The organism is Paraburkholderia gardini, assembly GCF_907164545.1.
GTDB classification, from domain to species: domain Bacteria; phylum Pseudomonadota; class Gammaproteobacteria; order Burkholderiales; family Burkholderiaceae; genus Paraburkholderia; species Paraburkholderia gardini.
Genome location: NZ_CAJQZB010000005.1, coordinates 1 through 113,545, shown reverse-complemented (window position 1 = coordinate 113,545; position 113,545 = coordinate 1). Strand labels below are relative to the sequence as shown.

The following is a 113,545-nucleotide window of genomic DNA, read 5'->3' as shown; positions in this document are numbered from 1 at the left end:
GATGCCAGTCCGCCACGTGCGTCGCTGCGCCTGGGATGACCAGTTGGACTTCGTACAACTTCGGGCAGGACGTCCACAACGGCATCTGGGCGATGGCCTGGGCGCGGTCTGCAATCGCGAAGGTGCAGTCCCAGCGGCTTGGCAGATGCGGGGCAATGTCGCGCCTTACTTGTTCGAGCAGCAGTTCACTGGCGAGCCGCCAGCCCTTGTATGCGCCGTCAGGTGAGCCCGCGTCGAATTGATAAGTCCGAAGGGCATTACCCCATCGACCGCGCTGCACCACGTCACCGACCTTGAATTGATGGCTGGAGATGTGGAAGAACGGCATCGTAGCTTGTCTCGCGATTGACGAAATCCGGTTACACAGTGGTTACACGGACTCCAGAAAGCAAAAAGCCCAGTCGCGCTGACTGGGCTAAGTGCTTGATTTTGCTGGGGTGGCTGATGGGGCTCGAACCCACGACAACAGGAATCACAATCCTGGACTCTACCAACTGAGCTACAGCCACCACTGAAACAGCTTTGAACTGCTTTCTGGCTCACCATGAACTGGCTTGCCGATCAAGAAGCGAGATTATACAAACACGAATGCGGTTTGCCTAGTCCTTTATTCAAACATTTCGGCAGGCTCACGCAGATGCGTGCGTGCTTCATCAAAGATCGCGAGATCGCCGGACGCCAGCTTCCTGTTATCCGACAACACGCGGCGCCATCCTCGCGCACCCGCGACACCGCGATACAGTCCAAGCGCATGACGCGTAATACCGCCGAGGAACGTGCCGCGCGCAAGTTCGGCCGCGCAATACTCGATGAGTTTCGCTTCGGCGGCTTCGCGGCTCAATGCGGGTTCTGACGAACCGTAGAAACGCGCGTCGACATCGGCGAGCACATACGGGTTGTGATAAGCCTCGCGTCCGAGCATCACCCCATCGACGTGTTGCAGATGGGTTTCGACCTCATCCAGTGTTTTCACGCCGCCATTGATGATGATTTCGAGCTGCGGAAAATCGCGCTTCAACTGATATGCGTAGTCGTATTTGAGCGGCGGGATCTCGCGATTCTCTTTCGGGCTCAAGCCTTTGAGGATCGCGTTGCGCGCATGCACGATGAACACATCGCAACCGGCGTCGGCAATCGTGCCGACGAAGTCGCGCACGAATCCATATTCCTCCATCGCATCGACGCCGATGCGATGCTTCACCGTCACCGGCACCGAAACCACATCGCGCATGGCCTTCACGCCGTCGGCGACCAGTTGCGGCTCGTTCATCAGACACGCGCCGAACGCGCCACGCTGCACGCGCTCCGACGGGCAACCGCAATTCAGATTGATCTCGTCATAGCCCCACTGCTCGCCGAGCTTCGCCGCACGCGCGAGATCGGCCGGCTCGCTGCCGCCCAGCTGCAACGCAACGGGCGCTTCGTCGGAAGTGAACGCGAGGTGACGCGCGACGTCGCCATGAATCAGCGCGCCTGTCGTCACCATCTCCGTATAGAGCCACGTATGGCGCGACAGGATGCGATGAAACGAGCGGCAATGACGATCGGTCCAGTCCATCATCGGCGCAACCGATACGCGACGGGGACTCGGGGATTGGGACAAAGACATGGGAGCGGCCAGACGGCGGGGAATCAAACCGGGATTTTACCGCAAGCCGGCGACGCGGCTTCTCCCTGCCGCCGGCACGGGTTTAAACACGCCGAAACCGCCCGGAACCGGGGTCGAAATGTCCGAAGCCCTTGTCCTTCAAGGCTGCGACCCATTGTTCCTTTTTGCAGAATAGTAAATTCGAATTATCGGCATAAATTTTCGATAGTAGGGGTATACACTGCCTCCATCGACGTTGCGACAGGCGAAAACAAAAACCCTTCCGCAACGGCCTCGTACCGAAAATCAACGTTTATTGGAGAGTCATCATGAAGAGCAAGCTTATCGCCGCCGTCCTGATCGCCGCTTCTGCCTCGATCGCCGCTCCCGCCTTCGCAAGCGGCTACGGCCCGGCACCGCATTACAACCCGACCATCGGCGCACCGGCTTCGCAGCAAGGCCAGAATTCGCAAACCGTCGCTGCCGAGCAGGCCGCTCAGGCTTCGAACAGCGCCTACGGCGGTGTCAACGCGTCGTCGTCGCAATCCGGCAACCGCGCGGAACAAACCGGCCCCCGCTCGGTTTTCTTCGGTCATTGATTGATCGCAGGCGGGACGCCCCACAAGGGCGTCCCGCTTTTGCATGTCCGGCTGTTCGCGTTACTCCTTCGCTTTGCCCCCGCTGCCGTTTTTCGTCCGCTTTTCTGTCTTGTTCAATCCAGTTTCGCAATCTACTCCATCGCATTGGCGGCCTTGACCTTGCGTCGATCGTAGTGACAATGCGTCGTCCTCGAGTTTGCGTTGCATCCCAACCATCATGTCTCGGGCGTAACCGTCATCCTTGAAGCCGTCGCGGCGGGCGAGCCTGTCGTTGCTACGGCAACAGGCGGTCTCGAGGAATATTCTGGCGCAGGCAGCATCTGGTACGTGCCGGCGCATGACCCCAGTGCGATGCGCGAACAGTTAGCGTTTCTCGCACGCGAACCGGGAGTCACGACAGAACAGATACGTCGCGCGCAGAAGGATGTGACTGCGCGCGCATTCGCGAATCAGCACGTGATGCTTACGCGGTCATTGATCAACAGGCCGACGGAGCGCATTGCCGAGCCGTTGCCGCACTCGTGCACATGAGCATCAACCGATGCCGGGCGTGACGATGAGTCAGTGATCGTTACGTTCCGTGGGGACAGTGGCTTTCCCGCATATGGCTGTCACTTTGCCGATACCACGAGCTTAAGCTTGCCGGTGCCAGCGGTGGTTGCGGTGATTTGCGTGCGGTTGGCGCGCTCACCCAAATAGAAATGCTGGCGAGCGGGGGAGTTTTGATCGTGCGTCGCTTCCGGGAGACACGAAGCAATATCCGCTGCGAGAGCCTGCAGCGCATCCGCGGTGGGGCCAACTGCGCTGTGTGGTGTCCAGATGCATTGATAACTCGCGCCTTCGGTGTTGCATCGTGCATCGTCACCGTAGACCTGGGCCACGCTTTTGCCGTCGCTCGCCTTGAGCGAGGTGAATCCGTCCGGCGCTGCCGCCACGATTCGTTTTAGCGCGGCGCATGGGCTAGGCGTGTCATCGGCTAGGGCTACGCCAGTCGATAGCGTCCATACGGACAACGCGGTGACTGCCAGTAACGCAGGAGCTCGCTTTTTCTGCCTGATCTTGTTCATCGAAAAATGTCCTCTGCATAATGCCGCGACAATGCGAACTGGAGAGCGTCGCGAGGTTTTTTCAATCCCGTTGCAAGGTCTCCCGGTGAGCATCGGGGTTGCCCGGCGTGCAGATCGCCATTCCGCGCGGACTACCTTTCCAGATCGAAGCGGATGGTTTGATCAGGCGAGTCTGCCGGATCGGGCGTGACGATATCGGTCAGGAATGGCTCAAGACCAAAGAGCCGTGCGAATCCCAATGTGAGCGACGCCGACAGGCGCGTGCCTTTTTTGCGCTCCGCGGAGCCGACAGGATCGGCCGTGACGGCGGCGTCTCCGGGTTCGTCGGAAGCGGGTGCGGGATCTGGGTTCATGACGATGGCCTTGCGCTGGACGGTGGCGACTTTAACCAGCAATTACGTAGCAATCGGTGTGCCTGACCGTTTTTCACCACCCTCGCCGGTCAACACGGGTCAACACGGGTCGTCACGCTGCATCATGCGCCGCTGCGCCCATGTCCGCTCACGTGCGCACCCGCGCGCCGGTCGAGGCCGACTACGTCCGCGATGGCCGCGCATCCGAGGGTGGCCACAATCAGGAACGCGAGGTTGAAATCGGCGGTTGTGACGGTCTGGCCGCCGTGGCCGTGAAACCAGGCCGCCATCCGCAACGCGATCGCGCCGAATGCGACGCCCATGCCCACTGTCATCTGCCCCAACGTGCTCGAAAGCGTGGACGCGCCGCTCATTTGCGGCTTGGGGACGTCCGCGAACATGAGCGTGTTGATCGCGGTGAACTGCAGTGAACGCGCGAGTCCGCTGATGAACAGAACCGTGACGATCCAGAATGCGGGAGTCGCAGGCGTCAGCAGACTCATCGCCGCGAGCGTCAGCGCCGCGAACACGCCGTTCACGAGCAGCACCGAGCGGAAGCCGTAACGCCGCATGACGGGCGTCGTCACAAGTTTCATCGCGAGATTGCCGGCGAATACCGCGAGCGTCAGCAGCCCGGACTGAAACGCGTTCATGCCGAAGCCGATCTGGAACATCAGCGGCAACAGGAAAGGAACCGCGCTGATCGAGATGCGAAAGAGCGACCCGCCGCCCAGCGCGACCGCAAACGTCTTGATCCTGAGTGCGGACAGATCGACGACGGGATGCGCCGTCCGTCGCAGATGAAACAGCGCAGCCGTGCCGGCCATGACGCTCATGCCGAGACACACGAACGTCTGCTTCCAGGGCGCGTCGGCGCGTCCGGTCAGTTCCATCGCGTACATCAGCGCCGTGCAGGCGAGCCCCGACAGCACGAACCCCATGGCGTCGAATGGACGTTTTTGCACGTCGCGTTCATTGCCGATGAAGCGCCACGCGAGCACGAGCCCGATCAGGCCGAGCGGCAGATTCAGATAGAAAATCCAGCGCCACGATGAATACGTGGTGATCAGTCCGCCCAGCGGCGGCCCGATAACGGGCGCGACGAGCCCCGGCCACGTGATGATCGAGATCGCACGCATCAGGCTGTCCTTGGGCGTCGCGCGCAGGACGGCGAGCCGGCCGACCGGCACCATCATCGCGCCGCCGATGCCCTGAAGCACGCGCGCAGCGGTGAATTCGACGAGACCGTTCGTCATGCCGCACAGCACCGAGGACGCGGTGAACACCGCGAGCGCGCCGGTGAATACATTGCGCACGCCGAAGCGGTCGGCGGCCCAGCCGCTGATCGGGATGAACACGGCGAGCGTCAGCAGATACGACGTGATGCCGATGCTGAGATCGACCGGATGCACGTCGAACGAGCGCGCCATCTGCGGCAGCGCGGTGGCGATGATCGTGCCATCGAGGTTCTCCATGAAGAACGCGGCGGCCACGAGCGTGACGATCAGCGACGAATCACCGGAACGCGGTGCGGCGGGCGATGAACCTGACATCTGCATGACACTCCGGAGCGAAGCAGGCGAAACCTTGACGAATTGCAGCGCGAACTGTGTCGGTGGCGCATCCGCGTGCGCTGCGCGAGAGCGTCATTCTAGCGGCCCAGCGCGTGGCGCGCCGGCGTGGTAACTTCGACGTTTCTCCGTTCACATACAGCACAAGGAACAGTTCGATGGAATACCGCAGACTCGGCGCAACGGACGTAAAGGTCAGCGTCATCGGCCTCGGCACGATGACGTGGGGCGAGCAGAACACCGAAAGCGAAGCGCATGCGCAGATCGACTACGCGCTCGACCACGGCGTCAATCTGATCGATGCGGCGGAAATGTATCCGGTGCCGCCGCGCCCCGAGACGCAAGGGTCGACCGAACGCCATATCGGCACGTGGATCGCGCAGCACCAGAGCGCGCGCGAGAAGATCGTGCTCGCCACCAAGATCGCCGGCCCGGCCCGCCAGCCGCACAACCCGCGGCACATTCGCGGCGAAGGCAACCAGTTCGACCGCAAGAACCTGACCGAAGCGCTGAACGACAGCCTCAAGCGCCTGCAGACGGATTACGTCGACCTGTATCAACTGCACTGGCCCGACCGCAGCACGATGACGTTCGGCCGCACGGCGTACCCATGGATCGACGACGCCTACACGGTGCCGATCGAGGAAACGCTGTCGGTGCTCGCGGAATTCGTGAAGGAAGGCAAGGTGCGCCACATCGGCGTGTCGAACGAGACGCCGTGGGGCGTCGCGCAGTTTCTGCGCGCGTCGGAAAAGCTCGGCCTGCCGCGCATCGTCAGCATCCAGAATCCGTACAGCTTGCTGAACCGTACGTTCGAACTCGGCCTGTCGGAGTTCAGCCATCGCGAGAACGTGGGTCTGCTCGCCTATTCGCCGCTCGCTTTCGGCTGGCTGTCGGGCAAGTACGAAGGCGGGGCGCGTCCGGCTGGTGCGCGCATCACGCTGTTCGAGCGTTTCCAGCGCTACAGCAAGCCGCAATCGGTCGAGGCGACGACGCGCTATGTCGAACTCGCGAAGCGTCATGGGCTTTCGCCGGCCCAGCTCGCGCTCGCGTTCGTGAACAGCCGTCCGTTTCTCACGAGCAATCTGGTCGGTGCGACGTCGCTTGACCAGTTGAAGGAAAACATCGCGAGCGTGGAAGTGACGCTGTCGCCGGAAGTGCTGGCCGAAATCGAGGCGCTTCACGAGCGGCAACCGAATCCGGCGCCGTAATCTCACCGGCTTTCGACGGTTTTCCGCGCTTTTCGTGCAATGCACAGTGAACAGCCCCGGTTTTTCAGCCGGGGCTGTTCTGCTTTCGGCCGCCGCGTCGCGTCTGAAGGTGCCTGACCCGATTGGTGCGTTGCCGCGCGATCGGTGACGAATTGCCGTGTTCAATCGGCAAACGCGACCTAAACTGGGGAACTGGGCTGAGGGATCCGGATGGGACAGCGGACCGACATAACCGGTTAAGGCGCGGGCGCGGCACGCATGACGCAAGCCGGGTGCACCTGCCTGCTGGCGCGTCGGGATGGTACGATTCAGCCCGCGATTGCATGCACCCGCTGCCAGCTGCCGCGACGCGGCTGTCCGTGCGAAAAGAACGATTGAATCCAGGAAACAGAATGGCGCAACAGAAAACGAATCCGAAACTTGAACAGGCGCTCACGCGTGGGGACCTCGCGATCCGCCAGGCGAACTCGGCGCGCGCGACCGCGCTGTTGCGCGCGCTCGGCAAGATGATCGTCGAAGCCTCGGCGACGATCGGTGTGGAAGCGTTCACGCTGATTCCCGACGGCGATCGCATCTACGATCCGGCCGACGGCATGTGGCCGCAACCGCTGCTCATTTCGCTCGACGGCCCGGTTGAAGAAGCGGATCAGGACGAAGTGCGCACGATCCGCCTCGTGGCTGACGATCCGGGCACGGTGTTTCGCGTCGAGTGGCAGCGTGCGGACGGCAAGATCGGACGCCAGGACGGCGGCCCGTTCGCCACCGTCGCGTTTATTTCGGACGTCGACATTCCGTGGACCGACGACGAAGACTGAGCGCCGGCACCATCCGCTTCATCGCGCCTTAGGTGTAATCGGGTCCGGATTCAGCGCATCATGCGGCGCCGGAACAGCACGGAAGCCAGGATGAACGGCACGATCACATACGCCGCCAGCACGCCGACGTGCAACGCGACGCCTTCCAGCGGCCGGCCGAGCATCACCGGCCGGATCAGATCCACCGCGTGCGCAAGCGGCAACAGCAGCGTCACCTGCCGCGCGATTGCCGGCAACTGTGCCACCGGAAAGAACACGCCGGAGAGCAGCATCATCGGCGTGAGCGCGAGCGTCTGATAGAACATGAAAAAATCGTACGACGGCGCGATCGCCGTCACGATCATCGCGAGACTCGCGAACGCGAGGCCTGTCAGCACAATGACGGGCAGCGCGATCAGCATCGACGGAAAACTCGCATAGCCGAGCACGCCTGCCACCAGCATGATCGCAGCGCCAGACAGCACGGATTTGCTGGCCGCCCAGATCACTTCACCCAGCACGATATCGCCGAGCGTCAGCGGCGTATGCATGATCGCTTCCCACGTGCGTTGTACATGCATGCGCGAAAAGCCCGAATACATCGACTCGAAACTCGCCGACATCATCACGCTCGATGCGACCGTGCCCGCGGCGAGAAACGCGATGTACGACACGCCGTCGACGTGTCCCACCATCAGCCCGAGTCCGAGGCCAAGGCCGAACAGATAGATCATCGGATCGGCGAGGTTGCCGAACATCGACGCCACGGCGAGCTTGCGCCACACCAGATAATTGCGGCGCCAGACGGCGATCCAGTTCACCGCGTTCGCGGGCAGCGCGGCGAAGCCTTCGTGCAGCCGGGAAGGTTTTGCGGAGGATGATTCGTAACTGCGTGCGTCCATATCTGTCGGGTGAATCTCTTTGCCTGTGCTACCAGTGGGTTAGCCGGTTTGCGTGTGAAGCCGAAGCGGCTGCTGTGCTCATGTGCGTCAGTCCTGCATCTCGCGGCCGGTGAGCCGCAGAAAGACGTCTTCAAGATTGGCCGGTCGATGCAGATAGCGCAGATCAGTCCGCTGTCTGAGCCTGGCATGCACGGGCTGCGGATCGTCGACGTAGCAGAACAGCGTCTCGCCGCTGATTTCCGTGCGCACGGCGAGCGGCGTGAGTTCGTCGCGCAGCGTCGCGGGGTCCGGGCCGTAAATCTCGATCACATCGCAACCGATCTCCGATGCGATCAGCTCGCGCGGCGCGCCTTCCGCGATCTTGCGGCCTTCCTCGATGACGCACACGCGGTGACACAGCCGCTCGGCCTCTTCCATGAAGTGGGTGGTGAGCAGGATCGTCTTGCCGCGCGTGAGCAGCGAACGCAGCCGCTCCCAGATTAGATGTCGCGCCTGCGGGTCGAGACCAGTGGTGGGCTCGTCCATGATCAGCACGTCGGGATCGTTGACGAGCGCGCGGGCCAGCGTGAGACGTCGCTTCATGCCGCCCGAGAGTTCGCCGACGCGCGCGTCGGCCTTGCTTTCGAGCCGCGCGAATTCGAGCAGCGACGGCACGAGATCGCGCGTCTTTACCGCGCTCAGGCCGAAGTAGCGGCCGAACACCAGCAGATTCTCGCGGACGGTGAAATCGGGATCGAGATTGTCGAACTGCGGTACGACGCCCACGCGCATGCGCGCGTAACGCGCCCGCGACGGGATCGGCTCACCGCAAAGACGGATCGTGCCCGCATCGGGTGCGGCGATGCCGAGCAGCATGCGCAGGGTCGTCGTCTTGCCGGCGCCGTTCGGGCCGAGCAGGCCGAAACACTCACCGGCGCGCACGTGGAACGAGAGGCCGTCGACGACGGTCTTATCTCCATAATGCTTCTTCACGTCTTCGAATTCGATTGCAGCGGCTGACATGGGACGAGACCTGCTCCGTTCGTTTCGAGCCTGCGTTGAAAAACGCCCGCGACGCCTGCGAGGCGGGGGCAGGCTATTCTAAGGGCATCGCTGGCGATGCGCTGGGCGTCATGGCACAGCGCCGGGGCATCTTTTGCACTGCGGCAGGGCATCAAATGCGGTGGCGACGCACCTGGCGTTTTCCATCCCTTGCAACCTGAATTGCGGCGCACCATGATTGAAGTGAAGCCGCGATCGACGCGGATGGGAGATGACCATGGCGAGCTACCAAAAAATCCTGCTGTGCTACGACGGCTCGCGCGAAGGCCGCAAGGCGCTGCGTTGCGGCGCTGACCTTGCACTGGACCTGAAGGCCGAAACGCACCTGCTGTCGGTCGTCGACATGCGCTCGAGCATCGCGCAGAGCGCGGGTTTGCTCACCGATGTCGCCTGTGGCCGTTTCGAAGACACCGCCCGCGACATTCTCGAGGAAGGCGTGAACTGGCTCACCGAACGCGGCGTTCAGGCGCACGGGCATTTTGCGTTCGGGAATCCGATCGATGAAATCGCCAGTCTGGCGAACCAGTTGCAGGTCGACCTGGTCGTGGTCGGCCATCGATGCCGTACCGGCCTTTCGCGATGGTGGATGGGCGCGGGCAACACGCCGCTGCTGGATCGTGTCTCGTGCAGCATCCTGGTTGCGTGTTCTTCAGTGGCGGAGCAGCAACAGGCGGCTGCCTGAGGCTCCACCCGATCTCGGGGTAGAGACGCTGTTCAGCCGTTGAGATCGACGGCGGACAGCTTCCACGAAAAGAGTCCATCGCGGCGCAGGATCGCGGAATAGCGCGTATCGCCGACGCCGTGCTGATACGTGACGACGAACTCGTTGATTCCGCGATAGCCCGCGGTAGTTTGCGGCGGCTGGGGCGGCGTCTGCTGGACCACGGTTGAAGATGCGGGCGCCGTTGCCGTTCCAGCCGACGGTGCGTCCGTCTGACCACCCGTTGCGCCATTCGCCACCGGGCCAGCCGGCTCGGGCGGCCGTTCGCCGGGTTCGCCGCGCGGCGGCATGCCATTCAGCAATGCGGCGACGCCATCTGGTGTCGCGTACGCGTCCACCAGCGGACCAATCAATGCAACGCCGATCATTGCGCCGATCGCGGCAAGCGGATTGCCGTTGTGTTGCGCATCGAGCCGCCGTGCGAGCAGGCCGGTGACCTGCTGCTTCAGGCTGTCGCGCAGCGCCGGAAAGTCGACGTATTCATTGACCGTTTCGGCATCGCGTGCGTCGGCGGCACGCTTCAGGCGATCGAGCGCGACGTAAGGCGACGCATAACCATACCCAAGCGCAGCGATAACAGCGACAACAACGATCGTGATCACGAACGCGTGGAAGGGCCGTCGGTTTCGTGTGGGTATCAGAACACTCATAAGTTGCGGTCAACGTTAAATGTTATTTAACGTTGACCGCAACAAAGCGGAAACGATCCCTTGTGACGCGCCACACAGCGACACAGCCGCGGGAAACCGCTCTCGCGCGCCTTCAGTTATTCGAACAGCGCGCCTTGCATCGCCGCGCTTTCTTCGGCGATGCAGCGATCGATCATGCTGCATACGGCGTCGACCGTTCCCACCATGATGAGTCGTGACGGCCCGTGATACACGCGCACCGGGGCGCGGCGCCCCGGCTCCGCATTCAGCCCGGAATTCAGCGAGACACGCGCAAACGCCGGCATTGCGGAAGGCAGCGTGGGCGTTTCTGTCGTTGCGTCACGCTCGAACAGCGACGGCGCATGGAGAACGTCGAGCGCCCCGCACGGCACCAGGTTGCGCAGATGACGCAGACGTCCGAACTGACGGAAAGGGAGCAGGCGGGCAAGACGTTCCATGTAACTCTCCAGGCGAAGTTCAGAATTCAGTCGGGCGGATCAGCCCGACTGCAATGCCTTCGAGCGCGAATTCCCCGCTGCCGGCCTGAACAAAGATGTTGTCGTAATCGGGATTCTCGGCGATCAGTTCGATACCGTCCGGCCGGCGCTTCAGGCGCTTTACCGTCACGTCGTCGCCGATCCGGGCCACGATGATCTGCCCGTCTTTCGCTTCGCTCTTCTTCTGGACGGCGAGCAGGTCGCCGTCGAAGATGCCCGCGTCGCGCATCGACAGCCCGCGGACCTTCAGCAGGTAGTCTGGCTTGCTCGAAAAGAGCGCCGGGTCACATGCGTAATGCTGCGAGATATGTTCCTGCGCGAGGATCGGGCTACCTGCTGCAACCCGGCCGATCAGCGGCAGCGACAGCTGCATGATGCTCGAGTGGGGCAGCGTGAACTGATAAGGGCTGTCATCCGAACCCAACAGCAGACGGATGCCACGCGAGGCGCCCGCTGCAAGCTCGATCACGCCTTTGCGCGCCAGCGCGCGCAAATGTTCTTCCGCCGAGTTCGCCGAGCTGAAACCGAGTTCGGCTGCAATCTCCGCGCGGGTGGGCGGGAAGCCGGTGCGTTCGATCGCCCGGCGGATCAGATCGAAAACCTGCTGCTGTCGTGCGGTGAGTTTGGTCATGGCGCCACTGTATGGATGAACAGGTGACTGTATTTTTATACAGTAATCCGCACATTTCAAGCTTTACTTTAAGTTCGCCCGGACCGGCGCCGCTGGAACGGCGTTTTTTGACGCTATTGCACCCGGATTCGTGCCGCAACACCGCGCCGGGCGGTCGTTACCACTTTTAAGTATTAAAAAATGAAGAACAATTATTTTTAATGATGAAGGCCGTTCGATAGACTGCCTCTCAATCGATGCAAAGCAACGCACACACGCCGCAATAACGAAAGAACAGACCGGAGAATTCGTCAATGAACAGCAGCACGGGGCTGGCAGGCAGGACACGACAAATCGTTACGGCGCTCGCGCTGGGCGTCGCGGCAGCGGCCGGTTTCGCCGCTCAGGCGCACGCAGCGGATGCGACGACGTTGTTGAACGTCTCATACGACCCAACACGCGAGTTGTATCAGGACATCAACCAGGCGTTCGGCAAGGAATGGAAGGCGAAGACCGGCGAGCAGGTCACGTTCAAGCAGTCGCACGGCGGCTCGGGCGCCCAGGCGCGCTCGGTGCTCGACGGGTTGCAGGCCGACGTGGTGACGCTCGCGCTGGCTTACGACATCGACGCGCTGGCCGCCAAAGGGCTTATCGACAGGAACTGGCAGAAGCGTCTGCCGGACAATGCGTCGCCGTACACCTCGACGATCGTGTTTCTCGTGCGCAAGGGCAACCCGAAGCACATCAAGGATTGGGACGATCTTGTGAAGCCCGGCGTGTCGATCGTGACGCCGAACCCGAAGACATCGGGCGGCGCGCGCTGGAACTATCTGGCCGCGTGGGCCTATGCCGAACATCAGCCGGGCGGCAACGCCCAGAAGGCGAAGGAGTTCGTCAGCAAGCTCTACAAGAATGCAGGCGTGCTCGATTCCGGCGCACGCGGCGCGACGACGAGCTTCGTGCAGCGCGATATCGGCGACGTGCTGATTGCGTGGGAAAACGAGGCGTTCCTGTCGATCAAGGAATTCGGCGCGGACAAGTTCGAGATCGTCGTGCCTTCGGTGAGTATCCTGGCTGAACCGCCGGTCGCGGTGGTCGACAAGGTCGTCGATAGACATGGCACACGCAAGCTGGCCGAGGCGTATCTGAACTTCCTGTATAGCGAGGAAGGCCAGGAGATCGCCGCGAAGAATTTTTACCGGCCGCGTTCGGACAAGGTGCCGGCCGCGCTGACGGCGAAGTTTCCGAAGCTGAAGCTCTACACCGTCGACGACAGCTTTGGCGGCTGGGCCAACGCCCAGAAGACTCACTTCGCGGACGGCGGCGTCTTCGATTCGATCTATCAGCCGCAGTGAAGCCGTTCCCTCGCGATGTATGAGCATGAGGATCAGCAGTAAGGCCAGAAAGGCGTGCCCGTCGGGTGCGCCTTTCTGACTGGATGGGCCCCTGAGTTTCAATCCGGCTGAACCCGCCTTCACCTGTTTCGAGCGTGAATTGAAAGCGGTTTTAACCCCGAACGAGCATCCAGCATGACGACGTTGACCTTCCGCAAGCCGAGCGCGTTACCCGGCTTCGGCCTGACACTCGGTATCACGGTGGCGTATCTGAGCCTCGTGGTGTTGATTCCGCTTGCGGCGACCTTCCTGAAAACCGCGACGCTCGACTGGCCGCAGTTCGTGCGCGCCGTGACGTCGCCGCGCGTGCTCGCGTCGTACCGGCTGACATTCTTCGCCGCGCTGGGCGGCGCGCTGATCAATGCCGTATTCGGCTTTCTGGTGGCGTGGGTGCTGGTGCGCTATACGTTTCCGTTCAGACGTCTCGTCGATGCGGTCGTCGATCTGCCGTTCGCGCTGCCGACCTCCGTGGCCGGTATTTCGCTTGCCGCCGTGTATGCGGGCAACGGCTGGCTCGGACAGTTTCTCGTGCCGCTCGGCATCAAGGTCGCGTTCACGCCGGCGGGCGTGCTGGTCGCGCTGACGTTCATCGGTTTGCCGTTTGTCGTGCGTACTGTGCAGCCGGTGCTGGAGGAGTTCGAGCGCGAACAGGAAGAAGCCGCTGCCTGCCTCGGTGCGTCGCGCTGGCTGACGTTTCGCCGGGTCGTGCTGCCCGCCGTTTTTCCCGCGCTGCTGACAGGTTTCGCGCTGGCCTTCGCCCGTGCGCTCGGCGAGTACGGCTCGGTGATTTTCATCGCGGGCAACGTGCCGATGAAATCTGAAATCACCTCGCTTCTCATCATCACCAAGCTCGAACAGTACGACTATGCGGGCGCGACGGCGCTGGCGGTTGTCATGCTGGTCGTGTCGTTCCTGATGCTGCTGCTGATCAACACGCTGCAGTGGTATCTGCAACGGCGTACGAGCCGCGGGGCGTCAGGGCCGTCGTTGCCGCCGGGGTCGCACGCGAACAGTCCGGCAGACGCTGTCGTTTCCGGAGGTGCGCAATGAGCCGCGATTCCGTGACGACAGTCCCGGCTAACCCGCTCAAGGCCGAAGCAGTGCGCCGTCGCCCCGATCCGGTGACGGAAAGACGCGCCGTGCGCTGGCTGCTGATCGGCATTGCGCTGCTGTTTCTCGCGCTCTTTCTCGTCGTGCCGCTCGCGGCGGTGTTCTATCAGGCGTTCAGCAAGGGTGTCGGCTTCTATTTCGAAGCGCTTGCCGATCCGGATGCGCTGTCGGCCATCAAGCTCACCGTGATCACCGCGGCAATCGCCGTGCCGCTCAATCTCGTGTTCGGGCTTGCCGCATCGTGGTGTATCGCGAAGTTCGAATTCCGCGGCAAGGCGCTCCTCACGACGCTGATCGACTTGCCGTTCTCCGTGTCGCCGGTGATCTCGGGTCTGGTCTACGTGCTGATGTTCGGCGCGCAGGGCTGGTTCGGGCCGTGGCTCCAGGATCACAACGTGCAGATCATCTTCGCCGTGCCGGGCATCGTGCTCGCGACGATCTTCGTTACGTTCCCGTTCGTCGCGCGCGAGCTGATTCCGCTGATGCAGGCGCAGGGCAACGACGAAGAAGAAGCCGCCCATGTGCTCGGCGCATCGGGCTGGCAGATTTTCCGCCGCGTCACGCTGCCGAATGTGCGCTGGGGACTGCTGTACGGCGTGATTCTCTGTAACGCGCGCGCGATGGGCGAGTTCGGCGCGGTATCGGTGGTGTCGGGCCATATTCGCGGGCAGACCGACACGATGCCGCTGCACGTCGAGATTCTCTACAACGAATACAACTTTTCCGCGGCGTTCGCCGTGGCCTCCGTGCTCGCGCTGCTGGCGCTCGTCACGCTGGCCCTGAAGCTGCTCGCGGAACGTCATCTGTCGGCGGAACAGGCCGATGCGCGGGCCGTACCAGCGTACGCCGGCCCCGTCACCCTGTCGCCGGCGCCGGTGCCGTCGCATGCGGCCGGCCGTCCGGTTCAGTAAGGAGAGCAGCACATGGGCATCACCGTTCGTAACCTGCAGAAGCGTTTTGGCGATTTCACCGCGCTCGATAACGTATCACTCGATTTTCCGCCGGGCGAACTCGTCGCGCTGCTCGGGCCTTCGGGGTGTGGCAAGACCACGCTGCTGCGGGTGATTGCCGGGCTCGAATATGCCGACGCCGGCCAGGTCGTGCTGCAAGGCCAGGATGTCGCCGCGGTCGGCGCGCGTGAGCGTCAGGTCGGCTTCGTGTTCCAGCATTACGCGCTGTTCCGTCATATGACGGTGTTCGAAAACGTCGCGTTTGGTCTCAGGGTCAAGCCGCGCAGGGAGCGGCCGTCGGAAGCAGTGATTCGCGAGAAAGTGCATGAACTGCTGAAGCTCGTGCAGCTCGACTGGCTCGCGCAACGCTTTCCGTCGGAACTCTCGGGTGGACAGCGTCAGCGGATCGCGCTCGCACGCGCGCTGGCTGTCGAACCGAAAGTGCTGCTGCTCGACGAGCCGTTCGGCGCGCTCGACGCGAAAGTGCGCAAGGAGCTGCGCAGCTGGCTGCGGCGTCTGCACGACGACCTGCATATCTCGACGATTTTCGTCACGCACGACCAGGAAGAAGCGCTCGAAGTAGCCGACCGCATCGTCGTGCTCAATCGCGGACACGTGGAGCAGGTCGGCAGCCCGCAGGACGTGTACGACCATCCACAGACATCGTTCGTCTACGAATTCCTCGGCGCGGCGAACCGTCTGCACGGCAAGGTGGATGGCGGCGGATTTGTGGTCGACGGCGCGGCGTTGCCGGTTTCCGTGGCGGCGGGCTTCGAAGGCCCGGCGTTCGCGTATGTGCGCCCGCATGACATCGCGTTGTATCCGGAGGCGGACAGCCATCGCGACGGCATCACGGTCGGCGTGCGGCGGGTCGTGACGCTGGGCGGTTCGGTGCGCGTCGAGCTTGAGGGACACGGAGGCCGCGTGCTCGAGGCCGAGCTCGACCGCGAGGCGTGGCGTGAACTGCGGCTGAACATCGGCGACGGCGTAACGGCCGTGCCGCGCGCCCTGCGCGTGTTTCCCGCACCCTGATCACGAATGCCCCCATGCACATGAATTAACCCAACCTGACTTCGGTTCAACCCGGGACGAGAACATGAATTTCCAGCAACTGCGTTTTGTGCGCGAAGCGGTGCGCCAGAACATGAACCTGACCGAAGTGGCGAACGTGCTTTACACGTCGCAGTCGGGCGTATCGAAACAGATCAAGGATCTCGAGGACGAACTCGGCGTCGATATTTTCATCCGTCGCGGCAAGCGGCTGACAGGACTGACCGAGCCGGGCAAGGCGGTGCATCAGTTGATCGAGCGGATGCTGCTCGACGCGGAGAACCTGCGCCGCGTCGCGCGTCAGTTCGCCGATCAGGACAGCGGCCATCTGGTCGTCGCCACGACGCACACGCAGGCGCGCTATGCGCTGCCGAAGGTGATCCGCCAGTTCACGGCAGTATTTCCGAAGGTGCATCTCGCACTGCGTCAGGGCAGTCCGCAGCAGATCGCGCAGATGATCATCAACGGCGAAGCGGACATCGGCATTTCGACTGAAGCGCTCGACCGTTATCCGGACATCGTCACGTTCCCGTGCTACTCGTGGCATCACGTCGTGGTGGTGCCGAAGGACCATCCGCTCGTCGGCCGGCCGAACCTGACGCTCGACGAAATCGCCGAATTCCCGATCGTCACCTACGATCAGGATTTCACGGGCCGCTCGCACATCGACCAGGCGTTCGCGAAAGCGGGCGCGATGCCCGACGTCGTGCTGACCGCGATCGACGCCGACGTGATCAAGACGTACGTCGAACTCGGCATGGGCATCGGCATCGTCGCGGCGATGGCCTACGACGCGAAGCGCGACACGGAGCTTGTCGCGCTCGATACGCAGCATCTGTTCGAGGCGAGCACGACGCGCGTCGGTCTGCGCAAGGGCGCGTTCCTGCGGGCGTACGCGTACCGGCTGATCGAAATGTTCGCGCCGCAACTGAACGAAACGGAAATCGCGGCGCAGCTGCGCGAGGCAGCCTGACGGGCATTCGCGGCGAGGATGGCGATGGCGCAATCATGCGTCCGCGCGGTCGGGCATACGCCGCGTGGAACCGCGCCGCGCATCGCTTACAATCGCCGCCATGAATACTTCCACTTCTTCCTCCGGCGCGGCGCCGTCAAGCGGTCTGCCGCGCATTGCCGTGCTCGCGACGGGCGGCACGATCGCGGGTTCCGCCGCCGATGCCACGAATACCGCCGGTTATCAGGCGGGCGTGGTCGGCGTCGACCGGCTGCTCGCGGCGGTGCCGGCGCTGGCGGGCTTGGCGCAGGTGCAAGCCGAACAGGTTGCCAGCATCGACAGCAAGGACATGGCGCTCGCGCTGTGGACCACGCTCGCGCAACGGGTGAACACGCTGCTCGCCGCGGACGACATCGACGGCGTCGTCATCACGCACGGCACCGATACACTCGAAGAGACCGCGTATCTGCTGCATCTCACCGTGAAGAGCACGAAACCGGTCGTACTGACCGCCGCCATGCGGCCCTCCACGGCACTCTCCGCCGATGGACCGCTGAACCTGCTGAACGCGGTCGTCGTGGCTGCCAGCGCCTCGGCGCACGGGCAGGGCGTGCTCGTCGCGGTCAATAACCGGATCCACAGCGCGCGCGACGTCGTGAAAACCAGCACGTTCGCCGTCGACGCCTTCCAGTCGCCCGAAGTCGGCGCGCTGGGTTGGGTGCAGGACGGGCAGGTCGAGTTTCAGCGCGGCGTCGTGCGTGTGCATACGATCGCCACCGAATTCGTGATCGGCGCGCAATGGCCCGACGTCGAGATCGTCACGAGTTACGCGGGCGCGTCGCGCGTGGCCGTCGATGCGTTTGTCGCGGCGGGTGTGCGCGGCATCGTGGTCGCGGGCACCGGGAACGGCTCGATCCATGCGTCGATCCAGCTGGCACTCGCGGATGCCGTGTCGCAGGGCGTGGCCGTCGTGCGCGCGTCGCGGGTCGGCGCCGGTCACGTGATGCGCAACGGCGCCGCACCCGACGACACGCTCGGTTTTGTCGCCGCGAACGGGCTGAATCCGTACAAGTCGCGCGTGCTGCTGATGCTGGCGCTCGCCGCCGGCGCAACCGGCCCGGTCGTGCTGCAGCGCGCTTTCGATACCTATTGAGCGGCGGGCACGTCGCGAGGTTTGGCCGTCTGTGAGGTAATCCACGCGACTGGATGCTACCGGTCACGCCCGGCATGCAATTCGTGACGCTCGCCGGCGCGATCGCCAACGACGTCCACGGCAGGAATCATCACGCACGCCATATGACGTATCGATGAAACGCGGCGGTGCAGGTTCGACCTGGACCGCCGCTTTTTTTGTTTACGTCATGTTCGACGTAACGTATCGAAGCAACCTTACACAGCGGGAATCACCAGCACCTGACCCGGATAGATCCTGTCCGGACTCTTCAGCATCGGTGTATTCGCCTGAAAGATCACGTCGTTTTTCGCGCCGCTGCCGTAATATTTTTCCGCGATCTTCCACAGGTTGTCGCCGGAGACGACCGTGTGGAACCGGGCTTCCGGCGCCGGACGGGTGACCGTGAGCTGATCGTCCACCTTTTCGACGTTGTGCACGTTGCCGGCCGCGACGAGGATTTTTTCTTTCGTCGCCTGGTCAGGCGCTTCGCCCGAAACGGTGACGGTATGGCTCGCGCCGTCGTACGTGACCTGCAGACTGGTGGCCTTCAGGCCCTGAACCTTGATGTAGTTCGCGATGGCGTCGCCGGCAATCCTGTTCAGCGTGGCGATATCCACGGGTGCCGCCGCTGGATCTGCCTGAGCGGCTTGAGCCGGTGCCGCTGCCGTGCCGAACAGTTTTTCGCCGGCGTCCTTGATGAAACTGAGCATACCCATCGATCGTTCTCCTGACGTGATGAAGAGGGCGCATGCAGCCCCCTGGGAATCTGATCGCAAGACAACCAGATAGAACCGGTCAATGGTAAGAAAGAATGACGGGAGGTTTGTCAAAAAAGATGAAGGCGGACGGTCCGGCCATGAGGGCCGGGAGCGCGCGTGGAAAAACATGAAATCCGACAGCCGGACACCCGACGACGACGTCTGACCGACCAAGGCTTCCCCGGCATCGCCGGGCGCCGCTGCGGACCCCACTGGCCGCTCTCAGCCCAGAGCGGCTCGATTTGCCTCACCCGTCACGCGTGCCGCGCAGCGGACAAAGCGCCCCACTGATCTGGCCGCCGCGCGAGTGGCGGCGGCCATGTTGTGCCACTACGATATATCTCGACCCGCCAGCGCCGCGAACCTGACGCACACGCACGCTAACGGGCCTTTGGAGAAAACGTCGTGAATCAGGCCGCTTTCGCTTCCTTGCCGGGGGCCTGCGCCACTTCGAAGTTCGCCATGATTTCCAGCGCGCGCACCATCGCCGAGTGATCCCATGCCTTGCCGCCGTTTGCCACGCACACGCTGAACAGTTGCTGCGCGCTCGCGGTGTGGGGCAGCGCGATACCGAGCTTGCGCGCGCCATCGAGTGCGAGGTTCAGGTCCTTTTGATGCAGCTCGATGCGAAAGCCCGGATCGAACGTACGCTTCGTCATGCGCTCGCCGTGCACTTCGAGAATGCGCGACGAGGCGAAGCCACCCATCAGGGCCTTGCGCACGCGTTCCGGATCGGCGCCCGAACGCGCGGCAAACAGCAGCGCTTCGGCAACCGCCTCGATGTTCAGCGCGACGATGATCTGGTTCGCGACCTTGCACGTCTGGCCCGCACCGTTGTCGCCGATAAGCGAGATGTTCTTGCCCATCAGGTCGAAGAGCGGCTTCGCGATGTCGAACGATTTCTGCGGGCCGCCCACCATGATCGTCAGCGTCGCTTCACGTGCGCCGACCTCGCCGCCCGATACCGGCGCGTCGAGGTAATCGCAGCCGAGTGCGTTGATCTTCTTCGCGAACGCCTGGGTTTCGAGCGGCGAAATCGAGCTCATGTCGATGACGAGTTTGCCTTTCGTGAGACCGTTCGCGACGCCATCGTCGGCGAACAGCACGTTGGCCACGTCGGGCGTGTCCGGCACCATCGAGATGACGATGTCGGCGGCTTTCGCGACGGCGGTCGAACTCTCGACGACCGTGGTCTGCGTGCGCAGATCGTCAGGCACCGGATACGCGCCGTTGACGATCAGCGTGTGACCGCCCTTGATGAGATTGCGCGCCATATGCGCGCCCATGATGCCGAGACCGATGAAACCGATTTTTGCCATTGATGTATCTCCGTGATACCGGGTTGATCGTTTGAAACCGTGCGCTGACCTCTAGGCCGCGACGTGCGCCGCGCCGCGTGCCTGGCCGGCGATGCGCTGGACCCAGTCGAGCCCGGCGGCGGTCGTCGTGCGCGGCTTGTATTCGCAGCCGATGTAGCCTGCGTAGCCCAGCGAGTCGAGCAGTTCGAACAGGAACGGGTAGTTGATTTCGCCGGTGCCCGGTTCGTTGCGGCCGGGGTTGTCGGCGAGCTGGATGTGTGCGATCTGCGGCAGGTTCTTTTTGATCGTCGCCGCGAGTTCGCCTTCCATGCGCTGCATGTGATAGATGTCGTATTGCAGGAACAGGTTGTCCGAACCGACAGCGCGAATCACGTCGAGACCTTCCGACGAACGGTTCAGCGCGAATCCGGGAATATCGTACGAGTTGCATGGCTCGACCAGCAGCCGGATGCCTTCTTTCTTCAGCGCATCAGCGGCAAAACGCAGGTTGTCGACGATCGTCGAGCGCGCCTTGTCCGCGTCGATGCCGGCCACCGGAATGCCGACGAGGCAGTTCAGTTGCGGCACCTTCAGCGCCTTCGCGTATTCGATCGCGCGCCCGACGCCTTCCTGGAATTCGCCGACCCGGTCCGGCAGACACGCGATACCGCGCTCTCCTGCTTCCCAGTTGCCCGCGGGCAGGTTGTGCAGCACGAGCTTCAGACGGTTCTGCTGAAGACGTTCGGCCAGTTCGGTTGTCTTGAACGGATAGGGGAACAGGAATTCGACGGCGTTGAAGCCCGCGTCCGCCGCCGCCGCGAAGCGGTCGAGGAACGGGACTTCGTTGAACAGCATGGTCAGATTGGCGGCAAATTTTGGCATGATTCGAATGGTTTCCGGCTGGTCGGTCAGTTGAAAAGAAGAAGCTCAGTCGAGTGTGCTGATCGCTGTCGGCGCATCTTCGTGCCTTGCGGCGAGTTCTTCGAACTCGTTCACCGCGTCGATCTCCGTGCCCATCGAAATGTTCGTCACGCGCTCCAGAATCACTTCGACAATCACCGGCACGTTGAACTCGGAGAGCATCGACTGCGCACGTTGCAGCGCGGGCTTGAGTTCTTCCGGCTTGAACACGCGGATCGCCTTGCAGCCGAGACCCTCGGCCACCGCGACGTGATCGACGCCATAGCCGTTCACTTCCGGCGCGTTGATGTTGTCGAACGCGAGTTGCACGCAGAAGTCCATGTCGAACGCGCGCTGGGCCTGACGGATCAGTCCGAGGTACGAGTTGTTCACGACCACATGCACGTACGGCAGGTTGAACTGCGCACCGACGGCCAGCTCTTCGATCATGAACTGGAAGTCGTAGTCGCCCGAGAGCGCGACGATCGGACGTTGCGGGTCGGCTGCGCGCACACCGAGCGCAGCCGGAATCGTCCAGCCCAGCGGGCCGGCCTGGCCGCAGTTGATCCAGTTGCGCGCCTTGTACACGTGCAGGAACTGCGCGCCGGCGATCTGCGACAGACCGATCGTGCTCACATAGCACGTGTCGCGGCCGAACACCTGGTTCATCTCTTCGTACACGCGCTGCGGCTTGATCGGCACGTTGTCGAAGTGCGTCTTGCGATGCATCGTGCGCTTGCGTTCCTGGCAATCCGCGACCCACGCGCTGCGGTCTTTCAGCTTGCCGGCGGCCTTCCATTCCTTCGCCACCTCGACGAAAAGTTCGAGCGCCTTTTTCGCATCCGACACGATGCCGAGATCGGGGCCGAACACGCGGCCGATCTGCGTCGGTTCGATGTCGACGTGCACGAACTTGCGGCCCTTCGTGTAGACCTCGACGCTGCCCGTATGACGGTTCGCCCAGCGGTTGCCGATACCGAGCACGAAGTCGGAGGCGAGCATCGTCGCGTTGCCGTAGCGATGCGAGGTTTGCAAGCCGACCATGCCGGCCATCAGCGGATGATCGTCGGGAATCGCGCCCCATGACATCAGCGTCGGAATCACCGGCACGCCGACCGTTTCCGCGAACGTCACGAGCAGATCTTCAGCGGCTGCGTTCAGCACGCCGCCGCCGGAGACGATCAATGGCTTGTCCGAATCGTTGAGCAACGTCAGCGCGGCTTCGATCTGCTTGCGCGTGGCGGCGGGCTTGTAGACCGGCAGCGGTTCGTACGTGTCGATGTCGAATTCGATTTCGGCGAGCTGCACGTCGATCGGCAGATCGACCAGCACAGGACCCGGACGGCCCGAGCGCATCAGATGGAACGCCTGCTGGAACACGCGCGGCACGAGCGCCGGCTCGCGCACCGTCACCGCCCATTTCGTGACCGGCTTCGCGATCGACTCGATATCGACGGCCTGAAAGTCTTCCTTGTAGAGACGCGCGCGCGGCGCCTGACCGGTAATCGCGAGAATCGGAATCGAGTCGGCCTGCGCGGAATAGAGACCGGTGATCATGTCGGTGCCGGCGGGGCCCGACGTGCCGATGCAGACGCCGATGTTGCCCGGCGACGCCCGTGTATAGCCCTCGGCCATGTGCGACGCGCCTTCGACGTGCCGCGCGAGCACGTGGCTGATATTGCCGGCCTTGCGCATCGCCGAGTAGAACGGGTTGATCGCGGCGCCCGGTACACCGAACGCGGTATCGATACCTTCTCGTTCGAGCACGAGTACGGCTGCGTCGACGGCTCTCATCTTGGCCATGAATGTCTCCTGAATGTCTTTGAATGCTGTCTGAACTGCGTCGGGCGAGCCGTTGCAGGCTGTTGAGATGCACTTTAGGCTTCACCCGAAGTTTTGATAAGATCGGTTCAGGTCGCTTATTCCGAAACAAAAAGTATGGAATGCCGTTTCTGCGGGGTTTGTCCGCGAGCGCGGTGTGGGAAGTTGTCGAAACAGCGACAGGAGACAGAAAATGGACCGCTTCAAGCAGATCGAAACCTTCGTGCGCGTCGCCGACGCGGGAAGCCTCGCGGCCGCGGCGCTGGAGGAGGGCGTATCGCCCGTGATCCTCGGGCGGCGCATCGACGCGCTCGAAAAGCGGCTCGGCGTGAAGCTGATGTACCGCTCGACGCGGCGGCTCGTCGTCAGCGAGGAAGGCACGGCGTTTCTCGAGCGATGCCGGGGACTCCTGACCGAGTGGGACCAGGCCGAAAACGAACTGGCGGCGGGGCGGCGCGCGGTGAGCGGCCACCTGATCGTCTCGGCGCCGGCCGCTTTCGGGCGCAAGCACGTGGCGCCGCTCGCGCCGGCATTTCTCGCCGGCAAGCCGGAGCTGCAGGTGTCGTTCAATCTGACCGATCGCGTGGTCGATCTCGTGCGCGAGGGGTACGACCTGTCGATCCGCATCGGCGGCGCCGTCGATCCGAATTTCGTCGCGGTGAAACTGGCGACGAACCGGCGCGTCGTGTGCGGCACGCCCGCGTATTTCCGCCAACATGGTCGGCCGAAAACGCTCGAAGACCTGCCGCAGCACAACTGCCTTGCGTTTAATCTGCAGGGCGGCCAGAACCGCGGCTGGTATTTCCGGCGTAACGGCAAGCTCGCGACGGTGCGCGTCGGTGGCACGCTCGACTGCAACGACGGCGAACTGCTGCATCGCTGGGTGTCGGAAGGACTCGGCCTTGGCTGGCGCTCGACGTGGGAAGTGCAGCAGCAGCTCGCGCGCGGCGAACTGGAAACCGTGCTCGACGAATTCGCGCTGCCCGACTACGACATCCTCGCGGTGTATCCGCAGCAACGCTACGTGCCGGCGAAGGTGCGCTACTTTATCGATTATCTGAAGGACGTTTACGCGCGCGACGACTACTGGAGCGGCGTGGCGTAGTTAAAGTGCGCCACGGCTGCGCCGATGGCGCGCCGCGAGGCTGTCGGCGGATATTTTTGCCGGAATGTCGCGAAGGCGGGAATAAAGTCGGTGCGCGACCCGTATTGCAGCCGTGAAGCCAGGAGGGCCCGCGTGCGCCAGACCGATACCACCAGCAGCGGAAGAAACGACGAAGCCGAACGCAGCCGTCGTTTTCAGGAACTGGCGCTGCCGCATCTCGATGCCGCTTTCAACCTCGCGCGCTGGTTGTCGGGCAATGCCAGCGATGCCGATGACATCGTCCAGGAAGCGTTTATGCGCGCATTCCGTTTCTTCGATACGTTCCGTGGCGACAATGCGCGGCCATGGCTGCTCGCGATCGTGCGGCGCACCTGGTACACGGAATGGCGTAGAAGGGCGAGCTCGCGTGAGGTGGCCGAATTCGACGATTCGCACGAAGAGGCCGTGTTCGACGGCTGGAGCCCGACAAGCATCGATCCGCAGGCGCTGATGATCCGCGAGGAAGACGCGCGGCGCGTGCATGTCGCGCTGGAGCAGCTGCCGGTGGAGTATCGCGAGGTATTGATCCTGCGGGAACTGGAGGAACTGAGTTATCGCGAGATCGCGATCGTCGCCGATCTGCCGGTCGGGACGGTCATGTCGAGGCTTGCACGCGGCCGGCGCCGGCTGGCGGTGGCGCTGGCCGCGCAGGAAGCGCGCGGCAGCAAGACAGGGGGCACCCACGCCGACGACACGCGCAACCGCGCGCCAGGTGCACGGACGGCACGCGCGGATGCGCTCGATACGCCGCCGTCCGGCTGGACGCCAAGCGATCCGGGCGCCGCGGCCGCCGGCGCGAACCAGGAGACGCCAGATGGACTGTAACGAAGTGCGTCCGCTCATCGATGCCAGCGTCGATCGCGAACTTTCGCCGGTCGAGGAACGCCGCGTGCAGCAGCACGTCGCCCGTTGCGCGGCCTGCCAGCGCGAGACGGAGATTCTGCGCGCACTGGCGGGCACGATCCGTCAGGCCAGCTACCATCGCGCGCCGGATGTGCTCAGGGCGCGTATCGTCACCGGATTGCCGGCGATCGAACCTGCTTCGCCGCCTGCGGGTGCGCGCCGACGTGCCTGGCGGTTTTCATGGTTCGACGGTTTGCGTCTGCCGGTGGGTATGGGGTTCGGCGCGGCAAACGGCAGGACGGCCGGATCGGGCTGGCTGACCGTGCTGGTCATCGCGCTGTGTGCGGCCGTCGCCGGCGTCACGCTGACGTTGCGCCGTCCCGCCAACGTCAGCCCGTTCGTCGATGAACTGGTGTCGAGTCACGTCCGGGCGCAGCTGTCGGGACGCGACATCGACGTCATTTCGACGGATCAGCACACTGTGAAGCCGTGGTTCAACGGCAGGCTCGACTATGCGCCACCGGTGGTGGATCTCACGGCGAGCGGTTTTCCGCTGGCCGGCGGCCGGCTGGATTACCTTGGCCACAGGCGGGTGGCGGTGCTGACCTATCGTTACCGCAAGCATGTGATCGACGTGTACGTGTTTCCCGACACGGACCGGGCGGGCGGCGATTCTGGCGCGTGGGCGGCCTCAACCGCTGGCGCGACGCTGGTGCGCGACGGTTATTCGCTCGTCCACTGGCGTGAGGACGGCATGGTCTGGTGGGCAATCACCGATGCCGCGCCTGATGCGCTGAGCGCGCTGGAAACCGCGCTCAAAGCCCGCCCGCAGCCATCGGAATGACGTTTTTCGGGACGGTTCGCCGCGAATCGCGCGTCCGGCCGGTTGACGTGCCGGCATGCCCACGCCTGCTTTATCCAGCAAAAACGGGGAGCTGATCGTCACGTCACACGATAACCCGTTGAAAACACGACCGAAACGGCGCGCAAACCGATGCAATGTCTTGTGTGCCGCCCCCATTCGTGCTACATTCTCCGGCTTCTCACTTGCCACACCGGTTCCGACGCCCGGGTGGCTTCTATCCATAAGTCAGCACAAGGAGTGAATATGCGTCATTACGAAATCGTATTTATCGTGCATCCCGATCAGAGCGAGCAGGTGCCCGCCATGATCGAGCGCTACAAGACCACGATCACGTCGCACGGTGGCCAGATCCATCGTATCGAAGACTGGGGCCGTCGCCAGCTGGCCTACATGATCGAGAAACTCGCGAAGGCACACTACGTCTGCATGAACATCGAATGCGATCAAACCACGCTCGACGAGCTGGAACACGCATTCAAGTTCAACGACGCGGTTCTGCGTCACCTCATCGTCAAGCAGAAAAAGGCTGAAACCGGCCCGTCGCCGATGATGAAGGAAGTGCAGCGCGAAGAAGCCAAGAAGGCGGCTGCCACGCAACCGTCCGAAGCGCAGGCTTAAGACAATCGTTATTTAAGCCATCAGGATTAAAGCGTCGCTCTCGTGAACAGGCTGCAACTGACAGGCAGCGTCGTCGAACGCGAACCGGTGCGGTACACCCCCGCCGGCGTTCCGATTGCAAGCTGTACGTTGCTTCACCGCACGGAAGTCGTCGAAGCCGGCATTACGCGGCAAGTCGAACTGACCATGCCGGCGGTGGCCGCCGGCGAGACGAGTGGCAGGCTTGAAAAGTGTGGAATGGGCGTCGAAACGCTCTTCACCGGTTTTCTGGCCAAAAAGAGCCGCAACGCACGAACCCTGGTGTTTCACATCACAGAATTGCAGGACATTGGAAAGGACTGAACATGCCCCGCCCGACTGGTAAGAAATTCGACAAGCGTCGTCAGCAACAAAATCCGCTCTTCAAGCGCAAGAAGTTCTGCCGTTTCACGGCAGCTGGTGTCGACCAGATCGATTACAAAGACATCGAAACGCTGAAGGACTTCATCGGCGAGAATGGCAAGATCACGCCGGCGCGTCTCACGGGTACGAAGTCGCACTATCAACGCCAGCTGGACACGGCAATCAAGCGCGCGCGTTTCCTCGCGCTCGTGCCGTATACCGACCAGCACAAGGCCTAACCCGACGACGTAACAAGGAGCATCCGAATGCAGATCATTCTTCTCGAAAAAGTCGTCAACCTGGGTAACCTGGGCGATATCGTCAAGGTCAAGGACGGTTACGCACGTAACTTCCTGATCCCGAACAAGCGCGCCCGCCGTGCCACGAAGGAAGCGATCGCTGAATTCGAAGTCCGCCGTGCGGAACTCGAAAAGGTCGCCGCTGAAAAGCTGGCAGCCGCTCAGGCCCAAGGCGAAAAGCTGGCCGGCTCGACGGTCCAGATCGGCCAGAAGGCTGGCGTCGACGGCCGTCTGTTCGGCTCGGTGACGAACGCCGACATCGCAGACGCGCTGGTCAAGCAAGGCTTCGCGGTTGAAAAGGCGCAGGTCCGTCTGCCGGAAGGTCCGCTCAAGCTGGTCGGCGATCATCCGGTGCAGATCTCGCTGCACACCGACGTGCTCGTCGATGTGACGGTGTCGGTGCTGGGCGAACACGCTTAAGGCGGCGTCTGGTAACGAGGTAGTACGCCAGGCTGTTTCTGGCACAAAGGCGGGAGCCGGGAAACCGGCTCCCGCCTTTGCGTTTACGGCACCGGGCGTCGGAGGCTGTCTTTGTGGTTCCCCGACGCCGCCATTTGCACGATAATCCGTCTCCATGAACGCACCGTCGAAAGATCCCCAACTTGAATCGCTGAAAGTCCCGCCGCACTCGATCGAGGCCGAACAGTCGGTACTCGGCGGCCTGCTGCTCGACAACGCGGCATGGGACCGCATTGCGGATTTCCTGTCGCAGAGCGATTTTTACCGCTACGACCACCGGATCATCTTCGAACATATCGGCAAGCTGATCGCGGCGACGCGTCCGGCCGACGTGATCACGGTCTTCGAGGCACTCGGCACGTCGGGCAAGGCGGATGACGTCGGGGGGCTGGCCTATCTCAACGCGCTCGCGCAGAACACGCCGAGTGCGGCGAATATTCGCCGGTACGCGGAAATCGTGCGGGATCGGGCGGTGTTGCGCCGCCTCGTTTCGGTCGCCGACGAAATTTCGGCCGATGCATTCAATCCGCAAGGCAAGGAAGTGCGCCAGTTGCTGGACGAGGCCGAATCGAAAGTGTTTTCGATCGCCGAAGACGGCGCGCGCGGCACACAGGGCTTCCTGGAAATCGGGCCGCTCCTGACGCAGGTCGTCGAGCGGATCGACACGCTGTACCACAGCGCGAATCCGAGCGACGTCACGGGGACGCCGACAGGCTTCGTCGACCTCGACCGGATGACATCGGGCATGCACGGCGGCGAGCTGATCATCGTCGCGGGGCGGCCTTCGATGGGTAAGACCGCGTTTTCGATGAACATCGGCGAATATGTCGCGGTCGAGTATGGTCTGCCGGTGGCCGTGTTCTCGATGGAAATGCCGGGTACACAGCTGACGATGCGTATGCTCGGGTCGGTTGGCCGGCTCGACCAGCACCGGATGCGAACCGGGCGCCTGACCGACGAAGACTGGCCGAAGCTCACGCACGCCGTGCAGAAAATGAGCGAGGCGCAGATTTTCATCGACGAAACCGGCGGTTTGAACCCGATGGAACTGCGCTCGCGGGCACGGCGTCTGTCGCGTCAATGCGGCAAGCTGGGCCTGATCATCATCGATTACCTTCAATTGATGAGCGGTTCATCGTCGTCGGGTGAAAACCGGGCGACCGAAATTTCAGAAATTTCCCGTTCGCTCAAGAGTCTCGCGAAGGAACTCGACGTGCCGGTCATCGCGCTCTCGCAGTTGAATCGCGGCCTGGAGCAGCGACCCAACAAGCGCCCGATCATGTCCGACCTGCGGGAATCCGGTGCTATCGAGCAGGATGCCGACGTGATCCTGTTCATTTATCGTGACGAAGTCTATAACCCGGACAGCCAGGACAAGGGCACCGCCGAGATCATCATTGGTAAACAGCGGAATGGTCCGATCGGACCCGTTCGGCTCACGTTCCACGGTCAATTCACGAAGTTCGACAATTTTGCGGGTGCTCAGAATTTCTACGGCGAGTAAAGCCGTAGCGGCCCGATCTGTTGTAACCACGCCCTCACAAGTGCGGCCTCCCGGCCGCGACGGTACAATATTGCGGTTTTATGTCAGTCATAATCGTGACCAATTTCCGGGATCCCAATGTTCGGTCGATTCATGCCCACCGAGGGCAAGTTCTTTGAATATTTCAACGCGCACGCCGCCTGTATCGTATCGGCGAGCCACGAACTCGAGCTGCTGATCGATAACCTGTCGGATGCCGAGATCCACAAGCAGAACGTGCAGGCCGCCGAAAAAGCCGCCGACAAACTGACACACGAAACGATCGACCTGCTGCACAAGACCTTCATTACGCCGCTCGACCGCGACGAGATCCACAAACTGATCACGACGATGGACGACATCCTCGACCTGATGGAGGACGTCGCGACCGCCATTTCGCTGTACGACGTGCAGGCCGTTACCTCGGAAGCGAGCCAGCTGGCGCATATCTGCACGGCCACGAGCGAGCGTGTGCAGTTCGCGGTTGGCCTGCTGTCGGACATGAAGCAGGCGAGCCAGATCCTGAAAGCGTGTGAAGACATCGACCGTCTCGAATCGGAAGCGGACCGCGTACTGCGTGCCGCGATATCGAAACTCTTCCGCGAAGAAGACAATGTGAAGACCCTGATCAAGCTCAAGGCAATTTACGAACTGCTCGAGACGATCACCGACAAATGCGAGGATGTGGCAAACATCATCGAAGGCATCGTGCTGGAAAACGCCTGAGATGCAATCGATTCAACTTGCTATCTGGGTTGTCGCAGCCCTCGTTGCCGTTGCGCTCGTTTTCGATTTCATGAACGGCTTCCACGACGCCGCGAATTCGATTGCAACCGTCGTGTCGACCGGTGTCCTGAAACCGCAACAGGCGGTGGCATTCGCGGCGGCCTTTAACGTCATCGCGTATTTCATCTTTCACCTCAAGGTCGCCCAGACGGTCGGCAAGGGCACGATCGATCCGGAAATCGTCGACCATTACGTCATATTCGGTGCGCTGGTTGGCGCGATCGGCTGGAATATCGTCACGTGGTACTACGGCATTCCTTCGAGTTCGTCGCATGCACTGATCGGCGGTCTTGTTGGCGCGGCACTCGCGAAGTCGGGCTGGGGCTCGCTCAACCTCGACGGTCTTCTGAAAACGGTCGCGTTCATTTTCATCTCGCCGCTGCTCGGTTTCGTGCTCGGATCGTTCTTCATGCTGGCGGTATCGTGGCTCTACTTCCGTACGCCACCCAGCAAGGTCGACCGGCGCTTCCGGCGTCTCCAGCTGGTGTCCGCAGGTTTGTACAGCCTCGGCCATGGCGGCAACGACGCGCAGAAAACCATCGGCATCATCTGGATGCTGTTGATCGCGACGGGCTACGCTTCGGCAACCGCCGATGCCCCGCCGATCTGGGTGATCGGCGGCTGTTATCTGTCGATGGGCCTCGGCACGCTGTTCGGCGGCTGGCGTATCGTTCGCACGATGGGGCAGAAGATCACGAAGCTCAAACCGGTTGGCGGTTTTTGCGCCGAATCGGGTGGCGCGATCACGCTCTTCATCGCTTCCTCGCTCGGCATCCCGGTATCGACCACGCATACGATTACTGGCGCGATTGTCGGCGTGGGCGCGACGCGAAAGCTGAGTGCCGTGCGCTGGGGCGTTGCGGGCAATATCGTCTGGGCCTGGATTCTCACGATTCCGGCTTCCGCGGTGCTCGCCGCGGCCGGATGGTGGGTTGGACACCGCCTGCTATGAATCATTGAAGCCTCGCGCACCGGCTCGCATCAGATGAGCGGCGCGCTACCGCCATCCATTGGGATGATCGCCCCGGTGACGTAGCTTGCACGCCGGCTCGCGAGGAACAACGCGACGTCGGCGATTTCCTCCGGCTTTGCGAAACGCCCAAGCGGCACCTTCGCCTGTCCGCGCGTGAGCGCCTCGTCCGTGCCAATGCCTTGCTGGCTGGCTTCCAGCTTCAATGCTTCTTCAACACGTTCCGTGAGCGTGGCGCCCGGATTGATCGCGTTGATCCGGATGCCGTAGCGCGCGTAATAGTGCGCAAGCCCTACCGTGGCCAGCATCAACGCCGCGTTTGCGGCGCCGCCCGCGATATGGATGTCGCTGGCGATCTTCCCGCCCATGCCGATGACATTCACGATGGTGCCGGGCTCCGATCCGCCGCCCGCCTTGATGCGCTCGACCATTCTGCGCAGCACTTCCTGCTGCGGATAGATGTACGGAAAATATTTGGCGTCCATCGTTGCCTTGAATGCTGCGGCATCGAGTGTCTCCGGATCGTAGCGTTTCGCCGCCCCGGCGCTGTTGATCAGGATATCGATCGGGCCCATTGCCTGGCTGGCTTCCTCGACGACGTCCGCTGCGCTGTGGGGCTCGTGCAGATCCGCGCGCGTTAAATGCACATGCAGACCCTCTTTCGCCAGTTGCTCACGGGCACGGGCGAGATTGGCGGGATCGCGCGACACGATTGCAACTTTCGCACCTTCCGTTGCGAACGCGCGTGCGCACGCAAGCCCGATGCCTTTGCTGCCGCCGGTGATCAGCACCACCTTGTTTTTCAGACCGAGATCCATCGCTTGTCACCCGCTATCAGGAGAATATGGGCAACGATAGCAGAGCCCCGGACCGGCGGCGAGTCGGCCGAACGGCATATGGACTGAGTCGGGGGAAAGTCAGAAACTGCCGTTAGCAAAACGGGCAATCGGATCGTCGCCGGTTTGCGTGGGCGCGGGAAGGGGGCGAGAGGCGGTGGAGGCGGGCATGATCCGTACGCCGCCATCGTCTGTGGGTTGCGGCGGTGTTTGTATCTGCTGGGCTTGTTGCGCCTGCTGTGCAGCGACAGTCGCTGATGGCGGCGGTTCGAAGGCGTCGGCGGCGGCGTCGATCGCGTCTGGCGCCGGGTTGGTGGCGGTCGAAGGCAACGGTGGGCGCGAAGATGCGGAAACGTCGATCTGGGGAGACGCATAAGCGTCCGCATCCGGTTGGGTTCGCGCGGCACCGGAGACGACACCCGGTGAAGTCGCACCCGCTGCGCGTGCCTGTATCTGGGCGGCGGTCATGCCGGGCGGAGGCGGCTCGAACGGGTCGGCGGATGCTGAGCCTGGCGCAGCGGGAACAGCCGCGATCGCGGCCGGCGGCGTTGCCGTAGTGACGATTGCAGCGGTGGCGACTGGCGGTATCGAACGCGGTGTGCTGGCGACGGTTCGCGTCAAAGGCGCGACGGAAGCGCCACTCGCCCCGGCGTAAGCGGATTGCGCTGGCGGCCGTGAAGTCATTTGCGCCGGGGACGGGCTGCCGGACTCAGGCGTGGCGGATGCCTGATAAGTCGGCGTATCGAACGGCGCGGGTTTGCTGGCTGGCGGCGCAACCCGCCGGATGCCGTCGAATCGCTTTGCCCAGTATGGGTTCGTCAGATAGTCGATCCGCACGGTGCCACCGGTCGATGGCGCGTTCACGAAGCGAAGCTTGCCGACATAAATGCCGACGTGCGAGTGCGGCCGTCCGGTCGTGTTGAAGAAAATCAGATCGCCAGTGGCGATTTCATCCGGTTCGATGGATTCGCCGCGACTGCTCATGTCCGCCGTCGTGCGGGGCAGATTGACAGATGCCGCCCGCGATACCACGTAGCGCACCAGCCCGCTGCAGTCGAAGCCGCTGTCCGGCGTGTTGCCGCCCCAGCGATAGGGCACGCCGACAAGGCTCATCGCCTGAATCGAGATTTCCTCGCGTCCGACAGTGTGATCGACAAAATTGGGGAAGCCGGGCGGAGTGGTCCGGTATGCGCCAGCGTTCGATGTGGTCGAAGCGGCCGGGCCACGCGTCGTCTTCTGCGGCGCGCCCGAGCAGGCGGCGAGCAGAAGCACGATCAGCAGCGAAAACCCGGTTCGGCGCATGGCAACGCGGACGGGCGTAAACGTCCGCTTAAGGCGAAGATGTGCCGATGGTAGCCCGTCTGGCATGGGCCGGGCAACAAAACCTGATAATTTACTTGAAGTTCATGGGCTAAATGTTGCTGTCGCGAAACGGGAATGAACCGCGAGGTCATGAAAAAAGCCGCGCCGGATTCATCCGGCGCGGCTTTCCGATCAGAAAGACTGACAAAAACTACAGGATTTCGGATGCGTAATCGGCCAGTCGCGAGCGTTCACCGCGAGCCAGCGTCACGTGTCCGCTGTGCGCCCAGCCCTTGAAGCGGTCGACTACGTACGTCAGGCCCGAGCTGCCTTCCGTCAGGTACGGCGTATCGATCTGCGCGATATTGCCGAGACAGATGATCTTCGTGCCCGGACCCGCCCGCGTGACAAGCGTCTTCATCTGCTTTGGCGTCAGGTTCTGCGCTTCATCGATGATCAGATACTTGTCGACGAACGTCCGGCCGCGCATGAAGTTCATGCTTTTCACTTTCAGGCGCGAGCGGATCAATTCCTGGGTGGCGGCGCGCCCCCATTCACCGGCAGCATCGTCGGTTTTCTGGAGCACTTCGAGGTTGTCGTCGAATGCACCCATCCACGGCTGCATCTTTTCCTCTTCCGTGCCGGGCAGGAAGCCGATGTCTTCGCCGACTGGCACCGTCGCGCGCGTCACGATGATTTCGTTGTAGCGCTTGTCGTCCAGCACCTGTGCGAGGCCCGCCGCCAGCGCGACGAGCGTCTTGCCGGTACCCGCCTGACCCAGCAGCGTGACGAAATCGATTTCCGGATTCATCAGCAGATTGAGCGCGAAGTTCTGTTCGCGGTTGCGTGCCGTGATGCCCCACACATTGTTCTTGTGGTGGCCGTAGTCACGCAGCGTCTGCAGCAGCGCGGTCTTGCCGTTCAGTTCGCGAACGAGTGCGTGGAACGCCGGCTCGCCGTTCTGCGGTTCGAGGTAGACGAACTCGTTGACGAGCATCGACGCGCACAGCGGACCGGTGACGCGGTAATACGTCGTGCCGGTCTTCGTGTCCTGCCAGCTTTCCATGCCCTTCGCGTGCTTCGTCCAGAAGTCCTGCGGCAGCGCACGAATGCCGGAATAGAGCAGGTCGCTGTCTTCGAGTACCTGGTCGTTGAAGTAGTCTTCAGCGGGCAGTCCGAGCGCGTGCGCCTTGATCCGCATGTTGATGTCTTTCGACACCAGCACGACCTGCCGGTCCTCGCGATCGCGCTGCAACGCACGCACGACACCGAGAATCTGGTTGTCCGCCTTGCCTTGCGGAAGGCCTTCAACCGGCTCGATGTGCGTGAGCTTCGTCTGGAAATACAGGCGTCCGGCGGCCTCGCGGCTGCCGAGGCGCGACAGCGAAATGCCTTCCGACATCTGCCCCGCGTTGGCGACGAGCGCGTCGAGCGTCCGGCTGACCTGGCGCGCGTTACGTGCGACTTCCGACATCCCTTTCTTGTGGTTGTCGAGTTCTTCCAGCGTCATCATCGGCAGATAGACGTCGTGTTCCTCGAACCGGAACAGGCAGCTCGGATCGTGCATCAGCACATTCGTGTCCAGCACGAAGAGCTTGTGGATATCGATATCATTCGTTTTGCGGCTACGGTTTTTCGCCGTGCCACGGGTGCCCGGTGCGGCTGCAGCGGGCGTGGCTACGTCCGCCTGTTTGCCCGCACGGGCAACGACAGGCTGTGCGGCGGGCTGCTCCGGCTCGGCGCGTGCGGCCGGCACCGGTTGCAGCAACGCGGCGGTCTGTTTCTGCCGGCGTCCGCGCGCGGGCGCTTCGGCGGCGGGCGTTGCCGGAACGGGGCGCAGCGTCGTGGCGGCGTTGGCCGCATGCGACATCGGCGTCGCGACATTGGCGCGGCCGATGTCGGCTACTGGCGCGGCTGTCTGCGCCGGCTCGCCTTCGTGCGCCTGTTTGCGGGCGGATTTGGCCGCCGGGGTGGCTTTCGCCTTGTATTCGTCAGGCGGCAGGAGATTGCCGAGCTTGCTGGGTGCGGTAGGCAAAGGCATGGTTTCCCTCGAAAAAAGCGGGTCACATATCGTGCGTCGCCTGTCGCATCCTGTCGTGCCCGAATTGCGCACGCAGTTTGCGTCCGGAGACGCGCTTTGGTCTAGAAATGCCGGTTCGCCTGAGTTTCGATGAGCTCCTTGAGGAAAACGCGTTGCTGAACGAAAGAGCGGCTTCGCGCAAATAAAAAAGCCGCCGCCCCGGCAAACGGAGCAAGCGGCTCGACTTCGGTCGTCGCGTGGCGCCTCACTTCTTCGACGGCGGCGGTATCGAACCCGGCGTCAAAGTTGCCGTCAAGGGTGCCATTGGCGGCGGCGCAGCGGCGGAAAGAATGGGATGGACAGTCACTCATTACAGCCCAATATAACGCGGCTCAAAGGCCTTGTACAGTTTCCAGAATCTCGTCGACATGCCCTGGCACCTTGACGCCGCGCCATTCGTGACGCAGCACGCCGTCGCCGTCGATCAGGAACGTCGAGCGTTCGATGCCCCGTACTTCTTTGCCATACATTTTCTTCAGTTTCATGACGCCGAAGAGCAGGCACAGCGTTTCTTCGGGATCCGATACCAGCGGAAACGGCAATTCGAGCTTCGACTTGAAGTTGTCATGCGAGCGGACGCTATCGCGCGATACGCCGACAATCTCCGCGCCAGCCTTTCTGAACTTCGGATACAGGTCGCGGAACTGCAGGCCTTCGGTCGTGCAGCCCGGCGTGTTGTCCTTCGGGTAAAAATACAGCACCACCTTCTTGCCCCGAAGACTGGACAGCGTGAATTCGCCGCCGGTCGCGGCAGCGGTGAAGTCGGGGACGGGTTGGTCGACTGCGATGGGCACGAGGTTCTCCGTTTGTTATTGGCCGGCGCGCCGCGGTGAAACGGCGGTGCCGGATCTTGAGCATCGAGCGGGGAAATAAGCGGATCGGCAAACCGGCGCGGTACGCGGCCTGGCCGGCAGAACGCGGCGCGGATCAGTCGGGCTGGACGATCAGTTCGCCGGAGCGGCCAGGAATTTCACCCCACGCGACAGGGTACGATGGCAGCGTGCCGCGGTCCAGCGTGGCGTGGTAGTCGCCCATGGTCGCAAACGTGTAGCCCTGCGCGCGCCAGCCGTCGAGCAGCTGTTCGAAGACGGGCGCGAGTTTCTGCCCCTCGAGTTCCGCGTGCAGGGTGAACACGTGATCGCGCGGATTATTCCCGGTGAGTTTCAGATACCAGGCCGCCACGTTACTGGTATCCACGCCGTCGACACCCAGCACTTCGTCGAGTGTCGGCAGTGTGGTGGGCATCTGCACGTGCGATAGCTGCCGCCCGCCCACGACCGGGAAGTACGGCGAATGACCACGGCCGTCGGACGCATACTGCATGCCCCACGCGTCGATCTGCTCGAATGCATGGCGGTTCATCTGCCAGCCCGCCGCGCCGTGCGTGGCGGGCGGTGAACCGAATACCTCGATGAACCGCGCGTGGCTCTTCCGCATCTCGCCGGTGGTCCATTCACGCGAACGCGCGCGGACGTTGTCCTGCCAGTACACGTGATCCCATGTATGGATGCCGCACTCGAAGCCGGCTTCGTGAATCGCGCGCATTTCGGACGCCGCGCGGGCGCCGACGTCCGGGCCGGGCAGCAGCACGCCGTACATCAGCTGCTTCACGCCGTAATGCTCGACCACCGAGGTGCGTGACACCTTCTTCAGGAACCCCGGTCGTAGCACCCGGCGCATCGCCCAGCCGGTATGGTCGGGCCCCAGGCTGAAAAGAAACGTCGCGCGCGCCTTGAAGCGGTCGAAAATGCGCGCGAGATTCGGCACACCTTCACGGGTGCCACGCAACGTGTCGACGTCGATCTTCAGAACGATACGAGGCAAGGTCGACCCTTTATTTAATGCTGTTCGACCAGCGCGCGCGCTTCGCCCACATGCCCGCGATACGCTTCGAAAATCTTGCGCAGCGCTTCGTCGAATGTGGAAACCGGCTTCCAGCCGAGCTCCTGCATCGTGTTGTCGATCCTGGGCACGCGGTTCTGCACGTCCTGATAACCCGCGCCGTAGTAGGCGCCCGACGACGTCTCGACCAGTTGCACCTTCTTCGCCATATCCGCGTATTCCGGGAATTCGGCGGCGAGCGCAAGCATCTTGTGCGCCAGTTCGCGCACCGAGAAGTTGTTCACCGGGTTGCCGATGTTGTAGATCTTGCCCGACGCAATGCCGCCCTTGTTTTCGATGATCTTCATCAGCGCGCCGATGCCGTCGTCGATATCGGTGAATGCACGCTTTTGCGCGCCACCGTCGACGAGGCTGATGTTCTCGCCGCGCACGATGTGGCCGAGGAACTGCGTGACCACGCGCGAGCTGCCTTCCTTCGGCGTGTAGATCGAATCGAGGCCCGGGCCGATCCAGTTGAACGGACGGAACAGCGTGAAATTCAGGCCTTCCATGCCGTAACCCCAGATCACGCGGTCCATCAGCTGCTTCGAGCACGCGTAGATCCAGCGTGGCTTGTTGATCGGGCCGTAGGTGAGGGCGGATTCATCCGGATCGAACTGCTCGTCCGAACACATGCCATAGACTTCCGACGTCGACGGAAACACCAGATGCTTGCCGTACTTGACGGCCGAACGCACGATTGGCAGGTTGGCCTCGAAGTCGAGTTCGAACACGCGCAGCGGCTGCTTCACATACGTGGCCGGCGTGGCGATCGCGACGAGCGGCAGGATCACGTCGCACTTCTTCACGTGATACTCGACCCACTCCTTGTTGATCGTGATGTCGCCTTCGAAGAAGTGCATCCGCTCATGGTTGACGAGGTCGCCGAGGCGCTCGGTCTGCATGTCCATCCCGAACACTTCCCAGTCGGTGGTTTCGAGAATGCGCTTGGACAGGTGATGGCCGATGAAGCCGTTCACACCCAGAATCAGGACTTTTTTCATGAAGGATGGCGGGAAGAGTGAATGAGCTGGGCGAACCCGGCGGGGGTGACGACAGTTTCCTGCCCGTCGCGCTGGTGCCGCAATTCGTGGATGGCGATCGCGCGGCCGTCGCCGCATATCGCAAAAACGGCATTATCGCTTACGTGTAGACCCGGGGGCAAATCTGACTGGATCGCACCCGGACGGGCCAGTCGCGCGCGCGCGACGACGAACCGTTCGCTGCCGATATCGGTGAACGCGCCGGGATAGGGCGGCGCGACCGCGCGGATCAGGTTGTACACCTGCTGTGCGGGCCTGCTCCAGTCGATACGGCCGTCCTCGGGCTTGCGGCCGCCGAAGTAGCTGCCTTGCGTCAGGTCGTTCGGCAGATGCGGCGCCTCGCCGGCGAGCAGCGCGGGCAATACGCGCCAGAGCGTCTGTTCGGCCGCGACGGTGGTCTTGTCGAAGACCTGCGCCGCGGTGTCGTCGGGCAGGATCGGCACGGGCGTCTGCGCGAGGATCGCGCCGGCGTCGGGCTTCGCGGCCATCTCATGCAGCGTCGCGCCGGTTTCCGTTTCGCCGTTCAGCACCGCCCAGTTGGTGGGCACGCGGCCGCGGTATTTCGGCAGCAGTGAGCCGTGCATGTTGTACGCGCCGCGCGCGGCGATCGCCAGCAGGTCGACCGGCAGCATATGCCGGTAGTAGAACGAGAAGATGAAATCCGGCCGCGCGGCGCTCACCGCCGCGCGCAGCTCGGCGCTGCGCGGATCGGCCGGCGTCACGGCCGCAATGCCGTGTTCGGCCGCGACAGAGGCGACACTGCCGAACCAGATGTTCTCGGTCGGGCTGTCTTCGTGCGTGACGACCAGCGCGACGTCGACGCCGCGCGCAAGCAGCACCTGCAGGCAGCGCACGCCGACGTTGTGATACGCGAATACGACCGCGCGTGGCTTCATGACTGCGAGTCCAGGTCGATCAGGGGCGCGTTCTGCAGGTTCTGCACACCCTGAACGATGGTTTGGCGCGGCGTCTGCGTGACGGTCGCGCCGTCGCGCTGCTGGAGGATGGTCTGCACCAGATAGCGCGGCCGCGCCCGCACCTGCTGATAGATGCGCCCGATGTATTCGCCGAGCAGCCCGAGCGCGAAAATGATCACGCCAAGCAGGAAGAACGTGATGGCGAACAGCGTGAACACACCCTGCACTTCCGCCCCGATGACGAAGCGGCGAATCAGCAGCAGCACGAAGAGCGCCGCGGACCCGAACGAAAGAATCACGCCGATGAACGACAGCCATTGCAGCGGCACCACTGAAAACCCGGTCACGAGATCGAAGTTCAGCCGGATCAGGCTGTACAGCGAATACTTCGATTCGCCCGCGAAACGCTCTTCGTGCGCGACCTCGATTTCAACCGGGTTCTGCGCGAACGTGTACGCGAGCGCCGGGATGAACGTATTGATTTCGCCGCAGCGGTTGATCGTGTCGATCACCTGGCGGCTGTACGCGCGCAGCATGCAGCCCTGGTCGGTCATCTTGATGCGCGTGATGCGCTCGCGCAGACGGTTCATCGCGCGCGACGCCTTGCGCCGGAAGAAGCTGTCCTGACGTTGCGTGCGGATCGAGCCGACGTAGTCGTAACCTTCACGCATCTTCGCGACGAGTTTCGCGATTTCCTCGGGCGGGTTCTGCAGGTCCGCGTCGAGCGTGAGCACGATCTCGCCGCGCGACTGCTCGAAGCCCGCGAGAATCGCCATATGCTGGCCGAAGTTGCCGTTCAGCAGGATCACGCGCGTCACGTCCGGCCGGGCGCGAAACTGTCCGGCGAGGATGGCGGCGGACTTGTCGCGGCTGCCGTCGTTGATGAAGACCACTTCATAGGTCGTGCCCAGCGCGTCGAGCGCTGGATACAGGCGATCGAAGAGGGCCGCGAGACCCTGTTCCTCGTTGTACACCGGAATGACGATCGAGACTTCCGGCACGACGGAGTGATGTTCCGTTTGGCTCATTTCCGCTTATTTTCCGTATTGTTCGCAAATTTCATTGACCGCGCGGCACACACGCGCCACGTCGTCTTCGTTCATCAGCGTGAAGAGCGGCAGCGTGACCGTGGTCGCGCCGAAGCGCTCCGCGTGCGGGAACATGCCTTCCCTGAAGCCGCGCGCGCGATACAGCGAAAACAGGTGAATCGCAGGGTAATGCACGCCCGAGCCGATCCCGCGTTCCTTCAGTTGCGCCATGAAACCGGCGCGGTCGAGCGAGAGCCGTTCCAGCGGCAGCGTGATCTGGAACATGTGCCAGTTGCTGTTTTCGAAATCCGCAAGCGGCAGACCCATGCCGAGTTTCACCGCGGCGCCGCCCTCGAAGCCCGCGAAATACGCGCGCGCGAGCTTTTTGCGCTGCGCGATAAAGCGTTCGAGATGCGGCAACTGGCCGAGACCGACGCGCGCCGCGACGTCGGTCAGGTTGTATTTGCCGCCCAGCACGTCGCAGTCCATGCCGTCGAAGCCGGTCCGCGTGATGCCTTGCAGGCGGTACTTCTGCGCGAGAATCGCTTCGTCTTCGTTGTTGAGCACGAGCGCGCCGCCTTCGATCGACGTCAGGTTCTTGTTCGCGTGGAAGCTGAACGACACGATATCGCCGATCTTGCCGATGCGCTCGCCTTTCCAGGTCGAGCCGAACGCCTGCGCCGCGTCTTCGATCACGCGCAGCCTGCGCGCGCGGGCAATTTCGTACAGACGGTCCATGTCGACGGGCAGGCCGGACAGATACACCGGAATGATCGCCTTCGTGCGCGGCGTGATCGCCTTTTCGAGCAGATCGAGGTCGATATTGCGCGTTTTCGGATCGATATCGACGAACACCGGCGTCGCGCCCGTTTCGAGGATCACGTTGCTTGTCGAGACCCACGACGCGGGCGTCGTGATGACCTCGTCGCCTTCCTTCACGCCCGCGATACGCAGGCCGATTTCGAGCGTCGCCGTGCCGGAATTGAACGTTCGCACCGGACGGCCGCCGCAGAATGCCGACAGCGCCGCTTCGAACTGCTGGTTCTGAGGGCCGGTCGTGATCCAGCCGGAACGCAGCACGTCGGCTACGCCCTGAATCGTTTCTTCATCGATTTCCGGGCGGACGAACGGTAAAAACGGGACGGTTGACTCAGTCATGAATGCAGTGCTCTATAAAAAGTGTGCAATTTCGCGCTTCGGCTGGTTATGTGCGGCCCAGCCCGCTGTGCTACGCGCGCCGCGCCATTGCGACTAGCTTCGCGCCAGCACGACAACGCCGACGAGAATGATGCCGATGCCGACCAGCTTCTGGACCGACATGATTTCGCCGAACAGATACCAGGCGGCGAACGCGTTGACGACGTATCCGAGCGAAAGCATCGGATAGGCAATCGATACGTCCACCCGCGACAGCCCCACGATCCACACCGCCACGCTGATCACATAGCAGGCGAGACCGCCGATGATGGGCGGTTGCGTCGCGAGCCGCCATGCGACAGGAATGATGTTCGCACGGGTGAATTCAAAGTGTCCAACGGCATTCGTACCCGCCTTCAGCAGCAACTGGGCGCCCGCGTTCAGCGAAACGCCCGCGAGAATACAGAAAAGGGAAATAGGGTTCATCAGCGAGAAACGGTCCCGTGTTTGATATATGAGGTCATTGTTGCGGTTTTTCCACGCCCGGTTTTTCCACGATCACGCGCCGCGAATCGCGTGCGACGACCTGCATCGGCACGTGCTGGGCGGACAGATCGCTGAAACGCTGGGTCGTCATCAGGGCCAGCGCATACGGCTCCGCATTCCAGCGCTGGATCCATTCGGCGATGGTCGGCACCCACTTTTGCGGTTCGACGGTGACGCCGAAACGCAGTTCGTCCGGATTTTCGACCATGATCATCGTATGACCGATGTAGAACGGCATCGTGTGGTCGAGCACACCAACCGAATAGAACGGGGTGTCGGGCGGCAGCTTCGCGATGGCGGCGCGCACGGCCGGCGCGAGCGGGGCGCCCGAGCTCAGTCGGCCGAACACGTCGTGCCCGGTGCCGGCGATCGTGCCGAGCAGCACCCAGCCGGCGGCGAACGCGACCGTCGCGCCGACAATACCGCCGCGGCTGCGGCGGTTGAGCCAGAGCGCGACGATCGTCAGCGCGAAGGCCACGCCGAGCGCGGCGTACACCCAGACCTGGAACGCACGGTACAGCTCGTTCGGGTTGCGGGCGTCGCCGGCGCGACTCAGGAAGATCGCGCCAAACGCCGCGACGACGAAAAACACCGCGTAGCCAGCCAGATGCCGACGGAACTCATCGCGTTTGAGAAGCGGCAGATACATGCCGAGCAGCAGGGCGAGCGCGGGCGCGACGGGCAGCGTGTAAGAGATCAGCTTCGAATGCGAAGCGCTGAAGAACAGGAAAATGAACGCCGACCAGATGATCAGCATCATCGGCGGTGAAAAGCCGTTCGGCTGGCGCGGCACGCGCAGTGCGTGCCGGATGCTCTGCACGCTGACCGACAGCCAGGGCAGGAAGCCGACCAGCATCACGGCCACGAAATAGTAGAGCGGACCGGGGCGGTTCTGCTCGGGCGTCAGGTAGCGCTGGAACTGCTGCACGATGAAGAAGAAATTCAGAAACTCCGGATTGCGCTGCTGCACGAGCACGAACCATGGCGTCGCGATCGCGAAGAACACGATCAGGCCGCTCACCAGATACAGCCGCTTCCAGATTGCCCAGTCGCGCACGATGAGCGTATAGAGCACGAGCGCCGCGCCCGGCAGGATCACGCCGATGAGCCCCTTCGACAGCACGGCGAGCGCCATCGACCCCCAGCACAGCCACATCCAGAGCCGCACGTGGTTCGCGGGCACGTTGGGGCGCTGTGCGAGGAGCAGCGAACACAGCGTGACTTCCATCCAGAACGACAGGCCCATGTCGAGCGTGTTGAAGTGGCCCATCAGGTTCCAGTACGGCGCGCTCGCGAGCACGATCGCGGCGAAGACGCCCGTCGCGGCGTTGAAAACGCGCGTGCCGGTAAAACCGATGAGCAGCACACCTGCAAAGCCCGTCAGCGCCGTGTAGAGGCGCGCCTGCCATTCACCGATGCCGAACCACGCGAACGTGAGCGCGTTGAGCCAGGTTTGCAGCGGCGGCTTTTCGAAGTATTTGTAGCCGTTGTAGCGCGGCGTGATCCAGTCGCCGGTCACGAACATTTCGCGTGCCATTTCCGCATAGCGGCCTTCGTCGCTTGGCAGCAGGTGGCGCCAGCCGAGCGGCACGAACCAGATAAGCGCAAGCGCGAGGATCAGCAGCAGGATCGCGGTGCGGTTGAGCGGTAGCCGTGACGGCGTATCGTTCATGTGGAATCAACCTGTTTGTCTTTGCCGCGCATGCGGCGTTGTGAAGTGGAACGGGCGGCGCCGAACGCGCGCCGCGCTCACACGGACATACGGGACCTGATGGGCACGCTCCAGCAGCCCGCCACGCCTGCCTGTGCGACGAATGCCGCGCAGTGTACGTCACCGGCGTGACGCGGCCATCGGTGCGCCGTGCCGGCTAGCCTTCGATCAGCAATGCGGCCGCGACCTTGCGGCCCTCGGCCATCAGGATGTTGTAGGTCCGGCAGGCGGCCTTGAAATCCATCGTTTCGACGCCGATGCGGTGCTTCGCGAGGGCGGCCGTCAGTCGTGGATGCGGAAAGCGCAGACGCTCGCCGCTGCCGAAAATGACAACTTCCGGCGCAGGCGCGACCAGAAGTTCGAAATGCTCCGCGCCCAGGGCTTCGAACGAGGAGACCGGCCAGGCAATGACAGGCGCCTCCGGCAGCACGAGAATGCTGCCCTGATGGCGCACGAGGTTGATTTCGACGTAGCCGGGCCCGTAACCGGTAACCGTGTTGAGGGCGCCGCTGGAATCCTGATGTAGTTTCAAATTCGTGATCCGGGGTCGTCGTGGAGCGAGGGTCAGATGTTACGTGATCCCGGTGCGCCCGCGACGCCCGCCGGGGGCGGCCCGCGTGTGCCGGTCGGGCCGGCGCGCATTGTAAAGGTTTCACGTAATTTGACACGAAATAGCCGAAAAGGGCCGCCAACGCGGTTGGTGCATTGCGGAACCCGGCTAAAATCCGCTAAATTATAACTTTTTAGCCGCCCGGCGGCGCCCCTTGCTTCGCGCGTCGCCACAAGCAGCGCCGGAGTGCTCCGCCAGACGGCGGCCGGACGCGACCGGACAGGTCCGCACACCCCGCGCATGACCGGCCCACCCGGGTCCGGCTTCCCGTCTTCAGGCTTTCGCAGTCCGGCTCACCCCGGCTGATCGAGCTGATCCGGCTGAAACATCCAGACCGACCTGTCTGGCCGACCGATGTGGCCTGTTCTTCTGGCTGACCTGTGTAGCTGGACCCGGGTAGCTGGACTCATGTAGCTGACTAGATGGCTGATTCCGCTGGCTGACCGGCCAGGCGAAGCGGCCGGCTGATTTACAGGACCTTGTGCCCCCGTGAAACCGATTCTGAAATCCAACAAGCTGTTGAATGTCTGCTACGACATTCGCGGGCCCGTTCTCGAACACGCGAAGCGTCTCGAAGACGAAGGCCATCGCATCATCAAGCTGAATATCGGCAACCTCGCGCCGTTCGGTTTCGACGCGCCGGACGAAATCATCCAGGACATGATCCGGAACCTGCCCGCTTCGTCGGGCTATTCCGACTCGAAGGGCGTCTTCGCCGCGCGCAAGGCGATCATGCACTACGCGCAGCAGAAGAACGTGCAGGGCGTTGAGCTCGACGATATCTTCATCGGCAACGGCGCGTCCGAGCTGATCGTGATGGCGCTTCAGGGCCTGCTTAACGACGGCGACGAAGTGCTGCTGCCCGCGCCGGATTACCCGCTGTGGACGGCCGGTGTGAGTCTCTCGGGTGGCACGCCGGTGCACTACATCTGCGACGAATCGAACGCCTGGATGCCCGACCCGGACGACATCCGCGCGAAAATCACGCCGAACACGCGCGCGCTCGTCGTGATCAACCCGAACAATCCGACCGGTGCGCTGTATTCGGATGAACTGCTGCTGGAACTGATCCAGATCGCACGCGAACACGGCCTCGTGATTTTCGCCGACGAGGTCTACGACAAGATCGTCTACGACGGCAAGACGCATACCGCGATTGGCGCGTTGTCGGAAGACGTGCTGACGGTCACGTTCAACAGTCTGTCGAAGAGCTACCGTTCGTGTGGTTACCGGGCCGGCTGGATGTTCATTTCGGGCCTGACGGGCGAGAACCGCCTCCGCTCGAAAGACTATATCGAAGGGCTCGGCATTCTCGCCTCGATGCGGCTGTGTCCGAACGTGCCGGGCCAATACGCGATCCAGACGGCGCTTGGCGGCTATCAGAGCATCAACGACCTGATCGTCCCTGGCGGCCGCCTCTACAAGCAACGCGAACTCGCGTACGACATGCTGACGTCGATTCCTGGCGTAACCTGTGTGAAGCCGCAGGCAGCGTTGTACATGTTCCCGCGCCTCGACCCGAAGATGTACCCGATCCAGAACGACCAGCAGTTCATTCTCGACCTGCTGCTCGCGGAGCGTGTGCTACTCGTGCAGGGCACCGGTTTCAACTGGAACGCGCCGGACCATTTCCGCGTCGTGTTCCTGCCGAACGTCGACGATCTGGCGGATTCGATCACCCGTATCGCCCGTTTTCTCGACGGCTACCGCAAACGGCATACGGCATAAGGCCAGGTGTTCAGCGCCAGCGCCGCCCGCAATACTGTTCCCTAAATCTCTTACTCGAAAACACACGCTGCATGGAACCGATCAAAGTTGGACTGCTGGGCTTCGGCACGGTAGGCAGCGGCACCTTCACCGTACTGCGCCGCAATCAGGAAGAAATCAAACGTCGCGCGGGTCGCGGTATTGAAGTCACACGCATTGCCGTGCGCAACCCGGCGAAGGCGACTGCCGCGCTCGGCGATGCCGCCGGCTCCGTGGAGGTCACGGACGACTTCGGCTCGGTGGTCGACGATCCGTCAATCGACATCGTCGCGGAAATGATCGGCGGCACGGCGATCGCACGCGAACTCGTGCTGCGCGCCATTCGCAACCGCAAGCACGTGGTCACCGCCAACAAGGCGCTGCTCGCGGTGCACGGCACGGAGATTTTCGAGGCGGCGCGCGCGAACGGCGTGATGGTGTCGTTCGAAGCGGCCGTGGCCGGCGGCATTCCGATCATCAAGGCGCTGCGCGAAGGGCTGACGGCGAACCGCATCCAGTACATCGCCGGCATCATTAACGGTACGACGAACTACATCCTGTCGGAAATGCGCGACCGTGGCCTCGATTTCGCGACGGCGCTCAAAGCCGCGCAGGAACTCGGTTATGCGGAAGCGGATCCGACATTCGACATCGAAGGTGTCGACGCCGCGCACAAGGCCACGATCATGAGCGCGATCGCGTTCGGCGTGCCGGTGCAGTTCGACCGCGCGTACGTCGAAGGCATCAGCAAGCTCGCCGCGATCGACATCAGATACGCCGAAGAGCTCGGCTATCGCATCAAGCTGCTTGGCATCGCGCGCCGCGCGGAAAACGGCATCGAGTTGCGCGTGCATCCCACGCTGATTCCTGAAAAACGTCTGCTCGCAAACGTGGAAGGCGCGATGAACGCGGTCGTCGTGCATGGCGACGCAGTGGGCTCGACGCTGTACTACGGCAAGGGCGCGGGCGCGGAGCCGACGGCTTCCGCCGTGATCGCCGATCTTGTCGACGTGACGCGCCTGCATACGGCCGACCCGGAGCATCGCGTGCCGCATCTCGCGTTCCAGCCGGACAGCCTGTCCAGCACGCCGATCCTGCCGATCGACGAGGTGACGAGCGGCTACTACCTGCGTCTGCGGGTCGCCGACGTGACCGGCGTGCTGGCCGACATCACGCGCATTCTGGCCGACCGGGGAATCTCGATCGACGCACTGCTGCAGAAGGAATCCGAGCACGTGGACGCAAACGGCAAGGGCGAAACCGACATCATCCTGATCACGCACGAAACGGTCGAAAAGAACGTGAACGCGGCGATCAAAACGATCGAAGCGCTGAAGACCGTCGTATCGCAGGTGACGAAGCTGCGCATGGAAGCGCTGAACTAGGCAGACACATGAACTACATCTCCACACGCGGCGCCGGTGCCAGCGAGCGCCACACTTTCTCCGACATCCTGCTCGGCGGTCTTGCGAAAGACGGCGGCCTGTACCTGCCCGCGGAATATCCGCGCGTGTCGGCCGACGAACTGTCCCGCTGGCGCACGCTGCCGTATGCGGATCTCGCGTTCGAGATCCTGTCGAAATTCAGCGACGACATTCCTGCCGAAGACCTGCGCGCGCTCACGCGCCGCACGTACACCGCCGAAACCTACTGCAACGTGCGCGATGACGAAAGCGCCGCGCAGATCACGCCGCTGAAAACGCTGGGCATCGAAAGCGGCGCGCCACTGTCGCTGCTGGAACTGTCGAACGGTCCGACGCTCGCGTTCAAGGACATGGCGATGCAGCTGATCGGCAACCTGTTCGAATACGCGCTGGCAAAGCACGGCGAGACGCTGAACATTCTCGGCGCGACCTCGGGCGATACCGGCAGCGCGGCCGAATACGCGATGCGCGGCAAGAAGGGCGTGCGCGTTTTCATGCTGTCGCCGCATAAAAAGATGAGCGCGTTCCAGACGGCGCAGATGTACAGCCTGCAGGATCCGAACATCTTCAACCTGGCGGTGGCTGGCGTGTTCGACGACTGCCAGGACATCGTGAAAGCTGTCTCGAACGATCACGCGTTCAAGGCGCGGCACCGGATCGGCACGGTCAATTCGATCAACTGGGCGCGTGTCGTGGCGCAGGTCGTGTACTACTTCAAGGGCTATTTCGCCGCGACGAAATCGAACGACGAGCGCGTTTCATTCACGGTGCCGTCGGGCAATTTCGGCAATGTCTGCGCCGGCCACATCGCGCGGATGATGGGTCTGCCGGTCGAAAAGCTCGTGGTCGCGACGAACGAGAACGACGTGCTCGACGAATTCTTTCGCACCGGCATCTATCGCGTGCGCAAGGCCGCCGAGACGTATCACACGAGCAGCCCGAGTATGGATATCTCGAAGGCTTCGAACTTCGAACGTTTCGTGTTCGACCTGCTGGGCCGCGACCCGAAGCGCGTGCTGCAACTGTTCCACGACGTCGAGGAAAAGGGCGGTTTCGATCTGGCCGCGAGCGGCGATTTCGCGCGCGTCGCGGAGTTCGGTTTCGTGTCGGGACGCAGCAGCCACGCTGACCGCGTCGATGCGATTCGTGACGTGTTCGAGCGTTACGACACGATGATCGACACGCATACCGCCGACGGTCTGAAGGTCGCGCGCGAGCATCTGCAACCGGGTATCCCGATGATCGTGCTGGAGACGGCGCAACCGGTCAAGTTCGGCGAAACGATCCGCGAAGCGCTGCAGCGCGAACCGGAGCGGCCTGCCGCGTTTTCGGGTATTGAAGCGCTGCCGCAGCGATTCGAGGTGCTGCCGGCGGACGCTACGCGGGTGAAGGACTTCGTCGCGGCGCATACGGTCGACTAATCAGGCAAGCGCACGTTAGTGCGGCTTGAAGACCAGGAGCGGCCATGACAGGCCTCGCGATGTGAGGCCCATCATGGCCGTTCTGCCGTCCGTGGCCCTGGCCGGATGACCAGCATGCCGGCGCGCGCACCCGTCGAAGGCCGTCGCCCGCTACAATGTCCTTTTCGGTCCCGCGCATTCGCCCAATCGATGTCCACGCCCACTTATCCAGCGCCCCGTGCGCCGATGCTTTCGACTGCCGAAGCGCTCGTCACGCTGCTCGGCGCGGCTCGCGCGGTCGAGGGTGCCGAAACGTTGCTCACGCCTCGCGCATTGAACCGCGTGCTCGCCGTCGATGTCGTTTCGTCGCTCGACGTGCCGCCCATGAACACCAGTTCGATGGATGGCTACGCGGTGCGCGTGGCCGATCTGTTGCAGGGCGACCGCCGGCTGCCGGTGTCGCAGCGCATCCCGGCCGGTCACGCTCCGCAGCCGCTCGCGGCTGGCACGGCGGCGCGCATTTTCACGGGTGCCACGGTGCCGCCGGGCGCGGATGCCATCGTCATGCAGGAGCAGGCCGAAGCCGACGGCAGTGAGGTCTCGATCCTGCATACGCCGAAAGCCGGCGAGTGGATTACGCAGCAGGGCGCGGATATTCGCAGCGGCTCGGTGATCCTGCCCGCCGGCACGCGCCTGACGCCGCAGGCGCTCGGTCTGGCCGCGTCGGTCGGGAGCGCGTCGCTGACGGTGACGCGGCGCGTGAAAGTCGCGGTCTTCTTCACGGGCGACGAACTGACGATGCCTGGTGAGCCGCTCAAGCCAGGCGCGATCTACAACTCGAATCGCTTTACGTTGCGCGGTCTGCTGGAAAACCTCGGCTGCGACGTGACGGACTACGGCATCGTGCCCGACAGGCTCGACGCGACCCGTGCCACGCTGCGCGAGGCGTCGCAGGCGCACGATCTGATCCTGACCTGCGGCGGCGTATCCGTTGGCGAGGAAGACCACGTGAAGCCCGCGGTCGAGGCAGAAGGGCATCTGTCGATGTGGCAGATCGCGATGAAGCCCGGCAAGCCGCTCGCGTTCGGCGCGGTGCGGCGCGCTGGCAGCACCGGTGTCGATACCGTCGCATCGGTGTCGAACGAAACGTATTTCATCGGCCTGCCGGGTAATCCTGTTTCGACCTTCGTCACGTTTTTGCTGTTCGTCAGACCATTCATCCTGAGGCTTGCCGGCGTGCGCACCGTGTCGCCGCGCGCGTTGTCGCTGCGCGCCGATTTTTCGCAGTCGAAGGCGGACCGTCGCAATGAATTCCTGCGCGCGCGCATCAACCCGGCGGGCGGCCTCGACCTGTTTCCGAACCAGAGTTCAGCAGTGCTGACGTCGACAGTGTGGGGCGACGGGCTGATCGACAATCCGCCGAATCACGCCATTACGACAGGCGAGACCGTGCGGTTCATTCCCTTTTCCGAATTGCTGGGCTGACGCTGTCGCCAGCCGCGCCCGGGACCGAACATGAAGATCCAGCTGAAATATTTTGCGAGTGTGCGTGAGGCGGTCGGGATCGCGGACGAATCCGTGGTCGTTCCCGACGGTATCGCGACGCTCGGCGACGTGCGCGCCTGGTTGCGCGTGCGGGGCGGTGCATGGGCCGAGGCGCTCGCCGAAGGCCGCGCGTTGCGGATGGCCTGTAATCACGTCATGACCGACGCCGGCACACGCGTCACCGAAGGCTGTGAAGTCGCGTTTTTTCCGCCGGTCACGGGCGGCTGAGGAGTTCCCGATGACCGTTCGCGTCCAGACCGAAGATTTTGACCTGACAACCGAGGTCGCCGCGTTGCGCGCCCTGAACCCGAAGGTCGGCGCGGTGGCGTGTTTCGTCGGCACCGTTCGCGATCTGAACGACGGGAGCGCCGTCGAGACGATGGAGCTCGAACACTATCCGGGCATGACGGAAAAGGCGCTGGAAGCGATTGTCGCGACGGCGCGCGAACGCTGGCCGGGTATCGAGGTCCTGATCGTGCATCGGGTCGGCAAGCTCTATCCGCTCGACCAGATCGTGCTGGTCGCGACCACCGCCGCACATCGCGGCGAAGCGTTCGCTTCGTGCGAGTTCGTGATGGACTACCTGAAGACGCAGGCGCCGTTCTGGAAGAAGGAAAAAACCGGGCAAGGCGAGCGCTGGGTCGATGCGCGCGTCACGGACGACGCCGCGCTGGCGCGGTGGGGTCTGGATTCGGGTAACGCGAAGTAGCCGGTCGCGTGCGCCAGCCCGAATCGCGGAGACGCGTCCGCAGCCCTTCGAGCGCAGGCCCGATGGTGCCGAACGCACCAGGCGGCCCGATCTTGCACTCAATCCTCCGCCGAACGGCCGATGATCTTCGCCGGAAATGACTCGCCGCGTGGGGGCGTCGTATCGGGTGCGTCATCGTCCCTGTGCCGGCGCGGCGCAAGTCGCTCCAGCAACGCCTTCTGTTCCTCGGGAATCGTGTAATCCCAGCCAAATTTCGACAGTTGCAGGCTCTGCGCGATACGCAGTGCGGGCTCCATGAAACGCACGGCAGCCGCGGGCTCGTAGCGCGATTCCACGGTATCCAGGAACAGGTATAGCCAGCGGCTGAAATGCTGCGGCTCGATCCCCGGCAGTGGCTGGTGCGCCTGCTGCACGTTACCGCGATATCCCTTCTGGCCAAGCACGATGCTCGACCAGAACGTGCACATCTTCGGTAAATGTTCGTCCCAGCGTCCCGCGAGCTTCTGCTCGAAGATGGGGCCCAGCATCGGGTCGGCCTGGACACGGTCGTAGAACGCGTAGACGAGCGCGTGGATATTTTCTTCGGTCGGTTCGGGCTGGCGCGCGACGGCCGGCCGGGGCGGAAAAGTCGGATTCATTGGGTAACCACGGTGAAAAAGTCAGCGCGCAGGGCGCGGGCACGCTGTAAAGCAAAACAGGGCAGCTTCATCGCACTGTCGCCTGAAGCCGCAACCAGACGACAACAAGGGACAACCCGGCGGCACCGGATCGCAAGCCAGGCTCATCGCACAACGCGAAGCAGCGCGGGCAGGCAGGCGAAATAGTTGCATCCAGACTACATCTTATTGCGAGCATACAGGATCGGCAACCCTTGCACCGACGTGGTTGGCACACGATCCACGAGCTTGCGCCCAACCGGCCGAACCACTTGCCGCGTTGCTCCGGATCGGGCAGATTGTTCCGGTCGCGTGGGTTCGTTCTGCATCGTCCGCCCGACGCTGAAACGGGTGTCGGCAGTTTGTTGGCGAATTTGCAAAAAAACGCCAGTCGAATGCGATCAGGCGCTTGAAACCCGCACAAAACGCCTCATTTTGGTGATATTCGAAATTGGAGGTCTCTTGATGAGAATCGACAAACTCACCACCAAATTCCAGGAAGCATTGGCGGATGCGCAAAGCCTGGCTGTCGGTCACGACAATCAATACATAGAACCGGTCCACGTGCTTGCCGCGCTCGTCGCGCAGCAGGATGGTTCGGCCCGCTCGTTGCTCTCGCGTGCAGGCGTGCACGTGCAGCCGCTGCAAACCGCGCTGAACGACGCGATCACGCGCCTGCCGCAGGTGCAGGGCACCGACGGCAACGTGCAGATCGGCCGCGAACTCACTGGCCTCCTCAACCAGGCCGACAAGGAAGCGCAAAAGCTCAACGACACCTTCATCGCGAGCGAGATGTTCCTGCTCGCCATCGCCGACGACAAGGGCGAGGCAGGTCGGCTCGCGCGCCAGCACGGCCTGTCGCGCAAGTCGCTGGAAACGGCGATCGTCGCGGTGCGTGGCGGCTCGCAGGTGCACAACCAGGACGCCGAGAGCCAGCGCGAAGCGCTGAAGAAATACACGGTCGATCTGACCGAGCGTGCCCGCGCCGGCAAGCTCGATCCGGTGATCGGCCGTGACGACGAAATTCGTCGCTCGATCCAGATCCTGCAACGTCGTACGAAGAACAATCCGGTGCTCATCGGCGAGCCGGGCGTGGGCAAGACGGCGATTGTCGAGGGCCTCGCGCAGCGCATCGTCAACGGCGAAGTGCCGGAAACGCTGAAGGGCAAGCGCGTGCTGTCGCTCGACATGGCGGCGCTGCTCGCGGGCGCGAAGTATCGCGGCGAGTTCGAAGAGCGCCTGAAAGCCGTGCTCAACGACATCGCGAAAGACGAAGGTCAAACCATCGTTTTCATCGACGAAATCCATACGATGGTCGGCGCGGGCAAGGCCGAAGGCGCGATGGACGCGGGCAACATGCTGAAGCCGGCGCTCTCGCGCGGTGAGCTGCATTGCGTCGGCGCGACCACGCTCGACGAATACCGCAAGTACATCGAAAAGGACGCGGCGCTCGAACGCCGGTTCCAGAAGGTGCTGGTGGACGAGCCGTCGGTCGAGGCGACCATCGCGATCCTGCGCGGCCTGCAGGAAAAGTACGAGCTGCACCACGGCGTCGACATCACCGACCCGGCGATCGTCGCGGCCGCGGAACTGTCGCATCGCTATATCACGGATCGTTTTCTGCCGGACAAGGCCATCGACCTGATCGACGAAGCTGCGTCGAAGATCAAGATGGAAATCGATTCGAAGCCGGAAGAGATGGACCGGCTCGACCGTCGGTTGATCCAGTTGAAGATCGAGCGCGAAGCCGTCAAGAAGGAAAAGGACGAAGCGTCGCAGAAGCGCCTGCAATTGATCGAGGAAGAAATCGAGCGGCTCGACCGCGAATATTCGGACCTCGAAGAGATCTGGACGGCTGAAAAAGCGGCGGTGCAGGGCAGCGCGCAATTCAAGGAAGAGATCGAGAAAACGCGTGCGGAAATCGTGCGTCTGCAACGTCAGGGCAAGCTCGAGAAAGTCGCCGAACTGCAGTACGGCACGTTGCCGCAGCTCGAGGCCCAGTTGAAGCAGGTCACGCAGGCCGAGGCGCAGGAACAGAACAATCCCACGCGTCGGCGTCTGTTGCGCACCCAGGTCGGCGCGGAGGAAATCGCGGAAGTCGTGTCGCGTTCAACCGGCATTCCGGTGTCGCGGATGATGCAGGGCGAGCGCGAAAAACTGCTGCAGATCGAAGAGAAGCTGCATGAGCGCGTCGTCGGTCAGGATGAGGCGATCGGCTCGGTGGCCGATGCGATCCGCCGCTCGCGTGCGGGTCTCGCCGATCCGAACCGGCCGTATGGTTCGTTCCTGTTCCTCGGGCCGACGGGTGTCGGCAAGACGGAACTGTGCAAGGCGCTCGCTTCGTTCCTGTTCGATTCGGAAGATCATCTGATCCGTATCGACATGAGCGAATTCATGGAGAAGCACAGCGTCGCGCGGCTGATCGGTGCGCCGCCGGGCTATGTCGGATACGAAGAAGGCGGCTATCTGACCGAGGCCGTGCGCCGCAAGCCGTACAGCGTGATCCTGCTCGACGAAGTCGAGAAGGCGCATCCGGACGTGTTCAACGTGCTGCTGCAGGTACTGGACGACGGTCGCATGACCGATGGCCAGGGACGCACCGTCGACTTCAAGAATACGGTGATCGTGATGACGTCGAACCTTGGGTCGCAGGTGATCCAGTCGATGGTCGGCGAGCCGCAGGATGCGGTGAAGGATGCGGTCTGGGAAGAGGTGAAGCTGCACTTCCGGCCCGAGTTCCTGAACCGGATCGACGATGTCGTCGTGTTCCACGCACTCGATCGCACGAACATCCAGTCGATTGCGCGGATCCAGTTGCAGCGTCTGCAGGAACGGCTCGCGAAGCTCGACATGCAGCTCGTCGTGTCGGATGGCGCGCTGGAGCACATCGGCAAGGTTGGTTACGATCCGCTCTTTGGCGCCCGTCCGCTCAAGCGCGCGATCCAGCAGGAGATCGAAAATCCGGTCGCGAAGCTGATTCTGGCTGGCAGGTTCGGCCCGAAGGATGTGATACCGGTCGAAGTGGACAACGGCGCACTCGTTTTCGAGCGTGTCGTGCATTAAGCGTAGTGCGCGGGCGGCGGCGTGTTGCGTCGCTCGCGATTACGATGTTTGTTCGGGTATGCCGTTCTGGTACACGAACACGACGCGGCGGTAAAAGCAGTGAAAAAGGCAGCGATTTCTCGCTGCCTTTTTTTCGACCGTGACGACCGCGCGGATATCAAGCGGTCTTGTCGCCCTTGCCGAGGAGCGAGGCGATACCGCCGAGTGCGCCGAGAACCGTCGTGGCGTTGAGCTTGCCTTCGGCCGGCACTTCGCCTTCGGGCGTTGCCGCGTTCACCACGTGCGGCAGGATCTGCGAGAGCAGACCGCTGACCTGATCGGGCGCCACACCGGCTTTCGATGCGAGATTCGTGACAGTGTCCGAACCGAGCACGCTGTGCAGCGTGTCCGGCGAGATTGCCTGATTCTCGCCGTTGCTGACCCACGAACTGATGATGTCGCCGGCGCCTTTGTCCTTGAATTGCTGGATCAGGCCGTTCAGGCCGCCCGGCTGGTTGTTCACGAATTCGAGTGCGGTGGCGATCAACGCCTGCTGTCCGCCGCCGCCTTCAGGCGATTTACCAAGCAGGGAACCGATGCTGTCGAGTAGGCTCATGACTGTCTCTCTGGAATGCCGGCACGACACACATGCGCCAGCGGGTGAAATGCGCCGCGCGGGGGCGCGGCGGGGATTACGCGGATCGCACGGACCAGGTCGCCAGCGCGATCCTCAGATGTCGAGCCTCAGGCGCCCGATGCTGCCGATGCGGCCTTGGCCTTCTTCGACTTTTTCTTCGATGCTTTCGTGTCCGATGCGCTCGCCGGCGCACTGGCGGATGCCGCTACGGTTGTCGCTGGCGCCGAAGCCGCCGCGGCCGTCTTGCTCTTTTTCGACTTCTTCGTCGACGCTGCCGCCGGTGTGCTGGCGGGTGCCATCGTCATCGTGGCGGCAGGTGTAGCGGGCTTGCTCACTGGTTTCGCTGCTGCTGGCGCGGTGGCTTTCGCACCACTCGGCGGCGCCGTCGAACCGTTGATCGTCAAACCGGCTGCTTCAAGATTGACTACCGACTTGGTGCCGATTCCCTTGACGCGTGTCGCGAGATCGTCGGCGTCCTTGAACGGGCCGTTTTTGGTCCGCTCGTCGATGATCGCTTTCGCATGGGCCGGGCCGATGCCCTTCACCGATTCAAGCGCGGCCTGATCGGCCGAATTGACTTCGACGGCCGCCGCGAAACCAGCGGACAAAGACAGGACAAGCGCGACGCAGAGCATTAACAGCTTCTTCAGCATGGCAGGCACTCCATTGAGGGCAAAAAAAAAGCCGGGAACGGACGACGCATCCAGTCAGCAGGCGCTGCCTTCAAGCATAGGATACATTGCGCGCCCTTTTTATGAAAAGTGCCCGATTTATACCCATCGATTCGTGACAAGTAAATCAATACGGGCATTTTTTGACAACTAACACCGTGGATAAGGTGCGCGAGCGGGAAGGAAGACCGGCACGGCAGATCCGCGCGTTATCGAGTTGATGCGTTTTGCGTCACTCCGAAGCCAGGCGCAATACGGCTATACGGCGGGGTCGACGTGCGGGGAACGTGCGCCGGCACGCAGATGGCGCGCGCTGACCGTGCGCCAGTAGAGCATGAGGCCGATGCCGGCGATAGCGAGGCTCGCCGCATTGGCGACCCAGAAACCGCGCGCACCGGTGAACCATTCGGGAACCCGTCCGCTGACGTTGAAGCCGAGCAGATAGCCGCCGCCAAGGCCGACGCCCCACAACGCGACGGCATAGATCACGGTCGGCACAACGGCGACGCGATACGCGCGCAGCACGAACGCGGTGGTGATCTGGAGCGCGTCGAAGAGGTGGTAGACGATCACGATCAGCACGAGCGGCATCGCGGCCGCCGCGACCTGTGCATTCGACGTATAGCCCACGATGATGAAAGGCCGCAGTGCGAGCACGATCATGCCGTAGCAGCACGCGATCGCGCACGCCATCAGGATGCCGTGTCGCGCGAGCGTGTGGGCGTCGGCGGGACGTTGCGCGCCGAGTGCCTGCGCGACGAGCGTCGAGGAGGCGATGCCGATGGACAGCGGTGTCATGTACAGCACCGCGCCGAGATTGCCCGCGATCTGGTGACCGGCGAGCGTCGTGGTCCCGAAGCGCGCGATGAAGAGCGCCATGAACGTATAGGACGTGACCTCGATCAGGTACGACAGTCCCATCGGAATGCCGAGCTTCAGCAGCGCGGTCTGACGCTTCCATACAGGCCAGCAGAAGCGCGAGAAGGTGGCGAACGGGCGGAAGATGTCCAGGCGCACCAGCAGCGTCATGCCGACGATCGCGAGCGTCCAGTTGATGGCGGTACTCGCGAGCGCGCAGCCGGGGCCGCCGAGCGCGGGCACGCCTGCACCGCCGAAGATGAACCACAGGTTGAGCGGAATCTTGAGCAGCAGCGCGCCGACTTGCAGGATCATGACGAGTCGCGGCTGCCCCACTGCATTGGTCAGCGAACTGTACACACGAAACGCGAGGCTCGCGGGCAACCCGAATGAGAGAATCTGCAGGTACGCGACGGTACGCTCACGCAGCGCTTCGGGCGCATGTGCGATACGCAGCAGCGGTCCGGGAAAATACAGAATCAAAAAGCCCAGCGCCATCAGAACCAGCGCGAGCCACAGCGCCTGACGCACTTCCTCGCCGATCTCGCTGTAGCGCCGCGCGCCGTAGAGCTGTCCGGTGATCGGCTGCAGCGCGGTGAGAATGCCGGTAAGGCCGATGTACACTGAGATATAGATCGACGAGCCGAGCCCGAGTGCCGCGAGATCGATCGCGGAATAGCGCCCGACCATTGCCGTATCGATCACGCCGAATGCGATGATCGCGAGTTGTCCGATCAGTACAGGCCACGCGAGCGCGGCGATTTTCCGCACGTCGGCGAACATGGTCAACCCGGTTTCTGACGCGGGCCGCGACGTTTGACCGGCGGTTTCGGGCGGTCGATGCGAACGTACAGACGGAACCGTTCGTCGCGGTCGGCAACGCGGCGGCCTTCCCAGACCAGCTTCCAGACGAAGTTCGACATCGAACTGGGTTCGCCGAAATCCTGCGTGTCCTGGCGCAGGATCACGTCGCAGTCTTCGTCGAACGAAAAATGCATGTTGCCGAAATAGGCGAAGGTGGCGATCTGTGCATCGCCGAGACGGACCGGCGAGATGCACGTGTAGTCATCCGGCAGATGGCTTGCGATCTGCTGCGCGACGTCCTTGTACGTCCGGCTGTAGTTCACCACCGGCAGCCAGAGCGTCATCAGCAGCACCCACATGAGCGTCGTGCCGGCGCTAGAGAGCACCACGCTGCGCCAGAGCACCTTCGGATGCCGGGCAATACGCCATTGCACGAGCGCGAACCAGCAGACTGTGACGGCCACGGCGCACACGAACGACAGGATCTTGAACTGCGGCGTGAAGCCGGGTGCGAGACGCGCGAGATTGCGCGCGAGCGGATGCGGAAAACCTGTCATGCCGGCCAGCCACACGAGCCACACAAAACTGCCGAGAATCGTGAAGCTGAGCACCGCGAACCAGTCGATCGCGTTGATCGCGCCGCGCTTGAGCGTGGGCAGCGCGAACGTGGCGAGCACCGCGAGCGCGGGCAGCAGCAGCATGTAGAAACGGTTCGTCGACATGCTTTGCAGCACGACGAGAATCAGCAGCGGCGCGATGACCGACATCGGAATTGCAATGTGCGGCGCGCGACGCAATCCCGACCAGCTGAACCATGCCCAGATGGCGAGCGGCCACGCAGGCCATGTGAAGAGCGGCAGGTTTTTCAGCGCATAACGCAGCACCGACCCGGGCGGCCCCCCGAACGTGTTGATGCTGACATGCACCCACTGGTGAAGGAACCAGACGGCATCGTCGGGAAATGTGATCAGGGCGGCCACCGGCCACGCGATCGACACGACCAGCGCGACCGGCAGACCCGCCAGCAACAGCCAGCGCAATTGCGCCTCGCGCACGATGAGCGTCATCACCAGCGTGCCGACCAGCAGTGCGCTCACCAGCACGGGATTGGCCGTCAACGCGACGAGCCCGAGCGCCAGACCCCAAAGCAGCGAGCCTTGCACCGGCTTGTCGATCATCCGTACGAGCCCGTACACGAGCATTGCGATGCAGACGAACTGCGCGAGTTGCGGCGTGGTTTCGTGGCCGCGCTCGGCGAGACCGAAGCAGGCCAGCAGAATCAGCAGTGCGCCGTCGGCGAGTGTGCGGCCGTAGTCGCGCGGCTCGGGCTCGCCGCCGAACGCGTACTTGAACGGCTGCACTTCGGGCCGGCGGCCGAGCAGATACGCGGCGTACCAGACGAACGCGCAGGCCGCGCAGAACAGCAAGCCGGTGAACACGCGCGACGCATTGCTTGCATCGACCCACGGCGACAGCACACGGATCGCGACGGCGCCAAGCCAGTAACCCAGCGGACCATCCGATGTGATGTATTTGCCGACGATGTTCGGCAGCATCCAGTCGTGCGCGGTGCCTTTCGCCATCGTCCACATGACGCCGAAGCCGGCGGCATCTTCGTTCTTCCACGGATCGCGGCCGAAGAGCCCGAACGACGCGTAGACGATACAGATGGTAAGCAGCAGCCAGCGCGGTAGCGCACTGGTGGCGGAGGCAGTCAGACGGACGACGGATCTCATGCAGTTGGGCGGTATCGGATAAACGGGCTGGCAAACGGTAGACGGTGTGTCCGGGCGTGGCCGGCCCTGAGCATCCGGCATTGTAGACGGGCGGCATGGCGCGCGTCACGGTGGATGGCAGGCGGCAACAGCGAGATTGCAACAGTTGGCAACGGCCACGACGGCAAGTCAGCCGGCGACGGGGCGTTGCCCGGTTGCTGCGTAAAATACGGAGACAAAAAAAGGGCAGCGAATGCTGCCCTTTTTTGCATCGACCGGCTCGTGAAACACCGCCGGGATCGAACAGGTATTACGTAGTCGCCTTGCCCGTGGCACGCGCGCCGAACTTCTTGTTGAACTTCTCGACGCGGCCGGCCGTGTCCATGATCTTTTGCTGACCGGTGTAGAACGGGTGCGATTCCGACGACACTTCGATCTTGGCGAGCGGGTACGTCTTGCCTTCGAATTCGGCCGTTTCGCGCGTCTGGATGGTCGAGCGGGTCACAAACTTGAAGTCGATCGACATATCGACGAACAGGACTTCGCGGTAATCGGGGTGAATGCCTTCTTTCATGGTCTTTCCTTTAGTCTGGCGGTAGCCAACCCGCGTGCCGTTGCGAACCGACGCAGCGGACTTCGGCGAGCCACTTGCCTAAGGTCGAAAAACGGCAATTATGCCAGAAAATCAGTCGCTTGACGAATTTCCCGGGCTATTTTGCGGGAGCAGGGCTGGCTTCCGGCAATAACGCGCCCACGCGAGCCGGATCCTGACGGTAAAAGCGGGCCAGAAGGCGATAAAGCTCGGGATATCCGGCTTCGAACGCCTGCGGCTGCACGAACAGCGCCTCACTGCACACGGCAAAAAACTCCGACGGATGATCGGCCGCGTACGGGTCGATCAGCGAATCGCGCTCGAAGCGCGCCCAGCGCCGCTCGGGCACGGCGTCAACCTTTACGCAGAACTGGTCGTAGGCTGCGTCGAACACGTCGGCCCATGCGGTCGCGTCGAGCGGTGCGTGCCAGCGGCGAAAGAGCGGCGGGTGGCCGTCGGCTTCGCCGGTCAGCATGTCGATCTTGTGGGCGAATTCGTGAATGACGACGTTGTAGGCATCCTTGCCGTCGGTCATCTGGGCGTCTTCCCACGACAGCACGACCGGGCCGCCTTCCCACGCCTCGCCGCTTGCGTCCTGCTCGATCTCATGGACCACGCCGTCTTCGTCTTCCACCGTTTTGCGGATCACGAACTCGCCGGGGTAGACGATCACGCCGACCCAGCCTCGATAAAGATCGAGGCTCAGGTTCAGCACCGGCAGCGACGCCTGCGTCGCGATGGCGACGGTCATTGCGTCCGTCAGTTCGAGTTCGTGCGCGGTCGAAAACGATTTCCGCGCGATGAAAAGGCTTGTCAGTTCGCGCAGGCGAACAAGGTCGGCGGCATCGAGATGCGCCAGAAAGGGCAGGCCCGCGAGCGTGGATTCCCATAGCGCGTCGGGGATCGCGTGCGTGCGCAGCGCGCGGTCGCGGCGGCGGGAGTCGAACCAGTGCGTGAGTTTCGAGAGCATGGGTCAGTCGATCTGTTTTTGCCACGCGGCAAAGATCCCGCCGCAGACGGCCACGCCGATCAGAAAATAGAAGCCGTCCAGCGACGCAAGGAAACTTGCCTGCTGCGTCACCGTCCGGCTCACCTGGACTACCGCTAGGGCATGCGCTTCGCTGATTGAACGTCCCGCGGCGGCGAAACCGTTCGTCAATGTCGCGATCGTGCTCTGGAACACTGGATTGTACGGATTCGCGAATTCGGCGAGCCGCGACTGATGCAATGCCCGCCGATGCTGTTCGACGATGATGACCGATGCCGTGGCAAATGAAATCGTCAGTTGCCGGACGACGTTCTTCAGCCGGTAGCCGTGCGTGAACTCTTCGATCGCGAAGATGCTGAACGTCAGATTGGCCACCGGCAGAACGATGAAAAGCAGCAGCAGGCCGCGCAGCAGCAGCGGACCGATCAGCGCGCGCTGATCGACGTCGGGCGGCATATGTGCCATCCACGCCGCGGCCAGCGCCGCAATGGCGAAACCCGGCACGATGATCCACTTCTTGCGCGGCAGCAGCTTTGCATAGCGCAGGTAGACGAAGAGCGCCGTCGATGAAATCAGCGAAGTGACACCGACCAGCCGTCCCGCATTTTCGACCGGATAGCCGAGCCCCTGTTCGAGAAAACGCGACACCAGGTAACTGAAGCCAGTGGACTCGTAGTAATAGAACATGTACAGCACGAGGCCGACCTGGAAGGTTTTTTCGCGCAGTGCATTCAGCCGCATCAGGGGCGAGGGATGATGCCACTGCTGGTACGCAAACCACACGAGCCCGACGATTCCCGCTACCGTCAGCATGATCAGACCCGGCGACGCGCTAAAGAGCTGGTAGCGCACCTGCTGCATGACGATTTGCAGCGCGCCCTGAGCGAAGGCAAAGATGATGTACGGCCAGAAATGCGACGCGCCGCGTTCTTCCGGCAGGAGGTTGCCCGAGTCCGGCAACGCAAGTAGCGCAAAACCTGCGAACAGGATACCTGCCGGCGCACTGCACATGAAGAGCGCGCGCCAGTCGAAATGCGCGACGAGCTGCCCGCCGGCGAGTGGTGCAAGCGCGCTGCCCAGCATGATCAGGACAAGAAAGGCGCGCGTCGCGCCGGCACGCCGCTGCGGCGTGAAGCTGCTCTGGATCAGGATGCGGCAGGTGCCCATCATCGGGCCGATGAAGTAACCCTGGAAGCCGCGCGCGAACGCCAGTTCGAACGATGTTTCGCACAACGCCGCGGCGACCGCTCCCGCCGAAAACAGCAGCATGCAGCCGGCCACGTAGCGCCTGTAGCCGAAACGCTCGACCCACCATTGCTGCTGCAGGATGCCGAGCACGGCCGCGACCGCGTACGCACTCGACGACCACACGAGTTCATCCGGCGAAGCGTTGATCCCGCCTGCGATATAGCTCGCGAAGAACGAGAAGATCGCGTTGTCGAAATAGTCGAGACCGGTGACGAGCGCCAGCACCCACGGGAAGAAATCGCCACGCAGCTTCGCGACGCTGAAAAGCGGTACGCGCGAGGAGGCTGCGCTCATGCGGCATCGTCTCCGGGAAGGGCTTTCTTGCTGAGCCTCGCTGCAGCACTCGACGGTGTCCGCGCTTTCTTTTTCAGGCGGGCGGTGTTGCGCTGCTCGAGAAGCACATCGGCGCTTTCGCCGGCAAGCCGGCGTTGCACGTAATCGAGATCGTCGCTGAGTTCGGCTTTGAGGTTTTGCACTTCCTTCAGTTCGCGACGTGCCGAATCGATGCGCGCGTCAAGCGCGTCGACCTGTTGCGCGAGCGCGTCGCGGATTTCCAGCAGGGATTGCGTGGAGTAGCGATTGCGTCCGCCTTCGACGGGTTCGAGCGGGCGCTTGAGCATTTCGGTGATGCCTTGCAGGGAGAAACCCAAGGCTCGAAAACGCAGGATGCGGGCGAAACGTTCGAGGTCGTTTTCGTCGTAGAGACGATAGCGGCCTTCGCTGCGGGTCGGCGTGACAAGCCCGCGCTCTTCGTAGTATTTGAGCGTGCGCGGAGTCACGTTCAGGCGTTCCGCCGCATCGCGGACGGTCAGCAGATTGGGGCTTTCTTCACTCGACATGGCGGCGCGGAAATTCGAAGTTTGCGTCGCATTATAGTTCAACGTGAACGTTCACGTACAGGTTGTGATCCGGTGCGGCGTACAGGCGAAAAAAAACCGCCCGCGAGAAGGCGGACGGTTTTTCTGAAGCTTGCTGCAGGACGGCTGGATTTAACTGCCGCGGCGCATCATGTCGAAGAACTCGGAATTGCTCTTCGTCTGGCGAATCTTGTCGAGCAGGAATTCCATCGATTCGACTTCGTCCATGTCGTGGATGAACTTGCGCAGCACCCAGATCTTCTGCAGCACTTCGGGCTTGATCAGCAGCTCTTCGCGACGCGTGCCCGACTTGTTCAGGTTGATCGAAGGGTAGACACGTTTTTCAGCAAGGCGACGCTCCAGGTGCACTTCCATGTTGCCGGTGCCCTTGAATTCTTCGTAGATCACGTCGTCCATGCGGCTGCCGGTTTCGATCAGCGCCGTGCCGATGATGGTGAGCGAACCACCTTCCTCGATGTTACGGGCTGCGCCGAAGAAGCGCTTCGGACGTTGCAGCGCGTTGGCATCGACGCCGCCGGTCAGCACCTTGCCCGAGGCCGGCACAACCGTGTTGTACGCCCGCGCGAGACGCGTGATCGAGTCGAGCAGAATCACGACGTCGTTCTTCATTTCGACGAGGCGCTTGGCCTTTTCGATCACCATTTCGGCGACCTGCACGTGGCGCGCGGCCGGTTCGTCGAACGTGGAGGCGATCACTTCGCCCGCCACCGAACGCTGCATTTCCGTCACTTCTTCCGGGCGTTCGTCGATCAGCAGCACGAACAGCACGATATCCGGATGGTTCTGTTTGATCGCGTGTGCGATGTGCTGCAGCATCACGGTCTTGCCCGACTTCGGCGAGGCGACGAGCAGGCCGCGCTGGCCCTTGCCGATCGGCGAGATCATGTCGATGATGCGGCCCGTGACGTTTTCCTCGCCGCGCATTTCGCGCTCGAGCAGCATCACCTTGTTCGGGTGAAGCGGCGTCAGGTTTTCAAACATGATCTTGTGCTTCGAGGCTTCCGGCGGCTGGCCGTTGACCTTGTCGACCTTCACCAGCGCGAAGTAGCGCTCGCCGTCTTTCGGCGTGCGGACTTCGCCTTCGATCGTGTCGCCGGTGTGCAGATTGAAGCGGCGGATCTGCGACGGGCTGATATAGATATCGTCCGTGCTGGCGAGATACGACGTTTCCGGCGAGCGGAGGAAGCCGAAACCGTCCGGCAGCACTTCGAGCGTGCCGTCGCCGAAGATTGTGTCGCCTGCCTTGGCGCGCTTTTTAAGAATGGCGAACATCAGTTCCTGCTTGCGCAGGCGATTGGCACTTTCGATCTCGAGGCCATTGGCCATCTCGATCAATTCGGACACGTGCTGAGTCTTAAGCTCGGATAAATGCATACGGAGAACCCGCCGGGGAGGAGAAGGTGCGACGAAATGGAATCTGGGAGGAGAAGTGAGCGGAACCGCTCAGGGACTTACACGTCTTTTCGACGTTTAATTGATTCTAGCATAGCACATGCCGGATTCCGCCACTGCAGCGGAAAAGCATGTTCACGGGGCGCGTTGTTGTCACCGGACAACAACGCGCCCCGGGCGCATCACAAGACCGGCTTAAAGATTGCCGTCGAGGAACGCGGTGAGTTGCGACTTTGACAGCGCGCCGACCTTCTGGGCGGCAACCGCGCCGTTCTTGAAGAGGATCAGCGTGGGGATGCCGCGTACGCCGAACTTGACCGGCGTGGATTGATGCTCGTCGACATTGATCTTGGCGATCTGCAGGCGATCCGCGTAGTCCTTCGCGACCTCGTCGAGGATCGGCGCGATCATCTTGCACGGTCCGCACCATTCAGCCCAGAAGTCGAGCAGCACGGGTTTGTCGGATTTGACGACGTCCTGTTCGAACGATGCGTCGCTGATATGCTTGATTTGTTCGCTCATTGTATGAATACCTCTTTCGGATCGCGGTCGCCCTGATGGCTCGCCACGATACATCAAATCAGGAAAACTTCTGTTCGCCTCGCCGCACTCATCGCCCGGCGGAACACCCTTCGGCACTACCCGATGGACGCGCCGCGGACCATGACATTACGGGTCATTCGTACGCCAGTTTAGCCTAAATCGCTATGCGTTGCCGGTGGTGATAGTAGTGATGCCGGCAGCGTAATATGTGCATCGATGGTGCTCGTAAAATCTGCCCTGCGTTGACAAGGTGTGCTGCTTCGACGCGTATCTGGTGACGTGCACGGTAAACTCAAGAGCAACGAAAGCGCGGCAGCAGGGCTGCTTTGCGCGGCGCGTCGATCCGGCTGTCGCGCGTTTCGTCGCCTTCAGGAGTCGCGTTATGCGACGACCGGTGATAGAATGCTTCGTGACGGGCCTCCTCGCATGGAGGGATGGTCAACCTGGTCAGGTCGGGAACGAAGCAGCCACAGCCGTTTTCCGCCAGTGCCGAGGGTCAGGCTCGTCACCTTCCTCTTTTTCTGCTGTCCGCGTTTTTCCTCCCTGCTGGTTCTGTCCGCTCCCGCGTTTTTGCTTTCGCGCTTCGCGTTGCTATCTGCTGTCGCCCCTGTTTTCCTCTATCGCTTCGTTAGCAAAATACAATGAAGCGGCAGCGTGTCGTCGCGTGGTTCCGATTCGTCTTTGCGCATCATCGTTGCTGATACAATTTCCGGATGACCTATCAAGTTCTCGCACGCAAGTGGCGGCCGAAGGATTTCGCGTCGCTCGTCGGACAGGAGCACGTGGTGCGCGCGCTCACGCACGCGCTCGACGGCGGGCGTCTGCACCACGCCTATCTGTTTACCGGAACCCGGGGCGTCGGCAAGACGACGCTGTCGCGTATTTTCGCCAAGGCGCTCAACTGCGAAACCGGCGTAACGGCGACGCCGTGCGGCGTGTGCCGCGCGTGCCGCGAGATCGATGAAGGCCGTTTCGTCGACTATGTCGAGATGGATGCGGCGAGCAATCGCGGCGTCGACGAAATGGCGGCGCTGCTCGAGCGCGCGGTCTACGCGCCGGTCGACGCGCGCTTCAAGGTCTACATGATCGACGAAGTGCACATGCTCACGAACCACGCCTTCAACGCGATGTTGAAGACGCTGGAAGAGCCGCCTTCGCACGTCAAGTTCATCCTCGCGACGACCGATCCGCAAAAGATTCCCGTGACGGTGCTGTCGCGCTGCCTGCAGTTCAATCTGAAGCAGATGCCCGCCGGGCACATCGTCTCGCATCTCGAACGGATTCTCGGCGAGGAAAAAATCCCGTCGGAGGCGCAGGCGCTGCGCCTGCTCGCGCGCGCGGCCGACGGCTCGATGCGCGATGCGCTTTCACTGGCCGATCAGGCGATCGCCTATTCGGCCAATCAGGTCACCGAGGAAGCCGTGCGCGGCATGCTCGGCGCGCTCGACCAGAGTTATCTGATTCGCCTGCTTGACGCGCTCGCCGCTGGCGACGGCGCGGGTGTGCTGGCGGTCGCCGACGAAATGGCGCTGCGCAGCCTGTCGTTTTCGACGGCGCTGCAGGATCTCGCGAGTCTGCTGCACCGGGTCGGCTGGGCGCAATTCGCGCCTTCGTCCGTGCTGGACGAATGGCCGGAAGCGGGTGATATCCGCCGGTTCGCCGGGACGCTGAGCCCGGAGCAGGTCCAGCTTTTCTATCAGATCGCGACGGTCGGGCGCAGCGAACTCGGTCTCGCGCCTGACGAATATGCCGGTTTCACGATGACGCTCCTGCGGATGCTCGCGTTCGAACTGGCGCCGAATGGCGGCGGCGGTGGAGTCGCGCCTGCTACGCGACCGGCTGGAACCGGTGCTGCGGCGACCTCGCGAACGGTCGCGTCCATGACTGCCGCCCGGCAGGATGTCGCGGCGAGTGATACGGGACCGGCTGCGGACGCAACGGTGCCAGCGAGTCTTCAACCGGTGAGTGCCCAGTCGGATATCGGATCGCGACCGGCGTCGGTTGCGGCAGGGTCCGCGACGGGTGACGTCGCGGTTGTGGGTGCGGGTGCCGCGACAGGTGACGCACAGGACAAGGTTGACGCGGCCGTTTCCGCGAATGCGAATGCGCCGGAGTCCGTGCCGGCTGCGACCGAAGCTGCCGCCAGAAGCGTCGCCCTTGCGTCTGAGCCGCTTGCAGGCGAAGCGCCTGCCGATGCCGCATCACCGGCGCCAGCCGCGCGGGAAGACGAGCAGAGTGGTGTTGCGGTCCCTGCTTCGGCGAATCCTGCCACGCAGGCCGACGAAGACACTCACGTGCCGTCCGGCAGCGAATCCATCGCTCGTGCGCCAGAACAGTCAGCTGCTGCCGCGCCCACGCCCGCTTCCAGCGTGACGCCGCGCGAAATCACATCGGCCGCGCCCCGGCAGCAGGAACCCGCGGCCGCGTCGCGCCGCGCCGGCGGCGCGAGCGCGGCGCTCGACGTGCTGCGCAGCGCGGGCCTGAAAGTATCGTCCGACCGCGGCCGCGCGGCGCCGTCGGCCGTTGCCGCCGCGCCGGCGCCGAAATCCGCTACGCCGAAGCTGGCGCCGCGCGTCAACGTGCCAGTGCCAGTGCCAGTGCCTGGCGCGCCGCGCCGGGCACAGGACGCCGGGGCTGCCCAGCCGCAAGCGCGTAATAACGGTAGCCAGGGTGGCTCGTCCGTCCCGCCGTGGGACGACATGCCGCCGGACGACTACATGCCGGTCTTGTCGGACGATGCGTTTTTCGCGCCACCCGATGACAATTACACGCCGGTCTTCGACAGCGGCCCCGACGATGTGCGTCTCACGCCTGCTGCAAGAGAACCCGCGCCCGTCGTCGACACGCGTCCGCTGCCCCCCGCCATTCCGCTCGACGCCATCGGCTTCGAGGGCGACTGGCCCGCGCTGGCCGCCGGTTTGCCGCTGAAGGGCATTTCGTACCAGCTGGCGTTCAACAGCGAACTCATGTCGCTCGACGGCACGCTGCTCAGATTGAACGTCCCGGTGCCGCAATACGCGGAAGCCGCGCAGGTCGCGAAGCTGAAGGCGGCGCTCGCCGAACGCCTCGGCACGACGGTCGACGTGCAGGTCGAAGTCGGCGCCGCGCGTCGCACGGCCGCCGCGCTTGACGCCGCCGCACGTGCGCAGCGCCAGCAGGACGCCGAACGTGAGATCCGTCAGGACCCGTTCGTGCAATCGTTGATCCGCGATTTCGGCGCGAGCATCGTGCCGGATTCGATCCGGCCAATCGCCCCGGATGCCGGGCAGGGCGCAGCCGCCGCGCATTGAGCTGAACACACATCGAAAGGCGCGGTTCTTACTAAACGCCGTCGCCAGACCCCTGAATCTCAAACGATCAAGAAGGAGCACGCCATGATGAAAGGTCAACTCGCCGGGCTGATGAAGCAGGCCCAGCAGATGCAGGAAAACATGAAGAAGATGCAGGAGCAGCTCGCGCTGATCGAAGTCGAAGGACAGTCGGGCGCGGGCCTCGTCAAGGTAACGATGACCTGCAAGAACGACGTGCGCCGCGTATCGATCGATCCGAGCCTGCTCGCCGACGACAAGGACATGCTCGAGGATCTCGTCGCCGCCGCGTTCAACGACGCCGTGCGCAAGGCCGAAGCCACCGCGCAGGAAAAGATGGGCGGCATGACGTCGGGCCTGCCGTTGCCGCCGGGATTCAAGCTGCCGTTCTGATCCGGCCGCGTCAGCATCGCGGGTCAGGTAACGGGACGCACCAGTGGACGACCTGAAGCACGACCCGCAGCACTTTCGTTTTGCCCTTTTGACGACGCCGATTTCGCATGAAACAACCTTCCGCCCTGTCGGCGCTCGTCGAAGCGCTGCGCGCGCTGCCCGGAGTCGGGCCCAAATCCGCGCAACGCATGGCGTATCACCTGATGCAGCATGATCGCGACGGTGCCGAAAAGCTCGGTCGCTCGCTGCTGTTCGCGACCGAACATCTCCAGCATTGCGAGAAGTGCAACACGTTCACCGAAGCCCGGATCTGCGACGTCTGCCTCGATGAAGAGCGCGATCCGGCGTTGCTGTGCGTCGTCGAAACACCGGCCGACCAGATCATGCTCGAGCAGACGATGACTTACCGCGGCCTCTATTTCGTGCTGATGGGGCGGCTCAGCCCGCTCGACGGCATCGGTCCGAAGGAGATCCATTTCGATCGCCTCGTGAAGCGTGCCTCGGATGGCGTCGTCAAGGAAGTCGTGCTCGCAACCAATTTCACCAACGAAGGCGAAGCGACCGCGCATTACCTCGGCCAGACGCTCAAGGCGCGCGGGCTTGCGGTAACGCGTCTCGCGCGCGGCGTGCCGGTCGGCGGCGAACTCGAATACGTGGACGCCGGCACCATCGCCCGCGCCATGCTGGACCGGCGTTCGATGTAACGCGGCGTCTCCTTGCACCGCACGGATACTGGAAGCGATTACCTCCCGCAGCCCCCAGCCCTAAGCCAGAAACGAAGGAGACATATGAGCGCAACCCAAGGCCCGCTCGCGGGCGTCAAGGTGCTCGAGCTCGGCACGCTGATCGCAGGCCCGTTCGCGGCGCGATTCATGGGCGAGTTCGGCGCGGACGTCATCAAGATCGAAGACCCGAACGGCGGCGATCCGCTGCGCAAGTGGCGCAAGCTCTATCCGGAAGTGGGCGGCACGTCGCTGTGGTGGGCGGTGCAGGCGCGCAACAAGAAGTCGGTGACGATCAATCTGAAAGCCGAAGAGGGCAAGGAAATCGTCCGGCGTCTGGCGAAGGAGGCCGATATCGTCATCGAGAATTTCCGTCCCGGTCTGCTCGAAAAGCTCGGGCTCGGTTACGACGTGCTGTCCGCGGAAAATCCCGGTCTCGTGATGGTGCGGCTCTCCGGTTACGGCCAGACGGGCCCGTATCGCGACCGTCCGGGTTTCGGCGCGATCGCCGAATCGATGGGCGGGCTGCGTCACATCACCGGTTATCCGGACCTGCCGCCGCCGCGCATCGGCATTTCGATTGGCGACTCGATCGCCGCGTTGCACGGCGTGATCGGCGCGCTGATGGCGTTGCATCACAAGCAGGTGAACGGCGGTAAAGGGCAGGTCGTCGATGTCGCGCTGTACGAAGCCGTTTTCAACATGATGGAAAGCGTCGTGCCCGAATACGGCGTGTACGGCATGGTGCGGGAGCGCACCGGCGCGTCGCTGCCGGGCATCGTGCCGTCGAACACGTATCCGTGCCTCGACGGCAGCATCGTGATCGGCGGCAACAGCGATCCGATCTTCAAGCGCCTGATGATCGCGATCGACCGCGAGGATCTCGCGAACGATCCGGGCCTCGCGCAAAACGACGGCCGTGTGCCGCGCACGCTCGAGATCGACGCGGCGATCGCCACGTGGCTCGCCACCCGCACGATCGACGAGGCGCTTGCCGTGCTGAACGCGGCTGATGTGCCGGTCGGCCGCATCTACAGCGTCGCCGACATGTTCGCCGATCCGCAGTATCTCGCCCGTCAGATGATCCAGCGCTTCAAATGGCAGGACGACGTCGAGATCACGTTGCCGGGCGTCACGCCGAAGCTCTCGGATACGCCAGGGGAAACGCGCTGGCTCGGCCCGGAACTGGGTGAACATACCGATGAAGTCCTCCATTCACTAGGTTATGATGCAGGCGACATCGCCCGGCTGCATGCGGAGCGGATCGTTTGAGATGACGTCCGCGCGTGAAAGCGTGCGGCGGCAGAATCGCGAGACGCCGCGAGGCTCGCGGCAACCCGGCACACGGGGCCGGGTACAACAAAAACACAATCAGAACGGAGACACCGGGATGCAACGCAGAACATTCCTGAGCGGCTCGGCCGCACTCGCTGGCGCCGCGCTCGCTGGCACGCCGCTCGCCTTCGGGCAGGGCAAGCTGGAGACAACGCAGGTATCGATCGCCGTCGGCGGCAAGAACCTGTTTTACTACCTGCCGCTCACGATCGCCGAGCGTCGCAATTTCTTCAAGAACGAAGGGCTCGAGGTCGAAATCTCCGATTTCGCGGGCGGCTCGCAGGCGTTGAAGGCGGCGGTCGGCGGCAGCGCGGATGTCGTATCCGGCGCGTTCGAGCACACGCTGCTGCTGCAGGCGCGAAGCCAGATGTTCCGCGAATTCGTGCTGCAGGGGCGCGCGCCGCAGATCGTGCTCGCCGTGTCGAAGAAGACGATGCCGAACTACAAGACCATCGCCGATCTGAAGGGCAAGAAAATCGGCGTGACGGCGCCGGGTTCGTCGACGTCGATCATGGCGAGCTTCGTACTCGCGAAAGCAGGACTCACCGCAAAGGACGTCTCGTTCATCGGCGTGGGCGCAGGCGCGGGCGCGATCTCGGCGTTGCAATCCGGCCAGATCGACGCGATCGCCAATCTCGATCCGGTGATGACAAAACTCGAACGGTCGGGCGACATCCGTGTGGTGTCGGATACGCGCACGCTCGCCGACACGCGTACGGTGTTCGGCGGCAACATGCCGGCGGGCTGCCTGTACGCGTCGCAAAGCTTCATCACGAAGAATCCGAATACGACGCAGGCGCTGACCAATGCGATGGTGCGCGCGCTCAAATGGCTGCAGACGGCCACGGGCAGCGAGCTGATCAGCACGGTCCCGGAGGGCTATCTGCTCGGCGACCGCGCGCTCTATCTCGACGCGTGGCAGCACGTGAAGGAAGCGATGTCGCCGGACGGCCTGATGCCGGCCGACGGTCCCGCGACGTCGCTGAAAACGCTCCAGACGTTCGACGACACGATCAAGGGCAAGCCGATCGACCTGTCGAAGACGTGGACGAACGACTTCGTCAAGAAAGCGCTCGCCACCATCAAGGCCTGAACGCTGTTTTCGTACCGTTTCGTGTGTAACGGGCCGCTGGTTCATCACGGCCCGTCACGCGAACGAACCCCAACGCATCCGAAGAAGCGAATCGAACGATGACCGTTCCTGCACTGGCGCTCGACACCATCACCTGCACGTTCGCGTCGCGCGATGACCGCACGCAACGCTACACGGCCGTCAAGGACACGACGCTGCACATCGCGCCCGGCGAATTCGTGTCGGTCGTGGGTCCGACGGGCTGCGGCAAGTCGACGTTGCTGAACGTCGGCGCGGGACTGCTCGAACCGTCTTCGGGCGGCGTGACGGTATTCGGCGAGCCGCTGAAGGGCATCAACCGGCGCGCCGGCTACATGTTCCAGGCCGATGCATTGATGCCGTGGCGCTCCGCGCTCGACAACGTGATGGCCGGCCTCACGTTCCACAACGTGCCGCGCGACGAAGCCCGCAAGCGCGCTGACGAATGGCTAAAGCGCGTGGGCCTCGGCGGCTTCGGCGACCGGTATCCGCATCAGTTATCGGGTGGCATGCGCAAGCGCGTCGCGCTGGCGCAGACGCTGATTCTCGATCCCGACATCATCCTGATGGACGAGCCGTTCTCCGCGCTCGATATCCAGACGCGCCAGCTGATGGAAAACGAGCTGCTCGACCTGTGGGCCGCGAAGCGCAAGGCCGTGCTCTTCATCACGCACGACCTGGACGAAGCGATCGCGATGTCGGACCGTGTCGTCGTGCTGTCGGCGGGGCCGGGCACGCGTCCGATCGGCGAATTCACGATCGATCTGCCGCGTCCGCGCGATGTGGCCGAGATCCGCTCGCATCCGCGTTTCGTCGAACTCCACGCGCAGATCTGGAGCGTGTTGCGTGACGAGGTGCTCAAGGGCTACCAGCAACAACTGACGGCCGCCTGAGCGCGGTTTTCCACCGACGACCAACAAGGTAACGAAGACATGTGGAAGCGTGTGCTCCCGAATCGCGCCAATCTGGTGATCTGGCAGTGGCTGCTGCTCGTGCTGAGCTTTCTGCTGTGGTACGCGCTGACCAGCCCGACGTTGTTGCCGCCGTTCTATTTCGACGATCCGAACAAGGCCGCGTTCTTCTTCGGCGAACCGCAGAAGGTGCTCGTGCGCATCTGGGAATGGTTTTCCGGCGGGGAAATCTATCTGCATCTGTGGATCACGCTGATCGAAACCGTGCTCGCGTTCGCGTTCGGCACGGTCTTCGGTCTTGGCGTCGGCCTGTGGCTCGCACTCGCGCCGGTGACGAGCGCGCTGTTCGATCCTTACGTCAAGGCCGCGAACTCGATGCCGCGCGTGATTCTCGCGCCGATTTTCGGCGTGTGGTTCGGGCTCGGCATCTGGTCGAAAGTCGCGCTTGGCGTGACGCTCGTGTTCTTCGTCGTGTTCTTCAACGTCTATCAGGGCGTGAAGGAAGTCAGCCCCGTCGTGCTCGCCAACGCCCGCATGCTCGGCGCGAACCGCAAGCAGCTGTTGCGCAACGTCTATCTGCCAAGCGCGATGAGCTGGGTGTTTTCGAGCCTGCACACGTCAGTGGGGCTTGCGTTCGTCGGCTCGGTGGTCGGCGAATATCTGGGCTCGGCGCGCGGCGTCGGTTATCTGATCCTGCAGGCCGAAGGCACGTTCGATATCGATACGGTGTTCGCGGGCATCCTCGTGTTGACCGCGTTCGCGCTGATTCTTGATGGCATCGTCGGCGTGGCGGAGCGTCGTCTGATGAAGTGGCAGCCAAAGAGCGGCGAAACCGAGAAGCTGTAAAGAAAGGCCCGGGAGAAAGCAGGGCGGCAAACGAAAAAGCGCGCGATGTTGCGGATCGCGCGCTGCTTTTTTGAAAGGTTTCCTCGCCGCGAGGAAAGCGAAGCGCTTCAGGGCGTAATGACGATCTTGCCGATCACACGCCGTTCCGCCATGTCGCGCAGTGCGCGTGGCGTGTCGTCGAGCGCGTAGCGCGCCGAGATGTGCGGGCGCAGCTTGCCCGCCTTCATCCAGCCGAGCATCTCCTCGAAGCCGGCAACATTATTCTGTGGCTCGCGCCGCGCGTAATCGCCCCAGAACACGCCGACGATGCTCGCGCCTTTCAGCAGCGTCAGATTCAGCGGCAGCTTCGGAATCTCGCCGTTCGCGAAGCCGACCACCAGATAGCGGCCGCGCCAGCCGATACTGCGAAACGCCGGTTCCGAATAGATGCCGCCAACCGGGTCGTAGACCACATCGGGACCCTTGCCGTCGGTGAGCGCCTTGATCCGCTCGCGCAGATCTTCGCGGCTGTAATTGATCGTCGCGTCCGCGCCGTGTTCGACGCAGGTCGCGAGTTTTTCGTCGGTCGATGCGGCCGCGATCACACGGGCGCCGAGCGCCTTGCCGATCTCGACCGCGGCGAGGCCCACGCCGCCAGCGGCACCCAGCACGAGCATCGTCTCGCCGGCTTTCAGTTGCGCGCGATCGACGACCGCGTGATGCGAGGTGCCATACGCCAGCGTGAACGCTGCGGCGACAGCGAAGTCGGCGTCGTCGGGAAGCGGCACGCAGGCGGAGGCGGGCGCCACTGCCTGTTCGGCGAACGCGCCCGAGCCCGTGAATGCGACGACGCGCTGGCCCACCCTGAAATCGCGCACGCCATCGCCCACCGCACGCACGACGCCCGCGACTTCCGAGCCTGGCGTGAACGGCAGGGGCGGCTTCATCTGATACTTGTTCTCGATGATCAGCACGTCCGGGAAATTGACGCTGGCCGCCCTGACATCGATGACCACTTCGCCGGCCTTCGGTTCGAGGTCGGACAGCGTTTCGACGGTCAGGCTTTCCGGCGGACCGTACTGGTTGCAGCGAATTGCGCGCATCGTGTTTTCCTTCGCGTTGTTGATCGATTGACCGGTTTGAACGATCGAGTGTAAATCAACCCGCACGACCGTGCTATTCATGCCGGGCCTCGCTGTGCATCGCGTGTCGGCCTGACGGTCGACCGCACGGCGTGTTTAATCGCCGGGTTCCTCGGTTACAATCGCCGCATGCGAATCCTGATCAGTAATGACGATGGTTATCTGGCGCCCGGCCTCGCCGCGCTTCATGAAGCGCTGAAGCCGCTCGCCGATGTTACGGTGATGGCGCCCGAGCAGAACTGCAGCGGCGCGTCGAACTCGCTGACGCTGTCGCGGCCGCTTTCGGTGCTGCGTTCGTCGAACGGTTTCTACTACGTGAACGGCACGCCGACGGACTCCGTCCACATCGCGCTGACGGGCATGCTGGATCACATACCGGACCTCGTCGTCTCGGGTATCAACAACGGCCAGAACATGGGCGAAGACACGCTCTATTCGGGCACCGTCGCCGCCGCGACCGAAGGCATCATGTTCGGTGTGCCGGCCATTGCGTTTTCGCTCGTCGACAAGGACTGGGTGCATCTCGAAGACGCAGCGCGGGTCGCCGCCGAAATCGTCGCGCATTATTTCGAGTATCCGCTGCCAGGGCATCCGCTGCTGAACGTCAATATTCCGAATCTGCCTTACGATGCGTTGCGTGACTGGCAGGTGACACGGCTGGGCAAGCGCCATCCGTCGCAGCCGGTGATTCGCCAGACCAACCCGCGCGGTGAACCGATCTACTGGATCGGGCCATCGGGCAGCGCGCGCGATGCCAGCGAAGGCACCGATTTTCACGCCGTCGCGAACGGCCATGTTTCGATCACACCGCTGCAACTCGACCTGACCCACACGCAGATGCTGCCCGCGGCGCGCGACTGGGCGCGCGCCGGGAGCGGCGCTCAATGACCAGCGAACGCGCAAAGCGCTTTCCACTCGGTCTCGCCGATCTCGTGCGTGAACCGCGCCGGCCCGAAGGCCGCGCGGGCGAGACGCGCGCCGTGGCGAGCGGCAAGCCGGCCGTCGTGAAGCCTGCCGCAACGGCGGCCGTGAAACCTGCGGCGCTCAAGTCCGCGATCCTGAAACCCGCGAGCGCCGCGCCCGCGACCGTCAAGCCGCTGCACGCCCGTCCGGCAACCACGATCGCCTCGCCGGCGAACAGCAACCCTGCAGCGGCCAGGCCCGCGGCCGCGCAACCCGTCATCGTCAAACCAGTTGCGGTCAAACCCGCAGCGGTCAAACCCGCAGCGGTCAAACCGGCTGCAGTCAGGGCGCGGGCATTGAAACCGTCGCCGGCCGGTCCGTCTCAGGTAAAAGCGGTCGCTCCGCACGCGGGACGCTCCACCGCGCCGAACGTCGCGCTCAGCAGCGCGATGGCGCTGACTTCGGAACGCGTTCGCGAGCGCATGGTCGAACGCCTGCGGGCGAACGGCGTGACCGATCCGCGCGTGCTGAATGCAATGTCCGTCGTGCCGCGTCACATGTTCGTCGACCCCGGTCTCGCGACCCAGGCCTACGAAGATGCGGCGCTGCCGATCGGTCATCACCAGACGATCTCGAAGCCGTCAGTCGTCGCGCGCATGATCGAGCTGGCCGCGGCGGGCCGGCCGCTCGCGAACGTGCTTGAAATCGGTACCGGCTGTGGCTATCAGGCGGCCGTGCTGAGCCAGGTCGCACGCGATGTCTATTCGATTGAACGTATCAAGCCGCTTTTCGAGCGCGCGAAGATCAATCTGCGGCCGTTGCGCATCCCGAACATCCGTCTGCATTACGGCGACGGCCGCGTCGGTCTGCCGGCGGTGGCGCCGTTCGATGCGATCGTGATCGCCGCCGCCGGCCTCGACGTGCCGCATGCGCTCCTCGAACAGCTGGCGATCGGCGGGCGGCTCGTCGCGCCGGTCGGCTCGCAGGAAGGGCAGTCGCAGGTGCTGACGCTCGTCGAGCGCGCGGGCCCCGCGCAGTGGCGCGAGTCGCGGCTTGATCGCGTTTTCTTTGTACCCTTAAAATCCGGAGTGATCTGAAACCGATGAGTATGTTGCGCGCGATGCAAATAACCAGCCTGAACGACTCGACCGTCATGACCATAGCCCGGCGTAGTGCGTGTGTAGCCGCGCTCTGCCTGTTGACGGCCTGCGCGACGCGCTTTGACGCCGCGCCCGTCGTCGACCTCTCCGGTACGGGTGCGATCGGCACGCAGGCCGGTGCGGCTGCGCAGCCGGCCGTGCCGCTCGGGCCGCCGCCTCCGGGCTACTACCGTGTGAAGCCAGGCGATACGCTGTACCGGATCGCGCTGGAGAACGGCCAGAATTATCGCGATATCTCGACCTGGAACAACCTGACGAACCCGAACCAGATCGAAGTCGACCAGTTGCTGCGCGTGGCGCCGCCGGGCGCGAACGTCGCCGCGCTGACGCCGGGTGTCGCCACATCGCCGATCGGCGGCGGCGGTGTGCAGGCTGCACCGCTTGGCGGCGCAGCGCCGGGCGCCGCGGGTCCCGCAGCCGGTGTGACGACGGGTGTCACCGCCGCGCCGCCGGTCTACGGCTCCGGCTTGACCGCGACGACACCGCCGGGCGCGACGCCGCAGGCACCCGCAAGCGACACCAGCGCGGCGGCGAACGGCAACATCGCGTTTGCGTGGCCGGTGCACGGACCGATCCTCGGCACCTTCGACGACGCGAAGAACAAGGGCGTGAATATTGGCGGCGCGGCGGGCGATCCGGTGAAGGCTTCGGCGGACGGCCGTGTCGTTTATGCTGGAAATGGGCTGCGCGGATACGGCAATCTCATTATCATCAAGCATGACGCGACTTATCTCACCGCATATGCACATAACCGTGCTTTGATGGTAAAAGAGGGTGACGCTGTAACCCGTGGGCAGAAAATCGCCGAAATGGGCAACAGCGATTCGGACCGTGTGATGTTGCATTTCGAAGTTCGCCGGCAGGGCAAACCTGTCGACCCACTGAAGTATTTGCCGCCGCAATAAGCGATACGACCATGCCGAAATCGAAGCGCCGCCCGCTGCAAGCCGGAACTGAGACAGTCAGCCGTGCCACGCCTGTTTCGGTGGAAGACGGCGGCGCTGTGAACGACGACGACAGCGTGGACGAAATCGATAACGCCGCCGAACTTGACGAGCGTCAGGCCGGCGCCGAAGAGGGCGCTGATGCACGCGATGGCGCAACCGATTCCCCACCCGACGCGGACGATTTTCGCGCGCTGCTGCAGGCGGAACTCACCGCCGACACGATCCAGCATTATCTGAACCGCATCAGCGTCAAGCCGCTCCTGACGGTCGAGGAAGAGCAGCGTTACTCGCGGCTCGCGAAGGCAGGCGAGTTCGAGGCGCGGCAGGTGATGATCGAGCGCAACCTGCGGCTCGTCGTCAGTATCGCCAAGGGCTATCTGAATCGCGGCGTGCCGCTGCTCGACCTGATCGAGGAAGGCAATCTCGGCCTCATGCATGCGATCGAGAAATTCGATCCCACGCGCGGCTTCCGCTTTTCGACGTATGCCACATGGTGGATCCGCCAGAGCATCGAGCGCGCGATCATGAATCAGGCACGTACGGTGCGTCTGCCGGTTCATGTGATCCGCGAGCTCAATCAGGTGCTGCGCGCAAAACGCCATCTGGAAAAAAATTCGATGAATGCCGGCCCGGCGGCCGACCGCCGCGACGCCAGCATCGACGATATCGCCTATCTGACCGGCAAAACCACCGACGAAGTCACCGATATCCTCGCACTGAACGAGCACACGGCATCGCTCGACGCGCCGCTGGATCTCGATCCGGCGAGCAGCCTGCTCGATCTGCTGTCGGACGACCAGAGCCAGTCGCCGGATGCCGAAGTGCAGCACCGCGAACTCGAAACGCTGACGCGGGCATGGCTCGCGCGGCTGTCGGACAAGCATCGTCATGTGATCGAACGCCGCTTCGGGCTGAATCACATCGAGCCCGCCACGCTGGAAGAACTCGCCGACGAAATGGGCCTCACGCGCGAACGCGTGCGCCAGATCCAGCAGGAAGCGCTGGTGCGGCTGAAGCGATTCTTCGCCTCTAACGGTGTGCGCAAGGACGCCGTTCTGTAACCCGATGACACCTATTCTTGTTTTCGACATCGAGACGATTCCCGATGTTGCCGGCATTCGCCGTCTCGAAGGGCTCCCCGCCACGCTGACCGACGACGAAGTCGCCGAACACGCCTTTGCCGCGCGTCGCGAGAAGACGGGAAGCGATTTTCTTCCGCATCATCTGCAGCGCATCGCGGCGATTTCGTGCGTGTTTCGCGACAACGCGGGTTTTCGCGTGCGTTCGCTCGGCACGCTGGCCGATGGCGAGGCGGCGCTGATCCAGTCGTTCTACCGGGTGATCGAGAAATACACGCCGCAACTGGTGTCGTGGAACGGCGGCGGCTTCGATCTGCCGGTGCTCAATTACCGGGCGCTGGTGAACGGCATTCCGGCATCGCGTTTCTGGGATCTCGGCGAGGACGACCGCGATTTCAAGTGGAACAACTACATCAGCCGCTATCACGCGCGCCACACCGACCTGATGGACGTGCTGGCGATGTATCAGGCGCGCGCCAACGCGCCGCTCGACGCGCTCGCGAAGATGTGCGGCTTTCCCGGCAAGCTCGGCATGGACGGCGGCCAGGTGTGGCATGCGTTTCAGCAGGGCCGCATCGAGGAGATCCGCAATTATTGCGAGACGGATGTGGTGAACACGTACCTGCTGTACTGCCGCTTCCAGTTGCTGCGCGGCGGTTTTTCGGCGGCGGAGTACGACGACGAAATCGTCCTCGTCAAGAATGCGCTCGCGCAGGAGCCCGCGGCCCATTGGGCCGAGTATCTGGCGGCGTTCGATCAGGCGCCGGCCGGCTGACGGGTTTGCCGCGCGCCGCTTGCCGTGGTGCAACACCGTGGCGGCTACAGGCGGCTCTCCAGCAAGGACGGCTACCCAGGCATTTCGCTAGTCCAGTTCAAGCACGAGCGGCTGATGGTCCGAGGCGCGCGTCGCGCCGTCGATCTCGCAACTGCGCAGACGGTCGCGCAGATCTTCGGTCGCGAACACGAAATCGCAGGTCAGCGAGCCATTTTTCCATTGCACGGTATCGTGGACGCCAGCTGTCGGTGGCGGCGTCGCGCCGGGATGCAGCGTCGCCCAGCAGTCGATGAAGGCAGGACTGCCCGCGAGCGGCTCGAGCATCCTCCGATACGCCTCGCTTCCAGATGCGCTGTTGAAGTCGCCGCATACGAGCGCGCTGACCGGCCGTTCCGTGGCGTTGAACGGGCTGATCGCATCTTCAGCGGGCGCCGGGTGTTCCGCATGACCGGCGGCTTCCTGCTGAAGCCGCCGCAATGCGTCGACCTGCGCGAGCCGCTGCGTCAGCGAATAAAACTCCAGATGCGTCACCAGTACGCGCAGCGCGCCGCCCGGCGCGTCAAGCACGGCTTCGAGCGCGACACGCTGCATCGAGGGCGCGGCCGGATCGGCAGGCCATGGCAGCGCGTGACGGATCACACGCTGGACCGGCAGCCGCGTCACCAGCGCATTGCCGAACTGGCGACGCAGCGGCGCGCCGGCCGGGCCCGCGGCGCCCGACACCCGTGAACTGACCGCCGGTAAATCGGCCCCGATGGCGTCCAGCACCGTATATCCGGGCAACAGACGCGCCAGTTCCGCAAACTGGTCGTCGCCCGGATGACCGGCCAGCGCGCCCAGGCCGCGGGTGATTTCCTGCACGCACAGCACATCGAAATCGGCGAGGCGTCGTGCTTCGTCGAGCGTATGCACGAGGTCCACCACGCCGTCCGCGCTGCGTCCCCACTGCACGTTCCAGCTGATCAATCGCATTGTCAGTTCTCCGGTGCCGGTTGCGCTTCGTCTACAATCTCGCCTTTCCCCACATGTCTGTCAGGAAGCCGCAGGTGTCTCGAACGTACCATCATCGCTCGCGTAGAAACAGGCCCTCGTCCGGGTCCGCCAGAACGGCTGCCGGCGACGCGCCCGTTATTGCCCCCATTCTCGAAATCGAATCGCTCGACATGGAAGCGCGTGGCGTCGGCCGTACCGTCAATGAAGACGGCGCGCCGGGCAAGGTGATTTTCGTCGAAGGCGCACTGCCGGGCGAACGTGTCACCTATTTGAGTTATCGCAGGAAGGCGAAGTTCGAGCAGGCGACGGTGGTCGACGTGCTGCGCGAAAGCGTGATCCGTACGAAACCGCAGTGCCGGTATTTCGGCACGTGCGGCGGCTGCTCGATGCAGCATCTGGAGATCCGCGCGCAGATCGCCGTGAAGCAGCGCGTGCTCGAAGACAATCTTTCACATCTCGCGAAGTTGCGTCCCGAAACCGTGTTCCGGCCGATTCACGGGCCGTCGTGGGGCTATCGTTACCGTGCACGCCTGACCGTGCGCGACATCGAAAAGAAGGGCGGCGTGCTGATCGGCTTTCACGAAAAGAAAAGCAGCTACGTCGCCGACATGACGACCTGCGAAGTGCTGCCGCCGCACGTGTCGGCGATGCTGGTGCCGATGCGTCGTCTCGTGGAAGGGCTGTCGATCCGCGATTGCTTGCCACAGATCGAGCTTGCGGTGGGCGCGTCGGTGACGGCGCTCGTGCTGCGTGTGCTGGAGCCGGTCAACGCCGCCGACGAACAGCTGCTACGCGATTTCGCCGATACGCATAACGTGCAGTTCTGGCTGCAGCCGAAGGGGCCGGAGACCGTCACGCCGTTCTACCCGCTCGACGCACAGCTGGATTACACGCTGCCGGAATACGACATCCGGATGCCGTTCAAACCGACCGATTTCACGCAGGTGAACCACCAGATCAACCGTGTGCTGGTGAGCCGCGCGCTGCGCCTGCTCGCGCCCGCCGCGACGGATCGTGTGCTCGATCTGTTCTGCGGCATCGGCAACTTCACGCTGCCGCTCGCGCGGGTGGCGAGGGAAGTCGTCGGTATCGAAGGCAGCGAAGCCCTGACGACGCGCGCGCTGGCCAACGCCGAAGCAAACGGCGTGGCGGGCCATACGTCGTTCGCGTGCCGCAACCTCTTCGAAATCACGGCCGACGACCTGCGCGCGCTGGGTCACTTCGACAGGTTTCTGATCGATCCGCCGCGCGAAGGGGCGCTGGCGGTGGCGAAGGCGCTTGCTGAAATCGCGCGGAGCGGCGACGGCCCGCTGCCGAAGCGCATGGTCTACGTATCGTGCAATCCGGCGACGCTCGCGCGTGACGCCGGGCTGCTGGTTCACGAGGCGGGCTACCGTCTGAAGGGCGCGGGTGTGGTGAACATGTTCCCGCATACGTCGCACGTCGAATCGATCGCGCTGTTCGAGCGGGACTGAACGAGCGGTTCGCGCCAGTCTTCAGGATCGATGCGATCCCTGAAGACTGGAGATGGACAGCAATCCGGCAACAATCTGGCCGCCACAAACAGAAACGCCACGGAAAATTCCGTGGCGTTTCTGTTTGACCCGGGCGGGACTGGTTTAAAACTGCCACCAGGACTTTTTCACGCCGGGGCGAGCATGACCCGTGACGTACGGGCTGTCCGGGAACGTGCCGGCCAGCACACGCTTCGTATCGTCGGCAAGTTGCGGCTGGTCGAGCTTCTGGTACGACAGCATCATGATGTGCAGCGCGTCTTCGATCGCCGGGGCGTTCTTGTATTCCTTGATCGCGAGTTGCGCACGGTTGATGGCGGCCACGTACGCGCCACGACGGTAGTAGTAGTCCGCCGCGTGCACTTCGTGCGAAGCCAGCGCATTCACGATGTAGCGCATGCGTTGCGCGGCATCCGGCGCGTACTTGCTGTTGGGATATTTGTCGACGACCACCTTGAACGCGTCATACGACTCGCGCAGCGATTTCGGATCACGCTCGCTCATGTCCTGACCGGAGAAGCGGCCGAACAGACCCAGATCGTCGTTGAAGTGGATCATGCCCTTCAGATAGTACGCGTAGGCAATGTCCGGGTGATCCGGGTGCAGCTGGATAAAGCGGTCGACGGCCTGATCGGCGTTGGCGGCTTCGCTGTCTTTCCAGCTGCAGTACGCCACGTTGATCTGCGCCTGCTGCGCGAAATGGCCGAACGGGTCGCGGCCTTCGAGCTGTTCGAAGTACTTCGCGCACTTGCCCCAGTCGCCGCCGGAGAGCGCGTCCTGCGCCTCCGTATATAATTTGTTGTTGGTCCAGACGGCTGTCTCGTCCGTCTTTTCGGGCAGGCCGTGGCAGGCTGCCACGATCGCGAGCGCTGCTGCACAGGCAAGATAACGGGCGACATTTTTCAGGCTGCGGGCCGCTTTCAGCGCCGCAGCCTGGCGGGTTGAATATGCCGCCGCGTGTGCTGCCGCTTGTGTCGCCACTCGTGCCGTTGTTTGGGCCGTATTAGTAATGATATTCAAGGCTCGCATTTTCCAGTCTAGCTTTACGTCCAGGTGACCCAGACTCAATGACCCGCTCAAAAACTCCGGGTACCGCCGCCGGTACTCCGGATAGCAACAAAGATTATAGCCCAAGCGCCGAGCCCGACGACGCGCTGGCAGCCGATTCCCTCGACGACGATCCCGGTAGCGACACACTTGTACCGTACGCCGCGCAGATGGTGGCGAGCCGGCCGGTCGACGAAGCGCCCCGCATCGCGCAGGTGCCGGACGACATGGCCGGCGACCGGCTCGACAAGGTGCTCGCGAAACTCTTCCCCGAATTTTCCCGGAACCGGCTGCAAAGCTGGATCGAGGCGCAGCGTGTGCGCATCGACGGCGCGCCCGCGAAAATCCGTCAGCCGGTGCCGCTGGGCGCCACCATCGAGCTGATTCCCGATCTTTTGCCCGAGCAGCTGGCATTTACGCCGGAGCCGGTGCCGCTCGACATCGTCTACGAAGACGACACGCTCGTCGTCATCAACAAGCCAGCTGGCCTCGTCGTGCATCCGGCGGCGGGCAACTGGGGCGGCACGATGCTCAACGGCCTGTTGTACCGCTACGGCGCGTCGGCCGCCGGCCTGCCGCGCGCCGGCATCGTGCACCGGCTCGACAAGGAAACCTCCGGGCTGATGGTCGTCGCGCGCACGCTCGAGGCGCAGACCGATCTCGTGCGCCAGTTGCAGGCGCACACCGTGAAGCGGCGCTATCTCGCGCTCGTGTGGGGCAACATGCCCGAAGAGGGCACGATCGACGCGCCGATCGGCCGTGATCCGCGCGAACGCACGCGCATGGCCGTGGTCACGAGCGCGGCGGGCAAGGCCGCGCGCACGCACTTCCGGCGTGTCGATTCGACGATGTGGGAACGGCAGCCGGTGTCGGCGATTCATTGCGACCTCGAAACCGGCCGCACGCATCAGATCCGGGTGCACTGCGCGCATATCGGCCATCCGCTGCTGGGCGATCCGGTGTACGGGCGCGCACGCGGCAAACGCTCGGTGACGCCGCTGCCGGATGGTTTCGCGCGCCAGGCGCTGCACGCGTGGCGTCTTGGGCTGATCCATCCGGAGACGGGCCGCTCGATGCAGTGGCGCGCGGACGTGCCGGACGACATGGCGGCGCTGTCGGCGGCGCTCGGCCTCGGCCGCGATGACGAAGGCGCATTCGACGACGAATACGGCGAGGAATACGACAACTACGACGACGGCGATGACGATGACGACGCCTCTTCCGGCCTGCCGCACGGCGACGACGAAGACGGGGACGACGCATGACGAGCGCACCTGAGCTGACGTTTGCCGACGTATTGCAGCCCGTGTGGCGCGTCTCGCCGCGCGTGCACTCGCTCGTCACGACGCGTAACGGCGGCGTGAGCCGGCCGCCGTTCGGACGCTGGACGGATGGCGTCGAACAGCCTGGCGGCCTGAACCTGGGCCGTCGCGCGGGCGACGATCCCGAGGCCGTCGAACTCAACCGCGCGCGTCTGCTCGCGCTGACGGGCACGCCGGCGGCGTGGCTTGAGCAGATCCATGGCGCGGAAGTCGTGAATGCCGCCGACGTGCTCGCAGGCGCGCGGCAGGGCGCGGCGCCCGTGCGCGCCGACGCCAGCGTGACAGACCGGCCCGGCACGATGTGCATCGTGATGATCGCCGACTGCATGCCAGTGCTGCTGTGCGATGCTAACGGCCGCGCGGTCGGCGCGGCGCATGCGGGCTGGCGAGGCCTCGCTGCCGGCATCGTCGAGAAGACGGCGGCGCGTGTCGCGCAACTCGCGGGAACCGGGCTCGAAGGCTTGCATGCGTACCTCGGGCCGTCGATCGGACCGACAGCATTCGAGGTTGGGGCAGACGTGCGTGACGCCTTCATGAACGGTGTCGACGGGGCACAACGCGACGCCACGTCGAAGGCGTTCGTGCCGCGTGCCGAATGGCCCGGTAAATACCTCGCGGATCTTCCGGCACTCGCACGCATTCGTTTGAACCAGATCGGCGTGACGCAGATCACGGGCGCCGATGCCTGTACCGTGACTGGGCGATCGCGCTTTTATTCGTATCGGCGCGATGCCGAAACGGGACGCATGGCGGCGATGATCTGGCTCGCCGATTGAGCGTGCTGCGAACGGATCGAAAGCGCGCGACGCGCTGCCTGACGTGAGTGCCCGGGTTTCTTTCGTGCCGGCAATTTTGCTGCGCCGCCGGATTCGCATCGGGCCGTACGGCCGATAACACATCATCACGTGGATGAGGCAGCACAAAAGGCTGCATAAAGCGCTGCCAGGGCGCCAATAGATGTAAAACAACCGCGCATTCACGTCGCATTCACGGTTATCCGGAGCGTTGACAAATCGCGATTTCAATGCCCTTAAAAAGGACATGGGGAAAACGATAATTAAAAAAATATCGCACTGCGGCAAAATCGGGATCAAGCATTGACATGCCTTGCAATGGGGAGCAAGAATGTTCCTCACCACGGGACAGGGCGTGACGAGGTCGCGAGCAATCGCCCACGTGCGTATCACCTGCCTCTCAACCAGTCCGTCAGGACTTACCGGTCAAAGCAGGTATGGCTGCATCAAAACGTTCTACGACTTCTTCCCGTAAGGCCGCGTCACCGGAGGCCGCGCAACCGCAGGCCGCACCCGATACCGCGACTTCGCCCGCCGGGATGCAGCAGATGTTCGACGCCTGGATGAATGCATGGCGCGCGGCCGGCAGTGCGGCCCGGCCTGCGGAAGGTGCCGCGGCGGCCAGTGCGGCCGCGCCCTGGTGGACCGTTACGGGTTTCGGTGCGAATGGCTCGAACGGATCGCCGTTCCCGATGCCCGGCATGCCACAGATGCCGTTTCCCGGTATGCCCGATTTCAGCAAGGCGGCGGCTTCGATGTCGCCGTTTGCCGCGTTGAATATGCCCTCGGCGGCGATTCCGCCCGGGCGTCTTCAGCAATTGCAGTCGGACTATTCGCGCGAAGCGCTGCAACTGATGCAGCAGGCCGCCGATGCGAAGCCGGCCATTCCCGAACTGAAAGACCGGCGTTTCAGCGCAGATGCGTGGAGCGCGACGCCTGCTTACGCATTTACCGCTGCATGGTATTTGCTGAACGCACGCTATCTCCAGGAACTCGTCGACGCGATCGAGACCGATGCAAAGACACGCGAGCGCATCCGCTTCGCTGTCCAGCAATGGACCGCGGCGGCATCGCCCAGCAACTTCTTCGCTTTGAATCCCGAAGCGCAAAAGACGCTGCTCGAAAGCCAGGGTGACAGCCTGCGTCAGGGCGTGATGAATCTGCTGGGCGACCTGCAGCGCGGCAAGATTTCGCAGACGGACGAATCCGGCTTCGTGGTGGGCAAGAACCTCGCGAACACCGAGGGTTCGGTGGTCTTCGAAAACGAACTGCTGCAACTGATCCAGTACAAGCCGCGTACGGCGACGGTGCGCGAGCGGCCGTTGCTGATCGTGCCGCCGTGCATCAACAAGTTCTACATTCTCGATCTGCAGCCGGAGAATTCGCTTGTCGCGCACGGTCTCGATTCGGGACATCAGGTGTTCCTGATTTCGTGGCGCAACGCGGATGCCTCGATCGTCCACAAGACGTGGGACGACTACATCGGCGGCGGTGTGCTCGCCGCGATCGAAACCGTTCGCCAGATCAGCGGGCGCGAGCAGATCAATACGCTTGGTTTTTGCGTCGGCGGCACGATGCTCGCCACGGCGCTTGCCGTCGCGGCCGCGCGCGGTGAACATCCGGCTGCGTCGATGACGCTGCTCACCGCGATGCTCGACTTCAGCGATACCGGCGTGCTCGACGTATTCGTCGATGAGTCGCATGTGAAGATGCGCGAGCAGACGATTGGCGGCATGGGGGGTGGTCAGCCTGGCCTCATGCGCGGCATCGAGTTCGCGAATACGTTTTCGTTCCTGCGGCCGAACGACCTCGTGTGGAATTACGTCGTCGATAACTACCTGAAGGGCCGCACGCCGGTGCCGTTCGATCTGCTTTACTGGAACAGCGATTCGACGAACCTGCCCGGTCCGATGTATGTCTGGTATCTGCGCAACACGTATCTCGAGAACAGGCTGCGCGAACCGGGCGCGCTGACTGTGTGCGGCGAGCAGGTCGACCTCTCGCGTATCGACGTGCCGACCTTCATCTACGGTTCGCGTGAAGACCATATCGTGCCGTGGCAAACGGCGTATGCCTCGGTGCCACTTCTTTCCGGGCCGCTCAGATTCGTGCTCGGCGCGTCCGGACACATCGCGGGCGTGATCAATCCGCCCAAAAAGAACAAGCGTAACTACTGGGTGCTCCAGGGCGAGGCGAAGAACCTGCCGGCGACAGCCGACGCCTGGTTCGAACAGGCAGCCGAAGTGCCGGGTAGCTGGTGGCCGGAGTGGACGCAATGGCTCGACCAGTACGCCGGGAAGAAGGTCAAGCCGCGCGCCGAGCCTGGCTCGGCGGAGCATCGCGCAATCGAACCCGCACCGGGTCGTTATGTGCTTCAGCGCGACTGACAGCAAAGGAATGGCGCAGCAACGGCGGCGGCATTAAGAGAAACCGTAATCGAAGCAGATGGATTTTTAACTTGACGGGCTGCGGAGTATCGAACCGTAACGCCCGGAGGAAATGAAAATGACTGATGTTGTGATCGTATCGGCCGCACGTACTGGAGTCGGCAAATTCGGCGGGTCGCTGGCGAAAATCGCCGCGCCCGATCTTGGCGCGACGGTTGTCCGCGCCGTTCTCGAGCGTGCCGGCCTGAAACCCGAGCAGATCAGCGAAGTCATCCTCGGTCAGGTGCTGACGGCAGGTTCGGGCCAGAACCCGGCACGCCAGGCGCTGATCAAGGCCGGGCTGCCGGCGGCCGTGCCGGGCATGACGATCAACAAGGTGTGCGGCTCGGGTCTCAAGGCCGTGATGCTTGCGGCCAACGCGATCATTGCGGGCGACGCGGATATTGTCGTCGCCGGCGGGCAGGAAAACATGAGCGCGGCGCCGCACGTGCTGCCGGGCTCGCGCGATGGCTTTCGCATGGGCGACGCGAAACTCATCGACAGCATGATCGTCGACGGCCTGTGGGATGTGTACAACCAGTACCACATGGGTGTCACCGCGGAAAACGTCGCGAAGGAATACGACATCACGCGCCAGCAGCAGGACGCGTTTGCCGCGTTGTCACAGAATAAGGCGGAAGCCGCACAGAAGGCTGGCCGCTTCGATGATGAAATTGTCCCGGTTGAGATCCCGCAACGCAAAGGTGATCCGGTACGCTTCGCGACCGACGAATTCGTGCGCCACGGTGTGACCGCGGAATCGCTCGCGAGTCTCAAGCCCGCGTTCTCGAAGGAAGGCACTGTTACGGCTGCGAACGCGTCGGGTCTGAACGACGGCGCGGCAGCCGTGGTCGTGATGTCGGCGAAGAAGGCCGAGGCGCTGGGCCTCACGCCGCTCGCGCGCATCAGGGCGTACGCGAGCGCGGGCGTCGATCCGAAGGTGATGGGCATGGGTCCGGTGCCGGCGTCGCGCCGCTGTCTGGAACGCGCGGGCTGGAGCGCGTCGGACCTCGATCTGATGGAAATCAACGAAGCGTTCGCGGCACAGGCACTCGCCGTGCATAAGCAGATGGGCTGGGACACGTCGAAGGTCAACGTAAACGGCGGCGCGATTGCGATCGGTCACCCGATCGGCGCGTCCGGTTGCCGGATTCTCGTCACGCTGCTGCATGAAATGCAGAAGCGCGATGCGAAGAAGGGTCTCGCGTCGTTGTGTATCGGCGGCGGGATGGGCGTGGCGCTGGCAGTCGAGCGCTATTGACGCCGGCTGGCGGTTGCCCGTGGGGCGCGGTGCTGCTTCGTGCCGCGTCGCGATGCGCGGGCAGCAGCCGTCATGCGGTTCGCGCGTGGGCGGAGTCGCGGCATGGAGGCCGGCCGGGACTCGCGCAGGGCAGAGGGAGAGGGCACGGAGACAGTAGTGGCGAGGAATGAGGCTGCCGGTCGATACCGGCAGGCACCTCGCACAACGATAATGGAGTGTGGTTTATGTCACAGCGAATTGCGTATGTAACGGGCGGGATGGGTGGCATCGGCACGAGCATCTGCCAGCGGCTACACAAGGAAGGTTTCAAGGTTGTCGCGGGCTGCGGCCCGAATTCCCCGCGTCGTGAGAAATGGCTGGGCGAGCAGAAGGCGCTCGGGTACGAATTCATTGCGTCCGAAGGCAACGTCGGCGACTGGGATTCGACGAAGCAGGCGTTCGACAAGGTGAAGGCCGAAGTCGGCGAGATCGACATCCTCGTCAACAATGCCGGCATCACGCGCGACGTGGTGTTCCGCAAGATGACGCATGAAGACTGGACGGCGGTCATCGACACCAACCTCACGAGTCTCTTCAATGTGACGAAGCAGGTGATCGACGGCATGGTGGAGCGGGGCTTTGGCCGCATCATCAATATTTCGTCGGTGAACGGCCAGAAAGGTCAGTTCGGACAAACCAACTATTCGACGGCCAAGGCGGGCATTCACGGCTTCACGATGTCGCTGGCGCAGGAAGTGGCCACGAAGGGCGTGACCGTCAACACCATTTCTCCGGGCTATATCGGCACGGACATGGTGAAATCGATTCGCCCCGATGTGCTGGAAAAGATCGTGGCGACAATTCCGGTGCGCCGTCTTGGGCATCCGGACGAAATCGGCTCGATCGTGGCGTGGCTCGCGTCGGATGAATCGGGTTTTTCGACAGGCGCCGATTTTTCGTTGAACGGCGGCCTGCATATGGGCTGATCCCGCTTGCGCCCCGTTCCGGCGGGGCGTTGCGGATCAGATGGTTCCGGCGGCGTCTCGCATTGCGCAGGGGTTCGATTGTGCGTGCGACGGGCGCCGTTTCTGCGCTCCCGGGCGCTTAAAGGCGTTAAATGACAACGACTACTACAAAGAAGACGACGGCCGAACGACTCATCAAGAAGTATCCGAACCGCCGGCTGTACGATACGGAGACAAGCACGTACATCACGTTGACGGACGTGAAGACGCTCGTCCTGGATCAGGAGGACTTCAAGGTTATCGACGCCAAGAGCAACGAGGACCTGACGCGCGCGATCCTGCTGCAGATTATTCTCGAAGAGGAAAGCGGCGGGCTGCCGATGTTTTCTTCGTCGATGCTCTCGCAGATCATCCGTTTCTACGGACACGCGATGCAGGGCATGATGGGCACGTACCTCGAGAAGAACATTCAGGCGTTCATCGATATTCAGGCGAAACTCACCGATCAGTCGAAGACGCTCTACGAAGGCAACGCGATGAATCCGGAAGTCTGGTCGCAGTTCATGAACATGCAGGCGCCGATGATGCAGGGGATGATGACCAGCTACATCGAGCAGTCGAAGAACATGTTCGTGCAGATGCAGGAACAGATGCAGACGCAGGCGAAATCGATGTTCAGCACGTTCCCGTTCAACAAGCAGCCGAATCCGAATCCGGAGCCGGAGAAGAAGTAAGGGAGCAGGGGCCGATACCTGAGACTCGATATCGACCGGCGCGGCGCTGCTGAAAACGGTCGATCCGTGCTTCCTGTATCAGGCCGCTTTCAGATCTCGCAATGCATCCGGGTGGAGCGCTGCGACCCGCAGCAGGGTTTGCGCTGCTCCGGTAGGTTGCCGCCGGCCTTGCTCCCAGTCCTGGAGCGTTCGGGTCGATACGCCGAGCAGCGCGGCGAATGCACTCTGCGACAGCCCGACTTTCGCGCGCGCCAGGGCCGCTGCGGTCGGCTCGATTTTCGTGACGCGCGCAGCGCGCCCCGTCTTCATGTCGCGCACGGACTTCAGCAAGTCCGCCTGAAACTGTTCCAGTTCTTTATCCATGTTCGATCTCCTGGCGTAGCTGGTTGAGAAACGTGGTGGGCAGATCGTCGAATTTTGCCTTCGTGTAAGCGATCAGCAACCAGATGCAGCCGTCCTCGACCAGGTTGTAGTAGACGACGCGTGCGCCGCCACGTTTTCCCATACCCGGCCTTGACCATCGCACCTTGCGCAGGCCTCCCGTTCCCGGGATGACGTCTCCGGATAACGGATTGCCGGCGAGCCACGTGATAAATGACTCCCGCTCATCGTCGTACCAGATTTCCTCCGCATAGCGCTGGAACGTCTTCGTTTCGATGACCGTATATATGGGTCTGAATTGTACGGCCTTGCCGTATATTTCGCAAGAATTCATTGTTATAAATGATGGAGCCCGACATGGGGCTCGATTGGGTGGCTAACGCGAAAGGGCTGCGCGGGAAACACGCGACAAACCACAACGCGGTTTCGCGACAGGATTGATATCGAGTGCCATTGCCGCGGTCCTGCAGCGACAATTCGGTCGACCGGACGACTTGCGTTAGCACGGGCGGTGTGCTGATCCGGAATCCCGGGAAGAATCTGGACGAACCTGCCCGGCCAGCGCGAATTCCCGCGCCTTCGCCGCGGGTGGCCGGACGTGGCGGCGCGGTACAATGCGGGGTTACGTTACCGCCATCCGCCGGACCATCCCCTATGCCGCAGACTTCCTCCCCCATTACGCCGACGCCGGCCGCCCCGAAAGTCGGGTTCGTGTCGCTCGGCTGCCCCAAGGCGCTCGTCGATTCCGAGCAGATCATCACGCAGCTGCGCGCCGAAGGTTACGAAATCTCCGGCACGTATGACGGTGCGGATCTCGTCGTCGTCAACACCTGCGGATTTATCGACGAAGCCGTGCAGGAAAGTCTCGACGCGATCGGCGAGGCGCTTACGGAAAACGGCAAGGTGATCGTTACCGGCTGCCTTGGCGCGAAGAAAAGCGCGAGCGGCAGCGGGCTCATCGAGGAAGTGCATCCGAAGGTGCTCGCCGTCACCGGCCCGCACGCGCTGGGTGAAGTCATGCAGCACGTGCATAACCATCTGCCGAAGCCGCACGATCCGTTCGTCGATCTCGTGCCGGCCGCGGGCGTGAAGCTCACGCCGCGCCATTACGCGTATCTGAAGATCTCCGAAGGCTGCAATCATCGCTGCACGTTCTGCATCATTCCGTCGATGCGCGGCGACCTGGTGTCGCGTCCGGTCGCCGAAGTCATGCTCGAAGCGGAGAACCTCTTCAAATCCGGCGTGAAGGAGCTGCTCGTCATTTCCCAGGACACGAGCGCGTACGGCGTCGACGTCAAATACCGCACCGGTTTCTGGAACGGCAAGCCGGTCAAGACGCGCATGACGGACCTCGTCGGCGCGCTTGGCGAACTCGCCGCGCAATACGGCGCGTGGGTGCGCCTGCACTACGTGTATCCGTATCCGAGCGTCGACGAAGTCATTCCGATGATGGCCGAAGGCCCGTACAGGGGGCACGTGCTGCCGTATCTCGACGTGCCGTTCCAGCACGCGCACCCGGAAGTGCTGAAGCGCATGAAGCGGCCGGCCAACGCGGAAAAGGTCATGGAGCGCGTGCGCAGGTGGCGCGAAATCTGTCCGGACCTGACGATCCGCAGCACGTTCATCGCCGGCTTCCCGGGTGAGACGGAAGAGCATTTCCAGACGCTGCTCGACTTCATCCGCGAGGCGGAACTCGATCGCGTCGGCTGCTTTGCGTATTCGCCGGTGGAAGGCGCGAGTGCGAACGAACTCGATGGCGCGTTGCCCGACGAAGTGCGCGAAGAGCGTCGCGCGCGCTTCATGGAAGTCGCCGAGGAAGTTTCGGCGAAGCGCATCGCGAAGAAGGTCGGCAAGACGCTGAAGGTGCTCGTCGACGAGATCAACGCCGAAGGCGGCATTGGCCGCACGGCGGCGGACGCGCCGGAGATCGACGGCGTCGTATATGTCGCGCCGGCCGTGAAGGCGTCGAAGCGCTACAAGGTGGGCGACTTCGTGTCGGTGAAGATCACCGGCGCCGACGGCCACGATCTGTGGGGCGAGGTCTAGGTCATGACGTCAGCGTTTCCCGGGATTCTCGCACTGGGCGAGGCGATGGTCGAATTCAACCAGTCTTCGAAAGACCAGCCGGCTTATCTGCAGGGCTTCGGCGGCGACACGTCGAACTTCTGCATCGCGGCGTCGCGCCAGGGTGCGCGTACCGGCTTTGTGTCTGCCGTGGGCGACGACCACTTCGGGCGTCTTCTGATCGACCTGTGGAACACGGAAAACGTCGATACGTCGATGGTGCGCGTCGACGCCGGCGCGCCCACGGGCGTCTATTTCGTCTCGCACGGCCCCAACGGTCACCAGTTCGACTATCTGCGCGCCGGTTCGGCCGCGAGCCGCTATGCGCCACGCGACCTGCCGCTCGATGCGATTGCCGCCGCGAAGGTCATCCATCTGTCGGGCATCAGTCTCGCGATCAGCGTGAGCGCGTGCGATGCCGCGTTCGCCGCGATCGACCATGCACGCGCAAGCGGCGTAGCCGTGAGTTTCGACACCAACCTGCGTCTGAAGCTGTGGCCGCTCGCGCGGGCACGCGCGGTGATGCTCGAAGCGATCCGTCAGACGGACATCTGTCTGCCGAGCTGGGACGACGTCACTGAACTCACGGGCCTCACCGGTCGCGACGAGATCGTCGATTTCCTGCTGGCGCAGGGCCCACGCGTGATTGCACTGAAGCTCGGCAAGGAAGGCTCTTACGTGGCGACGCCGGACGAACGTCGCGTCGTGCCGGGCTGCGTCGTGAAGGCCGTGGATGCTACCGGCGCCGGCGACTGCTACGGCGGCGCATTTATCGCGCGCATCGTCGCGGGCGACGATCCATTCGAAGCCGCGCGTTACGCGAATGCGGCCGCGGCACTCTCGACGCAGGGTTTCGGCGCAGTGGCGCCGATTCCGGAACGTCAGGCGGTCGAGGCGCTGCTCGCCAGCTAGAGTCAGGCGGGAGCGCGATACAGGCGCGTGTCGGGCAGAGCAGGCCCGCGCGCCGCCATCCAGATCATTCAAAAAGAGAGGAGCGAACGATGCAACGGGAAGTCGTGGTGGTGAGCGCGGTGCGCACGGCAATCGGCGATTTCGGTGGCGCCCTGAAGGATTTCTCGCCGACGGATCTGGGTGCACGCGTGGTGCACGAAGTGCTGGCACGGGCGAACGTGCCGGGTGATGACGTCGGTCACGTGGTATTCGGCAACGTCGTTCATACCGAGCCGAAAGACATGTATCTCGCGCGCGTCGCGGCGCTCAACGGCGGCGTTGCCCAGCACGCGCCGGCGCTCACGGTGAACCGTCTGTGCGGTTCGGGCCTGCAGGCGATCGTCTCGGCAGCCCAGGGCATTCTGCTCGGCGACTCGGATATCGCGATCGGCGGCGGCGCTGAAAACATGAGCCGCGCGCCGTACATGATGCCGGCCGCGCGCTTCGGCCAGCGCATGGGCGACGCCCGTCTCGTCGACATGATGCTCGGCGCGCTGAGCGATCCGTTCCAGTCGGTTCACATGGGCGTGACCGCTGAAAACGTCGCAAGGAAGTACGATATTTCGCGCGACGCACAGGATGCGCTCGCGCTCGAATCGCATCGCCGCGCGGCCCATGCGATCCAGAACGGTTACTTCAAGGATCAGATTCTCCCGATCACGATTCCGTCGAGGAAGGGCGATACCGTATTCGATACCGATGAACACGTGCGGCTCAACGCATCGCCGGAAGATTTCTCGAAGCTCAGGCCCGTGTTCGCGAAGGAAAACGGCACGGTCACGGCAGGCAACGCGTCGGGTATCAACGATGCCGCCGCCGCAGTCGTGCTGATGGAGCGCAGTGTCGCGGAAAAGCGCGGCGCGAAGCCGCTTGCCCGTCTTGTCGCGTATGCCCATGCCGGTGTCGATCCTGCGTACATGGGTATCGGTCCCGTGCCAGCCACACGCAAGGTGCTGGAGCGCGCGGGCCTCACGGTCGCCGACCTCGACGTGATCGAGGCAAACGAAGCGTTCGCCGCGCAGGCGTGCGCGGTCAGCAAGGAACTCGGGCTCGATCCGGCGAAGGTCAATCCGAACGGCTCGGGCATTTCGCTCGGCCACCCGATCGGCGCCACCGGTGCGCTGATCACCGTGAAGGCGCTCTACGAGCTGCAACGCACGGGCGGTCGCTACGCGCTGGTGACGATGTGCATCGGCGGCGGCCAGGGCATCGCGGCGATCTTCGAGCGGATCTGACGGGCCACAACGCGTGTGCACGAACGAAGGAACGAAAGGATGCAACAAACGAAGCCGATAAAGCAGCGCGTGTCGCCGCGTCGCCTGATGGGCGCCGCGACCGCGGCACTGTCCATGCTGTGCTGTGCGGGCGTGATGGCGGTCGCGGTGTTATCCGCGCCAGCGTACGCAGAGAGCGACGCGGTGAAAGAACTGGCCGCGCCGCCGCCCATCGAGTTGCCGTTGAAGCCGAGCCGCGAATTCGCGAAGTTTCCGCGTTACGCGGGCATGCTCGGCAGCCGGCAGATCGTGCTGCGGCTCGGCGCGAAAACCGACGATCCCTCGGGTGTGCACGGCGAATATCAGTTCACCGATAACGGCGCGGTGATCCTGATTGCCGGCGATCGCGACGGCACCACGCTTGAGGTCGAGGAATCGAATGATGGCACGCACATCACCGGCAACTGGGTCGGCAAATTCGCCGCTGACGGTACGCTCTCCGGCGAGCGGATGAACGTCGACGACTCCGATCCGCAGCCATTCGACCTGCGTCCGCTCGCGGCAGGCCAGCCGGTGCCGCCGCCGGTTGCCGCAAAGGCGCCGGCGGAGACATCCGCGCCTGCGCCGGGTGGACATCCAGTGGGCGGCGTCGGCAACGTCACAACGGGCGACTGACCGGCGCCGTGGGCGTGCACCTTCGGGCGCATGCCCACGCGCAATCCGCGTAACCTGCAACCTGATTAACCACGTTTTATCTGACCGGATTCACCATGACTGACACTCCCTCCAGACGCGGCCTGCAGACCCGCATCGTGCGCGCGGAAGACGACCTCACGCCCGGCTTCGAATCGTTTGCCGTGCCGGTCACGCGCGCGTCGACGGTGGTGTTCCCCGATCTCGCGACGATGCGCGCGCTCGACTGGCGCAACGACGCGCAGTGGCGCTACGGCCTGCACGCCACGCCGACGTCGCTCGTCCTCGCGCAGCGGCTCGCCGCGCTCGAGGGCGGCAATCATGCACTGTTGCAGCCATCGGGGCTGTCGTCGATCTCGAACGTGTACTTCGGCATCGTGAAAGCGGGCGACGACGTGCTGATTCCCGACAACGTCTATTCGCCGAACCGCGATCACGGCGACTGGCTCGCGCGCGATTTCGGCATCACCGCGCGTTACTACGACCCGATGGTGGGCGCCGGCATCGCGAAGCTGATCCAGCCCGATACGCGACTGATCTGGCTCGAGGCGCCGGGCTCCGTGACGATGGAAGTGCCCGACGTGCGTGCCATTACAACCGCCGCGCGCGCGCGCAACGTCGTCACCGCGATCGACAATACGTGGTCGGCCGGTCTCGCGTTCCGTCCGTTCGAGCAGGGCGTCGACATCTCGGTGCAGGCGTTGACGAAGTATCAGTCGGGCGGCGGCGACGTGTTGATGGGCGCGACGATTACCGCGGACCGCGAGTTGCATCTGAAGCTGAAGGCGGCACGCATGCGCATGGGGATCGGCGTGTCGTCGGACGATTGCTCGCTTATCCTGCGTAGTCTGCCGAGCATGAAGATCCGCTTCGAGCAGCACGACCGCAGCGCGCTCGCGCTCGCGAAGTGGCTGAAGACGCGGCCGGAAATCGCAGCGGTCCTGCATCCGGCGTTGCCCGATTGCCCGGGCCACGAATTCTACGAGCGCGACTTCACCGGCGCGGGCGGCCTCTTTTCGGTCGTGTTCGACGGCCAGTACAGCGCGGCGCGGATCGACACGTTCTGCGAGTCGCTGGAGCTGTTCTCGCTTGGCTGGAGCTGGGGCGGCGCGCATAGCCTCGCGATGCCGTACGACATCGCATCGATGCGCACCGAAGCGCAGTGGCCGCATCGCGGCACGCTGGTGCGGTTCTACATCGGGCTCGAGGAAGAGGCCGATCTGCGTGCGGATATCGAGCAGAGTCTCGCGGCGCTGGCCTGAGCGCCGTCATAACGGTTTGCCGCAACGTAAAACGCCGCCTTTCGAGGCGGCGTTTTACATTCCAGGCGATACGTTGTACGTGCGCTGTGCGCGCGTCAGGCGCGTCAGAACAACCGGAGCAATCCGTCGAGGCCGACGAAGTTAAACGCGACGCTTGCCGCCTCGCGCACCACCGGCTTCGCGCGAAACGCGACCGACAGGCCTGCCTCGGCCATCATCTTCAGATCGTTCGAGCCGTCGCCCATCGCGATGGCGCGCGCTGGCTCGATGCCGAGCTGCGCGCAGGTTTCGCGCAACGTACGCGCCTTGACGTCGGCGTCGACGACCTCGCCGGTCACACGCCCGGTCAGCTTGCCATCGACGATTTCGAGCGTATTCGCGCGCGTGAAATCGAGCCCGAGGCGCGCCTTCAGTTTTTCGGTGAAGAACGTGAAACCGCCGGAAACCAGCAGCGTTTTCAGGCCGGCCGCCTTTGCGCCCGCGAGCATCCGCTCAGCACCCGGCGACAGCTGGAGCCGCTCTTCGTACACGCGCTCAAGCGCGCTTGCATCGAGTCCATCGAGCAGCGTGACGCGGCGTGTCAGGCTTTCGTTGAAGTCCTTGATTTCGCCACGCATCGACGCTTCGGTGATCGCCGCGACCTGTGCTTTCAGCCCGCAAAAATCGGCGATTTCATCGATGCATTCGATCGTGATGAGCGTCGAATCCATGTCCATGGCGACGAGGCCGAAATCGCGCAACTGACGGCCCGGTTCGATAAACGCGTAGTCGAACTGGTGCGTTCCGCAGTACACGTCGAGATCGGCGCGCTGCAACGGGTTCGCGTCCTCGATTCGAAGCGTGCGGGTGTCGAGCGGCGTCGCGCGCAGGCCGCGCGCAAGCCCGACGAGGGGTTTGAAATGGGTTTCGGCGATCGGCGCGAGGCTTTGGATAACGAGGTTCATGTCGACGCAGGTAAAGGCACGGGGCGGGTATCGGGCGGGCGCGTGCACGCGCGGGAATCCGGCTATTGTAACGGTTCGGCGTGAGCGCTTCGGCAGGATGAACGTGCGGTGCGGCATACTCTCACGACGGATGGCACGCCCGTGCGGCATGCAGGCAAGGCGCGCCGGGCAAAAAGCACAAACGAACGCAAACAGACGACAGCCGGAGACTCGCCATGCCTTCAGACATTGACGAACGCGCACTCGCCCGCGATTTTGACCTTCGCCATCTGACGCCCGCGTTCCATGACGATCCTTATCCGGTCTATCGTGCGCTGCGCACGCATGAACCGGTCAGGCGCATGCGGGACGGCTCGCTCTTTCTCACGCGCTATCGCGACGTGCAGGCGGTGTATCGCGATCCGAAAGCATTCAGTTCCGACAAGACGGTCGAGTTCCGGCCGAAATACGGCGAATCGCCGCTATATGAGCATCACACGACGAGCCTCGTCTTCAACGACCCGCCGCTACATACACGGGTGCGCAAGCTGATCGCTGGCGCGCTGACGGCGCGTGCGATCGCGGCGATGGAGCCGGGTCTGATCCGGCTCGTCGACGGTTTGCTCGATGCCGCGGAAGAGCGCGGCGAGATCGATCTGATCGGTGCGTTCGCGTCGGCGATTCCAGTCGAGGTGATCGGCAATCTGCTCGACGTGCCGCACAAGGAACGCGGGCCGTTGCGCGAGTGGTCGCTCGCCATTCTCGGCGCGCTCGAACCCGTGCTGACCGAAGCGCAACTCGAACGGGGCAATCGCGCGGTGACCGGTTTCGTGAACTATCTGAAGGAACTGGTCGCCGCCCGTCGCCGTACACCGGGCGATCCGCAGCACGATGTGCTGACGTGCCTGATTGAAGGCGAAACCGAAGGCGAGCGTCTTTCCGAAGCCGAGTTGCTGCAGAACTGCATCTTCATCCTCAACGCAGGCCACGAGACGACGACGAACCTGATCGGCAACGGCATCGTCACGCTCAGCGAATGGCCTGACGCGCGCGCGGCGCTGCAACGCGAACCGGACCTGATCGCGAGCGCGGTGGAAGAATGCCTGCGCTTCGAAAGCTCGAACCAGCTGGGCAATCGCATGGCGACGGTCGATACGGAAATCGGCGGTGTCGCGGTAGCGAAAGGCACGCCGGTCACGTTGTGCATTGGCGCGGCGAATCGCGACCCGGAACAGTTCGCGGAGCCGGACCGGTTCGACATTCGCCGCGAGCCCAACCGGCATCTCGCGTTCGGCTTCGGCATCCATCAGTGCGCGGGACTGTCGCTCGCGCGGCTCGAAGCGCGCATTGCGATTGGCCGGTTCGTGCGGCGCTTTCCGGCATACCGGCTGAGCGGCGAACCGGTGAGAGGCGGGCGCGTGCGCTTTCGCGGCTACGCGGCTGTGCCCTGTCACGTTCGCTAGGGCGTTAATCCCGCATTGGTCCAGCATGAGGACGCGCCCTCAGTCCGCATCTTTTTCCGGCGTCACGCAAGACTTACAGCTTCCTCACGCTGCGTGGGCGCGCGCCTGAAACGCCGCCGCGCGCTCAGGCGTGGCGCGAATGGTCGACGGCGTCCGTGGCACGCTTGCTGCTTCGCTCCAGTTCCAGGCTTCGAGGAGCGCACGATGGCACACATGATCTGGAAGGGCGCGATCAGCTTCGGACTCGTGCATGTTCCGGTGCAGTTGTATCCGGCGACGAAGTCCGAAAAGGTCGGCTTCAACCTGCTCGACAAACGGTCGATCGACCCGATCGGCTACCGGCAGATCAACAAGCGCACCGGCAAGGAAGTCACGCGCGAGAACATCGTGCGCGGCTTCGAATACGAGAAAGGGCAGTACGTCGTGCTCTCCGATGCGGAGATCCGCTCGGCCAATCCGGAATCGACGCAGACCGTCGATATTCTCGCCTTCGTCGATGCGTCCGATATTTCATTTCTTTATCTCGACACGCCGTATTACCTCGCGCCCGATCGCAAGGGCGAAAAGGTTTATGCGTTGCTGCGCGAGGCCATGAAATCGTCGGCAAAGATTGGCGTCGCGAACGTCGTGCTGCACAACAAGCAGCATCTGGCCGCGCTGATTCCGGTGGGTCCGGTGCTCGCGCTCAACACGCTGCGCTGGGCCGACGAAGTGCGCCCGTTCGACGAACTCAAGCTGCCCTCCGAAGGGGTCAAGGCATCGGGCGTGAGCACGCGCGAACTCGACATGGCGAAGAAGCTCATCGACGACATGAGCGAGGGATGGGACCCTGCCGCGTATCACGACACGTTTCGCGACGACATCATGGCGCTCGTCGATAAAAAGGTTCGTGCGGGCAAGACCGAGGAAATCAGCGAGGTCGAGGAAGACACCCAACCGCATCGCTCCGCCGACATTCTTGATCTGTCGGATCTGCTCAAGCGCAGTCTTGGACGGGGTAAGGGCAAGCCCGCTTCGCGCGCCGTAAAGAAAGAGGAAGAGGAAGACGAAGACGAGGCGCTCGAAGCGCCGGTCAAACGCGTCGCGCCGCGCAAGAAGGCGCAAACGGCCACGCGCCGTGCAACGAACGGCGACGGCCCGAAAAACGCGCCGCCGCGCAAGCGTCGCGCCGCATGACAGAGCGTGAGCACACCTGCTTTCCTTGCTCCAGATCGCAACGACCAGGATCATGACCGACAGACTCGATCGCTACACGCGCAAACGTCGTTTCGACGAAACACCGGAGCCGTCCGGCGTGCCGGTGAAAAAGCGCGCACCCGCGAAGACGTCGACGCGCGGCCGTGCGCACGCGCTCTCGTACGTCATTCAGGAGCACGATGCGCGTCGGCTTCACTACGACTTCCGGCTCGAACTTGACGGCACGCTGCTGTCGTGGGCCGTGCCGAAAGGGCCGAGTCTGGATCCGTCGATGAAGCGTCTCGCGGTGCACGTCGAGGATCATCCAGTGGAATACGGTTCGTTCGAAGGCTCGATTCCCGAGGGCAACTACGGCGCGGGCGACGTGATCGTCTGGGATCGCGGTACATGGGAGCCCGCAGGCGGTGAAGCGCATGCGCGCGAGTCATACCGGGCAGGCAAGCTCAAGTTCGAACTGCATGGTGAAAAGCTGCGCGGCGGCTGGATGCTCGTGCGCAGTCACATGCGCGGCAGCGGCGACAAGGAGCAATGGCTTCTCATCAAGGAACGCGATGCCGAGGCGCGCGACGAAAACGCGTACGACGTGCTGAAGAAGTTGCCGGGCAGCGTACTCGACGGCGGCAAACACGGAGCGTCGAATAAGAGCACGCCGGCGATTAAAAAGTCGGCCGCGAAAAAACGTGCCACCGCAGCCGATTCGAAGAAGACGGACACCGTCGCGGCCCGCAGTGTGAAATCGCTGCGGGAACTGGCGGTCTCACCCTCTATCGAAGGCGCGAAAAAAGCGGCGTTGCCAGCGAGTCTCAAGCCGCAACTCGCGACGCTCGTCGATACCGCGCCGCCTGGCGACGAATGGTCGTACGAGATCAAGTTCGACGGGTATCGTGTGCTGGCACGCATCGATCACCATGCGAGGAAGCCGGCGGTCGTGCAGGTTTTCACGCGCACCGGCAACGACTGGACACCACGATTTCGCCAGCAGGCCGACGCGCTCGCGGAACTCGACATCGAATCGGCGTGGCTCGACGGCGAGGCCGTCGCGCTCGACAATAACGGTGTGCCGAGCTTCCAGCTTCTGCAGAACGCGTTCGATGCCAACCGCGCGCAGGACATCACGGTCTATTTCTTCGACGTGCCGTTTCTGAACGGCTACGACCTGCGGGGCGTGCCGCTCGTGCAGCGCCGCGCGATTCTCAAGGCGTTGCTCGAGCCACTGAAGCACGACGTACTGCGTTATTCAGACGACTTCGGTTTCAGCGCCGACGCCCTGCTTGAAAGCGCGTGTGACATGGCGCTCGAAGGCATCATTGGCAAGCTTCGCGACAGTCTCTATCGCGCGGGGCGCACCTCGTCGTGGATCAAGCTCAAGTGCCGGCGGCGCCAGGAGTTCGTGATCGGCGGATATACGGGGCCGGCCGGCAGTCGGGCCGCTTTCGGCGCGTTGCTGCTCGGTGTCTACGATACACGCGGCAAGCTCCAGTACGCGGGGCGCGTCGGTACGGGTTTCGATGCGGCGACGCTGCGCTCGGTGAAAAAGGAACTCGACGCACTCGAAACGCAGCACATGCCGTTTGCGGACGCACCGCGCGAGCGCAGCCGTACGCCGGTGCACTGGGTCGAACCGGAACTCGTCGCCGAATGCAATTTCGCGGAATGGACCAGCGAGCGAATCGTGCGTCAGGCGTCGTTCGTCAGTCTGCGTCGCGACAAGCCGGCGCGGCAGATCGTCAAGGAAGTGCCTCACAAGGGCGCCGAAGTGGAACAGTCATCCGGTGAAGCCATGACGGTAGCGTCCACGCCGAAGCGGCGTGCTTCGAAGCAGAGCGATAAAGAGTCGTCGACGGGAAGCGTCGCCACAAAACGGGCGACAAAACGCGCTGCAACGAAAGCCGGCGAAACGACGGTCGCGGGCGTGCGCGTCTCGCATCCCGACCGTGTGATCGACAAGAGCACCGGCACGCGGAAGATCGATCTCGTGCGCTACTACGAATCGGTGGCGCGCTGGATCCTGCCGCATTTGCAGGACCGTCCCGTTTCTCTCGTGCGTGCGCCGGAGGACATCGGCGGCGAACTGTTCTTCCAGAAGCACAGCCAGAAACTGTCGATCCCCAACGTGACGCAACATCCCGGTCTCGATCCCGATCATCCGCCGTTGATCACGATCGACAGCGTCGACGCGCTCATCGGCGCGGCGCAGATGGGCACGATCGAGTTGCATACATGGAACGCCGTGGCATCGAACATCGGGAAGCCGGATCGCGTGGTGTTCGATCTCGATCCGGATCCGTCGCTTGGCTGGGACAAGATGATCGAGGCCGCGTTGCTTACACGCTCGCTGCTTGAGGAACTTGGCCTCATGTCGTTCTGCAAGACGAGTGGCGGCAAGGGCTTGCACGTCGTCGTGCCGCTGGCGAACAAGGCCGGCTGGGACGAAGTGAAGGCGTTCTCGCAGGCCATCGCGCAACACATGGCGACGACGCTGCCCACGCATTTCGCCGCGAAGATGGGCGCACGGAACCGCAGGAGAAAAATCTTCGTCGACTATCTGCGCAACAACCGCGGGTCGAGCACGGTGGCGGCGTTTTCGGCGCGCGCGCGGCCGGGCCTCGGGGTTTCCGTGCCGCTCTCATGGGACGAAGTGCCGGACACCCAGGCCGGCGACCAATGGACTATTGCGAACCTGCACGAACGGCTCGATGCACTGAAGACAGACCCGTGGGTGGGTTACGCGAAGACGCGTCAACGAATCACTGCCGCGATGAAGAAGCGGCTCGACCAGGCAGGACCCGAATGAGCCAATGCGCGGCCCGCTGGCGGGCTCGCCCAACCAGAACAGGGAACAGGAGAAGCACGATGAAAACATCACCGCAAACCTCGACGACGACCCACGGTCGCGAGACGTCCAGCAAACGCGAGCGCGACTCGTCGACGGGTCACGCCCGGCCGCCCGCCGATGACAACGCGCCGCTGCCGCACGAAGCCGATCAGGATCCGGGCGGCCACCACGATCAGGAACCCCATCGGGTCGGCAAGCAGGCGCATCACGATGTCGAACACGGTCTCGAAGACACCGACCGGCGCGGCGGCGATGAGTATCAGCAGCGCACGCAAAACGAGTCGAATACGAACCGGAACCCGGCCTCGAAGCCAGCGGGCGGATCGCGCGGACGGCGTTGAGCGCAAGCGGTCGGGATCACCAGCCGCACGCGCACCGCTAGCGCGGCACCTGATCCCAGTACGGCGGATCGCCGAAATGCGCCGCGAGAAAGTCGATGAAGGCGAGCGTCTTTGGCGGTACGAAGGTGCGCGTCGGGTACACCGCCCAGATCGCCACCGTCTCGGCGAGCGGATAGGTGTCGAGGATCGTCACGAGTTCGCCGCTGCGCAGGTACGCCGCGACGTCCCACGTCGACTTCAGCGCGATGCCGAAGCCGTCGAGCAACGCGTCGCGAATTACCTCGCCGTTGTCGGTGGCGAACCGGCCGTTCACGCGCACGTTGACCCGGCCGGTGGGCGTCACGAACCCCCAGTCGCGTTGATCCGAGAGCATCACGCACTCATGATCGGCGAGATCGGACGGGTGCCGTGGTGTTCCGTGCGCTTCCAGATACGCAGGCGAACAGCAGATCACGCGGTGGTTCACCGCAAGCCGCCGCGCAACCAGCGACGAATCCTTCAGCGCGCCGAGCCGTATCGCGACGTCGATCCCGGCGTCGACGAGATCGACCATCTGGTCGGTCAGACGCAGGTCGATGCTCACACCCGGATATTGCCGCAGGAACGCCGGCATCACGGGCGACACGTGCTGACGCCCGAACGACGAAGGCATCGTCACGCGCAACCGGCCTTGCGGCCCCGACTGCGCATTGCCGACCGAGCCGCGCGCCGTATCGGCGGCATCGAGCAGCGTCTGCGCGTGCGTCATGAACGCTTCGCCGTCCTGCGTGAGGCTGATACGGCGCGTCGTACGATGCAGAAGCCGCGCGCCGAGCAACTGCTCCAGACTCGCGATCCGCGCGCTCGCCACGGCGGCCGACAGCCCGAATTCGCGCCCGGCTGCCGACAGGTTGTTCAGCAGCGCGGCGCGCACGAACAGCGCGACGTCGAGCAGATCGAGTCGTTCCCGTTCTCGTTGCGGTCGAAGAGAGGTCATTATTCGGAAAATCAAGAAAATGTTTCAGTAATTATGATGGTTTTAGAAGAATAAAGAACGGCCTACGATGACATCAACCCGACCGAAACGCGCCGTCGAGGGCCGAAAGCCCGCTGCGGCGTGGCGGTCGCCCGTTTCGAACCGAATCTGTGAATCAGGAGTGCTCCATGAAAGCTGTCGGTCTTCATCGCTATCTGCCCATCGACAACCCCGAATCGCTCATCGACATCGAGATCGCCAGACCCGAGGCCACCGGCCACGACCTGCTCGTCAAGGTGGAAGCGATTTCCGTGAACCCGGTGGACACCAAGGTGCGCGCCCCGAAAGACCAGACCGAGGCCACGCCGCGCGTGCTCGGCTGGGATGCGGCCGGAACGGTTGCCGCAGTCGGCCCTGACGTCACGCTCTTCAAGGTCGGCGATCCCGTGTTCTATGCGGGCAGCATCACGCGACCGGGCGCGAACAGCGAATATCACCTCGTCGACGAGCGGATCGTCGGGCGCAAGCCGGCTTCGCTCGACTTCTCGCATGCAGCCGCATTACCGCTGACGGCCATCACCGCATGGGAAGCGCTGTTCTCGCGCCTCGGCGTTTCGCCGGAAGGCAAGGACAGCGGACGGACGGTGCTGATCGTCGGCGGCGCGGGCGGCGTGGGTTCGATCGGCATCCAGCTCGCGAAGCAGCTCGGCAAGCTGAAGGTGATCGCAACCGCATCGCGGCCCGAATCGGCGAAGTGGGCGACCGGACTCGGTGCGGACCATATCGTCGACCACTTCAAGGACATCCCGTCGCAACTGAAGGCGCTCGGCCATGAACAGGTCGACTACGTGCTGATATTCAACGACACCGACCGGCATTTTCCGGCCGCCGCCGCTGTCATCAAGCCGCAAGGCGGTATCTGCACGATCGTGGAAAACAGCGCGCCGGTTGCCGTCGAGTTGCTGAAGGCGAAGAGCGCCGCGTTCCACTGGGAATTCATGTTCACGCGTTCGATGTTCGGTACGCCCGACATGATCGAGCAGCACAAGCTCCTGACCGAGGTGGGGCGGCTGATCGATGCCGGCACGCTGCGTACGACGCTCGGCGAGAATCTCGGCCCGGTCAACGCGGCGAACCTGCGCCGTGCGCATGCGATGCTCGAACAGGGCCGCGCGATCGGCAAGCTCGTGCTGACCGGGTTTTGACGTAGGGAGAGACGCAGGAGCAGAAACGGCGGCGCCGCAAGCGGGGTAAAACCCGATCCGCCGGAAGCGCGCGCGTTGCCGCCTGGCGGTAGACTAGACGGGTAGCGTATCGCGTAACAACGGCTACGCGGCCGCATGGCGGGCGCGCAGCGGCACAACAACGAGGTGACGATATGAGTCCCAGCCTTAGATGTTTCGCCGTTTCTGTTGCTGCTTCAGTCGTGTGTGGATTTGCGACGCTGTCGCAGGCCGCCACGCCGATCACGGTCACGTCGCAGTCGGCGATGGACGGACCGATCAAGTACACGGTCAAGGTCATGTCGAAGCAGTTCGGCAACTCGCAGGAGACACGCCAGATCCGCTCCGGCCAGATGGACGACTACACCTGGAAGACCGTGCCGCCCGGCGGTCCTGTTCCGGCCACCGACAAGTGCCCGAACTACGCGTCGCTGCCGGTCGATGCGAACGGCGCGATGATCCGTCAGACCCAGGTGCGCCTCGCGCCGGTCGTCGCCAGTGACGGTACCGCTACCGTGCAGATGAACTTCCAGGCTCAGGCGCCGAAGGGCACGAAGTCGGTGACGGCCGGCGGCCAGAAGCTCAAGTGTCCGAATGACGTGACGGTAAGCCAGGTTGTCCGTTTCACGATGCCGACCAACGGCACCGCGAAGACGGTCACGATCAGCGATGGCATCCAGGTCGTCGTGTCGGCACGGCGTTGACGGGTTGACGCGCTGACGCGCTGACGCGTCCAGGCGCGCGGGCGGAACCGGACGCGAGTCCGAACCCGCCGCCTGACGGCGACGGGCTTTCAGCGCCGCGCGCGCACCGGGCGGTCGACGAGGCGCGACGCGAGGAACCGGTGCTCGGCGGAAAAGAGTCGCTGGTACGTCAGCAGCACCGCGCCCACCGTGCCGAGCGCCGATGAAGCCGCGATCAGGAACATGATCACGATCTGATAGCGCACCGCCTGCAGCGGCGATTGTCCCGCCAGCACCTGGCCCGTCATCATGCCGGGCAGACTCACCACGCCGACGACAGCCATCTGGTTGAGCGTCGGAATCATGCCTGCCCGCACCGCCTGTCGCGCGGGACCTTGCGCCGCTTCCCAGCGTGTCGCGCCGAGCGCGAGCGCCATGTCGACGCGATCGCGCCGCGCGGTCAGCTCTTCCATCATGCGTTCGATGCCAAGCGAGACACCGGTCAGCGTGTTGCCGAGAATCATCCCGAGAATCGGAATCGCGTATTGCGGCGCGTACCACGGATGAATGCGGATCACGACGAAAAGCCCGACCGCGGCAACGAGCCACGAACTGACCCAGATCGACACGAGGCTGTCCGCGCGTTGTCCCGCGTAAGTGCGCAGCCCGCGCTGCGCACCCGCGAAGCCGGCAATCAGCGTCATCAGGATCATCAGCGGCAGGACCACGAACCAGTGGCCGTATGCGAACACCCAGCCGAGCACGTAACCGATCGCGAGAAGCTGGACGATCGTGCGAACGGCTGCCCAGGCGAGCTTGCGTTCGAGGTCGAGCTTCAGCGCCACCGATAGCGCGCCATTCACGACGATCAGGAGCGCCGCGATACCGACGTCCCACAGGCTCAGATTCTGCAGACCCTGGCTCATCGCGTATCCTCCCGCTGGTTGTCCTGCGGGCCTGGCGGCGCAGCCGGTCGGGTGACTTCGTCCAGCACACCCGCACGCATCGTGAGATGACGGTCGCTCACGCGCGCCGCCTGGGCCGGGTCGTGCGAGACCCACACCGAAGCACGCCGCGCATTGGCCGAATCGAGCCACGTCTTGACGAGCGCTTCGATCGCATGCGAGGACTCGGGGTCGAGCGACGCGGTCGGCTCGTCGAGCAGCAGCACCTCGGGCGCGAGTTGCAGCACGCGGATGAGCGCGGTGATCTGCGCCTCGCCGCCGGACAGCTCGCTCGCGGATTTGTCGAGAAAATCGTCGCCGCGGCCCGCCCGTTCCGCGAACGAACGCGCGCGTTCGCGATCGAATCGCACGTCGCGATACGCGTGCAATGTGTACGGATAGCGCAGGTTGTCCTCGACCGTGCCTTCGAGAACGGCGGGTCGCTGCCGGATATACGCGATGTTGCGCCGGTAGTGCGTCATCGTGATCCGTGAAACAGGTTTGCCGTGCCATTCGATGCGGCCTGCATCGAGCGGATCGAGCAGGGCAAGCGCGCGCAGAAACACGCTCTTGCCTGAGCCGGACGGACCGGTGACGGCGACGCGGTCGCCGTCGTGGAGTGAAAACGAGGCCGGCTGGAGCAGCACCTGGCCGCGCTCTGCATCGCGGCGGCACAGGTCGAAGGCCTCGACGATCGGAATGTCCGTCATGGTGTTTCGGGCGGGGTGTGTGGCAGTGCGTCATGATAGACGCAGCAGGGCGGGCACGGCGTGTGCTGCGCCATCGATAAAGAAAAATGGAAGGGAATCCTCATGGCGGTATCGCGACGGACCGGAAAAATCTTCGCATGGGTGCTGGCGATACTCGCCGTGCTTGTGGCGGCGCTGGTGATTTTTATCCTGACGTTCGACTGGAACCGCGCGCGCCCGTATATCAACGACAAGGTCAGCGAGGCAATCGGCCGCCCGTTTGCCATCGAAGGCGATCTCAAGGTGGGCTGGCGCCATCCGGTCGGCGAGATGGGCTGGCGCGCGTGGGTGCCCTGGCCGCGTCTTTCCGCTGAAAACATCACGGTCGGCAATCCCGACTGGTCGAAGCAGCCGCACTTCGCGACGCTCGATGAAATCGATTTTCAGATCAAGGTCCTGCCGCTGCTCGCGCACGACATCGTCATTCCCGCGATCAATCTCGTGAATCCTTCCGTCGATCTGGAACGGCTTCTCGACGGCCGCAATAACTGGACGTTCAAGATTGCCTCGTCTGCGAGCCCGTCGGAATGGAAGCTCGAACTGCACGATATCCAGTTCGCCAAAGGCAATATCGCGTATTCCGACCAGCAGAAGAAGGCCGACGTGAAGATGGTCATCGATACGCTCGGGCAGGCGATTCCAATCGGCGACGTCATGAAGGCACAGGAAGAGGCGTCACGTAATGCGTCGGCGCAGGTGGTCGGCAAGCAGGGCGCGAGCAAGCTCGTGAAGCAGGTGGATGCGGCTTCGGCTGCGGCCGCGGCATCAGCGGCTTCGGCGGCGGCATCAGCGGCATCGGAGCCTGCTGGCGTCTCTGGCGCATCGGTGACGACGGCGTCCGGCGCGTCCGCCACGCCGGTGGCATCGAGTGCGGCGGCCGTCGCCTCCACGTCCGGTGCCAGCGTGCCGGCCACGACGGGTTCAGAACGGACCGCGCCGACGTATGGCATTGGCTGGACGCTCAAGGGCACCTATAACGCGACGCCGCTTTCGGGCAGCGGGAAGGTCGGCGGCGTGCTTGCCGTGCAGGACACGACGCGTCCGTTTCCCGTGCAGGCCGACGTACGGGTCGGCGATACGCGTATCGCGGTTGTCGGCACGGTGACCGATCCGGTCCACCTCGCGGCGCTCGACCTGCGGCTCTGGTTGCAGGGCGCGAGCATGGCGCACCTGTATCCGCTCACAGGGGTCACGCTCCCCGACACGCCGCCATACGCCACGGAAGGGCACCTGACCGGGCAGTTCAAGCCCGACGGCAGCGTTTTCAAATACGGGAATTTCACCGGCCGGGTGGGCGGCAGCGATCTGAACGGCTCAATGACTTACTACGCGCAGAAGCCGCGTCCGCTGCTGCAGGGCGTACTTGTGTCGAACGTGTTGCAGTTCAAGGATCTCGCGCCGATCATCGGCGCCGATTCGAACGCGAGCAAGGCAAAGCGCGGCGCCGCGCCCGACCAGCCGTCCGGCAAGGTGTTGCCCGTGGAGGAATTCCGCACGGATCGCTGGAAGGCGATCGATGCCGACGTGAAGTTCACCGGCCGTCGCATCATCAAGGACCCGAGCCTGCCGATTACCGATCTCTACACGCACGTCGTGATGAAGGAAGGGGTGCTTGCGCTTGAGCCGCTCAGGTTCGGCGTGGCGGGCGGCACGCTCGATTCGGAGATTCACCTCGACGGCAGCACGACGCCGCTGAAGGGCCGCGTGGCATCGCAGGCGCGGCATCTGAAGCTGAAGCAGCTGTTCCCGACCGTGAAGACGATGCAGAGCGCGCTGGGCGAAGTGAACGGCGACGCTGCGCTCTCGGCAACCGGCAATTCGCCCGCGGCGCTTGCGGCGACGTCGAACGGCGAAGTGAAGGCGCTGATCACCGATGGCACCGTGAGCCGCCTCTATATGGAAGCGGCCGGGTTGAACGTGGCGAATGTCGTCTATGAGAAGCTCTTCGGCAGGCGGGACGTGAAGATCAATTGCGCGGCGGCGGATTTTGTCGTGACGAACGGCGTACTCGACTCGAAAGTGTTCGCGCTCGATACCGACGATGCCGTGATCAACATGGACGGCACCATCAACCTGAAGGACGAGGCGATGGACCTCAACATCCATCCGCACACGAAGGGTTTCCGCGTCTTCTCGCTGCGCTCGCCGCTGTACGTGAAGGGTACGTTCAGGAATCCGCACGTCGGCGTGAACGCGACGGCGCTCGCGGTGCGTGGCGGCGCGATGATCGGCCTCGGTCTGCTCAACCCGTTCGCCGCGCTGATTCCGTTGATTGCGCCGAGCAACAACAAGGCGCTTCCGTGCAACGACCTGCTCGCGCAGATGCGCGCGCGTCCGGACGCGCCGCCGCCCGGCCAGAAGATGCGGACGCCGCGCGGCGTGGACGCGGCAGCCTCGGAGGCAAACGGAGCGCGTCTTCCTGCGCCGCCCGCGCCCGCATCGTCGACGCCCGCCATGCGGATGTCGCCCGCCAGCGCGGCGCAATACAAGGGGAGTTGAGTTGAGTGCCGCGATCGTCGCGCGGCGCGACGTGCCGGCGCAAACAGCCGGCAGGTGCCCATGGCAAAACGACAGTGGGGCGTTGTCGCCCCACTGTCGTTCTGAAATAACTGGATTTGAACCGAAGCGCTAGCGAAGCGAGCGCGGGGCGGCATCGCCCGCTGCATCCTGCCTGCGTACGCCGCGGCGTGCACCGGCGGCGGCTTTCGCCGCACCGAACTCGGGCAGGATGCGCGCACGTGCCCGGCTCGCGAACACCAGAAAACCGAAGCCGTTCGCCTCGTACCAGTAGCCGCCGTTTTCGAGTCCGTCGAGCGGCTGCTCCAGCGCATTCGCAATCGATTCGATACAGCGCCGACGCAGCTCGGCTACATCCGGATAAGGGGGGTGGGCGCCGCGCACGCTGCACAACAGCACGTCGAGCCCCGGGAGGACATGAGCGTAGAGCACGGGTTCGTCCTGCGCACGGGCCCGCGCGATCTTGGTGTCGAGCTGGCCGAACGGCTTGAAATGCCGCAGCACCGCGAGGAACGACTCATCGCCGTCCGTCTTCGCGCGCCTGCGCTTTTTCGGGAAGGACATAAAAATTCGCCTGAAAAAGAATTGCAAGAAACGCAGCGTCCTCATGCGACCACTCCCGGCTTCGCGCGCCGCACGTCGATCTTTTATAGCATACGAAGATGCCGGATTCACGGTGATTCGACGGTTCGTCTCTATCACTCCACCCGCACGATTCATGCCGTATCTGCTCGCCGCGCGCTTTCGCATCTCCGAACATCTAACACCATAATAGACTCAGCCGCCGCGCTGGTGACTCCGGCACCCATAAAAAAGGCATTTTTATGTGGGGCAGCCCATCTCCACGTTGCGTTGAAATATTGCGGATTCGGGTCATAATGGCCCGGCCCTTTATCTTCAGTCCGTGCCTGCGCGAAAACATGAGCGGGGTTCGCCTGCGCATGACATCGCAACACGGCGGCGCGGTTCGATCACAAGGCAAGACCCGATGGCAGGTCGCCGCGACGCTCTGGACTGCCGGACATTCATGAACCTGTATACCAAAGGCCTGTTGCTGATCGCGGTTCCGGGCGCCATCGAACTGGCGCTGCTCGGCGCCGTCTTCAACACGCAGGCGCAGACGGCCGATGCCGCGCAATCGGTTGTGGGCAGCGCGCAGATCCTGTACCGGGCTTCGTCCCTGATGGACCCGTTGCTGGGCGAGGTGGTGCGCGTTCGCACGGCGCTCGTCGCGGGCGATGCGTCGTTGATCGGCAGCAACGCCGTCTGGGCCGATCTCACCAGCCGGCTCGCACAACTCGACCATCTTGTCGCCGAAAGTCCCCCAGAGCGCCAGCGCGTGCGCGAAATGCGCGCCGCGCTCGACACCTGGCACGCTCATGCCGACGCGATCGGGCACGCGCTGCGTGGCAAACGCGACGTGAGCGCGCTGGCCGTCGCGGAGCGCGAGGACATACCGGCTCCGATCGCTGTGTTTCGTGACCGCCTGGACGCGCTGATCGCGGCGGAATCGGCGCGCGACGTCGCGCGTCGCGCCGCGCTCGCGGAAAACCGCAGGCGCCAGCAGTCCACGCTGATCGGCGCCATCGTCGGCTCGATGCTGATCTGGGCGATCACGGCGCTCGTCGTCGCGCGCCATTTCGGCCGGCGGGTCGCCGTGCTGACGGACAACGCGCAGCGCCTTGGCAATGGCCGGCCGCTAGCCGAACCGCTGCCGGGCCGCGACGAAATTTCAGCACTCGACGCCGTTCTGCACCAGACCGGCGCGCGGCTGCGCGCGGTCGAGAGCGAACATGCGACGCTCAAGGCGAAGCTGCACGCACGCGCGGCCGAACTGGTACGCGTCAACGAAGAATTGCGGCAGGGCACGCAGGACAACGAGATGTTCATCTACAGCGTATCGCACGATCTGCGCTCGCCGCTCGTCAACCTGCAGGGCTTCTCGAAGGAGTTGCAGGTTTCGTGCGACGACCTGCGTGCCACCGTCGAATCGGCGAACCTGCCCGCGCACGAACAACAGCGTCTCGCTGCGGTGCTCGACGGCGACATGCGCGAATCGTTGCAGTTCCTGCGCATTTCCGTCACGCGCGCCGCGGCCATCATCGAGGCGTTGCTGACGATCTCGCGTGCCGGTCGACTCGAATATCATCTGCAGCGTGTGAGTGTCGGGCGGGTGGTAGCGCGGGTCGTCGATGCGTTGCAGGGCGCCGTGCGCGAACGCGCGGCCGTTGTGAGCGTGCGCGAATTGCCTTCGGTGTGGGGCGATCCGGCCGCGATCGAGCAGATTTTCACCAACCTGATCGGCAACGCGCTCAACTATCTCGATCCGGCGCGGCCGGGGCGCATCGAAGTCGGCGCGCTCGAACCCGACACAGCGGCGGCATCGGTACCCGTCAACCGCACACGCACCTTCTATGTGCGCGACAATGGGCTTGGTATTCCGTCGGCTTACATATCGAAAGTATTTCACGCGTTTCAGCGGCTGCACGGAGACATCGCGACAGGCGAGGGCATCGGCCTCGCGCTCGTACGACGAAGCGTCGAGCGTCACGGTGGGCGGGTGTGGGTCGAATCGACGGAAGGCGCCGGCTCGACGTTCTTTGTCGCGCTGCCGGAGCAACCCGCGCGAAACGTATGACGAAGTGCCGTGCCGCGTGCGCGGCACG

The 113,545-nt window shown here is 63.5% G+C and carries 107 protein-coding genes, 1 tRNA gene, 1 other RNA gene and 1 pseudogene (1 of these 110 cut by a window edge); 61 read left to right on the top strand and 49 right to left on the bottom strand.

Annotated elements, in window-relative coordinates; translation table 11 throughout:
• From LPA37_RS05925 to dusA, 3 genes are all read right to left on the bottom strand, one after another.
• On the bottom strand, positions 1–328 hold the 5' portion of the coding sequence (locus LPA37_RS05925; RefSeq protein ID WP_229012036.1) for a hypothetical protein. It extends 149 nt beyond the left edge of the window; 328 of the gene's 477 nt are visible here — the first part of the coding sequence; its start codon is at positions 326–328; its stop codon lies off the left edge, out of view.
• 105 nt (positions 329–433) lie between these two features.
• Positions 434–509, bottom strand: a tRNA-His gene (locus LPA37_RS05920).
• A gap of 98 nt (positions 510–607) precedes the next feature.
• Positions 608–1,609, bottom strand: a complete 1,002-nt coding sequence (gene dusA, locus LPA37_RS05915; protein WP_228974560.1) for a tRNA dihydrouridine(20/20a) synthase DusA — start codon at positions 1,607–1,609, stop codon at positions 608–610.
• A gap of 308 nt (positions 1,610–1,917) precedes the next feature.
• Between dusA and LPA37_RS05910 the strand changes: the two genes are divergently transcribed.
• On the top strand, positions 1,918–2,187 hold the full coding sequence (locus LPA37_RS05910; protein ID WP_090533340.1) for a hypothetical protein: 270 nt from the start codon (positions 1,918–1,920) through the stop codon (positions 2,185–2,187).
• Between the two features lie 201 nt (positions 2,188–2,388).
• Positions 2,389–2,718 (top strand): glycosyltransferase, encoded by a 330-nt coding sequence (locus LPA37_RS27860; protein WP_407672487.1) that lies wholly within the window; start codon positions 2,389–2,391, stop codon positions 2,716–2,718.
• Between the two features lie 80 nt (positions 2,719–2,798).
• Here LPA37_RS27860 and LPA37_RS05905 read toward each other — a convergent pair whose 3' ends face one another.
• The 3 genes from LPA37_RS05905 to LPA37_RS05895 all read right to left on the bottom strand — a co-directional run bounded on the left by LPA37_RS05905 (position 2,799) and on the right by LPA37_RS05895 (position 5,160).
• On the bottom strand, positions 2,799–3,254 hold the full coding sequence (locus LPA37_RS05905; protein WP_228974559.1) for a hypothetical protein: 456 nt from the start codon (positions 3,252–3,254) through the stop codon (positions 2,799–2,801).
• Positions 3,255–3,385: 131 nt separating this feature from the next.
• Entirely contained in the window at positions 3,386–3,607 is a 222-nt protein-coding gene (locus tag LPA37_RS05900; RefSeq protein WP_229012034.1) for a hypothetical protein, read from the bottom strand.
• Positions 3,608–3,729: 122 nt separating this feature from the next.
• On the bottom strand, positions 3,730–5,160 hold the full coding sequence (locus LPA37_RS05895) for an MFS transporter (protein ID WP_228974556.1): 1,431 nt from the start codon (positions 5,158–5,160) through the stop codon (positions 3,730–3,732).
• 176 nt (positions 5,161–5,336) lie between these two features.
• Between LPA37_RS05895 and LPA37_RS05890 the strand changes: the two genes are divergently transcribed.
• On the top strand, positions 5,337–6,389 hold the full coding sequence (locus tag LPA37_RS05890; protein ID WP_228974554.1) for an NADP(H)-dependent aldo-keto reductase: 1,053 nt from the start codon (positions 5,337–5,339) through the stop codon (positions 6,387–6,389).
• Between the two features lie 392 nt (positions 6,390–6,781).
• The gene (locus LPA37_RS05885) at positions 6,782–7,204 is read left to right on the top strand and encodes a hypothetical protein (protein ID WP_228974552.1); all 423 of its coding nucleotides are present in this window, start codon (positions 6,782–6,784) and stop codon (positions 7,202–7,204) included.
• Positions 7,205–7,254: 50 nt separating this feature from the next.
• On the opposite strand, the gene LPA37_RS05880 is transcribed toward LPA37_RS05885, so the two are convergent.
• Positions 7,255–8,085: an ABC transporter permease gene (locus LPA37_RS05880; protein ID WP_228974551.1), complete on the bottom strand. Its 831-nt coding sequence runs from the start codon at positions 8,083–8,085 to the stop codon at positions 7,255–7,257.
• 87 nt (positions 8,086–8,172) lie between these two features.
• The gene (nodI, locus tag LPA37_RS05875; RefSeq protein WP_267478124.1) at positions 8,173–9,159 is read right to left on the bottom strand and encodes a nodulation factor ABC transporter ATP-binding protein NodI; all 987 of its coding nucleotides are present in this window, start codon (positions 9,157–9,159) and stop codon (positions 8,173–8,175) included.
• Between the two features lie 184 nt (positions 9,160–9,343).
• On the opposite strand from nodI, the gene LPA37_RS05870 reads away from it, so the two are divergent.
• Positions 9,344–9,808 carry a universal stress protein gene (locus LPA37_RS05870; RefSeq protein WP_228974547.1) on the top strand — a complete coding sequence of 155 codons (465 nt, stop codon included), beginning with the start codon at positions 9,344–9,346 and terminating at the stop codon, positions 9,806–9,808.
• A gap of 32 nt (positions 9,809–9,840) precedes the next feature.
• Here LPA37_RS05870 and LPA37_RS05865 read toward each other — a convergent pair whose 3' ends face one another.
• The 3 genes from LPA37_RS05865 to lexA all read right to left on the bottom strand — a co-directional run bounded on the left by LPA37_RS05865 (position 9,841) and on the right by lexA (position 11,625).
• Positions 9,841–10,497 carry a DUF2939 domain-containing protein gene (locus tag LPA37_RS05865; RefSeq protein ID WP_228974545.1) on the bottom strand — a complete coding sequence of 219 codons (657 nt, stop codon included), beginning with the start codon at positions 10,495–10,497 and terminating at the stop codon, positions 9,841–9,843.
• Positions 10,498–10,613: 116 nt separating this feature from the next.
• Positions 10,614–10,955, bottom strand: coding sequence for a hypothetical protein (locus LPA37_RS05860; RefSeq protein ID WP_228974543.1), 342 nt, complete (start codon positions 10,953–10,955; stop codon positions 10,614–10,616).
• A 19-nt stretch (positions 10,956–10,974) separates the two neighbouring features.
• Positions 10,975–11,625, bottom strand: coding sequence for a transcriptional repressor LexA (gene lexA, locus LPA37_RS05855; protein ID WP_228974541.1), 651 nt, complete (start codon positions 11,623–11,625; stop codon positions 10,975–10,977).
• Between the two features lie 293 nt (positions 11,626–11,918).
• Here lexA and LPA37_RS05850 point away from each other — a divergent pair, with 293 nt between their 5' ends.
• The 6 genes from LPA37_RS05850 (at position 11,919) to LPA37_RS05825 (ending at position 18,213) form a co-directional block, all read left to right on the top strand.
• A complete protein-coding gene (locus tag LPA37_RS05850) occupies positions 11,919–12,959 on the top strand; it encodes a sulfate ABC transporter substrate-binding protein (RefSeq protein WP_229012032.1) in 1,041 nt (346 codons plus the stop codon).
• 174 nt (positions 12,960–13,133) lie between these two features.
• Positions 13,134–14,048, top strand: a complete 915-nt coding sequence (cysT, locus tag LPA37_RS05845) for a sulfate ABC transporter permease subunit CysT (RefSeq protein ID WP_229012030.1) — start codon at positions 13,134–13,136, stop codon at positions 14,046–14,048.
• The gene (gene cysW / locus LPA37_RS05840) at positions 14,045–15,019 is read left to right on the top strand and encodes a sulfate ABC transporter permease subunit CysW (RefSeq protein ID WP_229012028.1); all 975 of its coding nucleotides are present in this window, start codon (positions 14,045–14,047) and stop codon (positions 15,017–15,019) included. Before cysT ends, cysW begins: the two co-directional genes overlap by 4 nt.
• A gap of 12 nt (positions 15,020–15,031) precedes the next feature.
• On the top strand, positions 15,032–16,090 hold the full coding sequence (locus LPA37_RS05835) for a sulfate/molybdate ABC transporter ATP-binding protein (protein ID WP_228974534.1): 1,059 nt from the start codon (positions 15,032–15,034) through the stop codon (positions 16,088–16,090).
• A 64-nt stretch (positions 16,091–16,154) separates the two neighbouring features.
• The gene (locus tag LPA37_RS05830; protein ID WP_228974532.1) at positions 16,155–17,081 is read left to right on the top strand and encodes a CysB family HTH-type transcriptional regulator; all 927 of its coding nucleotides are present in this window, start codon (positions 16,155–16,157) and stop codon (positions 17,079–17,081) included.
• A gap of 100 nt (positions 17,082–17,181) precedes the next feature.
• On the top strand, positions 17,182–18,213 hold the full coding sequence (locus LPA37_RS05825; protein ID WP_228974530.1) for an asparaginase: 1,032 nt from the start codon (positions 17,182–17,184) through the stop codon (positions 18,211–18,213).
• A gap of 236 nt (positions 18,214–18,449) precedes the next feature.
• Here the strand turns inward: LPA37_RS05825 and lysM are convergent, their stop codons facing one another.
• From lysM to gcl, 4 genes and pseudogenes are all read right to left on the bottom strand, one after another.
• Entirely contained in the window at positions 18,450–18,950 is a 501-nt protein-coding gene (gene lysM, locus LPA37_RS05820) for a peptidoglycan-binding protein LysM (RefSeq protein ID WP_228974529.1), read from the bottom strand.
• A gap of 452 nt (positions 18,951–19,402) precedes the next feature.
• Positions 19,403–20,329: pseudogene (locus LPA37_RS05815) on the bottom strand (2-hydroxy-3-oxopropionate reductase); the annotation flags it as partial.
• A gap of 33 nt (positions 20,330–20,362) precedes the next feature.
• A complete protein-coding gene (hyi, locus tag LPA37_RS05810) occupies positions 20,363–21,172 on the bottom strand; it encodes a hydroxypyruvate isomerase (protein WP_228974525.1) in 810 nt (269 codons plus the stop codon).
• A gap of 45 nt (positions 21,173–21,217) precedes the next feature.
• Positions 21,218–22,993: a glyoxylate carboligase gene (gene gcl / locus LPA37_RS05805; protein ID WP_229012023.1), complete on the bottom strand. Its 1,776-nt coding sequence runs from the start codon at positions 22,991–22,993 to the stop codon at positions 21,218–21,220.
• A 211-nt stretch (positions 22,994–23,204) separates the two neighbouring features.
• Between gcl and LPA37_RS05800 the strand changes: the two genes are divergently transcribed.
• The 10 genes from LPA37_RS05800 to LPA37_RS05755 all read left to right on the top strand — a co-directional run bounded on the left by LPA37_RS05800 (position 23,205) and on the right by LPA37_RS05755 (position 30,880).
• A complete protein-coding gene (locus LPA37_RS05800; protein ID WP_228974521.1) occupies positions 23,205–24,116 on the top strand; it encodes a substrate binding domain-containing protein in 912 nt (303 codons plus the stop codon).
• A 132-nt stretch (positions 24,117–24,248) separates the two neighbouring features.
• Complete coding sequence (locus tag LPA37_RS05795) at positions 24,249–24,980, top strand: RNA polymerase sigma factor (RefSeq protein WP_229012021.1); 732 nt, start codon at positions 24,249–24,251, stop codon at positions 24,978–24,980.
• Positions 24,970–25,842 (top strand): anti-sigma factor family protein, encoded by an 873-nt coding sequence (locus LPA37_RS05790; RefSeq protein ID WP_228974517.1) that lies wholly within the window; start codon positions 24,970–24,972, stop codon positions 25,840–25,842. Before LPA37_RS05795 ends, LPA37_RS05790 begins: the two co-directional genes overlap by 11 nt.
• A gap of 264 nt (positions 25,843–26,106) precedes the next feature.
• A complete protein-coding gene (rpsF, locus tag LPA37_RS05785) occupies positions 26,107–26,481 on the top strand; it encodes a 30S ribosomal protein S6 (protein WP_090533281.1) in 375 nt (124 codons plus the stop codon).
• A gap of 42 nt (positions 26,482–26,523) precedes the next feature.
• Positions 26,524–26,823, top strand: coding sequence for a primosomal replication protein N (priB, locus tag LPA37_RS05780; protein ID WP_228974515.1), 300 nt, complete (start codon positions 26,524–26,526; stop codon positions 26,821–26,823).
• Between the two features lie 2 nt (positions 26,824–26,825).
• Complete coding sequence (gene rpsR / locus LPA37_RS05775) at positions 26,826–27,101, top strand: 30S ribosomal protein S18 (RefSeq protein ID WP_074264854.1); 276 nt, start codon at positions 26,826–26,828, stop codon at positions 27,099–27,101.
• Positions 27,102–27,128: 27 nt separating this feature from the next.
• Positions 27,129–27,581 carry a 50S ribosomal protein L9 gene (rplI, locus tag LPA37_RS05770; protein ID WP_228974512.1) on the top strand — a complete coding sequence of 151 codons (453 nt, stop codon included), beginning with the start codon at positions 27,129–27,131 and terminating at the stop codon, positions 27,579–27,581.
• 154 nt (positions 27,582–27,735) lie between these two features.
• The gene (locus LPA37_RS05765) at positions 27,736–29,124 is read left to right on the top strand and encodes a replicative DNA helicase (protein ID WP_228974508.1); all 1,389 of its coding nucleotides are present in this window, start codon (positions 27,736–27,738) and stop codon (positions 29,122–29,124) included.
• A gap of 117 nt (positions 29,125–29,241) precedes the next feature.
• Positions 29,242–29,868, top strand: coding sequence for a DUF47 domain-containing protein (locus tag LPA37_RS05760; protein WP_228974506.1), 627 nt, complete (start codon positions 29,242–29,244; stop codon positions 29,866–29,868).
• A gap of 1 nt (position 29,869) precedes the next feature.
• Positions 29,870–30,880, top strand: coding sequence for an inorganic phosphate transporter (locus LPA37_RS05755; protein WP_228974505.1), 1,011 nt, complete (start codon positions 29,870–29,872; stop codon positions 30,878–30,880).
• A 29-nt stretch (positions 30,881–30,909) separates the two neighbouring features.
• Here the strand turns inward: LPA37_RS05755 and LPA37_RS05750 are convergent, their stop codons facing one another.
• From LPA37_RS05750 to LPA37_RS05690, 13 genes are all read right to left on the bottom strand, one after another.
• Positions 30,910–31,716, bottom strand: a complete 807-nt coding sequence (locus tag LPA37_RS05750) for an SDR family NAD(P)-dependent oxidoreductase (RefSeq protein WP_228974503.1) — start codon at positions 31,714–31,716, stop codon at positions 30,910–30,912.
• Positions 31,717–31,815: 99 nt separating this feature from the next.
• Positions 31,816–33,036, bottom strand: a complete 1,221-nt coding sequence (locus LPA37_RS05745) for an NlpC/P60 family protein (protein WP_229012019.1) — start codon at positions 33,034–33,036, stop codon at positions 31,816–31,818.
• A gap of 211 nt (positions 33,037–33,247) precedes the next feature.
• Positions 33,248–35,077 (bottom strand): PhoH family protein, encoded by a 1,830-nt coding sequence (locus LPA37_RS05740; RefSeq protein WP_228974499.1) that lies wholly within the window; start codon positions 35,075–35,077, stop codon positions 33,248–33,250.
• Positions 35,078–35,178: 101 nt separating this feature from the next.
• The gene (locus LPA37_RS05735) at positions 35,179–35,427 is read right to left on the bottom strand and encodes a hypothetical protein (RefSeq protein WP_228974497.1); all 249 of its coding nucleotides are present in this window, start codon (positions 35,425–35,427) and stop codon (positions 35,179–35,181) included.
• 21 nt (positions 35,428–35,448) lie between these two features.
• Positions 35,449–35,910, bottom strand: a complete 462-nt coding sequence (locus tag LPA37_RS05730; RefSeq protein WP_228974495.1) for a peroxiredoxin — start codon at positions 35,908–35,910, stop codon at positions 35,449–35,451.
• A gap of 133 nt (positions 35,911–36,043) precedes the next feature.
• Entirely contained in the window at positions 36,044–36,940 is an 897-nt protein-coding gene (locus LPA37_RS05725) for a polysaccharide deacetylase family protein (RefSeq protein WP_229012017.1), read from the bottom strand.
• Positions 36,941–36,954: 14 nt separating this feature from the next.
• The gene (locus LPA37_RS05720; protein WP_228974489.1) at positions 36,955–38,001 is read right to left on the bottom strand and encodes a bifunctional UDP-4-keto-pentose/UDP-xylose synthase; all 1,047 of its coding nucleotides are present in this window, start codon (positions 37,999–38,001) and stop codon (positions 36,955–36,957) included.
• Complete coding sequence (locus tag LPA37_RS05715; protein WP_228974487.1) at positions 37,998–38,936, bottom strand: formyltransferase; 939 nt, start codon at positions 38,934–38,936, stop codon at positions 37,998–38,000. Before LPA37_RS05715 ends, LPA37_RS05720 begins: the two co-directional genes overlap by 4 nt.
• Positions 38,933–39,985 (bottom strand): glycosyltransferase, encoded by a 1,053-nt coding sequence (locus LPA37_RS05710; RefSeq protein WP_228974481.1) that lies wholly within the window; start codon positions 39,983–39,985, stop codon positions 38,933–38,935. The genes LPA37_RS05715 and LPA37_RS05710 overlap by 4 nt, the downstream gene beginning before the upstream one ends.
• Positions 39,986–39,991: 6 nt before the next feature.
• The gene (locus LPA37_RS05705; protein WP_228974479.1) at positions 39,992–41,143 is read right to left on the bottom strand and encodes a DegT/DnrJ/EryC1/StrS family aminotransferase; all 1,152 of its coding nucleotides are present in this window, start codon (positions 41,141–41,143) and stop codon (positions 39,992–39,994) included.
• 93 nt (positions 41,144–41,236) lie between these two features.
• Positions 41,237–41,608: an SMR family transporter gene (locus LPA37_RS05700; protein ID WP_228974476.1), complete on the bottom strand. Its 372-nt coding sequence runs from the start codon at positions 41,606–41,608 to the stop codon at positions 41,237–41,239.
• A gap of 34 nt (positions 41,609–41,642) precedes the next feature.
• Complete coding sequence (locus LPA37_RS05695) at positions 41,643–43,340, bottom strand: glycosyltransferase family 39 protein (RefSeq protein WP_228974474.1); 1,698 nt, start codon at positions 43,338–43,340, stop codon at positions 41,643–41,645.
• 196 nt (positions 43,341–43,536) lie between these two features.
• A complete protein-coding gene (locus tag LPA37_RS05690; protein WP_228974472.1) occupies positions 43,537–43,911 on the bottom strand; it encodes an Mth938-like domain-containing protein in 375 nt (124 codons plus the stop codon).
• Between the two features lie 567 nt (positions 43,912–44,478).
• On the opposite strand from LPA37_RS05690, the gene LPA37_RS05685 reads away from it, so the two are divergent.
• The 6 genes from LPA37_RS05685 to moaE all read left to right on the top strand — a co-directional run bounded on the left by LPA37_RS05685 (position 44,479) and on the right by moaE (position 50,813).
• Entirely contained in the window at positions 44,479–45,717 is a 1,239-nt protein-coding gene (locus LPA37_RS05685) for a pyridoxal phosphate-dependent aminotransferase (RefSeq protein ID WP_228974470.1), read from the top strand.
• A gap of 71 nt (positions 45,718–45,788) precedes the next feature.
• A complete protein-coding gene (locus LPA37_RS05680) occupies positions 45,789–47,120 on the top strand; it encodes a homoserine dehydrogenase (RefSeq protein WP_229012015.1) in 1,332 nt (443 codons plus the stop codon).
• Between the two features lie 8 nt (positions 47,121–47,128).
• Complete coding sequence (gene thrC / locus LPA37_RS05675; protein ID WP_229012013.1) at positions 47,129–48,580, top strand: threonine synthase; 1,452 nt, start codon at positions 47,129–47,131, stop codon at positions 48,578–48,580.
• A 225-nt stretch (positions 48,581–48,805) separates the two neighbouring features.
• On the top strand, positions 48,806–50,044 hold the full coding sequence (locus tag LPA37_RS05670) for a molybdopterin molybdotransferase MoeA (RefSeq protein WP_407672486.1): 1,239 nt from the start codon (positions 48,806–48,808) through the stop codon (positions 50,042–50,044).
• A gap of 30 nt (positions 50,045–50,074) precedes the next feature.
• Positions 50,075–50,332, top strand: coding sequence for a molybdopterin converting factor subunit 1 (gene moaD / locus LPA37_RS05665; RefSeq protein WP_228974462.1), 258 nt, complete (start codon positions 50,075–50,077; stop codon positions 50,330–50,332).
• Positions 50,333–50,342: 10 nt separating this feature from the next.
• Positions 50,343–50,813, top strand: a complete 471-nt coding sequence (gene moaE / locus LPA37_RS05660; RefSeq protein ID WP_228974459.1) for a molybdopterin synthase catalytic subunit MoaE — start codon at positions 50,343–50,345, stop codon at positions 50,811–50,813.
• Between the two features lie 98 nt (positions 50,814–50,911).
• On the opposite strand, the gene LPA37_RS05655 is transcribed toward moaE, so the two are convergent.
• Positions 50,912–51,451 carry a group III truncated hemoglobin gene (locus LPA37_RS05655; RefSeq protein ID WP_228974457.1) on the bottom strand — a complete coding sequence of 180 codons (540 nt, stop codon included), beginning with the start codon at positions 51,449–51,451 and terminating at the stop codon, positions 50,912–50,914.
• Between the two features lie 483 nt (positions 51,452–51,934).
• On the opposite strand from LPA37_RS05655, the gene clpB reads away from it, so the two are divergent.
• A complete protein-coding gene (clpB, locus tag LPA37_RS05650) occupies positions 51,935–54,532 on the top strand; it encodes an ATP-dependent chaperone ClpB (protein WP_228974456.1) in 2,598 nt (865 codons plus the stop codon).
• Between the two features lie 157 nt (positions 54,533–54,689).
• Here the strand turns inward: clpB and LPA37_RS05645 are convergent, their stop codons facing one another.
• From LPA37_RS05645 to trxA, 10 genes are all read right to left on the bottom strand, one after another.
• Entirely contained in the window at positions 54,690–55,157 is a 468-nt protein-coding gene (locus LPA37_RS05645) for a YidB family protein (protein ID WP_407672485.1), read from the bottom strand.
• A 98-nt stretch (positions 55,158–55,255) separates the two neighbouring features.
• The gene (locus tag LPA37_RS05640) at positions 55,256–55,801 is read right to left on the bottom strand and encodes a ComEA family DNA-binding protein (protein ID WP_228974450.1); all 546 of its coding nucleotides are present in this window, start codon (positions 55,799–55,801) and stop codon (positions 55,256–55,258) included.
• A 276-nt stretch (positions 55,802–56,077) separates the two neighbouring features.
• Positions 56,078–57,460: an MATE family efflux transporter gene (locus tag LPA37_RS05635; RefSeq protein ID WP_229012011.1), complete on the bottom strand. Its 1,383-nt coding sequence runs from the start codon at positions 57,458–57,460 to the stop codon at positions 56,078–56,080.
• 2 nt (positions 57,461–57,462) lie between these two features.
• Complete coding sequence (locus LPA37_RS05630; RefSeq protein WP_228974446.1) at positions 57,463–59,217, bottom strand: ArnT family glycosyltransferase; 1,755 nt, start codon at positions 59,215–59,217, stop codon at positions 57,463–57,465.
• 289 nt (positions 59,218–59,506) lie between these two features.
• The gene (locus LPA37_RS05625; protein ID WP_090533217.1) at positions 59,507–59,770 is read right to left on the bottom strand and encodes a type B 50S ribosomal protein L31; all 264 of its coding nucleotides are present in this window, start codon (positions 59,768–59,770) and stop codon (positions 59,507–59,509) included.
• A gap of 136 nt (positions 59,771–59,906) precedes the next feature.
• On the bottom strand, positions 59,907–60,758 hold the full coding sequence (locus LPA37_RS05620) for a M90 family metallopeptidase (protein WP_229012009.1): 852 nt from the start codon (positions 60,756–60,758) through the stop codon (positions 59,907–59,909).
• 3 nt (positions 60,759–60,761) lie between these two features.
• Positions 60,762–62,318, bottom strand: coding sequence for an MFS transporter (locus LPA37_RS05615; RefSeq protein WP_229012007.1), 1,557 nt, complete (start codon positions 62,316–62,318; stop codon positions 60,762–60,764).
• Positions 62,315–62,863 carry a MerR family transcriptional regulator gene (locus LPA37_RS05610; RefSeq protein ID WP_229012005.1) on the bottom strand — a complete coding sequence of 183 codons (549 nt, stop codon included), beginning with the start codon at positions 62,861–62,863 and terminating at the stop codon, positions 62,315–62,317. The genes LPA37_RS05615 and LPA37_RS05610 overlap by 4 nt, the downstream gene beginning before the upstream one ends.
• Before the next feature lie 150 nt (positions 62,864–63,013).
• Positions 63,014–64,276: a transcription termination factor Rho gene (rho, locus tag LPA37_RS05605; protein WP_090533209.1), complete on the bottom strand. Its 1,263-nt coding sequence runs from the start codon at positions 64,274–64,276 to the stop codon at positions 63,014–63,016.
• Positions 64,277–64,489: 213 nt separating this feature from the next.
• Entirely contained in the window at positions 64,490–64,816 is a 327-nt protein-coding gene (trxA, locus tag LPA37_RS05600) for a thioredoxin TrxA (RefSeq protein WP_006048864.1), read from the bottom strand.
• A gap of 432 nt (positions 64,817–65,248) precedes the next feature.
• Here trxA and ffs point away from each other — a divergent pair.
• The 8 genes from ffs (at position 65,249) to LPA37_RS05560 (ending at position 73,463) form a co-directional block, all read left to right on the top strand.
• Positions 65,249–65,347, top strand: an RNA gene (gene ffs / locus LPA37_RS05595) — signal recognition particle sRNA small type.
• A gap of 203 nt (positions 65,348–65,550) precedes the next feature.
• The gene (locus LPA37_RS05590; RefSeq protein WP_229012003.1) at positions 65,551–68,127 is read left to right on the top strand and encodes a DNA polymerase III subunit gamma/tau; all 2,577 of its coding nucleotides are present in this window, start codon (positions 65,551–65,553) and stop codon (positions 68,125–68,127) included.
• A gap of 84 nt (positions 68,128–68,211) precedes the next feature.
• Positions 68,212–68,538: a YbaB/EbfC family nucleoid-associated protein gene (locus LPA37_RS05585; protein WP_007182071.1), complete on the top strand. Its 327-nt coding sequence runs from the start codon at positions 68,212–68,214 to the stop codon at positions 68,536–68,538.
• Between the two features lie 107 nt (positions 68,539–68,645).
• A complete protein-coding gene (recR, locus tag LPA37_RS05580; protein ID WP_090533204.1) occupies positions 68,646–69,242 on the top strand; it encodes a recombination mediator RecR in 597 nt (198 codons plus the stop codon).
• Positions 69,243–69,326: 84 nt separating this feature from the next.
• Entirely contained in the window at positions 69,327–70,532 is a 1,206-nt protein-coding gene (locus LPA37_RS05575) for a CaiB/BaiF CoA transferase family protein (RefSeq protein ID WP_229012001.1), read from the top strand.
• 118 nt (positions 70,533–70,650) lie between these two features.
• A complete protein-coding gene (locus LPA37_RS05570; RefSeq protein ID WP_229011999.1) occupies positions 70,651–71,688 on the top strand; it encodes an ABC transporter substrate-binding protein in 1,038 nt (345 codons plus the stop codon).
• 98 nt (positions 71,689–71,786) lie between these two features.
• On the top strand, positions 71,787–72,599 hold the full coding sequence (locus tag LPA37_RS05565) for an ABC transporter ATP-binding protein (protein ID WP_228974431.1): 813 nt from the start codon (positions 71,787–71,789) through the stop codon (positions 72,597–72,599).
• Between the two features lie 39 nt (positions 72,600–72,638).
• Positions 72,639–73,463, top strand: coding sequence for an ABC transporter permease (locus tag LPA37_RS05560; RefSeq protein ID WP_229011997.1), 825 nt, complete (start codon positions 72,639–72,641; stop codon positions 73,461–73,463).
• A gap of 107 nt (positions 73,464–73,570) precedes the next feature.
• On the opposite strand, the gene LPA37_RS05555 is transcribed toward LPA37_RS05560, so the two are convergent.
• The gene (locus LPA37_RS05555; protein ID WP_229012087.1) at positions 73,571–74,545 is read right to left on the bottom strand and encodes an NADPH:quinone oxidoreductase family protein; all 975 of its coding nucleotides are present in this window, start codon (positions 74,543–74,545) and stop codon (positions 73,571–73,573) included.
• Positions 74,546–74,713: 168 nt separating this feature from the next.
• Between LPA37_RS05555 and surE the strand changes: the two genes are divergently transcribed.
• Genes surE through LPA37_RS05530 form a run of 5 tightly spaced genes read left to right on the top strand, consistent with a single transcriptional unit; the run spans position 74,714 to position 79,448 of the window.
• A complete protein-coding gene (gene surE / locus LPA37_RS05550) occupies positions 74,714–75,472 on the top strand; it encodes a 5'/3'-nucleotidase SurE (protein ID WP_228974427.1) in 759 nt (252 codons plus the stop codon).
• A complete protein-coding gene (locus tag LPA37_RS05545) occupies positions 75,469–76,584 on the top strand; it encodes a protein-L-isoaspartate(D-aspartate) O-methyltransferase (RefSeq protein WP_229011995.1) in 1,116 nt (371 codons plus the stop codon). The genes surE and LPA37_RS05545 overlap by 4 nt, the downstream gene beginning before the upstream one ends.
• A 5-nt stretch (positions 76,585–76,589) precedes the next feature.
• Positions 76,590–77,552 (top strand): peptidoglycan DD-metalloendopeptidase family protein, encoded by a 963-nt coding sequence (locus LPA37_RS05540; RefSeq protein WP_229011994.1) that lies wholly within the window; start codon positions 76,590–76,592, stop codon positions 77,550–77,552.
• 11 nt (positions 77,553–77,563) lie between these two features.
• Positions 77,564–78,655, top strand: coding sequence for an RNA polymerase sigma factor RpoS (gene rpoS, locus LPA37_RS05535; protein WP_228974420.1), 1,092 nt, complete (start codon positions 77,564–77,566; stop codon positions 78,653–78,655).
• Positions 78,656–78,659: 4 nt separating this feature from the next.
• Complete coding sequence (locus tag LPA37_RS05530; RefSeq protein ID WP_229011993.1) at positions 78,660–79,448, top strand: 3'-5' exonuclease; 789 nt, start codon at positions 78,660–78,662, stop codon at positions 79,446–79,448.
• Positions 79,449–79,535: 87 nt separating this feature from the next.
• Here the strand turns inward: LPA37_RS05530 and LPA37_RS05525 are convergent, their stop codons facing one another.
• On the bottom strand, positions 79,536–80,420 hold the full coding sequence (locus LPA37_RS05525; protein WP_229011991.1) for an endonuclease/exonuclease/phosphatase family protein: 885 nt from the start codon (positions 80,418–80,420) through the stop codon (positions 79,536–79,538).
• 158 nt (positions 80,421–80,578) lie between these two features.
• Between LPA37_RS05525 and rlmD the strand changes: the two genes are divergently transcribed.
• Positions 80,579–81,916, top strand: coding sequence for a 23S rRNA (uracil(1939)-C(5))-methyltransferase RlmD (gene rlmD / locus LPA37_RS05520; RefSeq protein ID WP_228974723.1), 1,338 nt, complete (start codon positions 80,579–80,581; stop codon positions 81,914–81,916).
• 144 nt (positions 81,917–82,060) lie between these two features.
• Here the strand turns inward: rlmD and LPA37_RS05515 are convergent, their stop codons facing one another.
• Positions 82,061–82,984 carry an outer membrane protein assembly factor BamD gene (locus tag LPA37_RS05515; RefSeq protein WP_228974414.1) on the bottom strand — a complete coding sequence of 308 codons (924 nt, stop codon included), beginning with the start codon at positions 82,982–82,984 and terminating at the stop codon, positions 82,061–82,063.
• Positions 82,985–83,022: 38 nt separating this feature from the next.
• Here LPA37_RS05515 and LPA37_RS05510 point away from each other — a divergent pair, with 38 nt between their 5' ends.
• The 6 genes from LPA37_RS05510 (at position 83,023) to phaR (ending at position 90,483) form a co-directional block, all read left to right on the top strand.
• Entirely contained in the window at positions 83,023–84,267 is a 1,245-nt protein-coding gene (locus LPA37_RS05510; RefSeq protein WP_229011990.1) for an RluA family pseudouridine synthase, read from the top strand.
• On the top strand, positions 84,264–85,100 hold the full coding sequence (gene pgeF / locus LPA37_RS05505; protein ID WP_228974411.1) for a peptidoglycan editing factor PgeF: 837 nt from the start codon (positions 84,264–84,266) through the stop codon (positions 85,098–85,100). The genes LPA37_RS05510 and pgeF overlap by 4 nt, the downstream gene beginning before the upstream one ends.
• A gap of 455 nt (positions 85,101–85,555) precedes the next feature.
• A complete protein-coding gene (phaC, locus tag LPA37_RS05500) occupies positions 85,556–87,505 on the top strand; it encodes a class I poly(R)-hydroxyalkanoic acid synthase (RefSeq protein ID WP_229011989.1) in 1,950 nt (649 codons plus the stop codon).
• A 118-nt stretch (positions 87,506–87,623) separates the two neighbouring features.
• A complete protein-coding gene (locus LPA37_RS05495) occupies positions 87,624–88,805 on the top strand; it encodes an acetyl-CoA C-acetyltransferase (protein ID WP_228974407.1) in 1,182 nt (393 codons plus the stop codon).
• A 224-nt stretch (positions 88,806–89,029) separates the two neighbouring features.
• Positions 89,030–89,770 carry a 3-ketoacyl-ACP reductase gene (locus tag LPA37_RS05490; protein ID WP_228974406.1) on the top strand — a complete coding sequence of 247 codons (741 nt, stop codon included), beginning with the start codon at positions 89,030–89,032 and terminating at the stop codon, positions 89,768–89,770.
• Between the two features lie 131 nt (positions 89,771–89,901).
• A complete protein-coding gene (gene phaR / locus LPA37_RS05485; RefSeq protein WP_228878685.1) occupies positions 89,902–90,483 on the top strand; it encodes a polyhydroxyalkanoate synthesis repressor PhaR in 582 nt (193 codons plus the stop codon).
• Between the two features lie 78 nt (positions 90,484–90,561).
• Here the strand turns inward: phaR and LPA37_RS05480 are convergent, their stop codons facing one another.
• Together LPA37_RS05480 and LPA37_RS05475 are read right to left on the bottom strand one after the other, a co-directional pair.
• Complete coding sequence (locus LPA37_RS05480) at positions 90,562–90,846, bottom strand: helix-turn-helix domain-containing protein (protein WP_228974405.1); 285 nt, start codon at positions 90,844–90,846, stop codon at positions 90,562–90,564.
• Complete coding sequence (locus LPA37_RS05475; RefSeq protein WP_229011987.1) at positions 90,839–91,198, bottom strand: transcriptional regulator; 360 nt, start codon at positions 91,196–91,198, stop codon at positions 90,839–90,841. The genes LPA37_RS05480 and LPA37_RS05475 overlap by 8 nt, the downstream gene beginning before the upstream one ends.
• A 320-nt stretch (positions 91,199–91,518) precedes the next feature.
• On the opposite strand from LPA37_RS05475, the gene rimO reads away from it, so the two are divergent.
• The 5 genes from rimO (at position 91,519) to LPA37_RS05450 (ending at position 97,048) form a co-directional block, all read left to right on the top strand.
• Complete coding sequence (rimO, locus tag LPA37_RS05470) at positions 91,519–92,910, top strand: 30S ribosomal protein S12 methylthiotransferase RimO (RefSeq protein ID WP_228974401.1); 1,392 nt, start codon at positions 91,519–91,521, stop codon at positions 92,908–92,910.
• Positions 92,911–92,913: 3 nt separating this feature from the next.
• Positions 92,914–93,840 carry a sugar kinase gene (locus tag LPA37_RS05465; protein ID WP_228974399.1) on the top strand — a complete coding sequence of 309 codons (927 nt, stop codon included), beginning with the start codon at positions 92,914–92,916 and terminating at the stop codon, positions 93,838–93,840.
• A gap of 89 nt (positions 93,841–93,929) precedes the next feature.
• Entirely contained in the window at positions 93,930–95,114 is a 1,185-nt protein-coding gene (gene bktB, locus LPA37_RS05460) for a beta-ketothiolase BktB (protein WP_229011986.1), read from the top strand.
• 39 nt (positions 95,115–95,153) lie between these two features.
• Positions 95,154–95,768, top strand: a complete 615-nt coding sequence (locus LPA37_RS05455; protein ID WP_407672484.1) for a hypothetical protein — start codon at positions 95,154–95,156, stop codon at positions 95,766–95,768.
• Positions 95,769–95,863: 95 nt separating this feature from the next.
• Positions 95,864–97,048, top strand: a complete 1,185-nt coding sequence (locus LPA37_RS05450) for a cystathionine beta-lyase (RefSeq protein WP_228974393.1) — start codon at positions 95,864–95,866, stop codon at positions 97,046–97,048.
• A gap of 104 nt (positions 97,049–97,152) precedes the next feature.
• Here the strand turns inward: LPA37_RS05450 and serB are convergent, their stop codons facing one another.
• Positions 97,153–97,992, bottom strand: a complete 840-nt coding sequence (gene serB / locus LPA37_RS05445) for a phosphoserine phosphatase SerB (RefSeq protein WP_229011984.1) — start codon at positions 97,990–97,992, stop codon at positions 97,153–97,155.
• A gap of 215 nt (positions 97,993–98,207) precedes the next feature.
• Here serB and LPA37_RS05440 point away from each other — a divergent pair, with 215 nt between their 5' ends.
• From LPA37_RS05440 to LPA37_RS05425, 4 genes are all read left to right on the top strand, one after another.
• Positions 98,208–99,434: a cytochrome P450 gene (locus LPA37_RS05440; protein ID WP_229011981.1), complete on the top strand. Its 1,227-nt coding sequence runs from the start codon at positions 98,208–98,210 to the stop codon at positions 99,432–99,434.
• 204 nt (positions 99,435–99,638) lie between these two features.
• Positions 99,639–100,610: a non-homologous end joining protein Ku gene (gene ku, locus LPA37_RS05435; RefSeq protein ID WP_228974388.1), complete on the top strand. Its 972-nt coding sequence runs from the start codon at positions 99,639–99,641 to the stop codon at positions 100,608–100,610.
• A gap of 52 nt (positions 100,611–100,662) precedes the next feature.
• On the top strand, positions 100,663–103,425 hold the full coding sequence (gene ligD / locus LPA37_RS05430) for a DNA ligase D (RefSeq protein WP_229011979.1): 2,763 nt from the start codon (positions 100,663–100,665) through the stop codon (positions 103,423–103,425).
• 59 nt (positions 103,426–103,484) lie between these two features.
• Complete coding sequence (locus LPA37_RS05425; RefSeq protein WP_228974384.1) at positions 103,485–103,808, top strand: hypothetical protein; 324 nt, start codon at positions 103,485–103,487, stop codon at positions 103,806–103,808.
• 37 nt (positions 103,809–103,845) lie between these two features.
• Here LPA37_RS05425 and LPA37_RS05420 read toward each other — a convergent pair whose 3' ends face one another.
• Complete coding sequence (locus LPA37_RS05420) at positions 103,846–104,784, bottom strand: LysR family transcriptional regulator (RefSeq protein WP_228974382.1); 939 nt, start codon at positions 104,782–104,784, stop codon at positions 103,846–103,848.
• A 167-nt stretch (positions 104,785–104,951) separates the two neighbouring features.
• Between LPA37_RS05420 and LPA37_RS05415 the strand changes: the two genes are divergently transcribed.
• Positions 104,952–105,968, top strand: a complete 1,017-nt coding sequence (locus LPA37_RS05415; RefSeq protein ID WP_228974381.1) for a zinc-binding alcohol dehydrogenase family protein — start codon at positions 104,952–104,954, stop codon at positions 105,966–105,968.
• A 173-nt stretch (positions 105,969–106,141) separates the two neighbouring features.
• The gene (locus tag LPA37_RS05410) at positions 106,142–106,690 is read left to right on the top strand and encodes a DUF6013 family protein (RefSeq protein ID WP_228974379.1); all 549 of its coding nucleotides are present in this window, start codon (positions 106,142–106,144) and stop codon (positions 106,688–106,690) included.
• Between the two features lie 89 nt (positions 106,691–106,779).
• Here LPA37_RS05410 and LPA37_RS05405 read toward each other — a convergent pair whose 3' ends face one another.
• Both LPA37_RS05405 and LPA37_RS05400 read right to left on the bottom strand, forming a co-directional pair.
• Positions 106,780–107,595 (bottom strand): ABC transporter permease, encoded by an 816-nt coding sequence (locus LPA37_RS05405; protein WP_229011976.1) that lies wholly within the window; start codon positions 107,593–107,595, stop codon positions 106,780–106,782.
• A complete protein-coding gene (locus LPA37_RS05400) occupies positions 107,592–108,323 on the bottom strand; it encodes an ABC transporter ATP-binding protein (RefSeq protein WP_229011975.1) in 732 nt (243 codons plus the stop codon). Before LPA37_RS05400 ends, LPA37_RS05405 begins: the two co-directional genes overlap by 4 nt.
• Before the next feature lie 102 nt (positions 108,324–108,425).
• Here LPA37_RS05400 and LPA37_RS05395 point away from each other — a divergent pair, with 102 nt between their 5' ends.
• A complete protein-coding gene (locus LPA37_RS05395) occupies positions 108,426–110,861 on the top strand; it encodes an AsmA family protein (protein WP_229011973.1) in 2,436 nt (811 codons plus the stop codon).
• A 129-nt stretch (positions 110,862–110,990) separates the two neighbouring features.
• Here LPA37_RS05395 and LPA37_RS05390 read toward each other — a convergent pair whose 3' ends face one another.
• A complete protein-coding gene (locus LPA37_RS05390) occupies positions 110,991–111,488 on the bottom strand; it encodes a hypothetical protein (protein WP_228974369.1) in 498 nt (165 codons plus the stop codon).
• Between the two features lie 418 nt (positions 111,489–111,906).
• Here LPA37_RS05390 and LPA37_RS05385 point away from each other — a divergent pair, with 418 nt between their 5' ends.
• Complete coding sequence (locus LPA37_RS05385; protein WP_228974367.1) at positions 111,907–113,517, top strand: sensor histidine kinase; 1,611 nt, start codon at positions 111,907–111,909, stop codon at positions 113,515–113,517.
• The last annotated feature ends 28 nt before the right edge of the window (positions 113,518–113,545 follow it).

What these genes read in the sequence shown, in the direction of transcription:
- ligD (WP_229011979.1), top strand. Translation starts at nt 100,663, where the DNA reads ATGACCGACAGACTCGATCGCTACACGCGCAAACGTCGTTTCGACGAA.
- trxA (WP_006048864.1), bottom strand. Translation starts at nt 64,816, where the DNA reads ATGAGCGAACAAATCAAGCATATCAGCGACGCATCGTTCGAACAGGAC.
- lexA (WP_228974541.1), bottom strand. Translation starts at nt 11,625, where the DNA reads ATGACCAAACTCACCGCACGACAGCAGCAGGTTTTCGATCTGATCCGC.
- cysW (WP_229012028.1), top strand. Translation starts at nt 14,045, where the DNA reads ATGAGCCGCGATTCCGTGACGACAGTCCCGGCTAACCCGCTCAAGGCC.
- LPA37_RS05695 (WP_228974474.1), bottom strand. Translation starts at nt 43,340, where the DNA reads ATGAACGATACGCCGTCACGGCTACCGCTCAACCGCACCGCGATCCTG.
- LPA37_RS05410 (WP_228974379.1), top strand. Translation starts at nt 106,142, where the DNA reads ATGAGTCCCAGCCTTAGATGTTTCGCCGTTTCTGTTGCTGCTTCAGTC.
- ku (WP_228974388.1), top strand. Translation starts at nt 99,639, where the DNA reads ATGGCACACATGATCTGGAAGGGCGCGATCAGCTTCGGACTCGTGCAT.
- pgeF (WP_228974411.1), top strand. Translation starts at nt 84,264, where the DNA reads ATGACGAGCGCACCTGAGCTGACGTTTGCCGACGTATTGCAGCCCGTG.
- rpoS (WP_228974420.1), top strand. Translation starts at nt 77,564, where the DNA reads ATGCCGAAATCGAAGCGCCGCCCGCTGCAAGCCGGAACTGAGACAGTC.
- LPA37_RS05625 (WP_090533217.1), bottom strand. Translation starts at nt 59,770, where the DNA reads ATGAAAGAAGGCATTCACCCCGATTACCGCGAAGTCCTGTTCGTCGAT.
- LPA37_RS05705 (WP_228974479.1), bottom strand. Translation starts at nt 41,143, where the DNA reads ATGACTGAGTCAACCGTCCCGTTTTTACCGTTCGTCCGCCCGGAAATC.
- LPA37_RS05715 (WP_228974487.1), bottom strand. Translation starts at nt 38,936, where the DNA reads ATGAAGCCACGCGCGGTCGTATTCGCGTATCACAACGTCGGCGTGCGC.
- LPA37_RS05850 (WP_229012032.1), top strand. Translation starts at nt 11,919, where the DNA reads ATGAACAGCAGCACGGGGCTGGCAGGCAGGACACGACAAATCGTTACG.
- LPA37_RS05405 (WP_229011976.1), bottom strand. Translation starts at nt 107,595, where the DNA reads ATGAGCCAGGGTCTGCAGAATCTGAGCCTGTGGGACGTCGGTATCGCG.
- LPA37_RS05895 (WP_228974556.1), bottom strand. Translation starts at nt 5,160, where the DNA reads ATGTCAGGTTCATCGCCCGCCGCACCGCGTTCCGGTGATTCGTCGCTG.
- LPA37_RS05900 (WP_229012034.1), bottom strand. Translation starts at nt 3,607, where the DNA reads ATGAACCCAGATCCCGCACCCGCTTCCGACGAACCCGGAGACGCCGCC.
- LPA37_RS05510 (WP_229011990.1), top strand. Translation starts at nt 83,023, where the DNA reads ATGACCCGCTCAAAAACTCCGGGTACCGCCGCCGGTACTCCGGATAGC.
- LPA37_RS05865 (WP_228974545.1), bottom strand. Translation starts at nt 10,497, where the DNA reads ATGAGTGTTCTGATACCCACACGAAACCGACGGCCCTTCCACGCGTTC.
- LPA37_RS05495 (WP_228974407.1), top strand. Translation starts at nt 87,624, where the DNA reads ATGACTGATGTTGTGATCGTATCGGCCGCACGTACTGGAGTCGGCAAA.
- LPA37_RS05570 (WP_229011999.1), top strand. Translation starts at nt 70,651, where the DNA reads ATGCAACGCAGAACATTCCTGAGCGGCTCGGCCGCACTCGCTGGCGCC.
- LPA37_RS05835 (WP_228974534.1), top strand. Translation starts at nt 15,032, where the DNA reads ATGGGCATCACCGTTCGTAACCTGCAGAAGCGTTTTGGCGATTTCACC.
- LPA37_RS05530 (WP_229011993.1), top strand. Translation starts at nt 78,660, where the DNA reads ATGACACCTATTCTTGTTTTCGACATCGAGACGATTCCCGATGTTGCC.
- LPA37_RS05870 (WP_228974547.1), top strand. Translation starts at nt 9,344, where the DNA reads ATGGCGAGCTACCAAAAAATCCTGCTGTGCTACGACGGCTCGCGCGAA.
- lysM (WP_228974529.1), bottom strand. Translation starts at nt 18,950, where the DNA reads ATGGGTATGCTCAGTTTCATCAAGGACGCCGGCGAAAAACTGTTCGGC.
- LPA37_RS05735 (WP_228974497.1), bottom strand. Translation starts at nt 35,427, where the DNA reads ATGAGTGACTGTCCATCCCATTCTTTCCGCCGCTGCGCCGCCGCCAAT.
- thrC (WP_229012013.1), top strand. Translation starts at nt 47,129, where the DNA reads ATGAACTACATCTCCACACGCGGCGCCGGTGCCAGCGAGCGCCACACT.
- LPA37_RS05615 (WP_229012007.1), bottom strand. Translation starts at nt 62,318, where the DNA reads ATGAGCGCAGCCTCCTCGCGCGTACCGCTTTTCAGCGTCGCGAAGCTG.
- LPA37_RS05800 (WP_228974521.1), top strand. Translation starts at nt 23,205, where the DNA reads ATGGACCGCTTCAAGCAGATCGAAACCTTCGTGCGCGTCGCCGACGCG.
- LPA37_RS05540 (WP_229011994.1), top strand. Translation starts at nt 76,590, where the DNA reads ATGAGTATGTTGCGCGCGATGCAAATAACCAGCCTGAACGACTCGACC.
- LPA37_RS05905 (WP_228974559.1), bottom strand. Translation starts at nt 3,254, where the DNA reads ATGAACAAGATCAGGCAGAAAAAGCGAGCTCCTGCGTTACTGGCAGTC.
- LPA37_RS05790 (WP_228974517.1), top strand. Translation starts at nt 24,970, where the DNA reads ATGGACTGTAACGAAGTGCGTCCGCTCATCGATGCCAGCGTCGATCGC.
- rho (WP_090533209.1), bottom strand. Translation starts at nt 64,276, where the DNA reads ATGCATTTATCCGAGCTTAAGACTCAGCACGTGTCCGAATTGATCGAG.
- recR (WP_090533204.1), top strand. Translation starts at nt 68,646, where the DNA reads ATGAAACAACCTTCCGCCCTGTCGGCGCTCGTCGAAGCGCTGCGCGCG.
- LPA37_RS05565 (WP_228974431.1), top strand. Translation starts at nt 71,787, where the DNA reads ATGACCGTTCCTGCACTGGCGCTCGACACCATCACCTGCACGTTCGCG.
- LPA37_RS05720 (WP_228974489.1), bottom strand. Translation starts at nt 38,001, where the DNA reads ATGAAAAAAGTCCTGATTCTGGGTGTGAACGGCTTCATCGGCCATCAC.
- LPA37_RS05525 (WP_229011991.1), bottom strand. Translation starts at nt 80,420, where the DNA reads ATGCGATTGATCAGCTGGAACGTGCAGTGGGGACGCAGCGCGGACGGC.
- LPA37_RS05880 (WP_228974551.1), bottom strand. Translation starts at nt 8,085, where the DNA reads ATGGACGCACGCAGTTACGAATCATCCTCCGCAAAACCTTCCCGGCTG.
- LPA37_RS05465 (WP_228974399.1), top strand. Translation starts at nt 92,914, where the DNA reads ATGACGTCAGCGTTTCCCGGGATTCTCGCACTGGGCGAGGCGATGGTC.
- LPA37_RS05630 (WP_228974446.1), bottom strand. Translation starts at nt 59,217, where the DNA reads ATGAGATCCGTCGTCCGTCTGACTGCCTCCGCCACCAGTGCGCTACCG.
- LPA37_RS05620 (WP_229012009.1), bottom strand. Translation starts at nt 60,758, where the DNA reads ATGCTCTCGAAACTCACGCACTGGTTCGACTCCCGCCGCCGCGACCGC.
- LPA37_RS05400 (WP_229011975.1), bottom strand. Translation starts at nt 108,323, where the DNA reads ATGACGGACATTCCGATCGTCGAGGCCTTCGACCTGTGCCGCCGCGAT.
- moaD (WP_228974462.1), top strand. Translation starts at nt 50,075, where the DNA reads ATGAAGATCCAGCTGAAATATTTTGCGAGTGTGCGTGAGGCGGTCGGG.
- moaE (WP_228974459.1), top strand. Translation starts at nt 50,343, where the DNA reads ATGACCGTTCGCGTCCAGACCGAAGATTTTGACCTGACAACCGAGGTC.
- LPA37_RS05575 (WP_229012001.1), top strand. Translation starts at nt 69,327, where the DNA reads ATGAGCGCAACCCAAGGCCCGCTCGCGGGCGTCAAGGTGCTCGAGCTC.
- LPA37_RS05760 (WP_228974506.1), top strand. Translation starts at nt 29,242, where the DNA reads ATGTTCGGTCGATTCATGCCCACCGAGGGCAAGTTCTTTGAATATTTC.
- LPA37_RS05610 (WP_229012005.1), bottom strand. Translation starts at nt 62,863, where the DNA reads ATGTCGAGTGAAGAAAGCCCCAATCTGCTGACCGTCCGCGATGCGGCG.
- cysT (WP_229012030.1), top strand. Translation starts at nt 13,134, where the DNA reads ATGACGACGTTGACCTTCCGCAAGCCGAGCGCGTTACCCGGCTTCGGC.
- LPA37_RS05555 (WP_229012087.1), bottom strand. Translation starts at nt 74,545, where the DNA reads ATGCGCGCAATTCGCTGCAACCAGTACGGTCCGCCGGAAAGCCTGACC.
- LPA37_RS05395 (WP_229011973.1), top strand. Translation starts at nt 108,426, where the DNA reads ATGGCGGTATCGCGACGGACCGGAAAAATCTTCGCATGGGTGCTGGCG.
- clpB (WP_228974456.1), top strand. Translation starts at nt 51,935, where the DNA reads ATGAGAATCGACAAACTCACCACCAAATTCCAGGAAGCATTGGCGGAT.
- LPA37_RS05830 (WP_228974532.1), top strand. Translation starts at nt 16,155, where the DNA reads ATGAATTTCCAGCAACTGCGTTTTGTGCGCGAAGCGGTGCGCCAGAAC.
- bktB (WP_229011986.1), top strand. Translation starts at nt 93,930, where the DNA reads ATGCAACGGGAAGTCGTGGTGGTGAGCGCGGTGCGCACGGCAATCGGC.
- LPA37_RS05670 (WP_407672486.1), top strand. Translation starts at nt 48,806, where the DNA reads ATGCTTTCGACTGCCGAAGCGCTCGTCACGCTGCTCGGCGCGGCTCGC.
- LPA37_RS05680 (WP_229012015.1), top strand. Translation starts at nt 45,789, where the DNA reads ATGGAACCGATCAAAGTTGGACTGCTGGGCTTCGGCACGGTAGGCAGC.
- LPA37_RS05825 (WP_228974530.1), top strand. Translation starts at nt 17,182, where the DNA reads ATGAATACTTCCACTTCTTCCTCCGGCGCGGCGCCGTCAAGCGGTCTG.
- LPA37_RS05585 (WP_007182071.1), top strand. Translation starts at nt 68,212, where the DNA reads ATGATGAAAGGTCAACTCGCCGGGCTGATGAAGCAGGCCCAGCAGATG.
- LPA37_RS05490 (WP_228974406.1), top strand. Translation starts at nt 89,030, where the DNA reads ATGTCACAGCGAATTGCGTATGTAACGGGCGGGATGGGTGGCATCGGC.
- LPA37_RS05545 (WP_229011995.1), top strand. Translation starts at nt 75,469, where the DNA reads ATGACCAGCGAACGCGCAAAGCGCTTTCCACTCGGTCTCGCCGATCTC.
- LPA37_RS05590 (WP_229012003.1), top strand. Translation starts at nt 65,551, where the DNA reads ATGACCTATCAAGTTCTCGCACGCAAGTGGCGGCCGAAGGATTTCGCG.
- LPA37_RS05700 (WP_228974476.1), bottom strand. Translation starts at nt 41,608, where the DNA reads ATGAACCCTATTTCCCTTTTCTGTATTCTCGCGGGCGTTTCGCTGAAC.
- LPA37_RS05635 (WP_229012011.1), bottom strand. Translation starts at nt 57,460, where the DNA reads ATGTTCGCCGACGTGCGGAAAATCGCCGCGCTCGCGTGGCCTGTACTG.
- LPA37_RS05655 (WP_228974457.1), bottom strand. Translation starts at nt 51,451, where the DNA reads ATGAATCCGACTTTTCCGCCCCGGCCGGCCGTCGCGCGCCAGCCCGAA.
- LPA37_RS05515 (WP_228974414.1), bottom strand. Translation starts at nt 82,984, where the DNA reads ATGCGAGCCTTGAATATCATTACTAATACGGCCCAAACAACGGCACGA.
- phaR (WP_228878685.1), top strand. Translation starts at nt 89,902, where the DNA reads ATGACAACGACTACTACAAAGAAGACGACGGCCGAACGACTCATCAAG.
- LPA37_RS05740 (WP_228974499.1), bottom strand. Translation starts at nt 35,077, where the DNA reads ATGCCTTTGCCTACCGCACCCAGCAAGCTCGGCAATCTCCTGCCGCCT.
- LPA37_RS05745 (WP_229012019.1), bottom strand. Translation starts at nt 33,036, where the DNA reads ATGCGCCGAACCGGGTTTTCGCTGCTGATCGTGCTTCTGCTCGCCGCC.
- rplI (WP_228974512.1), top strand. Translation starts at nt 27,129, where the DNA reads ATGCAGATCATTCTTCTCGAAAAAGTCGTCAACCTGGGTAACCTGGGC.
- phaC (WP_229011989.1), top strand. Translation starts at nt 85,556, where the DNA reads ATGGCTGCATCAAAACGTTCTACGACTTCTTCCCGTAAGGCCGCGTCA.
- LPA37_RS05890 (WP_228974554.1), top strand. Translation starts at nt 5,337, where the DNA reads ATGGAATACCGCAGACTCGGCGCAACGGACGTAAAGGTCAGCGTCATC.
- LPA37_RS05710 (WP_228974481.1), bottom strand. Translation starts at nt 39,985, where the DNA reads ATGAGCCAAACGGAACATCACTCCGTCGTGCCGGAAGTCTCGATCGTC.
- rpsR (WP_074264854.1), top strand. Translation starts at nt 26,826, where the DNA reads ATGCCCCGCCCGACTGGTAAGAAATTCGACAAGCGTCGTCAGCAACAA.
- LPA37_RS05385 (WP_228974367.1), top strand. Translation starts at nt 111,907, where the DNA reads ATGAACCTGTATACCAAAGGCCTGTTGCTGATCGCGGTTCCGGGCGCC.
- LPA37_RS05560 (WP_229011997.1), top strand. Translation starts at nt 72,639, where the DNA reads ATGTGGAAGCGTGTGCTCCCGAATCGCGCCAATCTGGTGATCTGGCAG.
- LPA37_RS05420 (WP_228974382.1), bottom strand. Translation starts at nt 104,784, where the DNA reads ATGACCTCTCTTCGACCGCAACGAGAACGGGAACGACTCGATCTGCTC.
- serB (WP_229011984.1), bottom strand. Translation starts at nt 97,992, where the DNA reads ATGAACCTCGTTATCCAAAGCCTCGCGCCGATCGCCGAAACCCATTTC.
- LPA37_RS05440 (WP_229011981.1), top strand. Translation starts at nt 98,208, where the DNA reads ATGCCTTCAGACATTGACGAACGCGCACTCGCCCGCGATTTTGACCTT.
- LPA37_RS05475 (WP_229011987.1), bottom strand. Translation starts at nt 91,198, where the DNA reads ATGAATTCTTGCGAAATATACGGCAAGGCCGTACAATTCAGACCCATA.
- hyi (WP_228974525.1), bottom strand. Translation starts at nt 21,172, where the DNA reads ATGCCAAAATTTGCCGCCAATCTGACCATGCTGTTCAACGAAGTCCCG.
- LPA37_RS05755 (WP_228974505.1), top strand. Translation starts at nt 29,870, where the DNA reads ATGCAATCGATTCAACTTGCTATCTGGGTTGTCGCAGCCCTCGTTGCC.
- LPA37_RS05640 (WP_228974450.1), bottom strand. Translation starts at nt 55,801, where the DNA reads ATGCTGAAGAAGCTGTTAATGCTCTGCGTCGCGCTTGTCCTGTCTTTG.
- LPA37_RS05390 (WP_228974369.1), bottom strand. Translation starts at nt 111,488, where the DNA reads ATGAGGACGCTGCGTTTCTTGCAATTCTTTTTCAGGCGAATTTTTATG.
- LPA37_RS05480 (WP_228974405.1), bottom strand. Translation starts at nt 90,846, where the DNA reads ATGGATAAAGAACTGGAACAGTTTCAGGCGGACTTGCTGAAGTCCGTG.
- LPA37_RS05455 (WP_407672484.1), top strand. Translation starts at nt 95,154, where the DNA reads ATGCAACAAACGAAGCCGATAAAGCAGCGCGTGTCGCCGCGTCGCCTG.
- LPA37_RS05750 (WP_228974503.1), bottom strand. Translation starts at nt 31,716, where the DNA reads ATGGATCTCGGTCTGAAAAACAAGGTGGTGCTGATCACCGGCGGCAGC.
- LPA37_RS05860 (WP_228974543.1), bottom strand. Translation starts at nt 10,955, where the DNA reads ATGGAACGTCTTGCCCGCCTGCTCCCTTTCCGTCAGTTCGGACGTCTG.
- rpsF (WP_090533281.1), top strand. Translation starts at nt 26,107, where the DNA reads ATGCGTCATTACGAAATCGTATTTATCGTGCATCCCGATCAGAGCGAG.
- LPA37_RS05910 (WP_090533340.1), top strand. Translation starts at nt 1,918, where the DNA reads ATGAAGAGCAAGCTTATCGCCGCCGTCCTGATCGCCGCTTCTGCCTCG.
- LPA37_RS05425 (WP_228974384.1), top strand. Translation starts at nt 103,485, where the DNA reads ATGAAAACATCACCGCAAACCTCGACGACGACCCACGGTCGCGAGACG.
- dusA (WP_228974560.1), bottom strand. Translation starts at nt 1,609, where the DNA reads ATGTCTTTGTCCCAATCCCCGAGTCCCCGTCGCGTATCGGTTGCGCCG.
- LPA37_RS05885 (WP_228974552.1), top strand. Translation starts at nt 6,782, where the DNA reads ATGGCGCAACAGAAAACGAATCCGAAACTTGAACAGGCGCTCACGCGT.
- rimO (WP_228974401.1), top strand. Translation starts at nt 91,519, where the DNA reads ATGCCGCAGACTTCCTCCCCCATTACGCCGACGCCGGCCGCCCCGAAA.
- LPA37_RS05450 (WP_228974393.1), top strand. Translation starts at nt 95,864, where the DNA reads ATGACTGACACTCCCTCCAGACGCGGCCTGCAGACCCGCATCGTGCGC.
- LPA37_RS05765 (WP_228974508.1), top strand. Translation starts at nt 27,736, where the DNA reads ATGAACGCACCGTCGAAAGATCCCCAACTTGAATCGCTGAAAGTCCCG.
- gcl (WP_229012023.1), bottom strand. Translation starts at nt 22,993, where the DNA reads ATGGCCAAGATGAGAGCCGTCGACGCAGCCGTACTCGTGCTCGAACGA.
- LPA37_RS05415 (WP_228974381.1), top strand. Translation starts at nt 104,952, where the DNA reads ATGAAAGCTGTCGGTCTTCATCGCTATCTGCCCATCGACAACCCCGAA.
- surE (WP_228974427.1), top strand. Translation starts at nt 74,714, where the DNA reads ATGCGAATCCTGATCAGTAATGACGATGGTTATCTGGCGCCCGGCCTC.